115 protein-coding genes (2 of these 115 cut by a window edge) are annotated in these 115,343 nt (G+C 28.6%); 68 read left to right on the top strand and 47 right to left on the bottom strand.

The genetic code is table 11. The annotated features are described in order from the left end of the window. Window positions 1-351: the 5' end (the start) of an HD domain-containing protein gene (locus ACJJVY_RS01465; RefSeq protein WP_405604405.1), read on the bottom strand. It extends 873 nt beyond the left edge of the window; 351 of the gene's 1,224 nt are visible here — the first part of the coding sequence; the start codon lies at window positions 349-351; its stop codon lies off the left edge, out of view. Window positions 352-482: 131 nt separating this feature from the next. On the opposite strand from ACJJVY_RS01465, the gene ACJJVY_RS01460 reads away from it, so the two are divergent. From ACJJVY_RS01460 to ACJJVY_RS01440, 5 genes are all read left to right on the top strand, one after another. Beyond that, window positions 483-2,030 carry a response regulator gene (locus ACJJVY_RS01460; protein WP_405604403.1) on the top strand — a complete coding sequence of 516 codons (1,548 nt, stop codon included), beginning with the start codon at window positions 483-485 and terminating at the stop codon, window positions 2,028-2,030. A 217-nt stretch (window positions 2,031-2,247) separates the two neighbouring features. Next, on the top strand, window positions 2,248-2,655 hold the full coding sequence (gene tsaE / locus ACJJVY_RS01455) for a tRNA (adenosine(37)-N6)-threonylcarbamoyltransferase complex ATPase subunit type 1 TsaE (protein WP_405604401.1): 408 nt from the start codon (window positions 2,248-2,250) through the stop codon (window positions 2,653-2,655). A gap of 7 nt (window positions 2,656-2,662) precedes the next feature. Next, on the top strand, window positions 2,663-3,859 hold the full coding sequence (locus tag ACJJVY_RS01450; protein WP_405604399.1) for an alanine dehydrogenase: 1,197 nt from the start codon (window positions 2,663-2,665) through the stop codon (window positions 3,857-3,859). Between the two features lie 168 nt (window positions 3,860-4,027). After that, complete coding sequence (locus ACJJVY_RS01445) at window positions 4,028-7,768, top strand: choice-of-anchor L domain-containing protein (RefSeq protein ID WP_405604397.1); 3,741 nt, start codon at window positions 4,028-4,030, stop codon at window positions 7,766-7,768. A 46-nt stretch (window positions 7,769-7,814) separates the two neighbouring features. Further along, window positions 7,815-8,183 carry a DUF4258 domain-containing protein gene (locus ACJJVY_RS01440; RefSeq protein WP_405604395.1) on the top strand — a complete coding sequence of 123 codons (369 nt, stop codon included), beginning with the start codon at window positions 7,815-7,817 and terminating at the stop codon, window positions 8,181-8,183. 19 nt (window positions 8,184-8,202) lie between these two features. Here the strand turns inward: ACJJVY_RS01440 and ACJJVY_RS01435 are convergent, their stop codons facing one another. The 3 genes from ACJJVY_RS01435 to ACJJVY_RS01425 are packed head-to-tail and all read right to left on the bottom strand — an operon-like array spanning window position 8,203 to window position 9,440. Beyond that, the gene (locus tag ACJJVY_RS01435; protein ID WP_405604393.1) at window positions 8,203-8,562 is read right to left on the bottom strand and encodes a YdeI family protein; all 360 of its coding nucleotides are present in this window, start codon (window positions 8,560-8,562) and stop codon (window positions 8,203-8,205) included. Between the two features lie 15 nt (window positions 8,563-8,577). Beyond that, entirely contained in the window at window positions 8,578-8,763 is a 186-nt protein-coding gene (locus ACJJVY_RS01430; protein WP_405604391.1) for a DUF1801 domain-containing protein, read from the bottom strand. Between the two features lie 2 nt (window positions 8,764-8,765). Then, complete coding sequence (locus ACJJVY_RS01425) at window positions 8,766-9,440, bottom strand: TrmH family RNA methyltransferase (protein ID WP_405604389.1); 675 nt, start codon at window positions 9,438-9,440, stop codon at window positions 8,766-8,768. A gap of 75 nt (window positions 9,441-9,515) precedes the next feature. On the opposite strand from ACJJVY_RS01425, the gene ACJJVY_RS01420 reads away from it, so the two are divergent. Then, window positions 9,516-10,193 carry an SIR2 family NAD-dependent protein deacylase gene (locus tag ACJJVY_RS01420; protein WP_405604387.1) on the top strand — a complete coding sequence of 226 codons (678 nt, stop codon included), beginning with the start codon at window positions 9,516-9,518 and terminating at the stop codon, window positions 10,191-10,193. 9 nt (window positions 10,194-10,202) lie between these two features. Here ACJJVY_RS01420 and ACJJVY_RS01415 read toward each other — a convergent pair whose 3' ends face one another. Further along, window positions 10,203-11,357, bottom strand: coding sequence for a response regulator (locus ACJJVY_RS01415; RefSeq protein WP_405604385.1), 1,155 nt, complete (start codon window positions 11,355-11,357; stop codon window positions 10,203-10,205). 171 nt (window positions 11,358-11,528) lie between these two features. Between ACJJVY_RS01415 and ACJJVY_RS01410 the strand changes: the two genes are divergently transcribed. Genes ACJJVY_RS01410 through ACJJVY_RS01400 form a run of 3 tightly spaced genes read left to right on the top strand, consistent with a single transcriptional unit; the run spans window position 11,529 to window position 17,346 of the window. Then, on the top strand, window positions 11,529-14,618 hold the full coding sequence (locus ACJJVY_RS01410) for a hypothetical protein (RefSeq protein WP_405604383.1): 3,090 nt from the start codon (window positions 11,529-11,531) through the stop codon (window positions 14,616-14,618). Continuing rightward, entirely contained in the window at window positions 14,618-15,838 is a 1,221-nt protein-coding gene (locus tag ACJJVY_RS01405; RefSeq protein WP_405604381.1) for a hypothetical protein, read from the top strand. Before ACJJVY_RS01410 ends, ACJJVY_RS01405 begins: the two co-directional genes overlap by 1 nt. Continuing rightward, window positions 15,832-17,346 (top strand): glycoside hydrolase family 2 TIM barrel-domain containing protein, encoded by a 1,515-nt coding sequence (locus tag ACJJVY_RS01400; protein WP_405604379.1) that lies wholly within the window; start codon window positions 15,832-15,834, stop codon window positions 17,344-17,346. Before ACJJVY_RS01405 ends, ACJJVY_RS01400 begins: the two co-directional genes overlap by 7 nt. Before the next feature lie 3 nt (window positions 17,347-17,349). On the opposite strand, the gene ACJJVY_RS01395 is transcribed toward ACJJVY_RS01400, so the two are convergent. Continuing rightward, a complete protein-coding gene (locus ACJJVY_RS01395; RefSeq protein WP_405604377.1) occupies window positions 17,350-18,531 on the bottom strand; it encodes a glycosyltransferase in 1,182 nt (393 codons plus the stop codon). Between the two features lie 57 nt (window positions 18,532-18,588). Beyond that, window positions 18,589-19,848 carry an oligosaccharide flippase family protein gene (locus tag ACJJVY_RS01390; protein ID WP_405604375.1) on the bottom strand — a complete coding sequence of 420 codons (1,260 nt, stop codon included), beginning with the start codon at window positions 19,846-19,848 and terminating at the stop codon, window positions 18,589-18,591. Between the two features lie 230 nt (window positions 19,849-20,078). On the opposite strand from ACJJVY_RS01390, the gene ACJJVY_RS01385 reads away from it, so the two are divergent. Then, the gene (locus ACJJVY_RS01385; RefSeq protein WP_405604373.1) at window positions 20,079-22,148 is read left to right on the top strand and encodes a tetratricopeptide repeat protein; all 2,070 of its coding nucleotides are present in this window, start codon (window positions 20,079-20,081) and stop codon (window positions 22,146-22,148) included. Between the two features lie 74 nt (window positions 22,149-22,222). Here the strand turns inward: ACJJVY_RS01385 and ACJJVY_RS01380 are convergent, their stop codons facing one another. The 27 genes from ACJJVY_RS01380 to nadC form a co-directional block, all read right to left on the bottom strand. Beyond that, window positions 22,223-22,501, bottom strand: a complete 279-nt coding sequence (locus ACJJVY_RS01380; protein WP_405604371.1) for a hypothetical protein — start codon at window positions 22,499-22,501, stop codon at window positions 22,223-22,225. A 351-nt stretch (window positions 22,502-22,852) separates the two neighbouring features. Next, entirely contained in the window at window positions 22,853-23,131 is a 279-nt protein-coding gene (locus ACJJVY_RS01375) for a hypothetical protein (protein WP_405604369.1), read from the bottom strand. A 297-nt stretch (window positions 23,132-23,428) separates the two neighbouring features. After that, complete coding sequence (locus ACJJVY_RS01370; RefSeq protein WP_405604367.1) at window positions 23,429-23,698, bottom strand: hypothetical protein; 270 nt, start codon at window positions 23,696-23,698, stop codon at window positions 23,429-23,431. A 210-nt stretch (window positions 23,699-23,908) separates the two neighbouring features. Next, window positions 23,909-24,175 (bottom strand): hypothetical protein, encoded by a 267-nt coding sequence (locus ACJJVY_RS01365; RefSeq protein WP_405604365.1) that lies wholly within the window; start codon window positions 24,173-24,175, stop codon window positions 23,909-23,911. A 115-nt stretch (window positions 24,176-24,290) separates the two neighbouring features. Then, on the bottom strand, window positions 24,291-25,001 hold the full coding sequence (locus tag ACJJVY_RS01360; protein WP_405604363.1) for a LytR/AlgR family response regulator transcription factor: 711 nt from the start codon (window positions 24,999-25,001) through the stop codon (window positions 24,291-24,293). A 5-nt stretch (window positions 25,002-25,006) separates the two neighbouring features. After that, window positions 25,007-25,324, bottom strand: coding sequence for an Hpt domain-containing protein (locus ACJJVY_RS01355; protein WP_405604361.1), 318 nt, complete (start codon window positions 25,322-25,324; stop codon window positions 25,007-25,009). Then, on the bottom strand, window positions 25,306-26,373 hold the full coding sequence (locus ACJJVY_RS01350; protein ID WP_405604359.1) for an ATP-binding protein: 1,068 nt from the start codon (window positions 26,371-26,373) through the stop codon (window positions 25,306-25,308). Before ACJJVY_RS01350 ends, ACJJVY_RS01355 begins: the two co-directional genes overlap by 19 nt. Next, on the bottom strand, window positions 26,373-27,506 hold the full coding sequence (locus tag ACJJVY_RS01345; protein ID WP_405604357.1) for an FIST signal transduction protein: 1,134 nt from the start codon (window positions 27,504-27,506) through the stop codon (window positions 26,373-26,375). The genes ACJJVY_RS01350 and ACJJVY_RS01345 overlap by 1 nt, the downstream gene beginning before the upstream one ends. Window positions 27,507-27,513: 7 nt before the next feature. Beyond that, window positions 27,514-29,859, bottom strand: coding sequence for a PAS domain S-box protein (locus ACJJVY_RS01340; RefSeq protein WP_405604355.1), 2,346 nt, complete (start codon window positions 29,857-29,859; stop codon window positions 27,514-27,516). After that, entirely contained in the window at window positions 29,859-30,398 is a 540-nt protein-coding gene (locus ACJJVY_RS01335) for a heme NO-binding domain-containing protein (protein ID WP_405604353.1), read from the bottom strand. The genes ACJJVY_RS01340 and ACJJVY_RS01335 overlap by 1 nt, the downstream gene beginning before the upstream one ends. Window positions 30,399-30,418: 20 nt before the next feature. After that, window positions 30,419-30,832 (bottom strand): response regulator, encoded by a 414-nt coding sequence (locus ACJJVY_RS01330; RefSeq protein WP_405604351.1) that lies wholly within the window; start codon window positions 30,830-30,832, stop codon window positions 30,419-30,421. 148 nt (window positions 30,833-30,980) lie between these two features. Beyond that, window positions 30,981-31,451 carry a DUF6495 family protein gene (locus ACJJVY_RS01325; RefSeq protein ID WP_405604349.1) on the bottom strand — a complete coding sequence of 157 codons (471 nt, stop codon included), beginning with the start codon at window positions 31,449-31,451 and terminating at the stop codon, window positions 30,981-30,983. A 66-nt stretch (window positions 31,452-31,517) separates the two neighbouring features. Further along, window positions 31,518-34,670 carry a carboxypeptidase regulatory-like domain-containing protein gene (locus ACJJVY_RS01320; protein ID WP_405604347.1) on the bottom strand — a complete coding sequence of 1,051 codons (3,153 nt, stop codon included), beginning with the start codon at window positions 34,668-34,670 and terminating at the stop codon, window positions 31,518-31,520. Window positions 34,671-34,769: 99 nt separating this feature from the next. Further along, window positions 34,770-35,216, bottom strand: a complete 447-nt coding sequence (rplI, locus tag ACJJVY_RS01315) for a 50S ribosomal protein L9 (protein WP_405604345.1) — start codon at window positions 35,214-35,216, stop codon at window positions 34,770-34,772. 15 nt (window positions 35,217-35,231) lie between these two features. Further along, window positions 35,232-35,528, bottom strand: coding sequence for a 30S ribosomal protein S18 (gene rpsR, locus ACJJVY_RS01310; RefSeq protein ID WP_237589689.1), 297 nt, complete (start codon window positions 35,526-35,528; stop codon window positions 35,232-35,234). A gap of 3 nt (window positions 35,529-35,531) precedes the next feature. Further along, window positions 35,532-35,873, bottom strand: coding sequence for a 30S ribosomal protein S6 (rpsF, locus tag ACJJVY_RS01305; RefSeq protein WP_405604343.1), 342 nt, complete (start codon window positions 35,871-35,873; stop codon window positions 35,532-35,534). A 212-nt stretch (window positions 35,874-36,085) separates the two neighbouring features. After that, window positions 36,086-37,168: an alanine dehydrogenase gene (ald, locus tag ACJJVY_RS01300; protein WP_405604341.1), complete on the bottom strand. Its 1,083-nt coding sequence runs from the start codon at window positions 37,166-37,168 to the stop codon at window positions 36,086-36,088. A 215-nt stretch (window positions 37,169-37,383) separates the two neighbouring features. Further along, entirely contained in the window at window positions 37,384-38,499 is a 1,116-nt protein-coding gene (locus ACJJVY_RS01295) for a hypothetical protein (RefSeq protein ID WP_405604339.1), read from the bottom strand. Window positions 38,500-38,553: 54 nt separating this feature from the next. After that, on the bottom strand, window positions 38,554-39,357 hold the full coding sequence (locus tag ACJJVY_RS01290) for a hypothetical protein (protein WP_405604337.1): 804 nt from the start codon (window positions 39,355-39,357) through the stop codon (window positions 38,554-38,556). Continuing rightward, complete coding sequence (locus ACJJVY_RS01285; protein ID WP_405604335.1) at window positions 39,344-39,904, bottom strand: RNA polymerase sigma factor; 561 nt, start codon at window positions 39,902-39,904, stop codon at window positions 39,344-39,346. Before ACJJVY_RS01285 ends, ACJJVY_RS01290 begins: the two co-directional genes overlap by 14 nt. Window positions 39,905-40,169: 265 nt before the next feature. Further along, window positions 40,170-40,859, bottom strand: coding sequence for a GTP cyclohydrolase I FolE (gene folE, locus ACJJVY_RS01280; RefSeq protein WP_405604333.1), 690 nt, complete (start codon window positions 40,857-40,859; stop codon window positions 40,170-40,172). A gap of 87 nt (window positions 40,860-40,946) precedes the next feature. Next, window positions 40,947-42,314: a histidine--tRNA ligase gene (hisS, locus tag ACJJVY_RS01275; protein ID WP_405604331.1), complete on the bottom strand. Its 1,368-nt coding sequence runs from the start codon at window positions 42,312-42,314 to the stop codon at window positions 40,947-40,949. Between the two features lie 105 nt (window positions 42,315-42,419). Beyond that, entirely contained in the window at window positions 42,420-43,364 is a 945-nt protein-coding gene (locus ACJJVY_RS01270; protein ID WP_405604329.1) for a YihY/virulence factor BrkB family protein, read from the bottom strand. A gap of 187 nt (window positions 43,365-43,551) precedes the next feature. Next, window positions 43,552-43,638, bottom strand: a complete 87-nt coding sequence (locus ACJJVY_RS01265; RefSeq protein ID WP_405611537.1) for a hypothetical protein — start codon at window positions 43,636-43,638, stop codon at window positions 43,552-43,554. 125 nt (window positions 43,639-43,763) lie between these two features. Then, window positions 43,764-44,336: a pentapeptide repeat-containing protein gene (locus tag ACJJVY_RS01260; protein ID WP_405604327.1), complete on the bottom strand. Its 573-nt coding sequence runs from the start codon at window positions 44,334-44,336 to the stop codon at window positions 43,764-43,766. Between the two features lie 8 nt (window positions 44,337-44,344). Beyond that, a complete protein-coding gene (locus ACJJVY_RS01255; RefSeq protein ID WP_405604325.1) occupies window positions 44,345-44,728 on the bottom strand; it encodes a copper resistance protein NlpE in 384 nt (127 codons plus the stop codon). A 6-nt stretch (window positions 44,729-44,734) separates the two neighbouring features. Further along, window positions 44,735-45,595, bottom strand: a complete 861-nt coding sequence (gene nadC / locus ACJJVY_RS01250; RefSeq protein WP_405604323.1) for a carboxylating nicotinate-nucleotide diphosphorylase — start codon at window positions 45,593-45,595, stop codon at window positions 44,735-44,737. 62 nt (window positions 45,596-45,657) lie between these two features. On the opposite strand from nadC, the gene rlmH reads away from it, so the two are divergent. Further along, the gene (gene rlmH / locus ACJJVY_RS01245) at window positions 45,658-46,131 is read left to right on the top strand and encodes a 23S rRNA (pseudouridine(1915)-N(3))-methyltransferase RlmH (protein WP_405604321.1); all 474 of its coding nucleotides are present in this window, start codon (window positions 45,658-45,660) and stop codon (window positions 46,129-46,131) included. Here rlmH and ACJJVY_RS01240 read toward each other — a convergent pair whose 3' ends face one another. Then, the gene (locus ACJJVY_RS01240; protein WP_405604319.1) at window positions 46,132-47,007 is read right to left on the bottom strand and encodes a hypothetical protein; all 876 of its coding nucleotides are present in this window, start codon (window positions 47,005-47,007) and stop codon (window positions 46,132-46,134) included. It abuts the gene before it with no gap. Between the two features lie 136 nt (window positions 47,008-47,143). Between ACJJVY_RS01240 and ACJJVY_RS01235 the strand changes: the two genes are divergently transcribed. The 7 genes from ACJJVY_RS01235 (at window position 47,144) to ACJJVY_RS01205 (ending at window position 53,203) form a co-directional block, all read left to right on the top strand. Beyond that, the gene (locus ACJJVY_RS01235) at window positions 47,144-47,725 is read left to right on the top strand and encodes a non-canonical purine NTP diphosphatase (protein WP_405604317.1); all 582 of its coding nucleotides are present in this window, start codon (window positions 47,144-47,146) and stop codon (window positions 47,723-47,725) included. Window positions 47,726-47,794: 69 nt separating this feature from the next. Further along, window positions 47,795-48,823: a FecCD family ABC transporter permease gene (locus ACJJVY_RS01230; RefSeq protein ID WP_405604315.1), complete on the top strand. Its 1,029-nt coding sequence runs from the start codon at window positions 47,795-47,797 to the stop codon at window positions 48,821-48,823. A 4-nt stretch (window positions 48,824-48,827) separates the two neighbouring features. Next, entirely contained in the window at window positions 48,828-49,625 is a 798-nt protein-coding gene (locus tag ACJJVY_RS01225) for an ABC transporter ATP-binding protein (protein WP_405604313.1), read from the top strand. Between the two features lie 70 nt (window positions 49,626-49,695). Further along, complete coding sequence (locus ACJJVY_RS01220) at window positions 49,696-50,745, top strand: M28 family metallopeptidase (RefSeq protein ID WP_405604311.1); 1,050 nt, start codon at window positions 49,696-49,698, stop codon at window positions 50,743-50,745. 145 nt (window positions 50,746-50,890) lie between these two features. Next, window positions 50,891-51,709, top strand: a complete 819-nt coding sequence (locus ACJJVY_RS01215) for an ion transporter (protein WP_405604309.1) — start codon at window positions 50,891-50,893, stop codon at window positions 51,707-51,709. 1 nt (window position 51,710) lies between these two features. Beyond that, a complete protein-coding gene (miaA, locus tag ACJJVY_RS01210; RefSeq protein ID WP_405604307.1) occupies window positions 51,711-52,634 on the top strand; it encodes a tRNA (adenosine(37)-N6)-dimethylallyltransferase MiaA in 924 nt (307 codons plus the stop codon). A gap of 56 nt (window positions 52,635-52,690) precedes the next feature. After that, window positions 52,691-53,203: an OmpH family outer membrane protein gene (locus ACJJVY_RS01205; protein ID WP_405604305.1), complete on the top strand. Its 513-nt coding sequence runs from the start codon at window positions 52,691-52,693 to the stop codon at window positions 53,201-53,203. A gap of 95 nt (window positions 53,204-53,298) precedes the next feature. On the opposite strand, the gene guaB is transcribed toward ACJJVY_RS01205, so the two are convergent. Together guaB and ACJJVY_RS01195 are read right to left on the bottom strand one after the other, a co-directional pair. Beyond that, window positions 53,299-54,774, bottom strand: a complete 1,476-nt coding sequence (guaB, locus tag ACJJVY_RS01200; RefSeq protein ID WP_405604303.1) for an IMP dehydrogenase — start codon at window positions 54,772-54,774, stop codon at window positions 53,299-53,301. A 175-nt stretch (window positions 54,775-54,949) separates the two neighbouring features. After that, window positions 54,950-55,807 carry a hydroxymethylglutaryl-CoA lyase gene (locus ACJJVY_RS01195; RefSeq protein ID WP_405604301.1) on the bottom strand — a complete coding sequence of 286 codons (858 nt, stop codon included), beginning with the start codon at window positions 55,805-55,807 and terminating at the stop codon, window positions 54,950-54,952. 85 nt (window positions 55,808-55,892) lie between these two features. On the opposite strand from ACJJVY_RS01195, the gene ACJJVY_RS01190 reads away from it, so the two are divergent. After that, complete coding sequence (locus ACJJVY_RS01190) at window positions 55,893-57,068, top strand: nitrate/nitrite transporter (RefSeq protein ID WP_405604299.1); 1,176 nt, start codon at window positions 55,893-55,895, stop codon at window positions 57,066-57,068. 72 nt (window positions 57,069-57,140) lie between these two features. On the opposite strand, the gene ACJJVY_RS01185 is transcribed toward ACJJVY_RS01190, so the two are convergent. The 3 genes from ACJJVY_RS01185 to ACJJVY_RS01175 all read right to left on the bottom strand — a co-directional run bounded on the left by ACJJVY_RS01185 (window position 57,141) and on the right by ACJJVY_RS01175 (window position 59,519). Then, a complete protein-coding gene (locus tag ACJJVY_RS01185) occupies window positions 57,141-57,365 on the bottom strand; it encodes a hypothetical protein (RefSeq protein WP_405604297.1) in 225 nt (74 codons plus the stop codon). Window positions 57,366-57,422: 57 nt separating this feature from the next. Then, a complete protein-coding gene (locus ACJJVY_RS01180) occupies window positions 57,423-58,808 on the bottom strand; it encodes an MATE family efflux transporter (RefSeq protein ID WP_405604295.1) in 1,386 nt (461 codons plus the stop codon). A 147-nt stretch (window positions 58,809-58,955) separates the two neighbouring features. Next, window positions 58,956-59,519: a fasciclin domain-containing protein gene (locus ACJJVY_RS01175; RefSeq protein ID WP_405604293.1), complete on the bottom strand. Its 564-nt coding sequence runs from the start codon at window positions 59,517-59,519 to the stop codon at window positions 58,956-58,958. Window positions 59,520-59,667: 148 nt separating this feature from the next. Here ACJJVY_RS01175 and tpx point away from each other — a divergent pair, with 148 nt between their 5' ends. The 7 genes from tpx (at window position 59,668) to ACJJVY_RS01140 (ending at window position 67,265) form a co-directional block, all read left to right on the top strand. Next, window positions 59,668-60,165: a thiol peroxidase gene (tpx, locus tag ACJJVY_RS01170; protein WP_405604291.1), complete on the top strand. Its 498-nt coding sequence runs from the start codon at window positions 59,668-59,670 to the stop codon at window positions 60,163-60,165. Window positions 60,166-60,176: 11 nt separating this feature from the next. Beyond that, window positions 60,177-60,563, top strand: a complete 387-nt coding sequence (locus ACJJVY_RS01165) for a diacylglycerol kinase family protein (protein ID WP_405604289.1) — start codon at window positions 60,177-60,179, stop codon at window positions 60,561-60,563. A 69-nt stretch (window positions 60,564-60,632) separates the two neighbouring features. Further along, window positions 60,633-63,044 (top strand): DNA translocase FtsK 4TM domain-containing protein, encoded by a 2,412-nt coding sequence (locus ACJJVY_RS01160; protein ID WP_405604287.1) that lies wholly within the window; start codon window positions 60,633-60,635, stop codon window positions 63,042-63,044. A gap of 38 nt (window positions 63,045-63,082) precedes the next feature. Continuing rightward, window positions 63,083-63,739, top strand: a complete 657-nt coding sequence (locus ACJJVY_RS01155) for a LolA family protein (RefSeq protein WP_405604285.1) — start codon at window positions 63,083-63,085, stop codon at window positions 63,737-63,739. A gap of 61 nt (window positions 63,740-63,800) precedes the next feature. Continuing rightward, the gene (locus ACJJVY_RS01150) at window positions 63,801-65,246 is read left to right on the top strand and encodes an LptF/LptG family permease (protein WP_405604283.1); all 1,446 of its coding nucleotides are present in this window, start codon (window positions 63,801-63,803) and stop codon (window positions 65,244-65,246) included. Between the two features lie 10 nt (window positions 65,247-65,256). Continuing rightward, complete coding sequence (ribB, locus tag ACJJVY_RS01145; protein ID WP_405604281.1) at window positions 65,257-66,402, top strand: 3,4-dihydroxy-2-butanone-4-phosphate synthase; 1,146 nt, start codon at window positions 65,257-65,259, stop codon at window positions 66,400-66,402. Window positions 66,403-66,530: 128 nt separating this feature from the next. Next, on the top strand, window positions 66,531-67,265 hold the full coding sequence (locus ACJJVY_RS01140; RefSeq protein ID WP_405604279.1) for an SDR family oxidoreductase: 735 nt from the start codon (window positions 66,531-66,533) through the stop codon (window positions 67,263-67,265). Here ACJJVY_RS01140 and pepE read toward each other — a convergent pair whose 3' ends face one another. Continuing rightward, on the bottom strand, window positions 67,266-67,967 hold the full coding sequence (gene pepE, locus ACJJVY_RS01135; protein ID WP_405604277.1) for a dipeptidase PepE: 702 nt from the start codon (window positions 67,965-67,967) through the stop codon (window positions 67,266-67,268). A gap of 81 nt (window positions 67,968-68,048) precedes the next feature. On the opposite strand from pepE, the gene ACJJVY_RS01130 reads away from it, so the two are divergent. The 7 genes from ACJJVY_RS01130 (at window position 68,049) to ACJJVY_RS01100 (ending at window position 76,368) form a co-directional block, all read left to right on the top strand. Then, the gene (locus ACJJVY_RS01130; RefSeq protein WP_405604275.1) at window positions 68,049-68,834 is read left to right on the top strand and encodes a hypothetical protein; all 786 of its coding nucleotides are present in this window, start codon (window positions 68,049-68,051) and stop codon (window positions 68,832-68,834) included. A 9-nt stretch (window positions 68,835-68,843) separates the two neighbouring features. Then, on the top strand, window positions 68,844-69,656 hold the full coding sequence (locus ACJJVY_RS01125; RefSeq protein ID WP_405604273.1) for a hypothetical protein: 813 nt from the start codon (window positions 68,844-68,846) through the stop codon (window positions 69,654-69,656). A gap of 11 nt (window positions 69,657-69,667) precedes the next feature. Beyond that, on the top strand, window positions 69,668-70,462 hold the full coding sequence (locus ACJJVY_RS01120) for a hypothetical protein (RefSeq protein ID WP_405604271.1): 795 nt from the start codon (window positions 69,668-69,670) through the stop codon (window positions 70,460-70,462). An 11-nt stretch (window positions 70,463-70,473) separates the two neighbouring features. Beyond that, the gene (locus ACJJVY_RS01115) at window positions 70,474-71,277 is read left to right on the top strand and encodes a carboxypeptidase-like regulatory domain-containing protein (RefSeq protein ID WP_405604269.1); all 804 of its coding nucleotides are present in this window, start codon (window positions 70,474-70,476) and stop codon (window positions 71,275-71,277) included. Window positions 71,278-71,306: 29 nt separating this feature from the next. Beyond that, the gene (locus ACJJVY_RS01110; protein WP_405604267.1) at window positions 71,307-71,804 is read left to right on the top strand and encodes a DUF6702 family protein; all 498 of its coding nucleotides are present in this window, start codon (window positions 71,307-71,309) and stop codon (window positions 71,802-71,804) included. Between the two features lie 61 nt (window positions 71,805-71,865). Further along, on the top strand, window positions 71,866-73,986 hold the full coding sequence (locus ACJJVY_RS01105; RefSeq protein ID WP_405604265.1) for a M1 family metallopeptidase: 2,121 nt from the start codon (window positions 71,866-71,868) through the stop codon (window positions 73,984-73,986). Window positions 73,987-74,145: 159 nt separating this feature from the next. Then, window positions 74,146-76,368 carry a M1 family metallopeptidase gene (locus ACJJVY_RS01100; protein WP_405604263.1) on the top strand — a complete coding sequence of 741 codons (2,223 nt, stop codon included), beginning with the start codon at window positions 74,146-74,148 and terminating at the stop codon, window positions 76,366-76,368. Between the two features lie 153 nt (window positions 76,369-76,521). On the opposite strand, the gene leuB is transcribed toward ACJJVY_RS01100, so the two are convergent. The 4 genes from leuB to leuC form a co-directional block, all read right to left on the bottom strand. After that, window positions 76,522-77,577 carry a 3-isopropylmalate dehydrogenase gene (leuB, locus tag ACJJVY_RS01095; protein ID WP_405604261.1) on the bottom strand — a complete coding sequence of 352 codons (1,056 nt, stop codon included), beginning with the start codon at window positions 77,575-77,577 and terminating at the stop codon, window positions 76,522-76,524. 115 nt (window positions 77,578-77,692) lie between these two features. Beyond that, on the bottom strand, window positions 77,693-79,213 hold the full coding sequence (locus tag ACJJVY_RS01090) for an alpha-isopropylmalate synthase regulatory domain-containing protein (protein WP_405604259.1): 1,521 nt from the start codon (window positions 79,211-79,213) through the stop codon (window positions 77,693-77,695). A gap of 168 nt (window positions 79,214-79,381) precedes the next feature. Continuing rightward, window positions 79,382-79,981, bottom strand: a complete 600-nt coding sequence (gene leuD / locus ACJJVY_RS01085) for a 3-isopropylmalate dehydratase small subunit (protein ID WP_405604257.1) — start codon at window positions 79,979-79,981, stop codon at window positions 79,382-79,384. Between the two features lie 11 nt (window positions 79,982-79,992). Continuing rightward, window positions 79,993-81,405 (bottom strand): 3-isopropylmalate dehydratase large subunit, encoded by a 1,413-nt coding sequence (leuC, locus tag ACJJVY_RS01080; RefSeq protein WP_405604255.1) that lies wholly within the window; start codon window positions 81,403-81,405, stop codon window positions 79,993-79,995. Window positions 81,406-82,208: 803 nt separating this feature from the next. Between leuC and ACJJVY_RS01075 the strand changes: the two genes are divergently transcribed. Beyond that, window positions 82,209-82,859, top strand: coding sequence for a peroxiredoxin-like family protein (locus ACJJVY_RS01075; RefSeq protein ID WP_405604253.1), 651 nt, complete (start codon window positions 82,209-82,211; stop codon window positions 82,857-82,859). Window positions 82,860-82,958: 99 nt separating this feature from the next. On the opposite strand, the gene ACJJVY_RS01070 is transcribed toward ACJJVY_RS01075, so the two are convergent. After that, complete coding sequence (locus tag ACJJVY_RS01070; RefSeq protein ID WP_405604251.1) at window positions 82,959-83,879, bottom strand: 1-phosphofructokinase family hexose kinase; 921 nt, start codon at window positions 83,877-83,879, stop codon at window positions 82,959-82,961. A gap of 102 nt (window positions 83,880-83,981) precedes the next feature. On the opposite strand from ACJJVY_RS01070, the gene ACJJVY_RS01065 reads away from it, so the two are divergent. The 3 genes from ACJJVY_RS01065 to ACJJVY_RS01055 all read left to right on the top strand — a co-directional run bounded on the left by ACJJVY_RS01065 (window position 83,982) and on the right by ACJJVY_RS01055 (window position 86,592). Next, on the top strand, window positions 83,982-85,139 hold the full coding sequence (locus ACJJVY_RS01065) for a tyrosine-type recombinase/integrase (protein ID WP_405604249.1): 1,158 nt from the start codon (window positions 83,982-83,984) through the stop codon (window positions 85,137-85,139). A gap of 246 nt (window positions 85,140-85,385) precedes the next feature. After that, the gene (locus ACJJVY_RS01060) at window positions 85,386-85,883 is read left to right on the top strand and encodes a hypothetical protein (RefSeq protein ID WP_405604247.1); all 498 of its coding nucleotides are present in this window, start codon (window positions 85,386-85,388) and stop codon (window positions 85,881-85,883) included. Window positions 85,884-86,034: 151 nt separating this feature from the next. After that, window positions 86,035-86,592, top strand: coding sequence for a DUF1643 domain-containing protein (locus ACJJVY_RS01055; protein ID WP_405604245.1), 558 nt, complete (start codon window positions 86,035-86,037; stop codon window positions 86,590-86,592). Between the two features lie 196 nt (window positions 86,593-86,788). Here ACJJVY_RS01055 and ACJJVY_RS01050 read toward each other — a convergent pair whose 3' ends face one another. Further along, window positions 86,789-87,544: a class I SAM-dependent methyltransferase gene (locus ACJJVY_RS01050; RefSeq protein WP_405604243.1), complete on the bottom strand. Its 756-nt coding sequence runs from the start codon at window positions 87,542-87,544 to the stop codon at window positions 86,789-86,791. Between the two features lie 68 nt (window positions 87,545-87,612). Here ACJJVY_RS01050 and ACJJVY_RS01045 point away from each other — a divergent pair, with 68 nt between their 5' ends. From ACJJVY_RS01045 to ACJJVY_RS00895, 31 genes are all read left to right on the top strand, one after another. After that, entirely contained in the window at window positions 87,613-88,401 is a 789-nt protein-coding gene (locus ACJJVY_RS01045; RefSeq protein ID WP_405604241.1) for an AraC family transcriptional regulator, read from the top strand. Window positions 88,402-88,737: 336 nt separating this feature from the next. Further along, window positions 88,738-89,565 carry a hypothetical protein gene (locus ACJJVY_RS01040; protein WP_405604239.1) on the top strand — a complete coding sequence of 276 codons (828 nt, stop codon included), beginning with the start codon at window positions 88,738-88,740 and terminating at the stop codon, window positions 89,563-89,565. A gap of 143 nt (window positions 89,566-89,708) precedes the next feature. Beyond that, window positions 89,709-90,233, top strand: coding sequence for a hypothetical protein (locus ACJJVY_RS01035; RefSeq protein ID WP_405604237.1), 525 nt, complete (start codon window positions 89,709-89,711; stop codon window positions 90,231-90,233). Beyond that, complete coding sequence (locus ACJJVY_RS01030; protein ID WP_405604235.1) at window positions 90,230-90,715, top strand: hypothetical protein; 486 nt, start codon at window positions 90,230-90,232, stop codon at window positions 90,713-90,715. The genes ACJJVY_RS01035 and ACJJVY_RS01030 overlap by 4 nt, the downstream gene beginning before the upstream one ends. A gap of 155 nt (window positions 90,716-90,870) precedes the next feature. Continuing rightward, window positions 90,871-92,211, top strand: a complete 1,341-nt coding sequence (locus tag ACJJVY_RS01025) for an AAA family ATPase (protein ID WP_405604233.1) — start codon at window positions 90,871-90,873, stop codon at window positions 92,209-92,211. Further along, window positions 92,204-92,866: an HNH endonuclease gene (locus ACJJVY_RS01020; protein ID WP_405604231.1), complete on the top strand. Its 663-nt coding sequence runs from the start codon at window positions 92,204-92,206 to the stop codon at window positions 92,864-92,866. Before ACJJVY_RS01025 ends, ACJJVY_RS01020 begins: the two co-directional genes overlap by 8 nt. A gap of 159 nt (window positions 92,867-93,025) precedes the next feature. Beyond that, window positions 93,026-93,529, top strand: coding sequence for a hypothetical protein (locus tag ACJJVY_RS01015; protein WP_405604229.1), 504 nt, complete (start codon window positions 93,026-93,028; stop codon window positions 93,527-93,529). 104 nt (window positions 93,530-93,633) lie between these two features. After that, window positions 93,634-94,845: a hypothetical protein gene (locus tag ACJJVY_RS01010; RefSeq protein ID WP_405604227.1), complete on the top strand. Its 1,212-nt coding sequence runs from the start codon at window positions 93,634-93,636 to the stop codon at window positions 94,843-94,845. Window positions 94,846-95,008: 163 nt separating this feature from the next. Beyond that, complete coding sequence (locus ACJJVY_RS01005; protein WP_405604225.1) at window positions 95,009-95,947, top strand: DUF2185 domain-containing protein; 939 nt, start codon at window positions 95,009-95,011, stop codon at window positions 95,945-95,947. Window positions 95,948-96,217: 270 nt separating this feature from the next. Next, a complete protein-coding gene (locus ACJJVY_RS01000; protein ID WP_405604223.1) occupies window positions 96,218-97,366 on the top strand; it encodes a PIN domain-containing protein in 1,149 nt (382 codons plus the stop codon). 347 nt (window positions 97,367-97,713) lie between these two features. Beyond that, window positions 97,714-98,031: a DUF6660 family protein gene (locus ACJJVY_RS00995; protein ID WP_405604221.1), complete on the top strand. Its 318-nt coding sequence runs from the start codon at window positions 97,714-97,716 to the stop codon at window positions 98,029-98,031. Window positions 98,032-98,107: 76 nt separating this feature from the next. Continuing rightward, on the top strand, window positions 98,108-100,267 hold the full coding sequence (locus ACJJVY_RS00990) for a TonB-dependent receptor (RefSeq protein ID WP_405604219.1): 2,160 nt from the start codon (window positions 98,108-98,110) through the stop codon (window positions 100,265-100,267). Between the two features lie 6 nt (window positions 100,268-100,273). After that, entirely contained in the window at window positions 100,274-100,690 is a 417-nt protein-coding gene (locus ACJJVY_RS00985; RefSeq protein WP_108805524.1) for a Fur family transcriptional regulator, read from the top strand. Window positions 100,691-100,743: 53 nt separating this feature from the next. After that, complete coding sequence (locus ACJJVY_RS00980; protein ID WP_405604217.1) at window positions 100,744-101,328, top strand: methyltransferase family protein; 585 nt, start codon at window positions 100,744-100,746, stop codon at window positions 101,326-101,328. 311 nt (window positions 101,329-101,639) lie between these two features. Continuing rightward, window positions 101,640-102,869: a Shedu immune nuclease family protein gene (locus ACJJVY_RS00975; protein ID WP_405604215.1), complete on the top strand. Its 1,230-nt coding sequence runs from the start codon at window positions 101,640-101,642 to the stop codon at window positions 102,867-102,869. Then, complete coding sequence (locus ACJJVY_RS00970; protein ID WP_405604213.1) at window positions 102,870-103,199, top strand: hypothetical protein; 330 nt, start codon at window positions 102,870-102,872, stop codon at window positions 103,197-103,199. Window positions 103,200-103,352: 153 nt separating this feature from the next. Further along, a complete protein-coding gene (locus tag ACJJVY_RS00965; RefSeq protein WP_104514760.1) occupies window positions 103,353-104,030 on the top strand; it encodes a DUF4145 domain-containing protein in 678 nt (225 codons plus the stop codon). 153 nt (window positions 104,031-104,183) lie between these two features. Then, a complete protein-coding gene (locus ACJJVY_RS00960; RefSeq protein WP_405604211.1) occupies window positions 104,184-104,627 on the top strand; it encodes a hypothetical protein in 444 nt (147 codons plus the stop codon). 119 nt (window positions 104,628-104,746) lie between these two features. Then, the gene (locus ACJJVY_RS00955) at window positions 104,747-105,448 is read left to right on the top strand and encodes a tetratricopeptide repeat protein (protein ID WP_405604209.1); all 702 of its coding nucleotides are present in this window, start codon (window positions 104,747-104,749) and stop codon (window positions 105,446-105,448) included. Window positions 105,449-105,612: 164 nt separating this feature from the next. After that, entirely contained in the window at window positions 105,613-106,968 is a 1,356-nt protein-coding gene (locus ACJJVY_RS00950) for a TlpA family protein disulfide reductase (protein WP_405604207.1), read from the top strand. A gap of 405 nt (window positions 106,969-107,373) precedes the next feature. Next, on the top strand, window positions 107,374-107,550 hold the full coding sequence (locus tag ACJJVY_RS00945; protein WP_405604205.1) for an integrase core domain-containing protein: 177 nt from the start codon (window positions 107,374-107,376) through the stop codon (window positions 107,548-107,550). Window positions 107,551-107,605: 55 nt separating this feature from the next. Further along, window positions 107,606-107,866 (top strand): hypothetical protein, encoded by a 261-nt coding sequence (locus tag ACJJVY_RS00940; RefSeq protein WP_405604203.1) that lies wholly within the window; start codon window positions 107,606-107,608, stop codon window positions 107,864-107,866. Continuing rightward, entirely contained in the window at window positions 107,863-108,243 is a 381-nt protein-coding gene (locus tag ACJJVY_RS00935) for a hypothetical protein (protein WP_405604202.1), read from the top strand. The genes ACJJVY_RS00940 and ACJJVY_RS00935 overlap by 4 nt, the downstream gene beginning before the upstream one ends. A gap of 162 nt (window positions 108,244-108,405) precedes the next feature. Then, on the top strand, window positions 108,406-109,149 hold the full coding sequence (locus ACJJVY_RS00930; protein WP_405604200.1) for a hypothetical protein: 744 nt from the start codon (window positions 108,406-108,408) through the stop codon (window positions 109,147-109,149). Between the two features lie 544 nt (window positions 109,150-109,693). Then, window positions 109,694-110,509: a hypothetical protein gene (locus tag ACJJVY_RS00925; RefSeq protein ID WP_405604198.1), complete on the top strand. Its 816-nt coding sequence runs from the start codon at window positions 109,694-109,696 to the stop codon at window positions 110,507-110,509. Window positions 110,510-110,666: 157 nt separating this feature from the next. Next, window positions 110,667-111,563, top strand: coding sequence for a DUF4145 domain-containing protein (locus tag ACJJVY_RS00920; protein WP_405604196.1), 897 nt, complete (start codon window positions 110,667-110,669; stop codon window positions 111,561-111,563). Window positions 111,564-111,727: 164 nt separating this feature from the next. Next, on the top strand, window positions 111,728-112,099 hold the full coding sequence (locus ACJJVY_RS00915; RefSeq protein WP_405604194.1) for a hypothetical protein: 372 nt from the start codon (window positions 111,728-111,730) through the stop codon (window positions 112,097-112,099). A 203-nt stretch (window positions 112,100-112,302) separates the two neighbouring features. Continuing rightward, entirely contained in the window at window positions 112,303-112,506 is a 204-nt protein-coding gene (locus ACJJVY_RS00910) for a hypothetical protein (RefSeq protein WP_405604192.1), read from the top strand. Window positions 112,507-112,823: 317 nt separating this feature from the next. Next, entirely contained in the window at window positions 112,824-113,798 is a 975-nt protein-coding gene (locus ACJJVY_RS00905) for an amidohydrolase family protein (RefSeq protein WP_405604190.1), read from the top strand. A 186-nt stretch (window positions 113,799-113,984) separates the two neighbouring features. Next, a complete protein-coding gene (locus ACJJVY_RS00900; RefSeq protein WP_405604188.1) occupies window positions 113,985-114,905 on the top strand; it encodes a helix-turn-helix domain-containing protein in 921 nt (306 codons plus the stop codon). A 184-nt stretch (window positions 114,906-115,089) separates the two neighbouring features. Beyond that, window positions 115,090-115,343, top strand: the beginning of a protein-coding gene (locus tag ACJJVY_RS00895; protein WP_405604186.1) for a P-loop NTPase fold protein. It continues 1,159 nt past the right edge of the window; the window shows 254 of its 1,413 coding nt (coding positions 1-254); the start codon lies at window positions 115,090-115,092; its stop codon lies off the right edge, out of view.

The raw sequence follows: 115,343 nt of genomic DNA, 5'->3' as shown, positions 1-115,343 counted from the left end.
TCCACTAACAATACTATGTTCTAAAGCATGTGAATATGCACCATGACCAATATCGTGCAATAAAATAGCTATGTAAAGCGCATTTTCTTCTTCAGCAGAAATTTCTATTTGTTTAAACCTTAAAACTCTAACAGCTTTTTGCATTAAATGCATACAACCAAGTGCATGATGAAAACGAGTATGATTTGCACCAGGATACACTAAATTAGAAAAACCCATTTGAGTAATTCTTCTTAAACGCTGAAAATAAGGATGTTCTATAATATCAAAAATTAAAGTATTTGGTATTTGTATAAATCCGTAGATAGGATCATTTAAAATCTTTAATTTATTTGGTTTTTTTTTCTTCAAAAGAGATGTTTTTGCAATAAAACGCAAAGTACAAACATTATTTTTTTTGGCAATATTTTATCATTTTTAAAAATGATTTAAGTATAACAATTAATTACTTTTATGGTTAAATGTTAAAATTATAAACGAATATGAGTAATATACAGATATTATGGGTAGATGATGAAATTGAATTATTAAAACCTCACATTCTTTTTTTAGAACGTAAAAATTATAAAGTTACCACTTGTACAAATGGTGCAGATGCTATTGACTTGGTTGGAGAACAAAATTTTGATATTGTTTTTTTAGATGAAAATATGCCAGGTTTAACAGGTTTAGATACTCTTGCAGAAATCAAACAAAAAAAGGCGAATTTACCTGTTGTTATGATTACTAAAAGCGAAGAAGAATATATTATGGAAGAAGCAATTGGATCTAAAATTGCTGATTACTTAATTAAACCCGTAAACCCAAGTCAGATTTTATTGAGTTTAAAGAAAAACTTAGATCATTCTCGTTTAATATCAGAAAAAACAACATCTAATTATCAACAAGAATTTAGAAAAATATCTATGGATTTAGCCATGGTAAATTCTTACGAAGATTGGATTGAACTTTACAAAAAACTAATTCATTGGGAACTAGAATTAGAAAATATTAGCGACCCAGGAATGTTAGGTATTTTAGAAAGTCAAAAACAAGAAGCAAACAGTCAATTTTTTAAATTTATCAAAAAGAATTACGAAGATTTCTTAACAGCACATGATAAACCTACTTTTTCTCACACACTTTTTAAAGATTATGTGGTACCTAATTTAAGTAAAGACCAAGGTGTTTTATGGGTGGTTATTGATAATTTACGTTTCGATCAATATAAAATATTAGAACCTTTTATTAATAATCATTACAAAAAAGACCAAGAACACTCTTATTTTTCAATATTACCAACTGCTACGCAATATGCAAGAAATGCAATTTTTTCTGGCTTAATGCCTTCAGAAATGGAAAAACGTCATCCAAATTTTTGGAAAAATGATACTGAAGAAGGTGGAATGAATTTATATGAAAATGAGTTTTTATCAGCACAAATTAAACGTTTAGGTTTAGACATAAAACATGAATATTATAAAATTACCAACCTTAAAAATGGTAAAGATTTAGCAGACAACTACAACGGAACAAAGCAAAACGATTTAACTGCTGTGGTTTATAATTTTGTAGATATGTTATCGCACTCTAAAACAGAAATGGAAGTGATTAAAGAACTTGCCGGTGACGATAAGGCTTACAGAAGTTTAACTTTAAGTTGGTTTAAAAACTCACCTTTGTTCGAAATTATACAGAAAGCACAAAAATTAGGACAAAAATTAATTATTACTACAGACCACGGAACCATTAACTGTAAACATCCAACAAAAGTAATTGGCGACAAAAATATTAGTGCAAATTTACGTTACAAAACAGGCAGAAGCCTTAGTTACGAAGACAAAGATGTGTATGCAGTAAGAAACCCTAAAGACATTTTCTTACCTACAATAGCCATGAATAGTCCGTTTATTTTTGCAAAAGAAGATTTGTTTTTTGCGTATCCTAACAACTTTAATCACTTTGTAAAATACTATAAAAACACTTATCAACACGGAGGAATCTCTTTAGAAGAAGTAATTATACCTTGTGCAATTTATAGTCCAAAATAAAATAATTAGAAGCTATTTCCTGCTTTCACTACTCGCTTTTTTTTCATTTTTCAAAAAAGAGCTCAAACAGATCGTTCAATCAGGGCTAAGCCTTTTTGCCAACAACAATAAATAAAAACAAAATCTGATAGTTTAATTAGCTATCAGATTTTGTTATCACAATAAAACTATTTATTTACCGTTTTCTTGTGATAAAAATTTCACTATTTTTGTAGTTATGGACAAAAACTATTCTTTAGAAGATTTAACTTCCATTGCAACTGAACTTATTTCATCCGTAGATAATAAAACCTTATTATTTTTCGGACAGATGGGCGTAGGCAAAACAACTCTTATTAAAGAAATTTGTAAACAATTAGGGGTTTTAGATAACATCTCTTCTCCTACTTTTTCTTTGGTAAATGAATACCAAACATCAAATAATCAAAAAGTTTTTCACTTCGATTTTTATAGAATTACAGATGAAGAAGAAGCCTTAGATATGGGTATTGAAGATTATTTATACAACAATGATTGGTGTTTAATAGAATGGCCAGAAAACATAGAAAATTTATTACCTTTAGATGCCGTTAAAATTCATTTAACTATTTTAGATAATGAGCAACGTAACATTCAAATAAAATAACCAAACTATGAGTTCATTTTCTCCTTTTAGTAAAGAAGAGTTACTGCCACAAACAGAAATGCTAGAAATAAAAAAGCAAAAAGGAGAACTATTTATAGGCTTGCCCAAAGAAACATATTTAGGCGAAAAACGAGTTTGCTTAACACCAGATGCTGTTTCTGCTTTATGTTTTCACGGACATAGAATTGTAGTAGAAACTGGTGCAGGAGAAAATGCTAACTATTCTGATAAAGAATACTCTGAAGCTGGTGCAAAAATTTCTTACAATACCGAAGAAGCTTTTAAATGTAAAATAGTTTTAAAAGTAGCTCCGCCAACAGAAAAGGAAATAGAATACATGAATCCGCAAACGATTTTAATTTCTTCTCTTCAGTTAAAAACTCAAAATAAAACATATTTCGAAAACTTAGCTAAAAAAAGAATTACAGCCGTTGCTTTCGATTATATAAAAGATGAACATAACACGTACCCAATTGTAAAATCTTTAAGTGAAATTGCAGGTACTGCTTCTGTTTTAATTGCTGCAGAATTAATGAGTGGCATTAATAAAGGTAATGGATTATTATTAGGTAATATCGGTGGCGTACCGCCATCTAGCATTGTTATTTTTGGAGCAGGCACAGTTGGTGAACATGCGGCTAGAACTGCTTTAGGGTTAGGGTCTAGAGTTAAAGTTTTTGATAATTCAATTACCAAACTAAGAAAATTACAACAATCACTAAATTCACCAATTTACACCTCTACGTTACAACCAAAATCTGTAGCAAAAGCTTTAATGCGTTGCGATGTTGCCATTGGTGCTATTAGAGGTAAAAATAGATCGCCAATTTGTGCTACAGAAGAAATGGTAGAAACCATGAAAGAAGGGTCTGTAATAATTGACGTTAGTATAGATAGAGGTGGTTGTTTTGAAACTTCTAATGTTACTACGCATAAAACACCTACTTTTGTAAAACATGGGGTTGTACATTATTGCGTACCTAATATACCAGCTCGCTATGCTAGAACAGCATCACTTTCTATTAGTAATATTTTTACTCCCTATTTATTAAATATTGCAGAAGAAGGTGGTTTTGAAAACGCTGCTCGTTTTGATAAAAGTTTACGAAACGGAATGTATTTTTACCATGGTATTTTAACCAATAGAACAGTTGCTAATTGGTTTGACATGCCTTTTAGAGACATCAATTTATTAATTATTTAATTTAAAACAATTAACCACAACTCCCTCGTTTAATTTACTTTATTACTTTTGTATAAAAATTTAATTATTGCTATGACACATTTAACAACAAAAATAAATTATGTAAAGCCATTTATTTTTGTCTTTTTTCTTGTGATTTCCACTTCCCTATTTTCACAAACAGTAAGTGTGGATAACACTTATACAGAAGAAAATCTTTTAGAACAACTTATAGGTAATTCTTGTATTCCTAACTCTAATCCTAATTTTTCTTCTAATGAATCTGTTGGGTATTTTAATAACAATGGAGGAAATTTCCCAATATTTGAAGGTATTATCATTAGAAGTGGAGATGTAAAAAAAACCGAAGGACAATATACCGGTGAAAACCTCAGCACAACGAACTCGAGCAACGGAAATAATGATTTACAAGAAATAAGCAATAACGAAGGTAGAAATTCAAGTATTACAGATGCTGCTTTTTTTGAATTTGAATTTACACCAATAGGAGAAAACTTAAACTTCAATTACGTATTTGCATCCAATGAATACGGAGAGTTTCAATGTGATGGAGGAGATCTTTTTGCTGTTTTTCTAACTAACTTAAATACAGGAGAAGCAACCAATATTGCAACTGTACCAAATGACAAAAGTATTTCTGTTCAAAATATAAGGTCTGGTCTAAATAACTTAAGTTGTCTAGATGAAAATGAAGATTTATTTAGTACATATAATGTAGAAAATGAAAACTCTACCATAAACATGAGAGGTTTTACTGAAATCTTAAATGCATCTGCAACGGTTATCCCAAATAACGATTATAAAATAACATTTGTTATTGCTGATTACGGAAATTCTGATTTTGACTCTGCTGTTTTTATTGAAGCCGGTAGCTTTGATGGTTTTTTAAATTTAGGAGAAGACCAAGAAATGTGTGGTGGAGAAGAAATTATATTAGACTCAAATTTCTCTGGTATAGATGGTTTTAGCTTCCAATGGAAGAAAGATAATGTTAATTTTAGTAATGATCCAACACTTTCTGTTAATGAACCAGGGACGTACTCTCTTACAGTTACTAACGGAACTTGTATATTATCTGATGATATAACCATAACTGGTTTTAGTGCAACTAAACCAGATGATCTAGTAATTTGTACAGATGATACTATTTTTAATATATCTGAACATGTTGAAGACCAAATATTAAGCGGATTAAATTCCTCTGAGTTCACAATTAATTATTATACTTCCGAAAATGATGCTAATAATAACATCAATGAAATTACAATCCCTACAGATTACTCAATCCCAAGTAACTCTTTTACACTTTGGTCTAGAATAATAAATAATGACACAAACTGTTTTGACATCGTTAATTTTAATGTCAACATTTATCCTTTACCGCCTGTTGATAGTTTAGAGGATGTTTATGAATGTTCAGAATATATACTGCCAACTATAACTAATGGTAATTATTACACAGAAACAGGTGGTAGTGGCTCTCAACTAAACGAAGGAGATACAATTTCATCAACAAGTATAATATATATTTATAATGATAATGGTAATTGTTCTAACGAAACAAGTTTTACAGTTAACCTTGGTAGCGATTTTGAAATAGAAGAAGAACAATGTGGCGAATTTATTATCCCTAACACTTCTTTAGGTAAATTTTATACTCAAGATAATTATGTAGATGAAATTCCTTCAGGAACAGTTTTTACAAGCAATACAACAGTTTATTTTTATTCAGAAGACTGCTCAATAAGTAAAACATTCGATATCAATATTAATGAACTTCCTCCTTTAGATATTTTTGATACTATAATTACCTGTTATTCCTATACATTCCCTAAAATTACAAATGGTAATTATTACAGTGCTAAAAATGGTGAGGGAAGATTATTTTTAGAAGGTGAAGTATTTACACAATCTAGAGGTTTTTACGGATATAGCATAGACCCAGTTAGTGGTTGTACAAATAGTAGCTTTTTTCAAATAATAATTATAAACCCTGATGCTTTTGAAAAAGATATTCAGTCATGTGGTACTTACATAGTTCCAGATTTTAGTTATGGTAATTTTTATACCGATAATTCATACCAAACTATAATTCCTCCAGATACTGAAATTACATCTTCACAAACAGTATATTTTTATGTCCCCGAAATTAATCTAGGAACAAACTGTACAAGGTTTGAGGTAAACATTACCATTAATGATATACCTGTTGCAGATAGTTTAAATGATAGTGACTTTATAAATTGTGAAAATGATTTACCTACATTACCTGAATTAACAAATGGAAAATATTATACAGAATCAGGAGGACCAGAAGGAACAGGTATAGAATTATTAGCTGGAGAAACTATAGAAGAAACTCAAACAATTTATATTTATAACTCTATCGGATCTTGTGATGCTGAAACAAGTTTTACAGTAACAATTAAACCATTACCAATTATTCCTGCCGTTTTTGATTTAACAGTAAATAGTTGTGAAACTTATACTTTACCTGAACTTGAATATGGTGGTCAATTTTACACAGAACCTGGTGGGCCAGACGGAACAGGTATAGAATTATTTCCGGGTGATCCTTTAATTGAAACCCAAACAGTTTATATATATCATCAAGATGATGATATAGAAACTTGCTATAATGAAAAATCTTTTTTAGTAAATATTTTAGAAACACAAGTAGACATTCTTTCTGATGTAAAAACCTGTGATAGCACATATACACTACCCGTTTTAGATATTGGTGAATACTATACAGAATCTAAAGGAGGTGGTATCCATCTTTCTGCAGGAGAAATCATTAGCACAACACAAACTATTTATATTTATAAAGAAGACCCTAGTTTATTTGACTGTCAAAATGAAAGTTCTTTTACAGTAACCATGTATACAACACCTAATTTAGATACTTTACCAATAAACTTTAGTAGCAAAGAATCATGTGGTTCTGTTACATTATCATCTTATTCAATTCCAGATGTTGTTGTAGAATACTATAGAGATGAATATTTTACTGATTTGGTAACTCCTAATGAATTTAATGAATATACAATTACAGAATCAGGAACAAGAGATATTTATGTAAAAGTTTACCCTGAAGGAAATTCAGATTGTTATGTAAGCGATACGATCTCAATAACTGTTTATCCTCTTCTAGATTTTGATATTGAGAACGGAGCTATTTGTATTAATCCAGATAATAATACAATCACCAATCCTTATATAATGGACACAAAAGCTGATTCCACTTATTATAATATAAAATGGTATTTAGAAGGTCAGTTATTAAACTCTACCTCTACGCCTAGTTGGGAGGCTACAACCCCAGGAACCTATACAATAGAAGCAACTGTAATAAATCCTAGTAGTAATTCTGATTGTAATTACAATACCATTGACGTTATTGTAGAGGGATCTAGTCCTAAATTTGAACTAAATATTTTATCCAATAATTTTTCTGACACCTATTCTATAGAAATAAATACCGTAAGTGAAGGTGCAGGAGAATATGTTTATGCAATAGACAATGGAGATTTTCAAACCTCTAATGAATTTGATAATATACTACCTGGTACATATAATGTTACAATAAGAGATCTATCAGGAACTTGTTCTGATGTTATCTTAGAACTTATAGCATTAGACTATCAAAGATTTTTCACTCCAAATGGAGATGGAGTTAATGATACCTGGAATATCAATGATTTAAAAAATGATTTAACTGCTACAATTGAAATTTATGATAGATACGGAAAACTAATTGATTCTATTAAAACTAGTGGATCTGGATGGGATGGTTTAAATAATAATGGAAGTAAAATGCAAAATACAGATTATTGGTTTTTATTAAAATACACCAAAGATGGACAACAAGCTGTATTTAGGTCTCATTTTTCTCTTATAAGAAAATAGTTTAGAATTAAATAAAAAAGCTAAATTTGCAATTCAAATTTTTCTCATGTTAATTAAAAGAATTGGTTATTATTTAATAGGATTATCATTAGGTTCTATAGGTGTTTATTTTTTTTGGCAAAAAAAACAAGCAACTTTTGATTATGGTCCAGATGCAAGAACATTAAAAACCATTAGAATTAGAGAACGTTTATTTTCTGATGATGCAAAAAACACAATGGAAAATTTTGATATTGATACTTTAAAAATATCAACTATTTTATATAATGGAGATGTTGATTTTAGTAAAGGAAATCCAAGACAAAAACCTTGTGCAGATTACTATATTACTGGTAAAAAAGAATTAGAAAAAATTAGTCTTTTAGTAAAACGTTGCGATTCTACAGCTACAATAGAAAAAATTATTATGAATTAACTAGCAGTTTTTGTATTTATCATACAAGCCTATTTGGAATAATTTTTTGAAGCCTTTTTTGTTTTGTAATTTCTCTTTTTGCTTCAGAAATATAATCTGCATATTCTCTTTGTTTACCATTTGTTAAAGAGTTATATTTATCTTTTAATTCTTCATTAGAAGACATTTCATCCAAAAATTCTTCAGGAATAATTAATTCTTTTTTTGTTTTGTTAGGTTTTATTTCTTTACCTAATTTTATGTTTTCAATTGTTTCAATTACATATTCTTTTATTAATGAAACATTAATTTCTTCTAAAGCATAAAAACGCCATTGCAACATTGCTTTCGTTTTACCTTCTTGAGCATTTAAAAATACTTTATGTTTATCTTTTAGCAATGTTCCCTGAAAAAATCACAAACCACAATATTTTTTAAAAGCTGCCAAACCTACAATTTTTTTTTCTTGAAAAACATAAGTTGGTGCACCCCATTTAATTGTTTCTATAACAGGTAAATCAGAAAAAACAGAACGTAACAACTCTAGCTCTTTACGCAATTTTTCATTTTTTAAAATATAGTGTGCAATTTTATCACCCATAATTATACTTTTAAATTATCAAAATAATGTGCTTCAATTTTATCTACATTTTTTATCGTTTTCTTAACCCAATCAAAATATAAAATTTCTTTTTCTTGCTTTGTTAATTGCCAATTAACATTAGAGTTTCTTAATCTTGTAGTAACATCTTGTAAAATAATTGCAGCTGCTACAGAAATATTTAAACTCTCTGTAAAACCTACCATTGGTATTTTTAAAAAACCATCTGCTTGTTCTTTTACATAATCTGAAACTCCTTCTGCTTCTACCCCAAATACAAATGCAGATTTTTTTGTAATATCAAAATCTTGTAATAAACAAGAATCATTATGAGGTGTTGTTGCTATAATTTGATATCCTTTTTTCTTTAAATTATCTAAGCATATTTTTGTGTTATTTCCATCAGTTTTATAACGTTTAGAAGTTATCCATTTTTGCGATCCTTTTGCAACATGTCTAGAAACCTTATTTATATATTTATTTTCTATTGCATGTACATCTTGTACACCAAAAATATCTGTTGTTCTAACAACTGCACTTGCATTATGAGGTTGAAAAATATCTTCTAATACAACAGCAAAATGTCTAGTTCTATCTTCTAAAACCTTTTTAAAAAGGTTTTTTCTATTATCAGTTAAGTAACCTTCAAAATATTTTAATAATTTATGATCAATCATACTTACAAAATTAGCATTTTATTATTATTTTTAACTCAAACGAAGCTTTTATATAATACTCAAATAATTTAAAAAATGAAAAAATTAGTTGTTTTAACAGGAGCAGGAATTTCTGCAGAAAGCGGAATCAGTACCTTTAGAGATGCAAATGGATTATGGGAAGGACATGATGTTATGGAAGTAGCCACACCAGAAGGTTTTGCTACTAACCCAGAATTAGTTTTAGAGTTTTACAATCAACGTAGAAAACAACTATTAGAAGTAGAACCAAACAAAGCTCATTTTAATTTAGTCGATTTAGAAAATTCTTATGACGTAGAAATTATCACTCAAAATGTTGATGATTTACATGAAAGAGCTGGAAGTAAAAATGTTACTCATTTACATGGAGAACTTTTAAAAGCAAGAAGTTCTATTGATGAAAATATTGTTTTAAATTGGAATAAAGATTTAATTATAGGTGATTTCTGTGAAAAAAAGTCACAATTAAGACCTCATATTGTTTGGTTCGGAGAAATGGTACCGATGTTAGATAAAGCAATAGAAATAACTAGAAAAGCAGATATATTAGTAATAATAGGTACATCTATGCAAGTGTATCCAGCTGCTAGTTTAATTGACTATATAAAACCCGATACTCCTATTTATTTTATAGACCCTAAACCATCTGTTTCTGAAAATAATTTTAAAAAACTAAAAATTATTAAAGACCTAGCTAGTCATGGTACAGATAAGCTAATTTCTATTTTATAAATTAAATTTTTATTTTTTATTACCTCCTTTATAATGCCATGCAATTTGCCCTAATTGTCCAACAATTTTTACTGAATCTTTCATAGATAACTTAGATCCATCTGCATGAATCCACCTTTTTAAAGGTTGTTCGCATAAGATTTCTTTTGCTTTTTCTAAACCATAATAACGAGTTACTCTTCTAAAAATTTCAACATCAAAAATCCACTGAGTTACAAATTTGTCTCCAAAAGAAATATCAATAACATCTTTATGAAAAATTTTTGCACCACATTGTGTATCTTTAAAATCCATTTTTAAAATACTTCTAATAATATAATTAATAGTCATACTAATTACTTTTCTAGCAGATTCTTTAGTGATATTAGCTCCCATTCTACTAATCCTAGATCCACTAACTATCATGTAGTTAGAATTATTTTCTATAGTTTTAACTAAATCATCAAAATCTTCTAAATCTGTAGATAAATCAGCATCTAAAAAACCTATATAATCTAAATCTTCTTGTTTAGACATATATAACATACCTTGTCTTACAGCTTCTGCCTTACCTCCATTTTTTTCACAATCATATACTGTAATAAAATCTTCTCTTCCTTTTCTTAAATTATTTAATACTTTTAATGTATTATCTTTACTACCATCATTAACAAAACATAAATGATACCCTGTATGTTGATCTATATAATCTGTAAACTCTTTACTTAATAACCTTTCTTCTTCATTATAACAAGGTATTACAACCCCTACACATCTTTCTTGAATAATTGTGTTTGAGTATTTTTTTGTAACATCCATATTCTCTGGTGCTCCAATTAACCTTTTTGTTCTTAAACCTACTTCTGTTAAACTTAAAGGTTTTTTCATGTAATCATTTACACCTAACTCAAAACCTTGAGTAATCATTTCGTCATCAGTATTACCAGACAAAATCATAATTGGTGTATCAGATTTTTTTACATCTCTAATATATTTAACGATCTCTAACCCAGATATCGTTGGCATATTAATATCAACGATTACTAGATCTGGTTGAAAAGAATCATATAATTCTATACCTTTATTAGCATTAGTTTCTGTTATTACTTCATATCCCATTTCTTTTAATCTAATTTCTAATGGGATTAACACTAATTTTTGATCATCAATTGCTAATATTTTCATATGAGAGGGGCTTATTTGTAAAATTATAAATCAAAAATAATATAGATTTCTTTTTATTTTTTCTACTTTGCTTTAAAGGTAAGAAAACTTAGATAAAAAGCAGTTTACTTAAGTTAAAAAAAACTATACTAAAATATTTATATTTACATATTATAAGCGTAACCATTATTAATGAAAGAAAAATCTAATAAATACCTGATTTCTGCAATATTATTAGCTATAATATTTCATGGTTCTTCAATTTTCTTTACCCTCGAAACAACGTATGACGCTTTAATTCATTTATTTTTTGCAGAGCATTATGCTAGTAGCTGGTTTGAACCTTGGAATTATAAATGGTACACTGGTTTTACTGTACAAAGTTACCCACCATTAGTACACCAAACTATTGGAGCTTTATCTCTAATTGGTGGATTAAAATTTGGGCTTTTTACAGTTGCTTTAGTAGCAATCTTACTCTTTGTCACAGGGTCTTATAGGTATTCCTTATTAATAACATCTAATAGAACTGTTGCTGGTTACTCATCACTTTTAGCTGTTTTTTCTTCTTCTTTTGTAGAAACTTTACATGTTTTTGGACAATTACCCAGTATTATAGGTGTTTCTGTTTTAATGCATTCTTTACCAGAAATTTATTTATGGCTTAAAACAGGTAAGTACAAGTTTTTTTTTACTTCAATATCTCTTATTTCTGTAACAGTTACCTCTCATCATGTTACACCTATTTTTGGAATGGTCTTTTTTATTCTTCCATTAGTTGGTACCGTAATTATGGATATTTGCAGTGAGAAAGCTGGTTCTTACAAAGACATTAAAATTTCTTTATTTTTAAAGGTTTTTGTATCTCAACTAAAAAAGAACTTAATTTTTTGTATTTCTGCGATATTAATTATTGTATTCTGTATTTTTCCTTATTGGTTAAATTCTAAAAAAAATCCAATTACTCAGGTTCCCATACCTCATGGATCTCGAGATAATTTTTTAGATGTAACCTCTTCTGGATTGGTTTTCTTTACAATTCCTTGGGGACTTTTATTGTTTATTTTACCCTATATTTTTTACAGATATTACAGTAAAAGATATTTGTTTTTTGGTATTTGTTTTACAGTATTAGTTGTTTTAGGTACTGGTGGTACAACACCTATTCCTATAAAAGTTTTAGGAGAAACTGCTTTTAATATTTTAACTTTAGATAGATTTACACTTTGGGCTTCAATAATGTCTATTCCTATTTTTGGTGAATTTATCTATAGGTTTGTAGAAGGAGATTTAAAAACATTAATTCAAAATAAATTTGGAGCAGTTTACCATAGACTCTTAGGAGGTATTCTGGCAACATTATATGTTTCTATGGTAATTTTTACCATGAGTTTGGGGTATTTTAGACCATCTCAACCTCAGAAAATAAAAATGTTGCCTATTGTCAATTTTTTGAGTCAAGATTCTCATGATCATTGGAGGTTTTTAACCTTAGGTTTTGGCGATCAAATGGCTTGGTTATCTGCACAAACAAATGCCATGAGCGTAGATGGTAACTACCATTCTGCCAGACGACTACCTGAGTTAACTACAAGACCAATTGAGCGTTTAGAGAATTCTAAATTTAAAGGAGTGGCAGGCATTGGTTCTTTACAACAGTTTTTAACAACTCCAGAAAAATATAATTTGAAATATATTTTTTCTAATGATAAATTTTATGATCCTGTTTTATTTTTCTGCGGATGGCAACGCTTATCACAATTAGAAAATGGTATTATGGTTTGGGAAAAACTAAATGTACCTCCTGTTTCTTCTATTTTACCAAAAGAAGATGTACCAGCTTGGGTAAAAATAATTTGGGGAATTATTCCTTTTTTAACCGTACTTTTTGCTTTTATTTTAAACGTTCAATCTTTGTTTGTTAGAGGCTTAAAAACAAAAGTAAAAGCAGTACCTGTTTACTTTAAATTTAAGGTTGATTATAATAAGTTTCCTAGATTTATTCTAAAAGCTTTCCATATTTGGGCGGTATTATTAATAATTGCTATTTCTTATGGCTGCTATATGTTTTATATTAAAAATGATACACAAAGATCTCCAGAAAATGTTGTAAAAGCATATTATGATGCAGTAGATTTTAAAGAGTTAAATAAAAGTTTTAGTTATATAGATCCAAAAGACGAACTTACACTTGCCCAATACTTATTAGAAATATCAGTTACAGATGGTCTATTAAGCTCTTATGCAAAGTTAGACGCAATTACTTCTGAAGTTATAAAGCAAACGGATAGTTTAACTACTTTAAAAGTAGAAACTAAATGGATTACTCCTTTAGAGAAATTAACAAAAACAGAATTTAAAACTACTGTTAAAAGAAAAGGAAAATGGTACTTAAAACCGACAAGAAAATCTATAGATCTACCTCCAGATCAATTATATTCTAAAAATACTACAGGTTATTTTAACCAAGGAAGAAGAAGAATTACAACTGAACAAACCCATCATGAAGATGTTTTAAAGCAACCTGTTTTAGAAATTGTTTCTGCAAAATTGATTAAATTTAATAAAAGGTATTCAATTGTTGGTGAAGTACAAAATATAGATAATGTACCTTCTGATGTTGTTTTAAAGGGAACACTTTATAATGATGACGACAAAGAATTAGCAACCTATAATGCAAAACATATTTTAAAACATAAACTAATGCCAAAAGAAATTAGTGCTTTTAGAATCAATTTTGAAGGAATTGCTTGGTCTAGAACTCAAGATTCTATTCCAGATACTTTTAACCCAGATGAATTTACACCTATTGAGTTAAGTGAACAACCAACAAAGTTTAATTTGCAAGCTGCAGGTAATACTTCTAATTCAGATTTATATAAAGATATTGTTTTGAGTGAAGTAAATATCACCCCCAATAATATAAGTGGTACTTTGTTTAATAGCGGTATACAGGAAATAACCGTACCACAAGTTATTATTACTTTTTATAATGATAATAAAGAAATGATTTGGGTAGATAATTTATTTTTAAAAGAAGGTATTAGACAAGAAAGAAAGTTACGTTTTAACTACCCAATACCATTAGAACCAAAAATAAAAACGATTAGTGATGATATGAGTTTTTGTTTTGTAAATGGTTTACCAAATAAAGATATTGCTTTTAAAATAATACCAAATAGAATAAAAAATCATACTATAGATAAATTACAAAAAGTAGATCATCCTCTTTTTAGTTATGTTAGAATAGAGTTAAATTTTTATATCGGTAATCCAAAATAATGAAATTAAAACAAGCCTTTTTTCTGCTTTTTATTCAACTTGTAACTGTTTCTTTTCTATCTCAAGAAACAATTACCAAAGAAACTCCTATCTCTTTATTATCAACAAAGACTGAATATACGGTAAGTGATAAAATTACCTTAGAATTTAAAGTAACAAAAGACACAATTTTTCAATTATACTGTTCTAATAGTTATGGCTCTACAATTATTGATCCTGTTGTATCAAATCAAAAAATCAAATTTAAAATACCCAGTTTTATATCACAAAAAAGAGGCTTATTGTCATGGAGTTTAATTAATAGTAGTAAAAATATACTTTCTGGTAATATTTCTATTACTCCTAAACAGCAACCAACAAAAATAGAAACTTATTTGGGGCCACCTAGTATAGATGCTGGTGGTTTAGATTATACTATGTTAGTGGTTATACCAACAGATAGTTTAGATAACCCAATAATAGATAATAGTAAGGTTACTGTAAAGCATCAATTTCTAAAATCAGAAAGAAGAGAACCTATTTTAACCAATAAATTAATTGGTTATAAAAATATTTATTCTCCTAAAAAAAGTGGACGAATGATTATTTCTTCTGAATCTTATGGTTTAAACTCTAAAGAGTTTGATGTAAATATTATGCCTGCAATTGCTACAAATTTTAAAATTTTTGTACATAGAAATCATGAATATGCAGACGGAAATCAAATAACCACATTTTATACCTCAATTATTAAAGATAAAAATAATAACATTATTAGTGATGGAAGTTATATAGAGTTTTATATTACAAATAAAGAAGGTGGTATTTTAAAAACAGCTGCCACTACTATAAATGGAGTTGCTCATGCAAAAATTATACATCCAGATTTTGAAGATATTTGGAAAATAAAAGCTTACTTTATTGGCATAGCAGAAAGTAATACAATAACTGTTAAGTATAAAAGAGTTATTGATGATTATATTGTTACGTTTAAAGAAAATAATAGAGTAATTAACATAGGTCCATTAGAAAGTTTTATGGGACAAATTATACCAGATGGATTGTCCGTTAAGTTATCTATTTATAAAAAAAATGTGTTAATTGACGAGCTTTTTAAAGAGTCTAGCAACGGTTTTGCCAATTTTTATTTAGACCCTAATATTTATGAAAAAGACATATATCAAATAACAATTGAAGCTGCAGGAATTAAAAAAGAATTTAAAAGTTTTAAACTATGGTAAAAATAAACAGACGAATTCTTAGAGGTGTTTTAATGTTAACTTATTTAATGATAACTGGTGTACTATTATTTTTAGTAAGTTCTGTTTTTAGTTTTTTAAATACAGGTGCAGATAGAAGTAAAATGCTACATACAGAGGTAAAAAAAATAGAACAATATTTACCTAAAATTTCTTGGAAAGAAGATGGTAATGAAGGTAGAGAAATAAGTCAGCAAAAATTGAATGCTGTACAAAATGACTATATAGACGCATGGTATGTAAAACATATTGCATACAAAACCAATACAAGAGTTGGTATAGAAGACTATTTTACAGAAAGTGCAAGAAAAAATATTTATGATATTTTAGATTATAACAAATTAAACAGAACATCTGTACAATCTACTACTTTACAACACAATTTAGATATTGAATTTTTTAGTGAAGATGGTCAATTAATTGTCTTAAAAGATACAAATGCAATAGAATATAAAAAGGTTTTTAAAGATGATAAACTTATACTAGAGTCTACCGAAGTTACAGATTATAAATATGTTTTATTATTAGAAGATGGTTTTTGGAGAATAAGACATATGGTTAAAGAATCTTCAAAAAAATTTGAAGACCATTCTCAAAAAACACCTATAACTTACACCGATATTAAAGGTATTAATTATTATCCGCAAGCAACTCCATGGAATATGTATGGAGATGAATTTGATATTGATATTATTGAAAAAGATTTTAATATTATTAAAAATGCTAATTTAAACTCAATCAGAATATTTGTACCCTATGAAGATTTTGGTAAAGCAAATGTAAAATGGGAAAAATTAGAAAAACTAAAAAAAGTTTTAGATGCTGCTTTAAAATTTGATTTAAAAGTAGTGGTTACTTTATTTGATTTTTATGGAAATTATGATGTTTTAGACTGGACTTTAAACCAAAGACATGCAGAAAAAATAGTTAATACATTTAAAGATCATGAGGCTATTTTGACTTGGGATGTTAAAAATGAACCTAACTTAGATTTTGAATCTCGAGGAAAAGAAAATGTGACTGCTTGGTTAGACCTTATGATTATTTTAATTAAAGATATTGATAAAAAACATCCTGTTACAATTGGTTGGTCTAATACAAAAAGTGCTACAATTTTAAAAGATAAAGTAGATGTAGTATCTTTCCATTATTATGAAGATATAACTAATTTTGAAAAAGAATATTTAGATTTAAAAACTAAAATTAAAGACAAACCTATTATTTTACAAGAGTTTGGTTTATCTTCTTACAGTGGTTTTTGGAAACCTTTTTCTAGTTCAGAAAAAGAGCAAGCAAATTATTATAAAGAAATACAAAAAGTCCTTACAAAAAATGATGTTCCTTTTTTCTCTTGGACTTTATATGATTTTGATGTTGTACCAAAAGAAGTTTTAGGTAGACTTCCTTGGCGAACAAATCCTCAGAAAAAATTTGGTTTTATAAATAGTAAAGGAGAGAAAAAGTTATCTTATAAATATATCTCTAACTAATATTTATTTCTTTTTTGCTATAATTTTATCAAATTCTTCTAAATAAATATTAGTAATTCTCTCCATCGGATACGCCGTTGCTGCTTTATAATTGGTTTCACCTAATTCTATTCTATAAGCATCATTTGTAACAATAGCTTTAATTGCATCTGCTAAACTTTGCACACTATCTGGTTCAAAAAACTCACCTCTATAACCTTCATCTTCAATTAAAGTAGTTAAATCTCCTAAATTTGGCATTACAACAGCTTTACCATAACTACCTGCCTGGTGTAATACTCCAGAACTACCAGTTGTAGAAGTATAAGGAAAAACAACTACTGCACTTTCTACAAACAATGGTTCTACTTGATTTTCTTCTACATAACCCGTAAATGTTAATTGAGGTACATGTTTATAAGTTTCCTGTGCATTATCTAAATAACCTGGTACATTTGGGTTATCTGTACCTGCAATTACAATTTCTAAATCTAAACCTGTTTCTTTTCTTACAATTTCTACAGCTTCAATCATAGATTCTACTTTTTTATAAGTACCAAACTTACCAAAAGCCATTATTTTCTTTGGTCCTTCTGGTAATAATTGAGTAGGACTATCTGGTATTTCAAAAGTACCGTGTGGAATCATTTTTACGTTATCAACCTTGTACTTTTCTTCTAAAGTTACAACATACTTATCCATAGTAACAGCTACCAAATCTGCTTTTAAAATTAATTTAGTTAATGTTGTACCAATAAGATTGTATATTTTTTGAGCTAATTTATTTGTAGTAAAACCTGCACTACCTAAATCTACTTGTTCTAAAATATTATGTAATAAAACAATAGTAGGTATTCCTTTTATTTTAGAAATTAAAGGCAAAGTTAAACCTAATGCGGCTACTACTTTTTTATCTCCAAACTTCATAAATTGTAGGTTATACAAAATAGCATCTGGTTTTGTTTCATTTAAAGCCTTAATTACTTTAGTTGTATTACCATAACTATTAAACTTCCAACATTCTTTAATAGTTATTTTACATCCATTCTCAGTAAAATTAACATCTTTTTCTCCTTTTGTTTCATCAGTTAATAAAATTAACTCAGTTACTTTTTCACTTTGTCTAAAACTTTTTACTAAGTGATAAGCGTATTCGTTTAATGTTACTTTACTAGGAGGATATGCAGTTACAATAGCTAATTTCATATTATTAATTTTATTTTACAACCTAAATTTAGATTGTTAATTTTAAGTTTTACTTTATTAAGCTTTATTTTTTATTGTTGATTTTGAATTTTTAAAAAAGAAAAAACTCAATTGTACAATTAATAACATAACCATTGCTATAATTTGTACATGAACAACTTGTTCTAATGAGTTATGAAAAACCACAACTAATACTATTTGCAACATTCCAAAAATACCAGAAAGAACAACCGGAATGTATTTATCTAAAGATAAATAATAATAAGCAAAGATATTTGAGATAGCAAAAATACCTGTTGCGGTAGCATACTTCCATAATAAAGAGGATACTGATAAATAATCGCTACCAAATAGTATTTTTATAATTGCATCCGGAAAAAGAAAACAACTAACTACAATTGTTGCTGCAATAAGACCAATATATGCTACATATTTTAAAAGAATAGGTAATGTATCTTTACCATCTTTTTTTAATTGAACTACTTTAGGTAATAATAGCATTACAAACATCCAAGCAATAAAATAAACAACTCTACCTATTAATGCTAATGAAGCATACAATCCTGCTTCATAAGACTCAAAATAATGTTTAACTAATAATATATCACTATTATTTATAATAATTTGTGTCAATTCATAAAACGCAGTGATTATAAAAAAGTTCTTTACTAGTTTCTTATTATCTTCTTCTAATTTAAAGGGATTAAATAGAGATAAATTGTCTCTTTTAAAAGGTATTAATCCAAAAATAAAAGAACAAAAAATACCAATTGCAATAATTAAAGAAGAGTCTATATCTAAAAGATATAATAATAAAAATGTTAATAACAAACGACTAATCATTTCTGATTGATATGTTATTGACAATGATTTTAGTTCCTGTTTTCCTTGAAAAACACCTCTATTTACACTCATTAAAAAATAAAACGGCACTCCTAAACCAAAAATAAGAAACATTGTGGAAGATGTTGTTTTAAAGAAATGCTGTAATTGATAAGAAAAAACAATAATTAAAACACCTAAAAAAACACCTGTAAATAAAGCATTTTTATATATTTTAGAAACAAAACCACTAAAAATAGAATCTTCAAATAAAACTGAAAATTTAGCTGTTACTAGCTGAAACGTCATAGCAACAAAAGAAAGCACTAACAAAAACGTAATTAATATTGCAGCATCAGCAAATTTTTCTGGTCCTAAAACTCTTCCTAAAATCAGGTTGTATAGATAATTACCTCCGTTGACTAAAAGAACACTTAACATAAATAATTGTTCTGGTTTAATACTATTTTTTACAAATCGAATAATTGAGGGCATCTTATTTCTTAATTTTGTTTAGGCTATTTACACGTGTTTAATTTAGTTATAAATTTTTAAAAATTGAGGCTCTAAATTATTAAATGTTAAAATTTACAAAAACTTTTAATAACTAGAAACAAATATCAGACAGTGTTGTTAAAAATAACTTTAATTATCGTTGAAAAACAGCATTATATAGTTAAGTGATAAAATACTAATGCTTAACTTGCAATTAAAAGCAATTCCCTATGAAAGTACTATATTCTACTCTTTTTTTCTTTCTTTTTTTCAGTTTCCAAATTTCTGGACAAAATATGAAAGAAGGTTTTACATATTTAGAAACAGGTAAATATGCAAAAGCAGAAGTTTTTTTTAATAAAATATTAAAAGAATACCCTACCAATAAAACTGCCAGACTTTGTTACGGTAGAGCTGTTGGTTTAAATGGAAGTTCAGAAAAAGCTGTTGCAATTTTCACAAACTTATTAAAAGATTTTCCAAATGATTTTGAAGTAAAGCTAAATTATGCAGAATCTTTACTATGGAGTGAAAATTATCCGGCAGCAAAAAAATATTACCAGAAGTTACTAAAAGAAAATAATAAAAGTTTTGCTGCTTTGTTAGGCTATGCAAATACTTTATCTAACTTAAAGGAATACGATGATGCTTTAATTAATGTTGATAAAGCTTTAGCTGTACTTCCTGGAAATCCAAATGCCCTAGTTTCAAAAAAGTATATGAGGTTAGGTTTAACTAATGCTAGAGTACAGACTAGAGAATACGATGTAGCAGAAGAACTATTAAAAGAAAATTTAAAGACTTTTAATAATGATAAAGAAACATTATTAAACCTTGCCAATCTTTATTTAATATCTAATCAAGTAGAAAAAGCTAAAAATACCTACAAAACTATTGGAGAAAACCCTGATAACAAACTAATTTCTTTAAATGGAATCTCTTTAGCGTATCATTTAGATAGTAATGATAAAACTGCTTTAGCTTTCAGTGAAAAAGCTTTGAAAAACATTGATCAAAATACTACTGAAACTTTAAAAAATCAAACAATAGAACGTAATATTCAAGCTTTAATCTGGAATAAAAAATATACAGAAGCAGAGACTAAAATTAATGAATTATTAAATGATAGTGAAGATCCAGAAAATTGGATGTTATCTTTAAGAGCAACACTTAATATCTATAAAAGTGATTTCAAAAAAAGTTTGAGTGACTATAATTTAATATTAAAAAAAGATAGTGCTTCTTTTGATGGTAATTTAGGGAAAGCTAATGCATTAAAAGCTTCTGGTTATTATAATGATGCTTATAAAAGTGCAGAAAATACATTAAACTTTTATGACAATCAGAAAGATGCTTCTAATTTTATAAAGCAATTAGATTTAAGTTTTACTCCAAATATAGAAACAAATGCATCTTACTCTTATGATAATGGAGATAATGAAGCATACTCTTATACAGCAAACTCAGAAATTCCGTTTTCTACAAAATTTAAAGTATTAGCTAATTATAATCACCGAACTACATCCAATAGTATTACAGATTTAAAAGCTACTACAAACAATCTATTATTAGGTGTTTCTTATCAATTATTAAACAACTTAACTTTAAAAAGTACTTTTGGTGTTACTTCTTCTAATTCTGATGAGAACAAATACAATCAATTTATAACAGATATTTCATTAAATATTAAACCTTTTAAGCTTCAAAATTTAGAAGTGGGTTATAAGAGAGATATTCAAAGCTTTAATGCAGCCTTATTAAATGAAGAAATTGTACAAAATAATCTTATTTTAAATTATAGTCTAAATACTAATTTTAATCTAGGTTGGTTTACACAATACTATTATACTTTTCAAAGTGATGATAACGCTAGAAACCTTTTATTTACCTCGTTATATTATAATATCTTAAGTAAACCTTCTTTAAAAGGTGGTTTAAATTATCAAAATATTTCGTTTAAACTTCAAGTTCCAGAAACATACTTTAGCCCTAGTAAATTTAATGCAGCAGAAATATTTATAGATCTTATAAAGGATGAAAATGCAGCTAAAAATAAGGAATGGTTCTATGGTTTAACAGCAGCAACTGGTTTTCAATATATAGAAGATGAAGAGAAACAAAGTACTTATAGAATACAAGGAAAAATTGGATATAGATTCTCTGAAAGAAGTATCATAAATATATATGGCCTACAGAGTAATATAGCATCTGCAGTTGCCTCTGGTTTTACTTACACAGAATTTGGTTTACGTTTTAAATGGATCTTTTTAGACAAACCTTTATATAAAAATATAAGGTAAAAGATTTCTCTTTTACCTTATATATAAACGCTATTAAAAACTAATTATTGGATAATTACTAACCAAACTTATTATTAACAATACATTATTTTAGAGCGTCTAGAAAGGAGCTTTTTGTAAACATTATAAGCTACTGTCGAAAAAAATTCAATTTTATTTTCTTCCATTTGAAATGATTCATTTTCTACAGATTGAATCTCTAAATTTAACAATGGATAATTTTCTGTTGAAGAATCTAATTTAACTTCAGAATTTACTACTTCAATTTTGTTATCTTCTACTGTACTATTAACCGTTTGTGCATTAATAGTTGTTGAAATTGTGATTATTAAAAGAAGTAATATTTTTTTCATGATATTAGATTTATACTTCAAAGATAGTTTTGAAATCTAAAAAAATATCCCCTTTTTCGTTCTGTACACTTTAACTGTAGATGAAGTGTTTCTAATCTTTAGATAAAGCATTTAAAGAAAAACATTAATCGTTATAAAAAAACTTTGATTAAAGAGATATATCGTTGAACAGCTATTTTAAAGACCTTACTGTTTAAATAATATCTTTCTATTATACCTAATGATTAAGCTTTAAATAGTTTAATTAGACAAACCTTTATATAAAAAAATAAGGTAAAAGATTTCTCCTTTACCTTATATATAAACGCTATTAAAAACTAGTTATTAAGTAATTCCTAACAAAACTTATTATTAACAATACATTATTTTAGAACGTCTAGAAAGGAGCTTTTTGTAAACATTATAAGCTACTGTCGAAAAAATTTCAATTTTATTTTCTTCCATTTTAAATGATTCATTTTCTGAAGATTGAATATCTAAATTTAATAATGGATAATTTTCTATTGAAGAATCTAATTTAACTTCAGAATTTACTACTTCAATTTTGTTATCTTCTACTATACTATTAACCGTTTGTGCATTAATAGTTGTTGAAATTGTGATTATTAAAAGAAGTAATATTTTTTTCATGATATTAGATTTATACTTCAAAGATAGTTTTGAAATCGAAAAAAATATACCCTTTTTCGTTCTGTACACTTTAACTGTAGATGAAGTGTTTCTAATCTTTAGATAAAGCTTTTAAAGAAAAACATTAATTGTTATAAAAAAACTTTGATTAAAAAAATATTGCCAAATAAAATTAATAATACTGTTAACCAAATTCTGGTTTTAATATTTAGAAGTTTATAAAAAAAAACATAAGGTAAAAGATTTCTCTTTTACCTTATGTTTTAAATTTTATTTAAAGACTAATATATCGTATAATTAACAATACATAATTTTTCTTCGTTTAGAAAGTATTTTTTTATATACACTATAAGCTATTATTTCTGTTTTGTTTTCTTCTAAATATAAAATGTTATCCTCATCAAATAACAAATCTAATGTAGGAAAATTTTCTATAAAAGATTCTGAACTTACATCTGAATCTGAATTTAATACCTCTATTTTACTTTCTTTTTCTGAATTAATGCTAGTTTGTGCATTTATTGTTGTAGAAATTATAATTGTAAAAAGAAATAATAGTTTTTTCATGTAGTTGAGTTTGCATGGCAAAAATAGACATCAAATAGAGAAAATATTATAAATATTAGATGAAAAACAAATAAGTATCGACGAATTGCATAAAAACTTAGATAAAGCTCTTAAACTAAAAATAATTCAGATAAGAATACAACGTAAAGTACAATTAAAATTTATAAAATATTACTTTTTTATATTTGTTAACATTTTAAATACTTAATATTAACAATACATAATCTTACGACGTTTAGAAAGTAACTTCTTATAGATATTATAAACTAATGCTTCAGAAAATTCTATTTTATTAACTTCTACTAGTAGTTCTTTATTTATTTCAGTTTTATCTTCAGTAATTATTAAAGTAGAAGACTTTAAAGAAAATTCTAAATTTACTTCTTCAATTTTTTTATCTTCTAAAGAAGTAGAAAATGTTTGTGCATTTATAGTTGTAGAAATTATAATAGTTAGAAGAAGTATTACTTTTTTCATATTGTTAGATTTATACTTCAAAAGTACACATCAGATAGAAAAAAGTATATCGTTTTTCGTTTTAGAGACATTTACTGTAGATGAAATGCCTATATTTTACAGATAAAGTCTCTTGTTAAAGTAAATCTAAACGTTTCATTAACATAGGTCTTTTAGATCTACTAACAGGAATTACATCTTTCTTTATTAGAACGCTATTATCTTCAATATCGATAATCTTTTTAATATTAATAATATAAGAACGATGTATTTTTAAAAATAAAGAATCTGGTAATTTTTCTTCAACTTTTTTAAGTGTAGAATGAACTATATAGTCTTTATCTTCAGTTTTTATTTTGATATAATCTCCTTTAGCTTCCACTAAGTAAATACTAGGAACATCAATTTTTATTAACCTACGATCTATATTTACATAAAAATCGTTTTCAATATCTTTGTTTGTAGATTTCTTCTCTGGTAGGGTTTCTTTAGAAACTTCTTTCTTCTCTGCTCTTTCAATAGCCACTTTAAAACGTGATAACTCTATTGGTTTTAATAAATAATCTACAATAAAATCATATTCGAAAGCTTCTAGAGCAAATTTAGGGTCTGATGTAGTAAAAATTATTTTAGGTGGTGATTTTAATGCTTTAATAAAGTCTACACCTGTAAAACCAGGCATATGAATATCTAAAAATATTAAATCTACTTTAACATCTATTAAATATTTTATAGCATCAATGGCATTAGAAAACTCCTCTAATATATTTAAGGATTCTATTTGATTACAAAGGGTTTTAATAATAACCCTAGCCATTTTTTCATCGTCAATAATAATACAATTCATAAAACTTATATAGTTTCTATATAGTCTGAAATTGCTTTTAAAATTTTTTCAAAATCTTCTAGCCCTTCTAAACTTAGTTCTCGAAGATTATGTTCAAACTCATTAGCTATTCCATAGCTCTTTTCGAGGCCTAAAATACTAATTTTATGTTTAATTTTATGGACATTTTCTTCAATTTTTTTAAATTCTCTATTTTTTAAAAAATTATAGTAGTCTTCCTTCTCTCCAGGGAATTCAGTTTTTATAACATTTACTAATTCATTTTTAATAGATTCATCACCACCTGCTAATTGGTTTATGTAATCTAGGTTAGGTTTTTCCATTTTATTTTTTTTATGCTAAAATAAAAAGTTGTTTCCACATTTGGTATAGATTCTAAATAAATTTCTCCTTTATATAGGGTAACTATTTTTTTTACAATGGATAAACCAATTCCTGATGATAAATAATCATCTTCTAACTTCTGAAAAGCTACAAAAATTTTATCAAAATATCTCTCTTTTATTCCCTTACCGTTATCTTTTATATAAAACTTCCAAAAATCAGCTTCTTCTTTAAATCCAATTTCAATAGTAATTTCTTTTTTATCATTAAATTTAATTGCATTATCAATTAAATGTGAAAATAATTTTTTAAACCTAAATTTATCTCCTCTTACTATTGGTAATTTTTCATCAATTTTAAAAGAAACATTATCTATTTTATCTAAATTAGTTATAATTTCATCTTTTACTATTGCATCTATATCTACATCACATAAATCACCAAAATTACTTCCTATTTTAGAGTACTCTAATATACCTTTAACAAGTATATCCATTCTTTCTACATTTTCTCTAATGAGCTCTAATTTTTCATTACCGCTTTCATCTATAAGGTCTAAATAATCTTCTTGTAACCAAGTAGTTAAAGCTTCCACACTTTGTAAAGGAGATCTTAAATCATGAGAGAACATGTGTGTGTAATCTTTTAATTCTTCATTCTGACGCTCTAAATTCTTTAAAAGTCTATCTTTCTGTTGATTTATACGTATAATTTCTTTTGTCTGATTATCAATAAAATCTACTAATTTTAAAGAATCTGAACTTTCTATTGGACGATCTTCTTTTAAATCATAAATCTGTAACCTATCAATAACACTCTCTAATTTTAAAATTACTTTTTTCTGAGATTCTGTTTCTTTTTTTAATTGTTCATTTGCTTTATAAAGCTCATCAGAACTAATTGCTGTTGCTCTTTGTAGCATTATAAATTGCTCTTCTGATGTTGTATAAGAGCTATCTATTGCCTCAAAAAAATCGTCTAAACGACCATCAGATTGTAAATCTTCTGGTATAAACTTTCTTATTTGTCTTTGTAAAAGAGAATTCATTATTCGCTAATTAATGTAATTGTCATAGTTTGATTATGCAATTGACAGTTATTTTCCCCTATAAAAGGAGCTATTTCCCCATAAGAATATAAACCAGTAATTGTTGTTGAGTTTCCTATAACTTCCATTACTTCTTCTACTTCTTCTTCTACCCTTTGGTCTAAAACCAATTTTCTACCAATACAACTAACCAAAATGGCTAATTCTGGTTCTTTTTTTCTAAACTCAGAAGCATTGATAGCTGCCTTTTCTGCTGCATTTACAATGTTATCTACATTAGTCATCATCAATTGAACACTAGAATCTTCAAAAATATCACCAGCCAATATCATAGAATTCTCCTCTTCATCAATATTTATTATGGTTCTAACAATAGAGTTATTATCTTCTTTAGATTTAACATTTAATGGATATAATAAAGCTGCTCCTGGTAATTCTTTAGATTTCTCTCCTAAATATTTCTTATATAGATCTAATGCTGGTAAATTGTCTAATTCATATAATATATTTCCTTTAGATTTAGTTACAATTCTTTCTGGTCCAAAAGGTGTCCAACCTCCATTAATAGAAAAAGTAACTTCTAGAGATTCTCCGTATAAACCGATTGCAATTATTTCTCCCGATTTAGGGTTTTCATTATAAGAAGCTATTGTTTTTTCAAATCTTGCAGCATCAGCACATAAAGCTCCTGTTATAAGTAAATTATCTTGTGTTGCTGCATTCATACCTTTAGTCAGTTGGCTACCGTTTATAAAACTTCCTTCAGAAATTATAAATACATGCTTCAACCCTTCTTGAGGTAATTGACTAATTATTTTTTTGCCTACAGCAAAACTATCTACATCTGCATCTAAAACATTTGTCGTTTTTATTATAAAATTACTTTTTTCTAATTCGATTGCGGTTATAGTAATACTTTCATCATCTACTGACTGAGAAGTTATATCCCCTGATGTTGAACCGAATACAATATGTCCATCATTAAAAATAGATTTAACTTCTTTAAAAATGTTTTTATCTTCTAATAAAAATCTATTACCAAAAACAAGAACTAAAGGTTCTTTTAGCTTAATATCTTCTGATAGATATTGCCAATCAGAATTTTTATTTCTTTTTAATTGTACTGTTCTCATTTCTATTTTAATTCTTTTTTAAGGTAAAGTAAAATGTAGTGCCTACATTTGGTTCACTCTCTAACCAAATTTTACCACCATATAAATCAATAATTTTTTTGATTATAGATAATCCAATTCCTGTAGAATCTTCTCTCTTATTTAACGAATGGAATACCTTAAAAATTTTATCAAAATACTTTTTTTCGATTCCTATACCATTATCTTTAATATAAAATTGATGATGTTCTTCTGTTTCTGTAGAGCCAACTTCTATAACACCCACTTCTTTGTCACAAAATTTAATAGCATTACTCATAAAATTTTGAAACACTTGTTGCAGTTTTGTTTTATCACCAAGAACAACAGGTAAAGTATTTTTAATATTTATAGAAATATTACTCGGTATATATAAGAAATTTTTTAATTCTTCTACTAATCCATTTAAATCTACATCAACAAATTCTGTTTCACCTGCACCTATACTAGAATACTCTAAAACGTTAGAAATTAATGTTTCCATAGTTTCTAATGTAGATCCTATTAGCTCGAAGTTTTGATTAGTCATATCATCAAATTTTTCTTGGTTATCTGTTTTAATCCAAGATATTAAAGCTTCGATGCTTCTTAAAGGAGATTTTAAATCATGAGAAACTATGTGTGCATATTCGTATAATTCTTCATTTTTTTCCTTTAATTCTTTTAAAATTATTTCTTTTTGCTCTTGTAATTTTTTGATTTCTGTAATATCATAAATAATTACAATTGTACCTATAATATCACCTACCAAATTAAAATTAGAAGCCGCACTAAGCATCCAATATTTAGTATTTCCTTTTTTATCTTTAACTTTTATTTCAAAAGAACCAGGATTACCATTAAGTCTTTTTTCTCTTTCCTTTAATAGTTTCTCTTTTTCTGAACCTTCTGTAAAAAAATCTGCACCAACTTTACCGGTTAGTTCACTTTCTTCATAACCAGATATTCTACTAAAACTTTGATTAATCATCAAAATTTCTCCATCATTATTCAATTCAATTAGCCCAATATTCATATTGGCAATTATGCTACCATATTTTGTTTTTTGTGCTTCTAAACTGATTTTATAATTTTTTTCTAATGTAATGTCATTAAACTTCCATAAATAACCTTTAACATTATTATCTACCATTACAGGTGTGTAGCTTCTGCTTAAAGTCTTACCGTCTATCATTTCTAATTCTTCATTAAAAACGGCTTCTTTATTTGCAACTATTTCATCCATCCTTTGTACAAAAGTAGATGCACTTTTAAACAGCAGTTTATTTTGTTCTGCTGCCAACCTACAATCCATACCAATTAAATCATTCGGATTGGCATCTACATTTAACAATTCACAAAACTTTGTATTAGATAAAACTATTTTTCTATTTTCATCCTCTAAAACAATACCACTATTTAAGTTTAGCACAAGTGCAGATAATCTGTTCTCAGACTCTATAAGTTTTTCTTTATCTAAAATTTCTTTGTGGATATCTTCTATAGTAGCTAAATGGTATTTGATAACATTATTTTTATCTTTTACAGCAGTTACAGTAGTTTTTGCCCACAATATTTCTCCATTTTTTTTCAGATATCTTTTCTCTAAATTAAAAGTATTTATTTCTCCTGTATTAAGTTTTTCTGATAAATGTATTGATTTTTCTACATCATCTGGATGCGTTAAACTATTAACTTTGATATGTGCAAAATCTTCTGCATTATACCCCAACATAGACATTAAAGAGTTATTAACTAATAAAACTCCATTTTCACTAACTTTTGATAAAGTAATACCAATTGGAGAATTATTAATAATAATACTTAATTGGTTTTTTTGTTCTTCTAACAGCTCTTTCATTGTTACCCATTCTGTAATATCTCTTATAATACCTTGTGCAGCAATGGGCTTATTTTCTTTATCGTAAATAATTGAAGAGTTAACCTCTATCCATTTTAAATTATTATTGTTATCTACAATTCTAGCAGTATAATCCTTAAAAAAACCTTTTTCATAAAGATCTTTAAAAGCATTTGCTGTATATTCTATATCTTCTTTATAAACGAGTTCAGAAACATTAAACTCTCCATCTTTAATATCAAAACCAAATAACTCAATAGCAACATCATTCATTTTTAAAACATTACCAAATAGATCCATAACTAAATATGCATCATTAATGTTTTTAAAAACACTGTTTAAAGTATTTGTTTTTTCTTCTAAATGTTCTTTTAACTGTTTAGATATAGAATACAATTCTCTTGATTTATTCTCTAGAATTCTTTCTGCAGCTTTTCTTGCAGCTCTTTCACGTTTTAGAGCTCGTTGTAGTATTTCTATCTGTTCTTGGCTCATTAGTTTTTATTCACAATAAACTTAACTTCTGTACCATCTTCTTTAATTTTTTCTAAAACAATAGAAGCCGAACTATTAAAATGTTCAAAAGTTTTGTTCATTAAACCTAAACCAAAATGATGCATTGCTCTACTAGACTTATAAATCATTACTAAAGAAGTTTCTGTTTTTTCTTCAATAATAAAAGTAGGTAACTCTGCGTCTGGATAAATTTTTTGTACCTCTATATGAATATGATCTTCTATAGATGATAACATTTCTATTGGGTCTTTATAAGTAGCTAAAAGACCTGGATAACTAGTTTCTATAACAGAAAAGAAGTGCTCTGCATAAACCAAAAGTAAATCGTCTGTAGAAATACCTGTGTTATCACTTAAATTTGTTACTAATTGCAACATTTCTGAAAAACTATAGGTACCAATTGAAGTATAAATGCCTTCTGATTCTAATTGTGATTGAGAAATAATTTTATCAACCATTTCTAATCCAAATTTATCTTCTACTAAATCTAAAAATTCTGTAAAAACAATACCTTTCATTTTTCTTTTTTTTATTTCATTTATAACTGCTTTAATTCATTTGTAGACCAATAAGTTAAGACAGCTTCAATTTTTTTAACGTAATCATCGTATTTTAATGGCTTTAAAATATAACCAGAAATACCAATTTTATAACATTCAAATAAATCTTTTTGATTATCTGATGTTGTTAAAATAACAGTAGGTATATGCTTAAAATCATCTGTACTTTTTAGAATATTTAAGAACTCTATACCACTCATTTTTGGCATATTTAAATCCAATAAAATTAAATCAGGAAAATTGCTTTTATCCTCTAATACTTCTAAAGCTTCTTCTCCGTTTTTAGCCTCTTGTATTGAATGTTCTAATTTTAATAATGAAATAGTTCTTTTCATTTTCATTATCTCAATTAAATTATCTTCAATTAACAAAATTTTCAATTTTCTATCCATCTTATCAGATTTTATCTTGGGAGCAAATGTAATTTTTTTTTAAAAAGTTGTTTTAGTGTTATTGACCACCTTGTTTAAAGTATAGTTAAAATACAATAAAGCATAGACGGTTTGTAAAAAAAGGTTATTTTAATAAAGATAGCTCTTTTTAAGCTCCTATTAATTTACTAAAATATTCGAATATCTCTCCCTTAGATATTGTGCTTCCTTTTTCTATTAAATCAAAAATTTCTGTATTTCTTTCTAAATTATATTCCTTAGATCCTTTAAAAATTTCTACAGAATTGTCCATTGGGTTTTTCATTAGCCACTCAAAACCTTTTTGTTCTAATAAATTGATGTCCCAATTTACCTTGATTGCAATTCTAAAAATTGCACTTTCCTCAAATTTAAACAAATTAACTGAAGATTTCGAAAAATGTTCTACATATTTTGTTTTAGTTAAAACATCATCCCAAACAACATCAGAAAAAACATTCATCTCATCCTCTGCAACTTGTGGTTTATCTTTTTTAATTTGATTCCACTCTTTTACATCAATACTTTGTGTGGCTAAAAATTGTGCAAACTCTTCATGTAAGTTTTCAAATTGTTCTTTGGTTAGTTGTCTGTATTTCATAAAATATAGGTATAAAAAAACCGCTCAAAAAATTGAGCGGTTCAAATATCTAATTTTTAAAATGATTTAGAAAATATAACGTAAACCAATTTGTGCTTGCCAACGAGACCTTAAATCTGAAACTGGTGTAAATGTTTCTTCTAAGTCTGTATCAAAAGTATACGTTGGTGTATTAGTTTCATCAACGGTTACAGATAATGGTTGTAAATCTCTAGGCTCTTGTACAACTCCCCAATCTGAATTTAATAAGTTACCAATGTTTAAAACATCTAAACTAATTTGAACTGTATGTTCTTTATTTTCTGAAACTTTAAAGTTAATATCTTGTAACACTTTAAAATCCCAACGAGATCTCCATGGAGATAAAGCTCCATAACGCTCTACATATTCTCCTCTTCTATCATTTAAATAATCATCTTGATTAATATATGCTTCAAAAGCTTCTGCTTGCCCTGTTCCTGTAAATTGCATTTGATTTAATTCTGATGCTGTTGGCACATATAATAAATCATTATTTTGAAAAGAAGAATCTCCATTTATATTACCAGCATAAGTATAGTTAAATCTTCCTCCTCTTGCATATTCAAAGAAAGTAGAAAAAGTTGTTGGAGAGTTCTCTCCGAAAAAATTAAACTTTTTAGAGGCTACCCCAATAAATCTATGTGTATCTCCATATTTAGAATATGATAACACATCTTGGTTTGCATCTCCTAAATTTGGATTAAAATCAAATGCATCTCCTGTAATTTCTGCTTCAATTGAATTTACGTCTTTAGCGTTTAAATAATTGTATGCAACACTTGCATAAAGTCCATCATCAAAAGATTTCTGTAGTTTTAAAGAAGCATTCCATACTCTACCTTTATCAGAATTTGTAAATACATAAGCATTATTACCTTTATCTGAATCTAAATAAGTTGATCTATCATCTCCTGGCGCATTTAAAGTTCCTGAAGGGTTTCTTAATCCCCAATTTTGAACATGAGCTCCATTAATATCTTTTGTATAAGAAATATCTGTAGTTGCAATTATTCCATTATCAAATCGATGATCTACACCAATGTTAGTTCTCCAAACTTGTGGCCATTTAAAATCAGGATCAACAGCTTGATAAAAGAAAAAATCTAAACCTTGTACTTGATTACCCAACCATACAAAAGGAAAACGTCCGGTAAAAATACCACTTCCTCCTCTAACCTGTGTTGTTCCGTCTCCATTAGCATCCCAATTAAAACCAAATCTTGGTGAGAATAAGAAACTATTATCTGGTAACTGTCTAGAATCTATTGTAGTTGTTTCATTAGTATTTGGATTATAATACTCTATACTTGGATCAAAAGTAAATGGCTTTCTAGCAATATTTTCATCAATTTTATCTTGAGTATCAAAATACAAAGGCTTATCAAAACGAATTCCGTAAGTCAATTTAAAATTATCATTTACATTCCACTCATCTTGTACATAGAGTGCAAACTGACCAACATTTGTTTCTGCTAATGCCCAACCATCTCCTGTAGGTAAAGCATTATTTGTATTAAAAAGAGATTCTGCATTTGCTATTGCATCTGCAAGAAAACCATTATTTACAGCAGTCTCAAAATCTGCAATACTAGCATAAGATCCAAAAGCACCGATGTATCCTCTATCATCTCCATAACCATAAGCACCTAAGTTAAATGAGTTATCAAACTGAAACTTTTCAAAAGATACACCTGCAGTTATCGTGTGGTTTTCTAATAAAAAGTTGGTATTATTTGTTATTTGAAATACTTTTTGATCTAATTTGTTATTGATAGAAAATGGTTCATGACCTGTTATTATATAATTACTTCCGCTTCCGTCTTGAATTGTAATTGCAGGAATTGGAGTTGATAAAGGTGTTCTATAATCATCAAAATGAGTATAACCTGCCTGAAATTTATTTGTGATTTTCTCTGAAAAAGTAGAATTTAATTCTAATTGAAAAGAGTTTATGTTATTATTAATTTCATAACCTGAATTTTCGAACTGTAAAGTCTGAAAGTTTGGACCTCTAGTTCCTAATGCTGTTGGGTGAGCAGGGTTTTCTTTAGAAGCATTTAAAAAGTTATAAATTAAAGACAATCTATGATCTTGATTTATATTTAAATCTAATTTAAAAATACCTTTAGAAGATTTAGAACCATAATTAAAACCTTGGTATCTACCAGTATCATAACCTAAACTAGAAAGTGCGTTTTGTACGGTTATTAAATCTGACTCTAAAACACTAGACTCATTAATAGAAAGTGTTCCATCATTATTATTAGGTATCCAACCTCCTGTACCTAAATCAGTTCTATCATCTTTCTCGTAATTAGCAAAGAAAAATAATTTATTTTTGATAATAGGCCCACCAATACTAAAACCAAATTGCTTTTGACTTAAATCCGGTTTTATAACATCTTCTCCCTTAATTTTACCACCTGTTAAATCTTCGTTTCTAAAGAATCCATAAACCGTTCCTTTAAATTCGTTTGTTCCACTTTTTGTAACTGCATTTACAGAAGCACCTGTAAAACCCGATTGAGTAACATCATAAGGTGCAATAGAAACAGAAATTTGTTCAATTGCATCTAAAGATATTGGTTGAGCTCCTGTTTGACCACCAGGTGTTGGAGAATCTAAACCAAAAGGATTGTTAAAGATTGCACCGTCTAAAGAGAAGTTATTAAACTGATCATTTCTACCTCCAAAAGAATTTCCACTAGCAGAAGGTTCTAATCTAGTAAAATCTGATGCTGCCCTAGAGATTGTTGGCAAGGTTTTTAATTGTACTGCAGAAACACTTGTTTGTGCACCTGTTCTATCGCTATTGAAAGTTGAGTTTTTAGATGATGAAATTACTATTTCTTCTAAAGATTCTCCTTCTTCAGATAACGTACCGTTAACATTAAACGTTTTACCTAGAGATAAATAAACATCATTTATTTCTTGAGATTTAAAACCCAAGTAACTAAATGTAATTTTATAAGGACCACCAACTCTTAAATTTAAAACAGTAAACCTACCGTTTTCTTGAGCTGTTGTACCTGTTAAAGTACCTGTAGGAGTGTGTAAAACAGAAATAGTTGCACCAAACAAAGGTTCTCCTGCAACATCTGTTACAATTCCTTTAATTTTTGAAGTTGTAACCTGTGCATTTACAGAGGTTAAAACCAAAAACAAGAATGATAATAATAAAAGTAATTTTCTTTTCATTTTTTTCGATTTTGAATTAACAAAATCAAAAATAGAGTAAAAAAAAACATCTACTATAAAAGTAGATGTTCTTTTTTTAACAATTAGTTAACAAATATATTACTCAGCAATAACCTCAAAAGTAATATCTGCTACTACAGCTCTGTGTAATCTTACAGATGCTTCGTATTTTCCTAATCTTTTTACAGAACCACCAACAACTTTAATAAATTTCTTGTCTAATTCTGTACCTGCTTTTGCAAGTGCTGCAGCTAAATCTATATTGTTAACAGAACCAAATAATTTGTCTCCTGAACCAGTTTTAGATGCAATCTTAATTTCATATCCTTTAATTGTTTCTGCAATTGCATTTGCATCTTCAATTAATTTAGCTTCTTTGTAAGCTCTTTGTTTTAAATTCTCTGCTAATACTTTCTTTGCAGAAGAAGTAGCTAAAATCGCTTGTCCTGTAGGGATTAAGAAGTTTCTACCATATCCGTTTTTAACGTCTACGATATCATCAGCAAATCCTAAATTTTCTACGTCTTGTCTTAATATCAGTTCCATGTCTCTACTTCTTTATTATTTTAACATATCTCCAACGTAAGGCATTAACGCTAAATGACGCGCTCTTTTAATTGCTTGCGCAACTTTACGTTGATATTTTAATGAAGTTCCTGTTAAACGTCTTGGTAAAATTTTACCTTGCTCATTTACTAAATACATTAAGAAGTCTGCATCTTTATAATCGATATATTTAATACCCTTCTTCTTAAATCTACAGTATTTTGCTTCTTTTTTAGTGTCTATATCTAATGGCGTTAAATATCTAACGTCAGCAGATTTACCGCCTTTTGCTTGTTGTTCTATTGATGCCATTTCTTATTTTTTTGTAGATTTAACACGTTCAGTTCTAACTTTTGCCCAAGCAGCAGCATGTTTGTCTAATCTTACAGAAAGGTAACGCATAACGCTATCATCTCTTCTAAACTCTAACTCAAATGCAGAAATTTCTTCTCCAGCTACTTTGTACTCTAACAAGTGGTAAAATCCACTTTTTTTCTTTTGAATTGGATAAGCTAATTTTTTTAAGCCCCAATCTTCTTTAGAAATCATTTCGGCACCTTTAGAAACCAAATAGTCCTCAAACTTTTGTACTGTTTCCTTTATCTGAGTATCAGATAAAACGGGATTCAAAATGAAAACAGTTTCGTAATGATTCATAATAAAATATTTATTGTTTATTTTTAAGGGTGCAAATATACATACTTTTTTGTATAAAATAGCATCTTTTTTACTTTATCCTTTTTAATGAAAAAAATATCTATTTTACTAATATACAATTCAATAACATTTAAGTTTTGTGAAGTCAAAAAAAATGAGTGAAATCAAAAAAATCAATTTCACTCAAATTAACATCAAAAATATTTTTAACCTTACTCGAAAAGACCTTCTAATTCTTTGTAAACAATTTCTCCTTTTACAATATTTAATCCTTTTGCTAAGCTTTCATCCATTTCGCAAGCTTTTTCATACCCAAAATTCGCTAATTTTAAAATGTAACTAAGTGTAACATTTGTAAGCGCAATAGTTGATGTATAAGGCACTGCACCTGGCATATTAGCAACACAATAATGTACAACATCATCTATAATATATGTAGGATCTTGATGAGTTGTAGCTTTTGTAGTTTCAAAACATCCACCTTGGTCTACAGCAACGTCAACAATAACAGTACCTGGTCTCATGTCTTTTAACATGTCTTTGGTAATCAATTTTGGTGCTTTACCTCCTTTTACTAAAACTCCACCAACAATTAAATCGTGTGTTTTAATTAATTGCCTAATACTATATTCGCTAGAAAAAGCAGTAGTAACATGGTTTGGTAACACATCGTTTACATAACGTAAACGTTTCATATTAATGTCCATAATAGTAACATGAGCACCCAAACCTGCTGCCATTTTAGCTGCTTGTACACCAACAACTCCAGCTCCTAAAATTAGTACTTTACCTGGTTTAACCCCCGGAACACCTCCTAATAAAATTCCACGTCCTTTAATTGGTTTTTCTAAATACTTGGCTCCTTGTTGAATTGCCATTCTACCCGCAACTTCAGACATTGGTGTTAATAACGGTAAAGTTCCTTCAGAATCTTCTACAGTTTCATAAGCAATACAAATTGATTTACTTTTAATCATTGCTTTTGTAAGTGGCTCACTAGAAGCAAAATGAAAATAGGTGAAAACGATTTGATTTTCTTTTATCAAAGGATATTCTTCTTCGATTGGCTCTTTTACTTTTACAATCATTTCACTCTGATTGTATACATCTTCGATTGTTGGTAAAATAGTTGCACCTACTTTAATGTAATCTGCATCAAAAAAACCACTACCCTCACCTGCAGTAGATTGAATAAAAACTGTGTGCTTGTTTTTTGTTAGAGCAAAAACGCCAGCAGGTGTCATACCTACTCTACTTTCGTTGTTTTTGATTTCTTTAGGAATTCCGATTTTCATTGTACTTAATTGAGTTATTAAGCACGTAAATTTAAAAGCTTTTTTTTAGGATTAAAGATTTTAATTTAACGATTTTAATTTTTGTGAATAACTTAAAAATCATTTTAAAAAAAGACATAATTCTTAAGTTTACTTAGTCTTTTTAATTAATAAACAATATATAATCATAAAAAATTGACGGTTAATACTCTAACATAATTTTAATTTGATAATTTTTAGTCTAAATCTAAGCGAATTCCTAAAGAAATGTTTCTAGTTTCTGTATTCTTAAATAACGAGTTTAAATCATACTTAACATAAAAACTCGTAGATCTGTATCCTAAATAGGTACTAATACCATAATTAACTGTATTCATATTAAAATTATCAAATTGTACCTCTTCTACATTTACACCATCTACATCTTTATATTCTAAATATTGTCTTGTACCTAATTTGAAACCTACAAAACCACCAACTCCTAAACGTAAAGATCTATTGGTTCTGTCTGAAACATAACCGTCTGAATATACTCTGTTCTTAGATAAATCCCACTCTAAATGTACCGGAAAATTCATTTGAACATGACGCAATCTACTTTCTGATAATGGATTTGAAAATGTTTCTATTTCTGTAATATTTCCGCTTTTAACATGGATTCTATTATCTTCTAAACGTAAATTATTCCAAAGAAAAGACAATCCATATTTTAGGTAAAATTGAGATGGTTTGTCACTTACACGTGTTTTCCAAGTCCAACCAAGTTCATAAAAATGAGATTTCCAAAACTTATATTCAGAATTATTTAAAGAGTTTAATTTGTTATTATTTAAAACATTATTTACTCCTATTGCAAATACAAACTGAGAAGTTGTTTTTCTATTTCTTCGTACTTTTCGGTCTCTTTCTGTTCTTCTATTGTCATTTCCATCCTCAACATCTTCACCATCTTTTCCGTCAAAATCAAAACGAAATGTTGTATTACCAATTGTAAACACGTTATGATCATCATCAAACTCTCCTTCTTCTGAACTTGCAATCTTTCCATTTGTTTTATCCTGTACTAGTAATTGTAATAAACGCTCTTGTTCACTAACCAACGTTTCTATTCTTCTTGCATGATAAGCTGCAACTTCCTTTTTTAAAACTGTAGATGTTTCTGTAGTAATTTCTCCTTTTTCAAGTTTTCTATCAATATCTATTACTTTTTCTTTTAAAGAATCTTTCTGTTGTTTTGTAATAATTTCTATTCTTTTAGAAATTTTAATCACTTCTTTTTCAAACGTTTTTTTTTCTTGAGATAAGGTAATAGTTGTACTAAACAACACTAAAATTAGTAGTATTCTTTTCATTTTTAACATTTTAAAATTTTATTATTCTTGTTTTTTAGAAACGATTTTTAATATTTAATCATTTCTACTTGCGATGGCAGTAGCAATATCAGACACTTTTATTTTTAATGTTTTTATAAAGTTATTCTGAAAATCTTCATCATTTATTGTGCGTTCTACTTCTGCTAAAATAGTATTCGGATTTATTTTAAAATTCGATTTTTTGAGCTCACTTTTAATCGTTCTTAAAACATCTTCTCTATTTACATTATATTTAGCATAATAGGCTTTTACTTCTGTTGGGGTATGTGTTACAGCATACAATAAATCATCACTATTTATTTTTATACTGCTGTTTGGGTTTTGCTGTAAGGCTTCTTTATTTAATTTTGTTTGATTATCTAATGATGATTCTATATTTAATTCTTTTTCATCAACTTTTGCAATAATAATTTCTTCCTCTTTTTTTACAATATTTATTTTTTCTTTCGGATTGATATTTATTTCTTTTAATGATATAATACTCGGTTTTATAATTTTGCCAGTTTCTATTTCATCATTTTTAACAAACGCTTTTTCAACCGGAACCTCATTAATAAATTGATCTAATTTTTTATTAATTGTAACTGTATCAATTACTTTTTCTACAATAATTTCTGATGGTTTAACTTCTACATCATTATTAAAAACCATAAAGCTTACATTAATTAAAAGTAAAATACTTGCTGCTACTGCTATATAAAAAAACCAACCTTTTTTCTTTTGTTTAGGTTGCTCGTCTAATTTTACAGACAAACGCTCCCAAGCAGAAGCTGAAGGCTGAAAAGTTCTTTTTTCTAACTTTTCTTTTATATTTTTATCTATATTATTTGTCTTCATTAATAACCTTATTCATTTTAATATAATTCTGTTGCAATAATTTACGTGCTTTAAATAATTGCGATTTTGATGTACTTTCTGAAATACCTAATTGCATTGCTATTTCTGAATGTTTATAGCCTTCTATAGCAAATAAATTAAACACCACTTTGTAACCTTCGGGTAAATGATCGATCAATGTTTGAATATCTTCTACACTAGTATTTTCTAAACTTTCTGTAGCAGCATCGTTAAAAACAAAATCTTCATCAGATAAATCTACTAAGTTCTTTTTTCGTAAATAAGATATGCACGTATTTACCATAATTCTACGAATCCAACCTTCAAAACTACCTTCGTGTTTAAACTTATGTAAGTTGGTAAAAACTTTTAAAAAACCTTGTAATAATAAATCTTCTGCATGATGTAAATCTTTTACATATTGCCTACAAACCCCTAACATTTTAGGAGAAAACTGCTCAAACAATTGTTGTTGTGCTTCTCTATTGTTATCAATCGCTTTTTTTATGAGCGATTTTTCTTTGTTATGCAATTTTATAATTTTCAAGCCTCTTGGTTCTGTTTTTACTGCCTTACAAATATATAGACTACAGAAGTTTTAAAAAGGTTGCTTTGGATAAAAAAAAATAAAATTTAATTTAATTTTAAAAAGAAACACAACATTAAACTACTACTTATCAAGCATATAAAATAATTATAAATTTAAAAATTTATTCATAAAAAAACTCATCAGAATCTATTAATAGATTCTGATGAGTTTTTTTACTATTCTTTTAAAAGAATTTTGTTTTATCTAAACCACAATAAGTGTTTTATTCGAAACTTGTTTTCATTTTTAAGTAATCTAAAAACTCTCTTTTTGTTTCTTTTTCTTTGAATTTACCACCAAACTCAGCAGTTACAGTTGAGCTTTCTATGTCTTTTACTCCTCTAGAGTTTACACATAAATGCTTTGCATCTATAACACAAGCAACATCTTCTACACCTAAAGCTTCTTGCATTGCTTGTACAATTTGCATTGTTAAACGCTCTTGTACTTGCGGTCTTTTAGAAAAATACTCTACAATTCTATTCATTTTGGAAAGTCCGATTACCTTTCCGCCAGAAATATAAGCAACATGTGCTCTACCAACAATTGGTAATAAATGATGCTCGCAAGTAGAGTAAACCACAATGTTTCTTTCTACCAACATTTCACCATAATTGTAATTATTATCAAACGTAGAAGCTTTTGGCATATTTTTAGGATCTAATCCCATAAATAATTCATTTACAAAAGATTTTGCTACTCTTTTAGGAGTTCCTTGTAAACTATCATCGGTTAAATCCATTCCTAAAGTTTCTAAAATATCTTTTACACTTTCTTGGATTCTGTAAATTTTTTCTTCATCAGAAATATCAAAAGCATCGTCTCTTAATGGTGTTGTTGCTGATGTACCAATATGGTTTTCTCCTATTTCGTCAATTCTTTCGTCATTCATTTTGCTGCTTAATTCAAACATTTCAATCTTATTTAAGGGTGCAAATTTACGTGTTTGCAACGTATTATTTTAATTTACTAATCAATAAAAACTATAAATATATAGTTTTTATACTTTTAACTTGTTTACTAAGTCTAATAATACACAATCTATTTGCTCACCAGAAGTCATATTTTTTAATGTAAAAACATCATTTTCTACTTTAGAAACTACAAATTCTATGGCTCTATTAGTTACATATTTCCATTGTCGTTTCTGCGCCTTATTACTTTCAGCTAAATCTGGATAAAATTCTGATTTGATATTATTTTCTCTTAAAGTTTTAACAGCTTTCATTTTAAGAACATCTGTATTTACATCAAAATTTAAGAAAATAACTTTTGGTTTTGGTAGTTCTACTGTTTTAAACAAGCCTAATTCTTCTAAAACCAAATAAATTCTGTCCAATCCAAAAGAAATTCCAACTCCAGAAACATCTTTTAAACCAAAAATCCCTGTTAAATCATCATATCTACCACCACCTCCAATAGAACCCATTTTTACGGTTTTTGGTGCTGCAACTTCAAAAATTGCGCCTGTATAATAATTTAATCCTCTTGCTAAAGTAACATCTACCTCTAAAGTAGCCGATTCTAAACCTAATTCTTCTACCGCATTTATTACAAAGCGTAGCTCTTCTACTCCGTTTGTTCCTTCTTTAGAAGTAGATAACATTTGTTCTAAAGAGACTAATTTATCTAAATTAGAACCTGTAAAATCAAACAAAGGTTGTACTTTTTCTATAGCTTCTTCTGTAATCCCTTTAGATAGCATTTCTTTTACAACACCTTCTTTACCAATTTTATCTAACTTATCTAAAGCTACAGTAAAATCGATTAATTTATCTGATGCCCCAATAACTTCTGCAATACCCGATAATATTTTTCTGTTATTAATTTTAACCGTTGTATCTGCTAAACCTAATTTATTAAAAACAGTATCGTATAATTGAATAAATTCTACTTCTTGCCAAAGTGATTTACTACCAACAACATCTGCATCACATTGAAAAAACTCTCTAAAACGTCCTTTCTGTGGTCTATCTGCTCTCCAAACTGGCTGAACTTGATATCTTTTAAAAGGGAAAGTAATATCATTTTGGTGTTGTACAACGTAACGTGCAAAAGGCACTGTAAGGTCATATCTTAATGCTTTTTCTGAAATTTGAGAAGTTACTTTTGTACTCTCTTTTTCTGATAATAATTTTTGATCTGCCTTCTTTAAAAAATCACCAGAATTTAAAATCTTAAAAATCAAACGATCCCCTTCTTCACCATATTTACCCATTAATGTAGATGAGTTTTCAAAACTTGGTGTTTCAATTGGTGCAAAACCAAATGTTTCAAAAGCAGACTTAATAGTATTTATTATATACGTTCTGTTTGCTACTTCTGTTGGCGAAAAATCTCTTGTTCCTTTTGGGATGCTTGGTTTCATATAAATCAATTATCAATGTTCAGTTATCATTTATCAAAAATCTGAATACCGATAATTGTTAAAATGATAATTACTTTTTTGCGAGTGCAAATATCGTGAAAAAAGTTATATTTTTTTAGGTGTTATAAAAGTTTTATTTCTTCTTCTTAAAGAGTAAATAGAAGCATTTAATTCAAATCCTAACAATAAAATAATTGCGTTTAACCAAATAAATAACATTAAGATTAAAAGTGTACCAATAGAGCCATAAAGTTCGTTGTATTGGGCAAATTCATTTACATAATAACCAAATAGATAGAATGTTAAAATAGATAAAATTGTGGTAAAAACTGCACCTGGCGAAAAGAAACGAGAGTGTTTACCTTCTTTAACTCCGTAATGATATAACATAGACACTGTTAAAAATATCATGGTTAAAAATATGAGTCCTCTACCTAATTGTAACCAAATTAAATTACCTTCTAACCATCCCATAGAAACTAAGTTTTTTAAAAAAAGTTCAAAAAAGATAATTAAAACAACTGTTACTAAAAGAAAAGATACTATTACAATAGAAACTAGCATAGCTATAAAATAGCCTCTAAAAACGTTTCTAACTACTTTTACATGATAAGAATGTTCAAAACCTCCAAAAATGGCATTTACTCCATTTGTCATTAAAAAAATAGAACCTACAAAACCAAAAGAAAGTAAACCACCGTATTGATTTTTAATAATATCTACCAAAACAGAGTCTACAGCCTCAAATGTTTTTGGCGGTAAAACATCTGCAATAATAGATAATAAACCTTCTTGAGCTCCATCAATTGGTAAAAAAGGAATTAATGTTAATACAAATAATAAAAAAGGAAAAATAGACATAAAAAAACTATAGGCAATACCACCTGCTCTTGTAGTTAAAGCTCCTTTAATAATACCAATAAAATACATTTCTAAAATATCATATAAAGACATACCTTCCAAGCCTGGAATCTTAATGTTTTTTCCAAGCTTTACCAAAAGGTTTACAATTGGTATTTTATCTAGTTTGTCTTCTATTTCTTTTGTCATTAATTAAAGTTACAGAGTTAGAATTAATTTTAAAATCACAAAGTTAAATCACTTTACACTTAAAACTCAATTATGTTTTAATTTTATACTTTTTATGAAACTTATTAGCATTCTTTCTATTTCTCTTGAAAATTTATATAATTTATTAAATTCTTCTTTTTAATATACTCTAAATTAAAAGCAATTTCTAATTGTATTTGTAATTCAAAAAGTGATCACATAGATAATCTTTAACTCCTTCTCTTCCGTAACCTTCATAAATATTACTTGATATAGAAACGGCATATCTTCTTAATTGAGAAGTTAACCCAAATATTTCTTCTTAATTATGTAAAAATAGGCTGCAAAGTTTTCCTTTGCTACTTTGTTATTAAAATACATTAAACCTCTAAACTTTAATCACTCAACTACAATTTTATAAACTGATAGTAAACCCTCTACATTTTCTTTACTAAACTTTGCTCTTTTTAAACTATTTTCTTCTGGGTTAATATTAAAATTAAAAGCAGTTCTAAAATCAGAATTTTCTAAATTAGTTCTATCAAAAACCGTTAATTTTAAATCACAATTATTAAAAACAGCATTTGTTAAATTTGTTTCTGTAAAATCTGCTTCTTGTAAATTACAATTTTTAAATACTGTTTTTTGTATCTTAAGTTGATAAAATGATGAGAAATTTAATTGACAATCTTTAAAACTAAACTGTAATAAAAAAGGATCGCATTCATTAAATTTTACTCCAATCATTTTACAATTGATAAAATTTACATCTTTAAAAGCAGTATTATCTACAATAGCATTACTAAAATTACAATCTACAAATTCGCATTCTATAAACTGAATATTTGAAGCATGAATATTCTCTAAATTACAGTTAGAAAAAATGCAATTATCATATTCTCCTTTTTTGATTTTCGTCTTTGTAAAATCAATTCTAGTGAATGTTTCATTATCAAAATAATCGTCTATCATTTAAAAAACTATTCTTGTTTAATTAATTTATAGTTTAACTCACTTTCAATTTTATTTCCATCAATATCTAATAATTCTATATAATCATCACCTATTTGATATTTAAAAGGCGATTTTTTTACGTTTAAAATTAGTTGTTCATTTTCTACAGAATATTTACCCGTTTTTCTAAATATCTTTCCATTACCTTTTCCTCTATAGATTGTTTCTAACACAAAAGTTTTATCTACTTTTAAAGTCATTTTATTATCTATTCCTATACAATCACCACAAGGAAGCTCCCCCTCATAAACCCCAACAACATCTTTGTAAGCATCAGATTTACAAGCAAAAAAAATGAATAAAACAATTACAGGTATTGTAACTTTTAATTTTTTTTTTATTTTTTTCATCCTTAATTAATCAATTGCTTTTAAACTTAAATCCATATTATAAACCGAATGTGTTAATGCACCAGAAGATATATAATCAACACCACATTCTGCATATTTTCTAATGGTATCTTCGTTAATTCCACCAGAAGATTCTGTTAAACAAACATCACCAATTAATGCCACCGCTTTTCTGGTGTCTTTATAATTAAAATTATCAATTAAAATTCTGTAAACTCCGCCAACAGATAAAATTTCTTCAATTTCTTCTAAGCTTCTTGCTTCTACAATAATTTTAATATCAATATTTTTATCAGCTAAATACTTTTTTGTTTTTGTAATTGCTGCTGTAATTCCGCCAGCAAAATCTATGTGATTATCTTTAATCATAACCATATCATACAATGCGAACCTGTGATTTTCTCCACCTCCTATTTTTACAGCCCATTTTTCTAAAGCTCTAATACCTGGTGTTGTTTTTCTGGTGTCTAAAACTTTTGTTTTTGTACCTTCTAATAAATCGGCAAAAAAAGCTGTTTTTGTTGCAATTGCACTCATTCTTTGCATTGCATTTAAAACCAAACGCTCTGCCATTAAAATAGATTGAGATTTACCTGAAACATGAAAAACAATATCACCAAACTTTACTTTTTCTCCATCTTTAATAAACGTTTCTACCTTTAAATCTGCATCTACATAACTAAAAACTTGTTTTGCAAATTCTACTCCAGCAATAATTCCGGTATCTTTTACCAATAATTTTGCTTTACCTTTTGCCTCTGCAGGAATACAAGAAAGTGAGGTATGATCTCCATCTCCAATATCTTCTCTTATGGCATTTTTTATAATTAAGTCTAACTCGTTTTTAAATTGTGCTTCCGATATCATGCTCTTGTTTTTATTGTGATGTAAAAATAGCAATCGTAATTCAGAATTCGTAATTTTGTGGCATGAAAATTAAATTACTTGCAATTGGTAAAACGGATAACAAACAACTTATCCAATTGATTGATGAATATCAAAATAGATTAAAACATTACATAAAGTTTGAATTAGAAATTATACCTGATATTAAAAACGTAAAGAATTTAAGTGAAATTCAACAAAAAGAAAAAGAAGGCAATTTAATTCTCTCTAAACTGCAAAATACAGATCAATTAATTTTGTTAGATGATAAAGGAAAGCATTTTACTTCTATAGAATTTAGCCAATATCTTCAGAAAAAAATGAATTCCGGAATTAAACAATTGGTTTTGGTAATTGGTGGTCCATATGGGTTTTCTGATGCTGTTTATAAAAAATCTGTTGGAAAAATATCTCTTTCTAAAATGACTTTCTCTCATCAAATGATTCGTCTTTTTATTGTAGAACAATTATATAGAGGCTTTACAATACTTAAGAATGAACCTTATCATCATGAATAATTATTTTACAGAGTTTAACCAAATTTCTATAAAATTTTCATCTATTAAAGAACTAGCTTTAGATTTTTCTCCTGAATAATCAATATATTTTGTGTATTCAAAACTTGTATTATCACCTAAAAAATAATCATCTTCTTTTAATTCTATAAGTTTAGAGTTTTGAAGCCTTTCTTTTAAAATTGAAGTAAAAAATGCTCTAGTTAAATTATCTGAATTAGCTACTTCATGATAAGCTCTGGGTTCTTCTACAAAACAAGCAATTGCATTTTCTTTTCTTTGACTTAAAAAAGCATCAAAAATAATTTCATTTCTATAGGCAGAATCTTTACCTCCTGTAATAAATAAACCTGGTGGTAATCTTTTGTCTGTGCCTATAGTAGTACCTCTAATATTAGAAAAAGCAATTGTTCTAACATTAAATAAACTTGCAAAATTATAACCAAACCTGCCTCCATGAGAAAATCCTCTCATTAAAAAAGGCAAATCAGAAATATAATTCACATTTCTTGCAGAGGCAATCTTGTTTAATGCATAAATTAAATTATATGAAGCAACAGTAAAATCTGAATTAACATGAACACCTAAAAGTGCTAATTTTTCTTTTTGTGCATAATCTTGCCACTCTTTAAACCTTACCAAACCTGTACCATTTGTAGCGCCACCTGGTGCTAAAACAAGTACAGCTCCTACTGTTGTATTTTCTGGCACCCACAGTTTAAATGAATTTGCACTTGGAGATTGCATATAAAACTCAAAAGTCCAATCATCTGTAAACCTTCCTCTTTCTTCTTCTACCTCATCATCACTTGTTGATGATTCTTCTGTTGAACAAGAAATTAAAAACAATAAGAAAAAAAGAGAATAATAGAGTTTCATTAATCAATATAATTTAAAATAAAAATTAGCTTTATAAAAAAGCTTTTTGCAATTTACTGTATATTTTTTTAAGTAAAACCAAGAATAAAATCTCTTTTTTAAATTGATTACATTTGCTTAAAATCAATATATTTTAATGAAACTAGTATTTGCTACAAACAATCTTAATAAACTTGCCGAAGTTCAAAAAATGTTACCGAATTCAATTGAATTATTGAGTTTAAAAGACATTAATTGTTTTGATGAAATAGAGGAAACTGAAACAACTTTAGAAGGTAATGCAAAATTAAAAGCAGACTATATTACCAATAAATTTGGTTATAATTGTTTTGCTGATGATACTGGTTTAGAAGTTGAAAGTTTAGATGGAAAACCTGGAGTTTATTCTGCACGTTTTGCTGGAGAACCTGCCAATTCTGAAAATAATATGCAAAAATTATTATCAGAATTAAAAGATAAAGAAAATAAAAAAGCACAATTCAGAACTGCTGTTGCTTTAAATTTAAATGATGAGAAATTTCTTTTTGAAGGGATTTGTAAAGGTAATATTTTAACCGAAAAACAAGGTGAAAAAGGTTTTGGTTATGATCCTATTTTTAAACCCGAGGGATTTACACATTCTTTTGCAGAAATGAGTTCTGAAGAAAAAAACAAAATTTCTCATAGAGGAATTGCTATTCAAAAATTAGTCGCTTTTTTAAAAGAATACAAATTATAAATTTGTCACCTCACGCTCAATCGAGAGGTTATTATTAAAACTCATATTGTCTTAAACAGGCATTTACCAATGAAAAACAAATCTTACACAAAACACTTTATTTTATTATCAATTTTACTGATTATTTTGTTTTTTATGAATGTAAGTTTGGGTTCGGTATCTATACCTTTACAGGATATTTTTAAAATTACTACAGGAAACATTTCTACTAAAGAAAGTTGGGAAACTATTATTTTAAATTTTAGACTACCAAAAGCAATAACCGCAATTTTAGTAGGTTCTGGTTTATCTATTTGTGGTTTATTAATGCAAACTCTATTTAGAAATCCTTTAGCTGGTCCTTTTGTATTAGGAATTTCATCAGGTGCAAGTTTAGGAGTTGCTATTTTAATTTTAGGCTCATCTGTTTTTGGTAGCTTTTTATTAACAACTTCCGTTTCTAGTTGGTCTTTACCAATTGCAGCTAGCTTAGGGGCCTTTCTTGTTTTATCTGCTGTAATTATTGCTGCGAATAAAGTAAGAAACACAATGTCTATTTTAATTATAGGATTAATGTTTGGTTCTTTAACTTCTGCCATAATTAGTATTTTGGCTTACTTTTCTGAAGCAGACCAAATTCAGCAATATTTATTCTGGAGTTTTGGTAGCTTGGGGAATCTTTCTTGGACAGAATTAACTGTTTTTACAATCATTTACACAATAGGAATTACAGCAACCATATCCGTAATAAAACCTTTAAATAGTTTTTTATTAGGAGAAAATTACGCCAAAAGTTTGGGTATCAACATTAAAAAAAGTAGAAATATTATTTTACTAGTTACAAGTTTATTAACAGGTGTAATTACTGCTTTTTCTGGTCCGATTGCTTTTGTGGGTTTAGCGGTACCACACATTTCAAGAATGTTATTTACTACCTCTAATCATAAAGTATTAATTCCGTCTACAGCAATTATTGGTGCAATTGTTTTGTTAATTTGCGATAGTATTGCACAACTACCAACAAGCGAATTTACGTTACCAATTAATGCAATTACATCATTATTTGGTGCACCAATTGTTATTTGGTTACTGATAAGGAAAAAGAAAATATTTGTATAAATCAATGCCAAACCTTAAAGAAAATATTGTCTTAAAAACAGAAAACCTATCAATTGGTTATCAATCTAAAAAAGCACAAAACATTGTAGCTTCTAAAATTAATATTTCTATTGAAAAAGGACAACTTGTTACTGTTTTAGGTAGAAATGGTATCGGAAAATCAACTCTTTTAAGAACTATTTCTAAGGTTCAAAAACCTTTAAATGGCTCAATACTTATCAACAATAAAAATTTAGATAATTATACTAATAAAGAATTAGCAACTTCTTTAAGTATGGTTTTAACTGAAAGGCTACCAGAGAGCCAGTTAACTGTTTTTGAAATAATTGCACTTGGAAGACAACCCTACACAAATTGGATTGATCAATTATCTAAAACCGATTTAGACAAAATAAATTGGGCAATTGAAGCTACTGAAATCAATCACCTAAAAGAAAAGCACTTTTACGAATTAAGTGATGGACAATTACAAAGAGTTTTAATTGCAAGAGCTTTAACCCAAGACACAGAAGTAATTATTTTAGATGAACCAACTGCTCACTTAGATTTACATCATACTATTAAAATATTTGCCTTACTTAAAAAATTAGTTGAAACAACTTCGAAAACAATAATTATGTCTTCTCACGAAGTAAATTTATCTATAAAATTTGCTGATAAAATTATCTTATTTACCGATGAAGAAATTTTTACAGGCACTTCATTAGAATTGATAGACAACAATGCTTTTGACAATTTATTCCCTAAAGAAATCGTTAATTTTAATAAAAGTTTACAACAGTTTATCATAAACAAAAAGTAATTTTGAGGATACTGTAACATTCATTACATTGCCTACTTAATTCAAACTAATTTAAATATTTTTCTAATCCATGAAAAAAATACTTTATGTTGCTAGTACACTTGCTTTTATTGCTTGTGGTTCTAGCAAAAATTCTTCTAATGAAGATACAAACGTAGATCAAGCTGCTAAGTATGCAGCTACAATTACCGCTGCTGATTTAAGCACACATTTATACACTTATGCTTCAGATGAGTTTGAAGGTAGAAATACTGGTGAGCCTGGACAAAAAAAAGCTGTAGAATACTTAAAGAACTTTTATGTTTCTAAAGAAATTCCATCTGCTTTAGGTGGCGACGATTACTTCCAAGAAGTACCTGCAGAATTTTTAAACAAACGTAAAAGAAGAACTACTTTAAAAGCTTCTGAAAACGTAGTAGCATTTATTGAAGGTTCTGAAAAACCAGATGAAATTGTTGTTATTTCTGCTCATTTAGATCATGAAGGAATAAAAAATGGTGAAATTTATAATGGTGCAGATGATGATGGGTCTGGAACTGTTGCGCTTTTAGAAATTGCTGAAGCTTTTAAAATGGCAGAAAAAGCAGGTAAAGGTCCAAAAAGATCTATTTTATTTTTACACGTTACAGGAGAAGAAAAAGGTTTATTAGGTTCTAGATACTATACAGAAAATCCAATTTTTCCTATTGCAAACACAGTTTGTGATTTAAATATTGATATGGTTGGTAGAATTGATGACAGACATACAGAAGACCCAAATTATGTATATTTAATTGGTTCTGATAAGCTAAGTACAGAGTTACATAACATTTCTGAAGTTGTAAATACAAAGTACATGAACATCAATTTAGATTATAAATATAATGACGAAAATGATCCTAATCGTTTTTACTACAGATCAGATCATTACAACTTTGCAAAACATAATGTGCCAATTATTTTCTATTTTAATGGTACACACGAAGATTACCACAAACCAACTGATACTCCAGACAAAATTAGTTACGATTTATTAGAAAATAGAACTCGTTTGGTTTTTCATACAGCTTGGGTTGTTGCAAATCAAGAAACAAGAATTATTGCTGATAAAGCAGTTGTTAAAGAAGAAAAATCAAAATAACTTTTCTCTTTAAATATTCTAGAAAACCTCACTATTTGTGAGGTTTTTTTATTTAAAATACCATCTTTAATAAAGAGAAAACCTATCTAAAAAATAGAAAAGTGATTAAATAATTGTAGTATTGTAGTAGATTAATATTGAAAGCTTGAATCAACAAAACAAAAAAACATCTTGGAAAGATAAACTTCATGAAATAATTTATGAAGCAGACACTCAACAAGGTAAACTTTTTGATGTTATATTACTTTTTGCAATTATAACTAGTGTTGTTCTAGTAATACTAGAAAGCGTAAAAAGTTTTGATCAAAAATACCACACTCTTTTAAATATTGCAGAATGGTTTATTACCATCCTATTTTCTGCGGAATATATTTTAAGAGTTTTTACCATAAAAAAGCCATTTAAATATATTTTTAGTTTTTATGGTATTATAGATTTACTTTCTACAATTCCTAAATATTTATCGTTTGTATTTGTAGGTTCGCATCATTTAATTGCCTTAAGAGCTTTACGTTTATTGAGAGTATTTAGAGTTTTAAAATTAGCCAGATATATTGGTGCTTCCAACAAATTAATGGTAGCATTAAAAGCAAGTAGAGTAAAAATATCCGTTTTTCTATATTTTGTAGTAATCATCTGTCTAATATTAGGTACACTTATGTACATGATAGAAGGTGAAGAAAATGGTTTTACAAGCATACCTAGAAGTGTATATTGGGCAATTGTAACACTAACAACTGTTGGTTACGGAGATATTGCACCTCAAACTGCTTTTGGTCAATTAGTAGCTAGTGCAATTATGGTTTTAGGTTATGGTATAATTGCCATACCAACTGGCATTGTAACTGCAGAAATGACTAAAACTAATTTAGATATCAATACACAAACTTGCCCTAATTGTGCTGCCGAAAAGCATAAAGACAATGCCGAATTCTGTTATAATTGTGGTCATAAATTAAACTAAAATGATTCCGAAAAATATTTTAATAACCATTGTTGGTCCTACAGCTATTGGTAAAACAGCTTTGAGTATACAATTAGCAAATCATTTTAAAAGCGATATTATTTCTTGCGATTCTCGTCAGTTTTACAAAGAAATGAAAATAGGAACTGCTGTACCTGAAGATGATGAATTAGCAGCTGCAAAACATCACTTTATTCAGAACAGAAGTATTTTTGATGATTATAATGTAGGTTCTTTTGAAAGAGATGCACTAAAAAAATTAGATTCACTTTTTGATAAAAACCCGATACAAATTATGGTTGGCGGAAGTGGTTTGTATATAGATGCTGTTTTAAAAGGTTTAGATTATTTTCCGGAAGTTCCTCTAGAAATTAGAAATAAATTAATATTAGATTTAGAAACAGAAGGTTTAGAAGTTTTACAAAATCGATTAAAAGAACTAGACCTAGAAACCTATAATGTTATTGCTTTAGACAATCCTCATAGAGTTTTAAGAGCTTTAGAAGTATGTGTTGCTTCAGGAACCCCTTTTTCTACATTTAAAAACAAACCTAAAACACCTAGAAATTTTTATTCAATTAAAGTTGGATTAAAAGCAGATAGAGAAATTATTTACGATAGAATAAACAGACGTGTAGATATTATGCTCGAAAATGGTTTGCTAGAAGAAGCTAAAAACTTATATCCAAGTAAAAAATTAAACGCACTCCAAACGGTAGGTTATAGAGAATTATTTTCTTTTTTTGATGGAGATTTCACTAAAGAATTTGCCATTTCTGAAATTAAGAAAAATACCAGAAGATTTGCAAAACGACAATTAACATGGTTTAGAAAAGACGAAGAAACACTTTGGTTTGATTATCAAACAGAAATAAAAACAATTATCTCTAAAGTTTCTGATAAAATTAACTTTTTAAACAGTTAACCTACTTTTCTAATTCATCCACTTTTATATATTTGTAAAATATCAAAAACACAAACATGAAATCAAAAATTATATTCATTTTTATTGCTTTTTTAAGTACAATTTCAATCGCACAATCTAAAGTTGGTACTATTGATACAGACTATATTATAGGGTTTATGCCAGAAACTAAAATTGTTTTAGAAAGAACTCAAGATTACGGAGTTAAACTAGACTCTTCTTTTAATATTAAATTAACTACTTATCAAACAAAAGTTGAAGATTATAAAAAAAATGAAAAAACTCTAGGGGTATTAGCTAAAAAAACAACCATTCAAGAACTTACTGAAATGGAAGCTGACATCAAAAGATATCAACAAAACGGTCAAAAATTACTTCAATTAAAACAAGAAGAGTTAATGAGACCTTTGTATAAAAAATTAAATGATGTAATACAAGAAATTGCAAAGGCAGAAAAGTTTACACAAATACTAACGATTTCTGGAAATCAATTTGCTTACATAGATAACAAACTTGATCTTACAGAAAAAGTAATGACTAAATTAGGCATTACAATACCAAAAGATTAATAATTTTTATTCATTTAAATAAAAAAATCCTCACATATAAAATGTGAGGATTTTTTTTTATTTAAAACTAATTTTAGAAAGTTTTATTTTTTAAATTATCTTCTACTGTAATTAGGAGATTCTTTAGTAATTGCTACATCATGCGGATGACTTTCATTAATACCACTTGCGGTAATTCTTACAAACCTACCAGTTTCTTTTAAAGTTTCTACATCTTTTGCGCCACAATACCCCATTCCTGCTCGTAGACCTCCAATAAATTGATGAATACTTTCTGCCAAGTCTCCTTTATAAGGTACACGACCTACAATACCTTCTGGTACTAATTTTTTAATATCGTCTTCTACATCCTGAAAATATCTGTCTTTAGAACCATGTTTCATTGCTTCTACAGATCCCATACCTCTATAAGACTTAAATTTTCTTCCTTCGTAAATAATTGTTTCTCCTGGAGATTCTTTTGTCCCTGCTAATAAGGAACCTAACATTACAGTATCTGCACCTGCAGCAATCGCTTTTGGAATATCACCTGTATAACGAATTCCTCCATCTGCAATAACAGGAACTCCACTTCCTTTAATTGCTGCAGAAACCTCTAATACTGCAGAAAACTGAGGAAAACCAACACCTGCAACAACTCTTGTTGTACAAATAGACCCCGGACCAATACCAACTTTTACAGCATCTGCACCAGCTTCTACTAAATATTTAGCAGCTTCACCAGTTGCAATGTTACCTACAACTACATCTAATTTTGGAAACCTATTTTTAACTTCTTTTAAAACAGACACCACACCTTTTGTATGACCATGTGCTGTATCTATAATTACAGCATCTACACCTGCATTTACCAAAGCTTCTGCTCTATCCACAGCATCACCAGTAACACCTAGTGCTGCTGCTACTCTTAATCTACCAAAAGAATCTTTATTTGCAATTGGTTTTTGTGTAACCTTAGTAATATCTCTAAAAGTAATTAACCCTTTTAATTTATAATTATCATCAACAATTAAAAGTTTTTCGATTTTATAATTCTGAAGGATTTTTTCTGCATCATTTAAAGAAGTACCAACATCTGCAGTAACTAAGTTTTCACTTGTCATTACCTCTATAATTGGCCTTTGGTTATTATGCTCAAAACGTAAATCTCTGTTTGTTACAATACCTTTTAAAGTTCCGTCATTATCTACAATCGGTATTCCTCCTATGCTATGCTCTTTCATATAAGCTTTAGCATCTAAAACAATTGCTGTTAAAGGTAAAGTTACTGGATCTAAAATCATACCGCTTTCTGCACGTTTTACCTTTCTAACTTCTTGCGCTTGTTGCTCAATTGTCATATTTTTATGTAAAACACCAATACCACCTTCTCTAGCAATGGCAATTGCCAATGCAGATTCTGTTACTGTATCCATTGCCGCAGAGACAATAGGTACGTTAATAGTAATATTTTTAGTAAATTTTGTTTGAATGCTTACTTCTCTTGGAAGTACTTCTGAAAAGGCAGGAACTAAAAGAACATCGTCATAAGTTAACCCTTCTCCTAAAATTTTGTTGTTGTGTGCTGTCATGTTGCAATTAAGATATAATTGCGTGCAAATTTACAATTTTTAATTGAATTTAATGCTAAAAAATCCACTTACATCTATAACCTTAACTTTTACTTTATATTAAAATATACTTAATTAATATTTTCTTTCAATGAAAATCAACAAAACCGGTTAGTTATATAATGCTAAACTTTATTTACAAAAAAGTTTCTAAAGCTTTATTGTAAGCGCTTTCAAAACTCATTGGTCTAATATTTGTGTCTGCTTTTTGCGAAGTAAAATAACTTAATAATTTTTCTGTTGGCATATTACCCGTCAACTCATCTTTTGCCATAGGGCAACCTCCATAACCTTTAATTGCACCATCAAAACGATTACACCCCGCTTTAAAAGCAGCATCAACTTTTTCGTGCCATTTATTTGGTGTTGTATGTAAATGTGCACCAAATTCAATCTTAGGATAAATCGGGATTAAATTTGAAAACAAATAATCTATAATTTCTGGAGTAGAACTACCAATTGTATCAGAGAGAGATAAAATTTCTACACCCATTTTAGCAAGTTTTTCTGTCCATTTACCAACAATATCAACATCCCAAGGGTCTCCATAAGGGTTTCCAAATCCCATAGATAAATAAGCAACAACTTTTTTATTAGACTTGTAAGCTATATTTAAAATTTCGTCTAAAGTTTCTATAGATTCAGAAATAGTTTTGTGTGTATTACGCATTTGAAAATTTTCTGAAATAGAAAAAGGGTAACCTAAATAATCTATTTCTTCAAATTTAGAAGCGTCATTTGCACCTCTTACATTTGCTGTAATTGCTAGTAATTTACTGGTAGTTTTAGTTAAATCTAATTTTTCTAAAACAGCAGCAGTATCTCGCATTTGCGGAATTGCTTTTGGAGAAACAAAGCTTCCGAAATCTATAGTATCAAAACCAACTTTTAATAAAGAATTTATGTATAATGCTTTTTGCTCTGTAGATATAAAATGCGATTTTATCCCTTGCATTGCATCACGAGGACATTCTATTATTTTAACTCTTTTCATGAATATCAAAGATAAATAATCTAATGATGTTGTAAAACATTTTAAATTGAATATTAGATCTTTTGTATTACTTTAACTAAATTTTATGAGCATATCAAAAAGCATACTTCCTATTATAATTATCTCTCAGTTTTGTTGTACATCTATGTGGTTTGCAAGCAATGGAGTAATGACCGATTTGGTAACCAGTTTTAATTTAGAAGATATTGCTTTAGGTTATTTAACTTCTGCTGTTCAATTTGGTTTTATAATTGGTACGTTAGTTTTTGCTTTATTTACCATTGCAGATCGTTTTTCTCCGTCTAAAGTATTTTTCTTTTGTGCAATTCTTGGTGCTTTCTTTAATTTAGGACTTATTTTTGAGAATCAAACTTTTTTTACACTAATTAGTTTGCGTTTTTCAACAGGATTTTTCTTGGCAGGTATTTATCCTGTTGGAATGAAAATTGCAACCGATTATTATCAAAAAGGATTAGGTAAATCTTTAGGCTATTTAGTTGGTGCATTGGTTTTAGGTACTGCTTTACCTCATTTATTAAAAGATATAATGCAAGGTTATCCTTGGAAAAATATATTGATATTAATCTCTATTTTAGCATCTTTTGGAGGAATAATTATGCTAATTTTTGTACCTAATGGACCTTATAGAACAGCTGGAACTAAATTAGATATTACCATTTGTTTTTCCATATTTAAAAATTTAAATTTTAGAAAAGCTGCTTTTGGGTATTTTGGGCATATGTGGGAATTGTATACCTTTTGGGCATTTGTACCCATTCTTTTAAAAACGTATAATGATATACATACAGAAGTACAATTCAACATTCCGCTTTTATCCTTTTTTATCATTGCAATCGGTGGAATATCTTGTGTTATTGGTGGTTATTTAGCAGAAAGATTTGGCACAAGAAATATTGCTTTTATGGCACTTTTATTGTCTTGTATTTGTTGTTTAATTTCACCTTTAATGTTTCAATTAAATAACAAAAATCTTTTTATTCTTTTCCTACTTTTCTGGGGAGTTTTTGTAATCGCAGATTCTCCTTTATTTTCTACTTTAGTTGCTCAAAACGCCCCCTCTAAAAGTAAAGGGACTGCATTAACTATTGTAAATTGTGTAGGATATACAATAACAATAATTAGTATTCAATTAATTAGTAGCTTGACTAATATTACAAATTCTAATCTAATTTATTTAGTATTAGCAATCGGACCAATTTTAGGTTTAATTGCTATAAGAAAAAAACAAATTATTAATTGAATTTGATATAAAACTTAAGAAGCTAGTATAATTACTTATCTTGATACTAGCTTCTTAAATTAAAAGCATGATTTACTCATATTGTTTCATTTCTTCATCATAAAATTCCCCAGCTTTATCCATTAAATCTGCTAATTCTGTAGCAATATCTTCTTCATTTTCGCCTGTTAAATCTTCAAACCACTCAATTTCATCGTCTTTTAAATTAATCATAAAACGAGGAAATTCTGTATGTAATACAAAAATATCTTCAGGGAAATTGCTGTTATCTGCTAATAAAAATTTTGGTAAATTCATGTTGTACATTGTTTGGTAAATTTCTTAACGTTCTTAGAAACTATTAAGAAATATAATTTAAATTAATATATGTTTTTCTTTTATCAATTTTAAAGTTAACCAATTAAATCTGATAAATAATAAAATGGAAGCTGTTGTTAATCCGGCTAATAAACCTAACCAAATACCAAAACTACCATACATTTCTTCTGTTCCTAAAAAATAAGAAGTAGGAAAACCAATAACCCAATAAGAAATAAAGGTAAGTATCGTCGGTATTTTTACATCTTGTAATCCACGTAAAGCACCTAAAACAACTACTTGTATGCTGTCTGAAATTTGAAAAAAAGCTGCTGCTAATAATAAATTAGAAGCAATAGAAAGTACCTCCATATTATCAATATAATTTGCTTCATCACTTAAATCTACATATATATTGGGTAAACTTTTATGAAAAACAAAGAATAATAGAGCAAAGAAAGTAGCAAATAAAATACCAAGTAAAAAGATAGAAAATGCTATTCTTCTTAACTCATTATAATTTTTTAATCCTTTTTGATTACCTACTCTAATCATAGATGCTACACTTAAACCCATAGCAACCATAAACGTCATAGAAGATAAATTTAACGCTATCTGATTTGCTGCTTGCGGATTCTTACCCAACAAACCACTTAACCAAATTGCAGCTGTAAAAATGGCAACTTCAAAAAACATTTGCATAGAACTTAAAGATCCTAAACTAATAATTTTCTTTATCGTTAAAATATCTAAAACAAAGAACTTTATATTTTTTACAATTCTTGCAGAACGCTCTTTATAACGTAACAATAACCATAAATAAACCACCATAATTATACGAGAAACCAACGTACCATAAGCAGCACCTACAATCCCCATTTCTGGAAAACCAAATTTTCCAAAAATTAATACATAATTTAAAAGAGTATTTACAATATTAGCTATTAACGTGGCATACATTGGGTATTTTGTCATAGACATTCCATCACTAAACTGCTTAATTGCCTGAAAAATAACTAACGGAATTAATGAAAAAGCTACCAAATCTAAATAAGGAATTGCTATTTCTACAACCTCTTTGGGCTGTTTCATTAAATACATTAATGGTTTAGAAAAATAGACTCCTAAAAATAAAATAAATCCTAAAGTTGTACATAAAAACAAACCACTTTTGTAAGTAGACCTGGCTTTTTCTAAATTATTGGATGAATCTGCTTCTGCAATTAAAGGAGTTATTGCCGTAGAAAAACCAATACCTATAGACATAGCAATAAACATAAAGCTATTACCTAAAGAAACTGCTGCTAATTCTGCAGTACCTAATTGGCCAACCATAATATTATCTATAAAACTTACAAATGTATGCCCTAACATACCCAACATTACTGGTGCTGCAAGTCTCCAATTATATTTAAATTCTGATGTGTACTGTGTAATATTCACTAATAACTATTGTTTTTTCTCGAGGTGCAAAAGTACAACTTGTTATTATAAAATCTACGCTCTTATATAAAATAGCAAAAAGAAAAAAGCCACTTCCTTAAGAAGTGACTTATCAAATTCAAATAATCAAATATAATCTACAAAGTTTTAAGACTTAGGTAACAAAACAGCATCTATTACATGTATTACTCCATTAGATTGGTTTACATCTGCAATTGTAACTTTTGCTTTACCTCCATTTTCATCAGAAATATAAACACTCCCATCTTTTTCCCAAGCAGTAATTGTACCACCACTAACAGTTTTAAGAGCAGCTTTTCCTTTACCCTTTTTAATTAATTTTAAAACGTCTTTTGAATTCCATTTACCAGCTACCACATGGTATTTTAATATTGTTTGCAATTTTGTTTTATTCTCTGGCTTTAATAAAGTTTCTACAGTACCTTTTGGCAACATATTAAATGCCTCGTTTGTTGGTGCAAAAACAGTAAAAGGACCTTTACTTGTTAAAACATCTACTAATTCTGCTGCTTTTACTGCTGCTACTAATGTTGTATGGTCTTTAGAATTTACAGCATTTTCTACAATGTTTTTTGATGGATACATTTCTGCTCCACCAACCATTTTAGTTTTTTCTTGTGCTAAAAAAGCTTGACTAGCAAATAAAGTAAATGTTACAACTATTACTTTTAAAAAATTTAATGTTCTCATAATTTTATTTTAGTTAATATTAATTTCTATTCACAAATACTTACGGAAATTTTTATCTTTTGGTTTTAAAAAAAATTAAACCAAAGCAAAAAACAGAAAACATCTATAAATTATTCTTACTTTTGATGTTCTAAAAAAACATACAAAAATGGCAAACATCACATTAAAAGGAAACGCAATAAATACAATTGGTAACTTACCAGAAACAGGAACTAAAGCTGCTAACTTTACATTAACAGCCGTAGATTTATCTAAAAAAAGCTTATCTGATTTTGCTGGAAAAAAAATTATATTAAATATTTTTCCTAGTGTAGATACAGGTACATGTGCTACATCTGTTAGAGAGTTTAATAAAAAAGCAGCCGATTTAGACAACACTGTAGTATTATGTGTTTCTAAAGATTTACCTTTTGCTCAAGCTCGTTTTTGTGGTGCAGAAGGAATAGAAAATGTAGTTATGTTGTCTGATTTTGCTGATGGTAACTTTGGTAAGTCTTACGAATTAGAAATTGCAGACGGACCTTTAGCTAACTTACACTCTAGATCAATTGTAATTATTGATGAAGAAGAAAATGTAATTTATACAGAACAAGTTGCAGAAACAACAGAAGAACCAAATTATACAGCTGCAATAAGCGCAATATAATTAACGTTTTTATGAAAAACCATAATGATAGCTTTATAAGAGGTAGACTTCGCAGTTTTAAATTTGCATTTAAAGGTATTTGGCTTTTAATTACTACAGAAGATAGCATTAAAGTGCAGTCTTTTATTGCTATTATTGCTATTATTATGGGTTTTTTTTTTAATCTTTCTAATATTGAATGGATGTTTCAGTTTTTAATAATTGGCTTTGTACTTGTTGCAGAAGCTTTAAATACAGCCGTAGAAAAATTGGCTGATTTTATACATCCAGATTATCATAAAAAAATTGGCTTTATAAAAGATATCGCTGCAGGTGCACCTACTTTTGCAGCAATTACCTCTTTAATTATTGCAGGTTTTATATACTTACCTAAAATAGTATTGCTCTTAGAGAAATAATTATAATTTACAGCTACAAAGAATATTTTATTAATGGCAATAAGAAAAAAAAGCACAAAAAAAACAATAATGCCCCCAGATAAAAAACTGGGCATTTTTGCCTTCTTAAAAACAACGCAAACAAAGACAATATTAGGAACCTTTTTAGTTTTATTCTCTATTTTTCTTTGTATTGCTTTTATCTCTTTTTTCTTTAATTGGCAAGAAGACCAAAGTATTCTTACAGAATTAGATGATAAAACTGTAAAAAGTAAAAACCTATTAGGAAAAATAGGCAATAGTTTATCTCATTTTTTTATTTATAAAGGTTTCGGAATAAGTGCTTTTATCATTTGTTTTCATATTTTTAAAACAGGAACATCAATTCTTATTAAAAGAAAAATTTCTTCAATAATTGTTTCTTGGAACTGGGGTTTAATAGCTACATTATGGCTTTCTATCTCTTTAGGTTTTTTAAACTCTAAACATGCATTGTTATCTGGTATTATTGGTTTTGAAATTAATGAATATTTACAAGCTTTTATTGGTAAAGTTGGTTTAGTTATTCTGCTTTTATTTTATTTATGTGTTTACCTAATTATACGTTATAAAGTAACTTTCGAAAAATATATAGAAGACTATAAGATTAAAAGAGAAGAAAGAAAATCTCAAGAATTGATTAACATTGATAAAGAAGAAGTTGTTAGTAACACAATTAAAAAAGAACCTACAATACAAAAAAAAGAAACAGTAGAAAAAACAGGAAAAAAATCTAGTGTAGAACTTTCTTTAGAAAACTTACAACCAACTATTTCTAAACATTCTGATGTAACAAGTAAAAAAGAAGAAATTTCTTTAAATATAAAAACAACTTCTATTTCAAATACTGAAGAAAAAGCAGAAGACCTTAATGATGTAGGGATAGATATTGCTATTAATAGAGAAGAAGAACAATCTGTAGAAAATTTATCTGATAAAGTTTTAAAAGATTTTGGAGAATTTGATCCTACATTAGAGTTATCAAACTTTAAATTTCCAACTTTTAATCTATTAAAACAATATAACGAAAGTATTTCCATAGATCCAGAAGAGCTTGAAGCGAATAAAGATAGAATTGTAGAAACCTTAAAAAACTACAAAATTGGTATTGCAGAAATTAAAGCAACTGTAGGGCCAACAATTACACTTTACGAGATTGTACCAGAAGCCGGAATCCGAATTTCTAAAATTAAAAATTTAGAAGATGATATTGCATTGTCTTTATCTGCTTTAGGGATAAGAATTATTGCACCAATACCTGGTAAAGGAACGATTGGTATTGAGGTTCCTAATCAAAAATCGACCATAGTTTCTATGCATTCGGTTATTTCTTCTAAGAAATTTCAAGAATCTCCTATGGAACTTCCTATTGCGTTAGGTAAAACTATTTCTAATGAAACTTTTGTAGTCGATTTAGCAAAAATGCCTCACTTGTTAATGGCAGGTGCAACAGGACAAGGTAAATCTGTAGGTTTAAATGCCGTTTTAACATCTTTGTTATACAAAAAACATCCTGCAGAAGTTAAGTTTATTTTAGTAGATCCTAAAAAAGTAGAACTTACTTTATTTAATAAAATTGAGCGTCATTATTTAGCAAAATTGCCAGATGTAGAAGAAGCAATTATTACGGATACAACTAAAGTTGTACATACATTAAATTCTTTATGTATAGAAATGGATAACAGATACGACCTGTTAAAAGCAGCAATGGTACGTAACATTAAAGAATATAATGCTAAATTTAAAAAGCGTAAATTAAACCCCAATGAAGGTCATCAATTTTTACCTTACATTGTGTTAGTTATTGATGAATTTGCAGATTTAATAATGACAGCTGGTAAAGAGGTAGAAACACCAATTGCACGTTTAGCTCAGTTAGCTAGAGCAATCGGTATCCATTTAATAGTTGCTACACAAAGACCTTCCGTTAATGTAATTACGGGTATTATTAAGGCCAATTTCCCTGCTAGAATTGCTTTTAGAGTAACTTCTAAAATAGATTCTAGAACAATTTTAGATGCTGGTGGAGCAGATCAATTAATTGGTCGTGGAGATTTATTATACACTGCCGGTAACGATATAAATAGAATACAGTGTGCTTTTGTAGATACACCAGAAGTAGAAAAAATTACAGATTTTATTGGTTCTCAAAAAGCTTATGCAGAAGCTTATCAATTACCAGAATATATAGATGATGAAAGTGGCACAAGTATTGATATTGATATACAAGACAGAGATAAATTATTTAAAGATGCAGCAGAAATTATTGTAACAGCACAACAGGGGTCTGCCTCTTTATTACAAAGAAAATTAAAATTAGGTTACAATAGAGCTGGTAGATTAATAGATCAATTAGAAGCAGCAGGTATTGTTGGCGGTTTTGAAGGTAGTAAAGCAAGACAAGTTTTAGTACCAGATTTTATTGCCTTAGAACAATTATTAGAAAACGAAAAAAACAATTAAAATAGCATCTAATTATTAAGATGATAAGCATTAAAATTATGAAGAAAATAGCAATCTTATTTTTCAGTTTATTTATTACAACAATTACTTTTTCTCAAAATTCTGAAGAAGCAAAATCTCTATTAGATGAAGTTTCTACTAAAATGGGCGCATATAAAAATATGAATATCGGTTTTGCACAGACATTAAGTAATGAAGATGCAGGTATTAAGGAAGGAGATGAACCACCAATAAGAGGAGAAATTACTTTACAAGGAGAAAAATATAATTTAAACTATTTAGGTAATACATTTATTTTTGATGGTAAAAAATTATATGTAATTAACAATGATGAAAAAGAAATCTCTATTACTGACGGAGATATGGGAGAAGATGATGGTTTTATTTATCCTTCTAAATTATTAACTTTTTATAAAGAAGGTTATAATTTTGAAATGGGAAAATTATTGAACTTACAAGGTAGAAAAATACAATTTGTTACTTTAAATCCTATTGATAGTGATTCTGATATTGTAAAAGTAGAATTAGGTATTGATGCTAAAACAAAACATATTTATAAATTGATACAAACAGGTTCTAATACTTCTAAAACAACGTTTACTATTACTAAATTAAAAAGTAATCAGACTTTACCTAACCAGTTTTTTTCTTTAGATCTAGTAAAGTATAAAAAGTTAAAATATACAATAGATTAATTTCTTTCAATTAACAGTAAATTAGTAGCTTCTTTCATCTTAAGAAACTACTTTTGCAGCAATGAAAATTTTAGATAAATACATCTTAAAAACATTTCTAGTTCCATTTGTAGCTACATTTCTTATTGTGCTTTTTGTTCTAGTAATGCAAGTATTATGGCAAACTTTTGAAAACTTTGCCGGTAAAGGAATTAGCTTACCTTTTATTTTAAAATTTATTTATTACACTACGTTAATTATTACACCACAAGCATTACCAATAGGCGTTCTTTTATCTTCTATTATGGCACTTGGTAATTTAGGTGAAAACTACGAGTTTGCCGCTGCAAAATCCGCAGGAATATCTTTACAACGTCTAATAAGACCTTTAATTGGTTTAACAATAGTTTTTAGTATTATCAATTTTTTATTTTTAAATAATGTATACCCTTATGCTGTTTTAAAACAAAAGAATTTATATCTAAATATAAAAAAGAAAAAGCCCGCAATGGCTCTAGTTCCGGGTAGTTTTAATAGTGATTTACCTGGATATCAAATTAAATTTACAGAGAAATACGGAGAAGAAGAAAACCTTCTAAAAAATGTACTGATATACGATTTAACTGCATTTAAAGGAAATCTTAAAGTAATTACAGCAAAAAGAGGTAAAATTATTTCTGAAGAAGGTAGTAGATATATTACCTTTATTTTATATGACGGTAATTATTATGAAGAACATATAAAGAAAGGAACACCTACAACAAAAGTTAAAAAAATGCCTGCTTCTAGTGCTACCTTTGATGAATATGAATTTAATATTGATATCTCTTCAATATCTGATGAAGAAGATTTAAATAAAACAGATCATACTAAAAACCATATGATGCTAAGTTTAAACCAATTAGGAGATACAATTCCAGATTTAAAATCAAGTTACGACGAAGTGTTAAGGTTAAAAGCAAAAAACTTATTCATGACCATAAGTGCCAAGGATTTATATGAATATCAAGATTCTTTAAAGCCAAAAAAACTTAATCCAGAAATTATAGAAAATTTTGAGTTAAAAGATAAAATTAACATATTAAACTCTGCGGTAACAAAATCAGCTAGAGCTGTTACTTCTGTTAATAATAATAAAACTAAAATAAAACATCAAAGAAAAACATTAAACTACTTTGATACCGAATATTACAACAGAATAGCTTTTTCTCTATCTTGTTTAATTCTCTTTTTTATCGGAGCTCCTTTGGGTTCTATTATAAGAAAAGGAGGTTTTGGTTTACCTATGATACTAGCTATTGCTATTTACGTAACCTATTTTTTTAGCAACACTTTTGGTAAAAATCTAGCAGAAGAAAGTTCTATCACCTCTTTTTTAGGTTCTTGGATAGCAGCAATAATTATGGTTCCTCTAGCTGTATTATTAACTAGAAGAGCTACAAAAGACAAAGGAATATTTAATTTGGATGCAATAACGCAACCAATAATTAAATTCTTCAAAAAAATATTTTCTAAAAAAGAAGCATAACTTATTTATTATGACAGCTCAAAATATAAAAATCAATTCTAAATTAAACTTAATTTCTGAAGCTATACAAGACATTAGAAATGGTAAAATTATTATTGTCGTAGATGATGAAAATAGAGAAAATGAAGGAGATTTTTTAGCAGCAGCAGAAAAGGTAACTCCAGAAATGATTAATTTTATGGCTACACATGGTAGAGGTTTAATTTGTGCTCCTTTAACAGAAACACGCTGTAAAGAGTTAGATTTACATGTTATGGTAAATAATAACACAGACCCTATGGAAACTGCTTTTACCGTTTCTGTAGATTTACGTGGTAAAGGTGTTACAACAGGTATTTCTGCAGGAGATAGAGCTTTAACTATTAAAGCATTGGTTGATAATGAAACTAAGCCTTATGATTTAGCTAGACCAGGCCATATATTTCCTCTTATCGCTAAAGAAGGAGGTGTTTTACGTAGAACAGGCCATACAGAAGCTGCCATAGATTTTGCTCGTTTAGCAGGTTTACAACCCGCAGGTGTTATTGTAGAAATAATGAACGAAGATGGTACAATGGCACGTTTGCCACAACTTTTAGAAGTTGCCAAAAAATTTGATATTAAAATTGTTTCTATAGAAGATTTAGTTGCTTATAGAATGGAACATGACTCTTTAATAGAGAAAAAAGAAGATTTTGATATTAAAACAAGATTTGGTGATTTTAGATTAAGAGCATACCAACAAACAACCAATAGTCAAGTACACATTGCTTTAACTAAAGGCTCATGGAACAAAGAAGAATCTATTTTAACTAGAGTAAACTCTACTTTAGTTAATAATGATATTTTAGGAACATTAACTAACGATGCTGATAAAAAGCTAGAAAGAATGTTTCAAGCTATTAATAATGAAGGTAAAGGAGCAATCATTTTTGTAAACCAACAAAATCAATCTCAGAATTTATTAAGTAGATTATCTACTCTTAAAGAAAACCAACAAACTGGAAATATGGAAGCTCCAGAAATAAAAATGGATAATAAAGATTTTGGTATTGGAGCACAGATTTTACACGATTTAAATATCCGAAAACTAAAATCAATTACCAATACACATCAATCTAAACGTGTTGGTATGATAGGTTATGGTTTAGAAATAGTAGACTATATAGGTTATTAAAAAATAACTTAAACCTCTAATAAATAAGTCTTTTTAAAATTAAATTTATTAAAATGTTAAACTAAGTTAACAAAACATACTAGTTGGTATTTTTTATTAACTTTGATAAATAATCAAAAAAAAATAAAATGACATTAAAAGACAAAGTAGTTATTGTAACTGGTTCTTCTAAAGGGATTGGTAAAGAAATTGCCTTACTTTTAGCTGAAAATAATGCTAAAGTAATTGTTAATTATAATCATAGTGAATCTAAAGCTAATGATGTTGTATCGACCATAATACATAATGGTGGAGAAGCAATTGCTATTAAAGCAGATGTTAGTATAAGAAAAGAAGTTACTTACTTATTCGATAAAACAATAGAAGTCTTTGGTAAAATTGATGTTTTAATAAACAATGCAGGTACAATGACATCTAAAAAATTAAAAGACAATACAGAACAAGATTTTGATAGTCATTTTAATATTAATGTAAAAGGTCTTTTTAATACTTTACAAGAAGCAGAAAGCAAACTTGCTGATAACGGAAATATTATAAATATATCTTCTAGTACCGTAAAATTAATGCTACCAACTTACGCTATTTACTCTGCCACAAAAGCAGCTGTAGAACAAATGACACGTGTATTTTCTAAAGAAGTTGGTAGAGGGATTTCTGTAAACGCATTAGCCCCAGGACCAACAGAAACAGAATTATTTTTAAAAGGTAAAACACCAGAATTTATAGAAAAATTAAGCGCTATGAATGCTTTTAACAGATTAGCTAAACCAATTGATATTGCTAGAGTTGCTTTATTTTTAGCTAGTGATGAATCTAAATGGGTTTCTGGGCAAGTTATAGGTGCAAATGGTGCAATGGTTTAATTAAAATTTAATCACTACTCTACTCTCTAATTCAATTGGCTGCTTGTTTTTTTCAAATAAACGAGCAGTCAATTTTCCTTTTAAAATAACCTCATTATCATTTACCTCTAACCAACTACCTTCTCTTAAACCCAAAACAGGAATATCATTAAAAACATGAAACTCTTTAATACGAGTCTCTCTAGTTTCTCCCATATGTGTAGAACCTTCAATGGGGTCTAAATAATGTGCATTTATATTAAAGTTAATACAGCCTAGAGTTGTAAAATCTGGTGGATAAACAATGGGCATATCATTCGTGTTCATCATATTTACTCCACAAATATTACTACCAGCACTTGTACCTAAATAAGGCGTTCCTTTTTCTAAAACTTGTCTTAAAGTATTTAAAATATCTGTTTTATATAATTGATTTACCAATTCAAAAGTATTTCCTCCTCCTGTAAAAATAGCTTCGGCATTTTTAATTGCTTTTTCACCATTTTTATACTCATGAATCCCTTTTACATCAATCCCTAAAACAGAAAATACTTTTTTTACAATTGATGTATAATCATCATAAGAAATACCTCCAGGTCTTGCAAAAGGAATAAATAACAACTCTTTTACATTTTTAAAATGAACTTTTAGTGTTGGTAATAAGTAAGTTAAATATCCGCTACCATGTAATGTAGATGTACTCGCAATAATCATGTTTTTCATACATCAAAATTAATCTATTTAACACAAAATTACAATTCTATTAGTAGAGTTTTAAGACGTGCTTCTTGTTACTTTGTGTTGATGAAGAATTTACTTGTCCTGTTTTTTATATTCTCTTTTTTTGTATCCTTAAATGCACAAGAAAAAAGAACTTTTATAAAAGGGAAAACACTTTTAGATAGTATTACTAATTTTGATATACATGTTATCAATAAAAACACCAATATTGGTACAATTACTGATAGTAACGGTTCTTTTAAAATTCCTGTTAAGGTTGGTGATAGTTTATACTTTTCTCATTTAAACCTTCAAAAAAAAATAGTTTTAATTACTGATAAAATCCTTACTGATGAAACTATTACAGTTCCTTTAGATGAAAAAACAGAAACTTTAAATGAAATTGTTTTAGAAGAACCTAAAAGTATTTTTTATGTAGACCCAGAAATAACATCTTATCGCGGACCTGTTGTAAATGCAAAAACATTAAACTTACCTAATGTTAGTACTAAAGCAAAAAAGAATACTAAAATTGCAAAAATATCATTTACAAGTGCTTCTGTAAATCTAGACAATTTAATAAATGCTTTAAACGGAAAAACCAAACAAACTAAATTATTAAAAAAACTAGAAAAAGAAGACATTAACATATTAAAAATTAGAAAATTTTATACAGACGATTTTTTTGTAACAGATTTAAATATTAAACAAGAATACATTAATCAATTTCTAAATGATTGTGTAGATAAAAATATTATTAGTATTTTTAAGAGTGACGAAAAAATTAAATTAACCACAATCTTAATTGAAGAAAGCAAGCTTTTTCCTCATAAAAAAGTAAATGAAGACTTGTTTTTAACCAACCAATAAAGTTAAAGAATGATTAAAAAATTACTATTATTATTTGTTTTACTGTTAAGCCTTTCTACCTTATCACAAGATAAAAAAGTATTAATTTTTGGTCAAGTTATAGATTCTGTTGGTACTGTTAAAAATGCCAATATTGTTAACTTAAAAACAAATCAAGGTACTTTTTCTTCAGACAGCGGTGGTTTTCATATTTCTGTATCAGAAGGAGATTCTTTGCAAATATCCTCTGTACAGCATGTTACTTTAAAGATAATAGTAAAAAAGAAAACTATAGAAGACAGAACAATTACGGTAAATTTAGTATCTAATGTATATGTTTTAGATGAATTCGATTTAAGAAGACACAATTTATCTGGTAATTTAGCCGTTGATGTTAATGATATATCTAAGGAAAAAAAAGATTCTATATTAAAAAATAATATGGATTTTTCTAATGTAGATTTTAGTATCGTTGACCAAAGAATTGATGATAATATAAGAGCAATGCCTAAAGTAGTAAATACGGTAGCAAACTCTTATGAAGGTTTAAATGCAGGCAAAATTATAGGTAAATTAAATCCTTTTAAAAAATCGAAGATATCACCTAATATCAATGAAGCTTTTAATGAAAAAAAAGTGATTCCGCTTAAAATTTTATCTGAACTTGGTGAAAACTTTTTCTTTACTAAACTAAAAATTCCTAAAGAAAAATATTATCATTTTTTACAATATTGCAATACTAATCGAATAGAACAATTATATAAAGAAAATAAAGTATTAGACATCATCGAAATATTTCAGCAAGAAAGTGCTGGTTATTTAAAACTCTTAGAAAAAAAATAATTTTTTAACACATGATAAAACAACTACTATTACCATTTATTTTAATTTTAGGTTTTACCACTTTTGCTCAAGATCAAAAAACATTGATTTTAGGTAGGTTAACAGACTCTATTGGCCCCGTTAGAAATGTAAATATTATTAACTTACAAACTAATCAAGGTACTTTTTCTTTAGATGATGGTACTTTTACAATGTATGCAATAGAAGGAGACACTTTACAAGTTTCATCTATACAGCATGTTACCAGAAAAATAATTATTACTCCTAAAATTATATCAACTAGAATTTTAAGAATAAAACTAACTACAAGTACCTATGTTTTAGAAGAATTTGAACTGAGAAAAAATAATTTAGCAGGTAGATTAGGGGTAGATATAAATGATGTTCCTAAAAATGTAAGAGACTCTTTACTTAGAGAAGTAATGGATTTTTCTAATGTAAACTTTAAACAAAAAGACCTTACAATTGATGCTATTTCAAGGGCAAAACCTCCTATTGTAAATACAGTAGCAAACTCACTTAGTGGTGCTGGTGCTAGTGCAACAATTCCTTTTAAAGATAAAGAAAGTTTGTTACGTAAAGAATTAGCGCAAAAAAAAGCAGTACCTAATAAAATATTATCAGAACTTGGTGAAAGTTTTTTCTTCGAAGCGCTAGAAATACCTAGAGATAATTATTATCACTTTTTAGAATATTGCAATCATTTAGGTATTGAAAATTTACATAAGGAAAATAAAACTTTAGAACTGATAAAAATATTTCAGAAAGAAAGTATTCCTTATTTAAAAATCATAAAAAAAGAGTAAATTCTTGTTTTATGTTAAAAAATATACTTATTATTTTATTACTTCATATAACAATAATAACGTTTTCTCAAGAAAGACAAACATTCCTTTCAGGTAAAGTAATAGACTCTTTAGGTGCTGTTAAAAACGTAAATATTATCAACCTAAAAACAAATCAAGGTACTTTTTCTTCGGATAATGGGCTTTTTAAAATTTATGCTTCAGAAGGAGATTCTTTACAGATTTCGTCAGTACAATACATTACTAGAAAAATTAATGTGAATAAAGCAATCATCAACAATAAATTTATTCTAATTAATTTGAAGCCTAACACCTATGCATTAGATGAATTTGAATTAAAGAAGTATCATTTAACTGGAAGATTAGGCATTGATTTAAAGCAAGTACCAACAAATATAAGAGACTCTTTACTAAGAAAAACTATGGATTTTTCTAAAATAAACATGAATTTAGGTATGGAAGACGATCATATAAGCAGAAAAGTTAAACCACATAAAGTAGAAACAGATCCAACTCTATTGATTAGTGGCATAAGTATAGGTACAAAAATACCAATTCCAATTAAAGACCATGAGTCTATTTTACGAAAAAAATTATCACAAAAAAAAGCAGTTCCAAATAAAATATTATCAGAACTTGGAGAAAGTTTTTTCTTTGAAGTTTTAAAAATACCCAAAGACAATTATTATCATTTTTTAGAATATTGTAATCATTTAGGTATAGAAGATTTACATAAAGAAAATAAAATTCTTGAACTGATAAAAATATTTCAGAAAGAAAGTGTTCCTTATTTAAAAATCATAAAAAAAGAGTAATTTGGCGCAATAATTGTTCTAATATCGATATGAAATTTAAAAAAACGTATTTAATCCTTTTAATAATTCCATTATTATCTTTCTCTTTACATAAATATTATTTAAGTCTTACTCAAATAGAATATAGAAGCGAGTTAAAGTCTATACAAATTACTGTAAATGTTTTTATGGACGATATAGAAGAAGCTTTAAACAAAGACAATAATATTGATTTACAATTAACAACTAAAAAAGAGCTAAAAAACAATGATATTTATTTCAAAAATTATTTAGAAGAAAAATTACATTTTAAAGTAAATAATATTAGTAAAAGCTTTAATTATATTGGCAAAGAATATGATGCCGATATGGTGTTTTTCTATTTAGAAATAGAATATATAGAAAGCTTAAAAACCATAGAAGTAGAAAACAATATTTTAACTTCTCACTTTCCAAAACAACAAAATTTAATAAAGAGTAAAGTTGGCAAAAAGCACAAAAGTATTTTACTTACCGCAAAGAATGATAAAGGTTTGTTAAAATTTTAACTCATTTTAACTTTTTAACTAACTTATTCTTAATTTGTACGCTTAATCAATTCAAGTACAAATGAAAAAATTTACACTCTTATTATTAAGTGTGTGTTTTGTTGGAACAGCTGCATTTAGCCAAGAAAAAACAACACAACAAGGTCACACAAACCAAAATAAGTTTAAACAACTTAAAGATCTTTTAGCAACCCCTAATGAACAAAGAACTGCATCTGGTGCACCAGGTAAAAGTTACACGCAACAAAAGGTGGATTATGTAATGGACATTGTTTTAGATGATGAAAAAAGTAGAATTACCGGTAAAGAAACAATTACTTACCATAACAATTCTGCTGACGAATTAACATATTTATGGGTACAATTAGACCAAAACATGAGAGCTGCTGACTCTAAAACTCCAGACATTCAATCTAGTAAAGTACCTAGTAAACTTAGCAAAGAAAGATTTGAAAGAGCTTACCCAGAAGAAGCTTTTGATGGTGGTTTTAAAATTACGAGTGTAACTACAGATAATGGTGATAAATTATCGCACACCATTAATCAAACAATGATGCGTATTAATTTAGTAGAACCATTAGCTTCAGGTGATACTTATAAGTTTAAAATAGAATGGTGGTACAACATTAACAACCACAGAACTCAAGGTGGTAGATCTGGTTACGAGTACTTTAAAGAAGATGATAACAAAAACTACGTAATTGCTCAATTCTTTCCAAGATTATGTGTTTATGACAATGTAGAAGGATGGCAAAACGACCAATTTTGGGGAAGAAGTGAATTTGCTTTAGAATTTGGAGATTATACAGTAAACATTACTACTCCAGATGACCATATGTTAGGTGCAACTGGAGTTTTAAAGAATGCAAATGATGTTTTAACTAAAACAGAATTAAAAAGATTAGAAAAAGCAAGAACAACTTTTGATGATCCTGTTGTAATTCGTACTCAAAAAGAAGCTACAAAAATTGAAAAAACAAAATCTAAGAAAACTAAAACTTGGAAATTTTATGCAGAAAATGTAAGAGATTATGCATTTGCAACTTCTAGAAAATTTATTTGGGATGCAATGGCTGTAGACATTAATGGTAAAACTGTAATGGCTTATTCTTTATACTCTAAAGAAGCAAATCCTTTATACGGAGATCATTCGACAAGAGCAGTTGCACAAACTTTAAAAACATATTCTAAATATACTTTTGATTATCCTTACCATAAAGCAATTTCTGTAGATGGACAAATGGGTATGGAATATCCTCAAATTTGTTTTAACCCAGGAAGACCAGATTTAGAAGATGGTGGTTATTCAGACAGACAAAAATATAGAACTATTGGGGTTACAATTCACGAAGTTGGGCATAACTTTTTTCCGATGATTGTTAATTCTGATGAAAGACAATGGACTTGGATGGATGAAGGTTTAAATTCTTATGTACAAATGTTAGCCATGATGGATTATGAAGAAGGTTATCCATTAGGTAGAGGTTTACCTAAAAATATTGTAAAATATATGGGAGGAGATCAATCTAGAATTTCTCCTATTATGTCTAAAGGAGATAATGTATATAGTTTTGGTAACAACGCATATGCAAAACCAGCAACTGCTTTATGGATTTTACGTGAAACAATTATGGGTAAAGAATTATTTGACCATGCATTTAGAACTTATTCTCAAAGATGGATGTTTAAACACCCAACTCCTGCAGATTTCTTTAGAACAATGGAAGATGCTTCTGGTGTAGATTTAGATTGGTTTTGGAGAGGATGGTTTTACACTACTGATGTAACTGATATAGGTATTAAAGGTGTTAAGAAATTTTACACAAAAGCAGACAATGAAACTGTAGAATTTACAGAAGATATTACAGAAGGCTTAGGTTTTTCTGGTAAACACAGCAAATATCATTACGAAATTACTTACAACAAACCAGGTGGTTTAGTAATGCCAATTCTTGTGGAATTTACTTACAAAGATGGTACAAAAGAAAAGAAAACATATCCTGCTCAAATTTGGAGATATAATGATGCAGAAGTTACAAAAGTATTTTCTTCATCTAAACAAATAGAAAGTATTGTAATAGATCCAGATTTAGAAACTGCAGATGTAGATACTTCTAACAACAGTTTCCCTATGCAAACAGAAAATAAATTCGAAAAATTTAAAAAGAAAGTAAAAAGTTAATATCTTTATAACTCTAATAATAAAACGGCATCATTAGGTGTCGTTTTTTGGTTTTAATTGTTTTGTTTTTATGATAAATTTTTGTTAAAAAAATAACATAATAATCTCAATTAATATTCTTATTACTAATTTTAACTTTAATTAATTCAAATAGATCAAATGAAAAAAATTTCTTTATTAGTCTTTTCTTTATTCTTTATAGTAGCTGCAAACTTTGCGCAAGAAAGAAGAGGAGGACAAACTAAAAAAACAGAGACTCAAGAAGGGCACACAGACCAAAACAAATTCAGACAGATGAAAGATGTTTTGGCTACTCCAAACGATCAACACACAGCTTCTGGTGCTCCAGGTAGCCAATATAGTCAACAAAAAGTTGATTATGTTATGGACATCCGTTTAGAAGAGAGTACCAACAAAATTTATGGTGATGAAACAATCACTTACCATAACAATTCTAAAGACGTATTAGAATATTTATGGGTTCAGTTAGACCAAAACATGAGAGCAGATGATTCTCAAACTCCATTAGCTAAGTCTGATAGAGCTTCAGAATTTATTACGCCTTCTAACTTTCAAAGTACTTACATGAAAGAAAGTAAAGGTTTTGGTTTTAATATAGAAGAAGTAAAAAGCAACGGTAAGCCTTTATCACACTTTATCAATAAAACGATGATGCGTATTAACTTACCTCAACCTTTAGCTTCTGGAGAAACTTTTGAATTCAGTATTAAATGGAATTATAAAATTAACGACATCAATAAAGATGGTGGTCGCTCTGGTTTAGAAACTTTTCCTGATGGAAACAACAACTATACAATTGCTCAATTCTTTCCAAGATTAGCAGTTTATAACAACGTAGAAGGATGGCAAAATATGCAATTTTGGGGTAGATCTGAATTTGCTTTAGAATTTGGAGATTACGAGGTTAACCTAACAGTACCAGAAGATCATATTGTAGATGCAACTGGTGTTTTACAAAACGAAAAAGATGTGTTAACTAAAACACAACGTAATCGTTGGGAAGCTGCAAGAAAATCTTTTGATAAACCTGTAATTATTGTAACACAAGAAGAAGCAGAAAAAGCTGAAAAAGGACGTGCTACAAAAACTAAAACTTGGACATTTAAAGCTAATAAAGTAAGAGATTTTGCCTTTGCAACATCAAGAAAATACATTTGGGATGCTATGGCAACTAATGTAAACGGTAAAACTGTAATGGCTGTTTCTTTATATCCTAAAGAAGGAAATCCTTTATGGGAAGAGCACTCTACAAGAGCTGTTGCACATACATTAATAGAATATTCTAAATTAACATTTGATTACCCTTATCCAAAAGCAATTTCTGTACATTCAGAAAGACAAGGTATGGAGTATCCAATGATTTGTTTCAACTTTGGACGTCCAAATCCTGATGGAACATACTCTGATAGAACTAAAAAAGGAATGTTAGGTGTTATTATACATGAAGTAGGACATAACTTTTTCCCGATGATTGTAAATTCTGATGAAAGACAATGGACTTGGATGGATGAAGGTTTAAACTCTTTTGTAGAAATTTTAGCAGAGTTAACATACGACCCAGAATTATTTGCAACAAACCCTGCAAAAAGTATTACAAGATATATGGGCGGAGACCAAAGTAACATCTCTCCTATCATGTCTCAAGGAGATTATGTTAAGCAATTCGGACCAAATGCATATTCTAAACCAGCTGCTGGTTTATACATCTTACGTAAAACAATTATGGGACCAGAATTATTTGATCATGCATTTAGAACTTATTCTAAAAGATGGATGTTTAAACACCCAACTCCTGCAGATTTCTTTAGATCTATGGAAGATGCATCTGGTATGGATTTAGATTGGTTTTGGAGAGGTTGGTTTTACACAACTGATGTAACAGATATAAATATTAAAGAAGTTAAACCTTTATATTTAACTGATAAACCAAGTGAAAGAATTGCAGAAATTATTAAAAGTAACCCAAGAGCAAAAACTTATTTTGATGGTTTAGGTGATTTAGTTTACATTACTGATAAAAAAGAAGACGCTAATGCTAAAGCAATGGACAAATATGCAGATGGTAAAGAAGTACCTGCATTTATTTATTCTGTAGAATTTGAAAAACCAGGAGGTTTAGTAATGCCATTAATCGTAGAATTAACTTACGCTGATGGTACTACAGAAAAACAAACTTTTCCTGCTCAAGTTTGGATGAAAGATGATACTTCTGTAAAAAAGATATTTGCAGCTAAGCAAGAAATTACAAAAATTACTGTAGATCCAGATTTTGAAACTGCTGATGTAGATACATCTAATAACAGTTGGCCAGAAAAAGAATCAAGTGATTTTGATAAATTTAAAAAAGAAACAACTAATTAAACTTAGTTCTTCTTTAAATAATAAAAAGCTAGTGAATAATATTCATTAGCTTTTTTACTTTTATAAAACAATTAAAATTTGATGTTATACAAAAAAGACAGTAACCTAAGATTACTGTCTTTTATAATTATAGAATAACGCTTAAAAACGAAACTAGATATTTTCTGCTAACCAATCTCCTACTTCAGAAGTCCCATAGGCTTTACCTCCATCAGCTAAATCTTCCGTTACAATACCTTTATCTAAAGCATTATTTACAGCATCTCTAATAGCTTTACCTTCTTCTTGTAAACCAAAGTTTTCAAACATCATTGCTGCAGATAAAACAGTAGCCATTGGGTTTGCTATATTTAAACCTGTTGCTTGTGGATAAGAACCATGAATTGGCTCAAACAAACCAATATCAGAACCTAAAGATGCACTAGGCATTAATCCCATAGAACCAGAGATTACAGAAGCTTCATCTGTTAAAATATCTCCGAATAAATTTTCTGTGATCAATACATCATAACTATTTGGCCATTGAACTAAACGCATTGCAACTGCATCTACAAACTCATAAGAAACCTCAACTTCTGGATAATCTTTTTCCATAGCTTGTACAGTTTCTCTCCATAATCTAGATGTTTCTAAAACATTTGCTTTATCTACACAACATAATTTCTTACCACGTGTCATAGCAAGCTCAAAACCTTTAACAGCTAATCTTTTAACCTCATCTCTTGTATATACACAGTTATCAAAGGCAGTTTCTCCTTCATCTCTTCTCCCCTTTTCACCAAAGTAAATTCCTCCAGTTAATTCACGTAAAAAAACCAAATCTGTACCTTCTATTCTTTCTCTTTTCAGAGGAGATTTATCTAATAAAGAAGGAAAAGTAAATGTTGGTCTTACATTAGCAAATAAACCTAATTTTTTACGCATTTTTAACAATCCTTGTTCTGGACGAACTTTTGCAGAAGGATCATTATCAAAACGAGGATGCCCAATAGCTCCAAATAAAACAGCATCAGAAGATACACAAATATCATGTGTTTCATCTGGGTAAGGTTCACCAACAGCATCAATTGCCGCTGCACCTGTTAAAGCTGGTTTCCAATTAATTTCGTGATTAAATTTCTTTGCAATTGCGTCAGAAACTTTTACTGCTTGATCAATTACTTCAGGTCCAATTCCGTCTCCTGCTAATAATGCGATATTTAATTTCATAATTTTACTTTTTGTCATCTCGACTTTATGGAGAGATCTTTTTTACTATTTAGCTTTTTCGACTACACTATGTTTCGCTTAAAATGACAATAATTTTAAGCCTATTAATTTAGTCTTATATAATATTTAACATTTTCTCGGTAGCTTTAATTGCAGATACAGTTTGATCTGAATCTAAACCACGAGTTATAAATTCTTTTTTATTTCTTTGCCAAGTGATTATTGTTTCACACAAAGCATCAGAATGACTTCCTGGAGGAATCCTTACTGCGTAATCAATTAATTTTGGTAATTCTATTTTACCATGCGTTTTATATAGCTTTTTTAGAGCAGTCATAAAAGCATCAAATTGCCCATCTCCTTGTGCATGCGCTTCGTATTGTACACCTTCTACAATTAATTGTAAAGTTGCAGAGGGTTTCATCCCTTTTGCATGCCCAAGAACATAATTCTCTACAATTACACTTTTTTCGATTGTGTCACTGTCTAAAACATCAGAAATAATGTATGGTAAATCTTCTTGAGATACTACTTCCTTTTTATCTCCGAGTTCAATAATTCTTTGGGTAACTTTCTTTAAATCTTCATCATTTAAACTTAAACCTAAATCTTGTAAGTTCTTTTGAATATTTGCTTTACCGGAAGTTTTACCTAATGCATATTTACGTTTTCTACCAAAACGCTCGGGCATTAAATCGTTAAAATAAAGATTATTCTTGTTATCTCCGTCTGCATGAATTCCGGCAGTTTGAGTAAAAACATTTGCACCCACAACGGGTTTATTAACAGGTATTCTAAAGCCTGAAAATGTTTCTACTAACTTACTAACTTTATTTAGTGCTTTTTCATTTACAGAAATAGTAACCTCTTTTAAAAAGTCGTTAATAACAGCAATAACACTTGCCATTGGCGCATTACCTGCGCGTTCTCCCATTCCATTTATGGTTAAATGCAAACCATTTACACCTGCTTTTACAGACTCCATAACATTGGCAACTCCTAAATCATAATCGTTATGACCATGAAAATCGAAATGAGTTGTTGGATATTTCTGATGAACTTTCGAAATAAATTTAAAAGTTTCTTCTGGGGTTAAAACACCTAAAGTATCGGGTAATAAAACACGTTCTATGTTCTGAGTCGTTAAAAAATCTAAATACTCAAAAACATATTCTTTAGAATCTCGCATTCCGTTAGACCAATCCTCTAAATAAACATTGGTTTTAATGTTGTGCTTTGCAGCCAACTCAATATTTGCTTTAATATCTGCAAAATGTTGTATTGGTGTTTTTTTAAGCTGATGTGTTAAGTGATTTAGTGAACCTTTGGTTAATAAATTCTGAACTTTTGCTCCGGCATCAATCATCCAATCGATAGATTTACCTCCATCAACAAAAGTTAACACTTCTATTTTATCTAATAAATTACTATTAGATGCCCAAGAAGTTATTTTTTTTACCGCTTCTAATTCTCCTTCAGAAACTCTTGCAGACGCTATTTCTAAACGATCTACTTTTAACTCTTCTAACAATAACTTTGCAATTGTTAGTTTTTCGGAAACTGAAAACGACACTCCTGATGTTTGTTCTCCATCACGTAGTGTCGTATCCATTATTTCTATCTTTCTCTTCGTCATTTAATCAACTTTGAAAAATATACTTTTATTGTTTGATAATTATTTCAATTTGTTATTTCTTCAAAAATGAAAAAATCCAAAAGTTTAAAATATTTTCAAGATTCCTCTACTTTGTTTTCGCTTCAATCGGAATGACAAAATAATATCATTTCGACCTTGTGGAGAAATCTAAAACGGTCTTGTTTCGGCAAATGCAGAAATTTCGTTTTCGATGTTTTTTAAATAATCAATATCATCAAAACCGTTAAGCATATTTTCTTTTTTGTAGGTATTTATAACAAAAGATTCAGACTCACCAGTTGCAACTAAAGTTACTGTTTGATTTGGTAAATCTACTTTAATTTCTGTTTTTGGATCTGCCATAATTGCTGCAAATAAGGTGTCTGCAAATTCCGCAGAAACTTGTACAGGTAAAACACCAACGTTTAAACAGTTGTTTTTAAAGATATCTGCAAAAGCAGATGAAATTACACAACGTAATCCAAAGTCATACACAGACCAAGCTGCGTGCTCTCTAGAAGAACCAGAACCAAAGTTTCTACCTCCTACTAAAATTTTAGAACCTGCATAAATTTCTTTGTTTAAAGGAAAATCTGCTTTTGGTGTTCCGTCTTGTTCAAATCTCCAATCACGGAAAAAGTTGATATCAAAATCTTTACGCTCTGTTGCTTTTAAGAAACGAGCAGGAATTATTTGATCTGTATCTACATTTTCTGTAGGTAAAGGATATGCTGTACTCGTTAGTACGTCAAATTTATCGTATGCCATTGTATTCTTTTTTAAGCGTTAGCATTTGCTGTTAAAATTGTTCTCGGATCTGTAACTTTACCTTCTACTGCAGAAGCTGCGGCAACTAATGGCGAAGCTAATAATGTTCTAGATCCAGGCCCTTGTCTTCCTTCAAAATTTCTGTTTGATGTTGATACTGATAATTTTCCTGAAGGAATTTTATCATCATTCATAGCCAAACAAGCAGAACAACCTGGTTCTCTTAATACAAAACCAGCATTGTCTATAATTTTATCTAAACCTTCTTCTTTAATTTGATCTACAACTTTATGAGAACCAGGAACTAACCAAGCAGTTACGTTATCTGCTTTTTTACGTCCTACTACTATAGAACAAAAAGCTCTAAAATCTTCGATTCTTCCATTTGTACAAGAACCTAAAAATACAAAGTCTATTTCTTTACCAATCATAGAATCTCCTTCGCTAAAAGACATATATCCTAAAGACTTTTTGTAAGTTTCTACTCCACCTTCTACATTTTCTGCAAGTGGAATAGATTTTGTAACTCCAATTCCCATTCCTGGGTTTGTACCATAAGTAATCATTGGCTCAATATCAGAAGCTTCGTAGTTAAATTCTACATCAAACTCTGCTCCTTCTTCTGTATATAAAGTTTCCCAATATTTCATGGCTTTGTCCCAATCTGCCCCTTTAGGAGTTTGAGAACGTCCTTTAATATATTCGTAAGTTTTAGCATCTGGAGCAATCATACCTCCACGTGCTCCCATCTCTATAGATAAGTTACATACGGTCATACGACCTTCCATTGTCATGTCTTCAAAAACATCACCTGCATATTCTACAAAAAACCCTGTTGCACCAGAAGTGGTTTGTTTAGAAATAATGTATAAAGCTACATCTTTTGGTGTTACACCTAAACCTAATTTACCATTTACATTAATACGCATTTTTTTAGGTTTTGGCTGCATAATGCATTGTGTAGACAATACCATTTCTACTTCAGAAGTACCAATACCAAAAGCAATAGCACCAAAAGCTCCATGAGTAGATGTATGAGAATCTCCACAAACAATTGTTGCTCCTGGTAATGTAATTCCGTTTTCTGGACCAACAACATGTACAATTCCATTATTAATATCACCTAAACCCCAGTGAGAAATACCGTGTTTTGCAGCATTGTTTTCTAAAGCATCTAACTGATTTGCAGATAATGGATCTGCAACTGGTAAATGTTGATTTATAGTTGGTGTATTATGATCTGCAGTAGCAAATGTACGCTCTGGATATACAACACTGTTTCCTCTACTCTCTAATCCTAAAAATGCTACAGGACTTGTAACTTCATGGATAAAATGACGGTCTATAAAAAACACATCTGGTCCGTCTTTAACTTGACGTACAACATGTGAATCCCAAACTTTGTCAAATAATGTTTTTGCCATTTTTGTAACTTTTATGATTTATTTATAATCAGCTTCCAAAAATATGAATTTTATTAAGTTTTATAATATTTAAAATGGTTAACCACATTATTTTCAACTGTTAATGTAACACATAAACACCTTAAAAAAAGAGTATTAGCATAATTAAAAATACGATGTCTATCAATTTTGTTGTTTCTGATTTTTTTTAAAACTAGCTCCATTTTAGGCAAAAACTGTATATCAAAATTTATAAAACATAAACTTATTTAACTTTTTAACAAAGTTATCAATCTAATCATTTAAGATTTTTATATTAGTTAATTAACATCTAAACAGAAATCATATAAATAAAGGATAAAAACCTAACACTTTAATTAACTTAAAAGATCTATTTGGTAGCAATGACAAAGTATCATTTGTTAAAATGGATTTAGTTTATTTAAACTCTGTTCGTGATATAGCAAAACAAGTTTTAAATACATCTATTATATTTAAATTAGGTTTAAAACATAAAAACAACATCATCTATTATTAAAACTAACTACAGAAAGGATAAAAGCTGAATTTTTCTCTTCTAAACTTTTATCCTTTTTTGGAGCTTTATTTATTATAGCTTGTAGATGCCTACTCATTTATAAAGACTCTTAAACAGAAACTCTATCATATTATATATTCCGTTTGTTTATATTTGTTAGATCAGTTGTTTAAACACAATTAAGTATTTGGTGTAAAAAATTTATCAAAACTTGTGCTTTATAGCTACTTTTAAACAACATCAACTTAAATATTTAAAACATAACAATATATAATTAAACAAAATAATGACAAAGTTAAGAGAACAAACTGATGCTAAAATTGCTGCAGGTAGAAAAGGTAATCCGGAGTTTATGAAAGGTGTTGACGATATTATTGCTAAAGCAAAAGCTTTTGAAGAAGGTTCTAATGCCTTAAAAGTAGGAGAAAAAGCTCCTGATTTTAATTTACCAAACGCAAAAGGAATACCTATATCTCTTGAAGTTTTATTAGAAAATGGTCCGTTAGTTATTACATTTTATCGTGGTAGCTGGTGTCCTTATTGTAATCTACAATTTAGAGCTTTACAAGCTAAGTTAAATAAAGTTAAAGAACTTGGTGCTACATTAATTGGTATTAGCCCAGAAGTACCAGATGATTCCTTATCAGAAAATGAAATTAGTAAAATGGATTTTGATGTATTGTCTGATCAAGATGCTAAAATAGCTTTACAATATGGTGTTGCTTGGGAAGTACCAGAATTTTTGATGGAACATATGAGAGTAGATCGTAATCTAGACTTAAAAAAGATTAATAATGGTAATGATAGTGTATTACCAATACCGGCTACGTTTATATTAGGAACTGATGGAATTATTAAATGGAGTTATGTAAATGTAGATTACAGAACACGTTCTGAACCAGATGAAATTGTTGAAGCTTTAAAAAAACTATCTTAGATATTTTATTGATACATCAAAATAGAAATCATTATAAATCAACAAGTCCAAAACATTGTTCTAAAAGTTAAATTAAGAACATGTTTTGGGTTGTTTTTATTATACAAGTTTTAATACTTTGTCTATATTTTCTTTATGAGCTAAATCAGATCCTTCACTTAATGTTGCAGAAACCCCACAAGCAACTCCCCATCGTAACATTTCTTTTGGATTTTTATTTTTTACTGTTCCGTAAATTAAACCCGCTACCATACTATCACCTGCTCCAATAGTACTTTTTACAGAAATTATTGGTGCTGCCACATAGTCTACTCCGTTTTTATGAGCAATAAATGCTCCGTCTTTACCTAGAGAAACTACTACATATTCAGCTATTTTATCAGTAACCATTTTTAAAGCAAAAGCTTCTTGTTCCTCTTTAGTTTGAGTTTCTTTACCTGCCAAACGAGCTAACTCTTTTTGGTTAGGTTTAATTAAATACAATTCATTTTTTAACACCTCATTAAAAACAGGTCCAGAAGTATCTACAATTACCTTAACTCCTTTTACTGATAAATTTTGAATAATTTTTGAATAATAACCGGTTGGTAAACCTTTGGGTAAACTACCACTAATTACTAAAATATCATTTTTAGATATTTGATCATTAATTAATTTTTCTACTTCTTTCATTTCTTCTTCAATAAAAGCTTCAGTAGGCATTCCGAATCTAAACTGTAAACCTGTTTTTATATCAAAAACAGCAAAATTTTCTCTTGTCCAAATAGAAATCGGTGTTGCAAAAACTTCTATGTGTTGTGCTTCTAATAAATCTACTAAATGTTCTCCTGTTTTACCTCCGTATGGAAATAAGCAATTACTTTCTACACCTAACCTATGTAAAACTCTAGAAATATTGATTCCACCACCACCCGGATGATACGTAATATCATTACATTCTAGTTTATCAAAAGGAGTCATTTCTGTAACTTTTGCACTTTTGTCTAAAGCCGGATTTATGGTAAGTGTTACTACTTTCATGGAGTTTTATTTTAATGAATAATGTAAAAGTAATTTTATTATAATTGAAGAATGCAAAATATTAATTTTTTTTCATTAAATTTAGATGCTATATTTAAAAGAATGAAGAAATTACCTACTATATTTTTAGAACAAAAAAACTATAAAAATAATCCTCAATTATTAGTTAAGTTTGATTATAATAATAATTTAATAAACCTATTAAGAAAGACACAAAAAGCTAGTTGGAGTAGAAGATTACAATCTTGGTATCTTAAAGACACAGAAGAAAACTTAGCTTTGATTATAGAAATTTTTAAAGGAGTAACCACTGTTGATATTAGCAAAATACAAAAAAAACCTCTTTTTAGAAGAAATTTAACAGAGGATGAAAAGTTACTGCTTAATAATTTTTACTCCTTTTTAAGAGGTAAAAGATATAGCAAAAGTACAATGCAAACGTATACTTTTTTTATTGCTGATTTTGTAAACTTCCATACTGATAAAAACTTAGAAGAATTAACCAATAGAGACGTAGAACTTTTTATAGAAAAAGTATTTATTGAAAGAAGTTACTCTATCAGTTCTCAACGACAATTTATAAGTGCATTAAAACTTTTTATTTTGTTTTATCCGAATACAAAAATTAACGATTTAGCTTTAGAAAGGCCTAAAAAATCTAGAAAATTACCTAGTGTTTTGTCTCAAGAAGAAGTTTTAAATATCATTAGCGCTACTCAAAATCTAAAACACAGAGCTATTATTGCATTAATTTATTCTTGCGGTTTACGAATTAGTGAATTAGTTAACTTAGAGCTAAGAGATTTCTATATTGAGAGAAAACAATTAATTGTAAAAAACGGAAAAGGTAGAAAAGACAGATATGTTAGTTTGGCAGATAGTTTTTTACCGATTTTATCTAATTACTATTATTCTTACAAACCCACTACTTATTTTGTTGAAGGTAAAAATGGTGGAAAATATTCTACTGAAAGTGTAAGGCAATTTTTAAGAAGAAGTTGTGAAAGAGCTAAAATTAAAAAAATTGTAACTCCACATACATTAAGACATAGTTATGCTACTCATCTTTTAGAAAATGGTGTTGATATTAGATATATTCAGTCTTTATTAGGACATTCTAGACCCGAAACAACTATGATTTATACTCATGTAAAACGTAAAGATTTAATGAACATTCAAAACCCTTTAGATATTGCTCTACAGAAATTAAATAAAGTGAATAAACAAAACGAAAATGTTTTATTATCCCGAAATATTTAAGTAATAATAAATATATTTGTTTTAATATAACTAGTTAGCAACAAGCAAAAAAAACCAACTATGAACAAAGATTTAACCGCATTTGCAGAAGATATAAGTTGGTTTTTTCAAGAAAATGATAAAGTTGAAATTGAAGAAAGAACTCTTGAATTATCGAATGACTTTATAAATATATTCCCAAAACTGACAAAACTGATTGAATGTTCACGAAAAACCTTTCTGCGAATTAATAATGTTCCACACATTTTGTTCGCTTGGACTGATATTGATGACGAAATATTTGGATGGTTAAATAAAATTGAGGATTTAGAAAATGTATCAGATGAGTTAAGTGCTGAACACAAAATTTTATTACAAAATATTGGTGGAATACAGGAATCGTTTAATCAGCCAGAGGATTCTCTAACCAATAATCAGAATTTTATGTTTATCGGAACTGAATGCAGTTTCGGAATTGGAAGTTGGAATGAATATTATAAAGAAACTTGCGAAGAAGAAAATATCAAACCGATAGACCACTCAAACCTAATTTGTTTTGTAGAAGAGGCAAACGGGAATATGACTTTCTATGATTCTAAAACCAATAAAATAATATTATTCGCTTCTGACCATTGTTTTGATGACATTACGCCAATTAATGGACAACCAGAATACACATTTTACAGTTATGACAAAATAAATACATTTACAGATTATGTTGAACAAGTAGCTAAAGAATGGACAGAAGAAAATGCCAGTTGCTAACACCGTATATAATTTATTGCTAGTTCTAGCCTACTTACGAAAATCCTCTCGGATTTTCTATTCGGTTTTTATTTGCTAAATTAGGTGCTTAAACCACGCAACAAACCATATACAAACACGTTGTGTGTAATGCGAGAAAAATCGTGCTGAAATGAAAAAACCGACATATAAATATCCTGATTTTGTATCAAAAGTGGAATTGAAAAGCGGAAACGGAAAACGCTATTGGCTGAATTTAGAAATTGATAAAAATAAGTCGGACGGAATTACTGTAATACTTAAAAATCCAAGTCGAGCGGATAAACTGATTTCAGACAAAACTGTTTTTAATGTTTCAAATTACATTTATAGAAACCGAGAAAAATATTCGGAATTTAAAAATATCGGAAACATTACAATTCTAAACCTAATGCCGAATTATTTGACTGATTCAAGCGGACTAAAGGAATTTAAAGAAACTATAATTGACCAAGAAAATATTCGGACTTTAAGAGAATTTTGCGGAAAGAATAAAAACGTAATTGTTGCGTGGGGAAATCACCCAAGCGGACTTTATCACGAATACGAACAATTAAAAACGGAAACGAAAAAAATATTGACTGAAAATAAAAACCAAGTCTTTTTCGTGGACAGACTGACTAACGCTGGAAATCCTAAACACGGACAGGTTTGGGGTTATGAAAATGAATTAAAAAGACTAGATGAATAGTGTAAAAAGCACTACACACAACAATGTATAACCGCAATTACGGCGGATTCGACTACGTCCGAATCCACTCGGAATTGCTAAAGTCTGTGCTAAAACGAAAATAATCGCTAATTTAACCCGTAACTGACGGTTATACGAAACCGTTGTGTTTCATACGAAAAAAGAGCCCGTTTGCATAAAAAGGACTCTTAATTCATTATTTTTTTGCAGAAAATATTTGAATCGGATAATGTAAAAAATACTCACTATTAATTTCTGTGACATTTATTCCTAAATCATCTACTCCAACATCTGCAATAATCATATTTTTTAAAGCAATTGAATCACTTGGAAAAGATGCTTTAAGTTGTTCCTTAAGTTCTATTTTCATTGAATAAAAATCAGTATTTACATCTTTAAAACCCACTTTTTCAAAAAGATCAGAAAATTCAGTTAATGAAAGTGCAGCAATATGAGAATAATCCCTATTCTTCTCCATTTCATTATATTTTTTAACTTTACTATCTGGTAAAGAAACATCTACAACCATAACAACTCCATTAGGTTTACAAACTCTTTTCATTTCAGACAAAACCTTAAGTGGGTTTAAAAAATGATGAAAACCAAACCTTGAAACTACTATTGAGAAACTGTTATCTGCATAAGGTAAATTTTCAACATCTCCTATCAGCCACGTAAGGTTTTTAAGATGAAGTTTTGTTTGCATTTTTTTTGCTTCAACAAGCATTTCTTGAGTCATATCAATGCCAGTTACATTATTTGTATGTTTAGCAAATTCGCAAGAGACAATACCAGAACCGCAAGCAATATCTAAAACTTCATCTTTTTTAGAAGCTGATGTTATTGAAATTAATTTATCCAAAGAATCGCTATGTGAAGTAATAGATGTGTATCCCCTTGCTTGTTTTGAAAATTGCTCTACAATGTTTTTATTGTGTTTTTTAGTATCCATAAATTTAATATTTTAATTTTCTACAAAGTTCAGAACTTATCCCGAGTCTTAATTACTATATTTGGACAATGAATATTGTTTATAAGACAAATATTAAAGTAGATTATGGTTTTGAGATAAATGAATTACGTCCTGTTACTACATATTCAGAACATATTCAAAAATCAAAATGTGCAAATTCGCACGCACATCCAAGAGCTCAAATTATATCATGTAATACTGGTATTATGAAAGTTGTTACAAAAAACAACATTTGGATAGTTAATTCTTTACAAAGTGTTTGGATTTCGAGTAATGAAGAACATCAAGTTTATTTTCCTAATAATGTAAAAGTAGACACAGCATTTATAGATAAATCTAAATTAAGTAATTTACCAAAAGACAGTTTTGCTTTTGAAACCTCATATTTTTTAAAAAGTCTCTTAGAAAAAGTAATCTCCTTTTCTAATCCAAATATATTTACTCAACAACAAAATAGAGTTATTGAAGTATTCATAGATGAACTATCTAATTTGAAACCAAGTAGAACTTTTTTGCCAACTAGCCAAGACAAAAGAATAAAGGCAGTATTAGATGCTTTAATGAATGATTTGTCGAGTAAGCATACAATTGATTATTATGCAGATAAAACATTTGTGAGCCCAAGAACACTTTCTAGATTATTTAATAAAGAATTAGGTATGAGTTTTGGAGATTGGAAAATACGTTTAAAATTAATGGAAGCGGTTAAACAGTTAGGAGAAAAGAAAAGTGTAAAAGAAATTGCTTTTAATTTAGGTTATGAAAATGTTAGTTCATTTATAGTTACTTTTAAAAAACATTTTGGAAAAACACCGACAAATTATCTAATGAAATAAGTACGAAAACACAACACCGTGTATAAAACATAGCTAATTTAGGCTTTCCGAGAGGTTTTTGCTTATTTGCTAAGTCCGCCAAATTTTTAATTTGGATTTTACGTTTGACAAGTTAAAAACAAAATTAAAAATTTAGCTCTGTTTTATCCTTAAAATATATTACCTTTTTACACGCTACGTTCCATACACATCAACGTTCTACGCAATTTGACCAAACCAATGAACATATATTTTGACTTGAACATTTTCGACCGAATTAAGAAGAAAGAAAATCTCGAAGAAAATGAGCGGAATTTATATACGAAATGGGAGAATTTAGTCTTATCAGGTCAAATAGTGGTTCCCTATTCAAATGCGCATCTGAATGACTTATTTCGTGGATTTCAGAAAAACCCAAATTATATAGATGGACATTTGGACAATATTGAACGACTAACAAAAAATCTTTGTATTTGTCAATATTGGGGAAACAAAAATACTGTTTGGCATTTCCGAGAAATAAGAGAATTTTTCAATGAAAAGAATACCGAATGGGAATTTGAACCCAATTCATTTGGCGAACTTTTCGATTCGGATTTAGGAATTCCAAATCCACTAATGCTTTATAAAATGATTCCGTTACCGAAAGAATGGAAATTAGGATATAGACAAGACCCAATGTTCGGAATAATGTACCCGAAATCGAAAACCGAAAATAATATGTATGCGTTAATGGAAGACATTTTCAACTTCCAAAGTCGACTGAAATCGGACTTTAGCCTTTACAAGTCATTTAAAGCAAATTTAATGAGAAGTATGAATAAGCTAAAGAATAACAAAGAAATGCTTAAAGCTGTAAAGCAAAACTTCAAGGATTTACCCAAACATTTAGACATTTTTGAGATTTCGGATTTATATGGACCAAAATCTAAAACAAGCGAAAACGACAATTATTCAAAACTGATAGAAACGTTTTACAAATATGACCTTAAAGGCTATAAATCTGATGGGAATTTTAATAATATGTTCGATGATTCTTTACATACATTTTATGGAGCGCATTGTGACTATTTTGTAACTAATGACGACAGATGTAAATACAAAGCGGAAAAGACATACGAACGACTAAAAATAAATACGATTGTAATTAAAGCAAATGAAATTGACCGAATAAAAACTGCGTAGAACACCGTGTATAATTAATGGCTAGTTCTCGCCTACTTACGAAAATCCTTGCGGATTTTCTATTCGGTTATTATTTGCTAAATTAGGTGCTTAAACACGCCACTAATCATACACAAAACCGTTAGCGGTAATTAAAAATCACAATGAAATTCAACTTTTTCAAATCAAAAAAGAAAAATAATACTTCAAAAGAAGAAGAAGAAGAAGTTAATTCTATGGGATTTACTAAAACGGAAATAGAAGAATACGATAAGCACGTAAAGTTCTATTACACGAATATTATAAATTCTTTAATACTATACACATACAATGAAAAACAGTTAGACAAAATGGAAACAATCTTAATTGACCCACTAACCGAATTGTATGAAGAATTGGATTATGCATTTACACCTATACTTTTTGAAACAGTTTTAAAAAACAGATTGATTGATACAAAATTCAAAAATGAGCTATTAGAATTCAAGATTAAAGTAGATGAAATTCCAACTGAAATTTGGAACTGGAATTATTTAGACACTAATGAAACTTGGAAAAATATTAGAAATGACGCTGATGAATTGTTAAACAAACTTGGAATAAACACAAGAAAATATAATGATGAATTCACTACTATTATCTCAAATACAGGAGAGATACTAAAAAAAGGGAATAGTAATTTGAAATGAGGAAAACTGACAAATCGTTACATAATATTTCTATTGCTTCTATTAAGCGAAGTACAGTTAAACCATATGAATTTAAGTGGACTAAATTTTATGATTCAAATTCGGAATTTCCTTATTCTGGGCTTGAACTAGAATTACAAGAAAAGGAATTATTAATTTGCTCAACAATTATCAACGCTGATAATTATAGCATTTTGACTACTCAAAAGTTAATTACGAAAGAAAACGGAACTGAATCTGTTGGAAAATTAACTGGAGCGAAAGACAATCTATACGGAGATTTTAAAGGATATAAAGACAAATCTTTAACTTTTGGAAAAATACAACTTGAAAATGGAGTTGAATTTAAATACTTTATTGAAACAGGAAAAGCTTCTATGATTATGATAAATGGAATAAGAACATTAATCAAAACTCAGCAAATGACAAATAAAAATATTGAAAACGTAACAAGAAGTTGGAATACGAAAAATGAAAAATAACTACCGCTAACACCGTGTATAATTAATTGCTTTGTTGAGCTTACTTGCGAATATTCCTGCGGAATATTCACGGGTTCGTAAATGTTTGCTAACTTAGTCGCTAAACCACGCAACTAACCATACACAAACACGTTGTAAGTCATTAGAAAAACGAAATGATAAAAGAATATAGACATAGAAAAACCACTTATCGATTAGTTGATTCAAACTCGTCTTCTGAAAATAATATTTTCTCAATTTTGGTAGGGAAAAACGGTTCAGGAAAAAGTACACTATTAGGTGCATTAACTAGTGATTTAATAAAAGAAATAAAGAGTCGCAAGGAATATTATTCGAATAATGAAAATACTTTTTTTGAAAATGTAAATGACGACTTTTTCCCAAAAGAAATAATTGCAGTTTCAACAAGTCCTTTTGACAAATTCCCAGTTAATAGAATGGGTAGGAATATTGATGGTTATACATATTTAGGATTAAGAGATTTATATAGTACTAATTTCGGTTTAGCATACTTATCAAAAATAATAGCCTCACTTGTAGAAAGTGTAATTAGAGAACCTAGACAGTCTTATGAAATTGGTCGTGTTCTTAAATATTTAGGATATAAATCTGAAATTTGGATTAAATTTCAAATATTTAATTCTCGAAAATTTTTAGATGAAATAATATCAATGGATGATCCAATGATGATTTTTGAAACTAGAAGAACTGGAACTATTAGAAAATTTAACAAGTCATTTTTTTTAAACGAAGATGATTCAATAAATGAAGAAAAAGTTTATAAACTTAGAGATGTTGCTCTTAAAATTATGGAGGGTAATTTATATCGTTCTAATTTTGAATTTTCATTAAATGAAAATGGATTGAATATCGATATGCAAGAATCTGATGATATTCTCTTCTTAATACAATCTGGAATAATTAGACTAAAAGATGTAATTCTTCAACCTCTTATTGATTATAGCCATTTTTCTATTAAAGATGCAAGTTCAGGAGAACAAAGTATCATTTTAAGTATTCTAGGAATTGCCAGTAAAATAAAAGATAATTGCCTTATATGCATCGATGAACCAGAAATTTGCCTTCATCCACAATGGCAAGAAAAATATATTGAAATCCTAATTTCAACATTTGAAAACTATCGAAATTGTCATTTTATAATAGCAACACATTCACCTCAAATAATATCAAGACTTAATAATAACAGTTTTATTATTGATATGGAATCTGGAGAATCGAGAAATGCTCTAGAATTTATTAATCATTCAGCCGATTTTCAATTAGCAAATATATTTGATTCACCTGGCTTTAAAAATGAATATTTAAGTCGTATTGCTTTAAACATATTCACTAAAGTCAGTAAAAGGAAAATGTTTGATTTGGATGATTTAGAGAAATTGAGATTATTAGATAAACAAAGTAAGAATCTAAATCATAATGACCCTGTTTATAACTTATTTGAGGCCATAAAAGAACTGCAAAAAATTTATGGCTGATATACAATCAAGTATTGTTTTCAGTAAAGAAACTGATGCAATAATAAATAAGAAATGGACAGACCCAAATTTCAGTCATTTGAATTGGAGTGAAGATGAATTATTACCACTTAGAAAAGAAACACGTAATTATTATAGAAATCTTCAAAAGGGGTTTTGTAGCTATTGTAAACAAAATGTTTCTTTAATTTCAGCTTCAAATGGTCATATTGAACATATTGTACCAAAATCAATACATATTGAATTTATATTTACACCAAAAAACTTATGTGTAATATGTGCCGATTGCAACCAAATAAAAAGAGAACAAGAAACTCTAGGAATTATTCCTGACACTTTAAAAAAAGTATCTACTGCTAAGAATAAACTATATCCAAGAAGTAGCGGAGCATTTAAAATAGTCCATCCACATTTTGACAATTATGATGAACATATATTAATAGTTAAAGGATTATATGTAGACAAAAGTACTAAAGGTCATTTCACAATTGGGGTTTGTAAGCTTAACAGAAAATTACACGTATTTGGTCGCAGTGAAGAAGAAATTTACGATGATAGACTAAGTGAATTAATGAGTGGATTTTTAGATGATGATAATCATTTTAGTAGGAACGAAAAGTTAATTACAATAAAGAAATTATTGGAAAAAAAATAACGCCTTACAACACCGTATATAATTTATTGCTGGCTTCTTGCCTACTTGCGAAAGTCCTTGCGGACTTTCTTGGTCGGTAATTATTTACTAAATTAGTTACCTGAAACACGCAACAAACCATATACAACAACGTTGTAAGCAACCTAAGAACAGAAACGCATGAAATACTTTTTCGATACAGAAGATGATGGACTAGCAAAGGAAACATCCCATCCGAATTTTGTAAAATCAATGAAATCGCAATTCTATTATGACTGTACAGATGAATTTTCACCATTTGGAAATGATGATGGAGCGGATTTGTTTTACAACCTTGAAGATTGGTATCGGGAGAAAAAGCTAACTCGTAATATTGTTAAATGGATGTTTAAACAAATTGACGAAATGGGGTTCGAATACAAAAGCAAAGGTTGTTCCGAAATACTAGACTTGGAAAAATTAAATAAAATTCAAGAAGAAGATGAATACTTGATTTCATCAATGGATAACTCAATAATTGCGACTGGATTTGGACAAATAAAAATCACAGGAAAAATTGACTCAAAACTTAAAGATTTGACAATTAAAGCACTTGACAGACAAATGTTATTGGATGAAGATGATGATAAAGAGTTTTTTAATCGACTTGAAAAAATGAAAAGTGATTTAACGAATTACAAATAAAAAAGGCAGCTTACAACACCGTGTATAATTAATTGCTGTATTAATCTCTACTTGCGAATATTCCTGCGGAATATTCACGGGTTAGTAAAAGTTTACTAACTTAGTTGCTCAACCACGCAACTAATCATACACAAACACGTTGTAAAACATTTAAAACCAACATTATCAATAAATCAGAAAACTTAGTTTCAGAAATTAATTCAAACGTCTTTTTTAAAGAATTTACGTTTGCGAAAAATGATTTTACAGATTTAGACTCTAAACAGAAACTTGAATTTTCAGATAATGTAATTTGGTTAGACGATATATTTTTCATTTTCGAAATAAAGGAAAGAGATTCAAAGGAAAACTCGAATGATTCTAGTTGGTTTAATAATAAAATTTTAAAAAAAGCAGTTAAGCAAATTAAGAATACTCACGAGTATTTAGCAAAATATCCGAACATACCAATAATCAACGAAAAAGGACATAAAAAGAATATTTCCGAGGCAAACTTTCAAAATATTAAATCAGTAATAATTTATTCGCCAAGTGATAATCTTGAGGAAAATCAAAGACATTTAAAGTTTTACAGAAGTGCAAAAGTTGGACTAATTCACTTATTTCATTCAGAAGATTATTATTGGATATGCAAATATTTAATCACACCAGCAGAAGTTGAGGAATATTTAATGTTTAGAGAAGAGCTATTTGAAAACCATCCGAAACATTTAAATGCTCTTCCTGAGCAATATGTTTTAGCACATTTCTTCTCAACTCTTGACACTTATGAAATTAAACCTGAATACATAAATAATTTCAAAAAAGTTACAACAGATTCAAGCGAATTTAATATTTCATATTTAATCGAAAACTTTAACAAAAATATTAGGTTTTTAAAGGAGCAAACAGAATATTATCCAATCATTTCAGAAATAGCAAAACTTAATCGAGCAGAATTAACTGAATTTAGAAAACGGTTTGTTCGAACAATCGAAAAGTGTAAAGAGGAAGATATTGTAATACCATATAGAATATATGTTCCTAGAACTGATTGTGGTTTTGTATTTATTCCACTAAATAAACGAGCTAATAAACATTGGAAAACAGCTTTAAGTAATTTCACATTTGCTCAAAAATATGACCAAAAGTCAAATCGCTGTGTAGGATTAATAATGTTTGAAAAAGAAATTAACGGAGAAAATTTTTTAGATATGTATTGGGCATTTATTGAACAGAAATGGGAATATGATGCAGAAATGGAAAAACTGCTTTCCGAAAATTTCCCTTTCCGAGAAGTAAAAATGAAAAGGCTTAATAACAGATATTTGAAATAAAAAACGTTTTACAACACCGTATATAATTTATTGCTAGTTCTAGCCTACTTACGAAAGTCCTCGCGGACTTTCTTTGTCCGTAATTATTTACTAAATTAGTTGCTTGAAACACGCAACAAACCATATACAACAACGTTAGCCTTAATTAGAGAAAAACCCAGAAATGATATTCAATAACAGAAAAAGAAAACAAGCAGTAATAGACTTTTTTGAATATGTAGAATCTGAATTATTAACTAATGAAGAAGATTCAGAAGTCATTAATGGGATTAAAAAACAACTAAAAAGTGGATTTGAACTAATAGAAAATAATGAATGGGGAATTGCGTTTGAAAATCTCTCATCAGAATTAGTTGAGCATTACATTATAGTTGATAGAAAAGGAAATGATTTAGTAAAAAAAGTAATTAAACTCTGTAAATTAAATAAAAAATGGGAATTTGATTTAAGGAGAATAAATTCACTTGGTTATAAAATGGGGAGTTGGAAATTAACTGATTCTGAAAAGTTAGCTAAAGAAAACAAATACACTTTTTACAAACCAAGCATAGAAATATTAAAAAATCTAAAAGTTGGTAATATTGTAAAACTCACATTTGAATTTGAATCTTCTAATTCAGAACATCCAGGAGCAGAAAGAATGTGGCTTGAAATCACCGAAATTAATGAGGATAAATTTAAAGGAACATTGGACAATCATCCATTTTACCTTCACGAATTATATGCAGGAGACAAAATAGAATTTGAATATAAACACATAATTGACCATGATTTAGAATTATCTGAACCCAATCTTGTAGACAAATATTATGATAGATGTTTTGCTACAAATAAAGTATTGTATGAAAATGCACCAATAAACTATATTTATAGAGAAGAACCAATGGAAAAAGATGAAGAAAGAGATTATATAGATACTGGTTGGAGAATTTTATCAGGAGACGAATCTGATGAATATATGGAAGATTCAGAAAATATTAGTTTAGTTTCAATTGGTTCTATTTTATCCAGAGATGATTCGTTTATCGACTTACTCGAATCTGAAATTGGAACAAGTTTTGAGCGTAATGAAAATGGAATATTTGAGGAAATTACCGAATAATAACTAAGGCTAACAAGGTATAAAAAACATAGGGCGGTTTAGGCTTACCGAGAGGTCTGTGTTTATTTACAAAGTCGCCAAATATAAAATTTGGCATTTTCAACATAAAAGATAAAAGCAAAATATTATATTTGGCTAAGTAATAAACCGAAACGAAAGTGCAAATCAACTGCCCTACGTTTCTTATACTAGACGTTGGCAGTAATTAGAGTCTGACACTAAAACAAAAACATTTTTATTGTCAAAATACATTAATAAAATTATAATAAAATGGCAGAAAATAAAGATATTTTCTATTTAGACAAAGTATATCCTGAACCCGATAAAATATTTTCTGAAACTTTTAGTGGAGCAAATAAACTTTTGAAAGATTCTATTATTATTTTAGACACGAATGTATTATTAATTCCATTCGATACTAATGATAAAAATCTTCAAGAAATAAAAAATATTTTTCTAAAATATAAATCTAAAAATAGGCTTTTTATTCCAGCAAGAGTTGCAAGAGAATTTGCAAACAATAGAGCTACCAAAATCGGAGATGTTTTTCTTCAAGTGAGACAAACAAAAGAGAAGTTAAATTCAGGAAATTTTAAAATAAATCAATATCCTATTCTTGAAAAAAACAAAGATTATATCGAATTGAAAAAACAATTTGAAGATATTCAGAAATTAATTAAATTATCTAGGAAAAATCTTGAAAATATAGAAAGTCATATCAGGGAATGGACTTGGAATGACAATGTGAGTATAGCTTACAAAGAAATATTTACACCCGAAATAATTATAGAGGTAAAAAAAGATGTAACTGAAATAGAAAAAGATTTAGCTTTTAGAATAGCATATAAAATTGCTCCTGGTTTTAAAGATAGTAAAAAACCAGACGATGGTGTTGGAGATTTAATAATTTGGCAAACTATTCTAGAAATAGCAAAAGAGCATAATAAAAATGTTGTTTTTGTTACTAACGACCAAAAAAATGATTGGTTTTATAAACAGGATAAAATTGGTCTTTATCCAAAATATGAATTATTCGATGAATTCAGGAGATATACATCAGGAAAATCAATTTCTATAATAAATTTTATCAAATTTTTAGAATTATCTGATGCTGATGCAGAAACAATAAATGAAGTAAAAACATCTATAAAAGAAAAAATAAAAGAATATTCTAAAATAGATGTTAGCAGTATAGTAGAAGGTTTAGAGGTTGAACACAATAGGTTTGGTAAAGGACAAGTTAAAAAAGTATGGAAAGATGGAAGTTTTAAGAAAGCTAAAATTTCATTTGAACATTATGGTAATAAAACTTTATTATTACAATTTGCTAAAATTAAAATATTAGATAATGAATGGAATTATCTAATTCAAAATCCTGACTTTAATGAAGATGATAAAAATCTATTTAATGATGAATAATAATTAACTACTGCCAACACCGTATAAAATTAATTGCTGGTTTTAGCCAATTTACGAAAGTCCTCGCGGACTATCTATCTGTGATTTATTTACTAACTTTAGTGCTTAAAACACGCAACTAATCTTATACAACAACGTTGTGCATAATGCGGAAATCGTGCTAAACATCAACATTTGAACTAAAAAACCAACGCGCAAACAGCACATTTATTTTTTTGCCAACGCGAAAAGCCAACGCTTAAAAAAACAAAAGAGCTGTTTCTTTGCCAACGCTAAATTCATTCTTGACAATCGGAATAAAAAACTTTGCAACACCATTGCATTGAAATTTATTTATCTTTGTGCCAATGAAATTTATAACTATCATACTATCATTATTAATTCTTGGTTTGTCAATTAAACCTTGTTCTGACGGAAATAATGCCAAAGACCAACACCAAGAAGAAATATCTGCTGAACACAATCATCAAAATGATAGTGATGATACTTGTCCAATAACTTGTATTTGTAATTGTTGCGGAATCTCAATTACATATGAACCTATTCAAACTTTTGAATTAGTTGTTAATAATCAAATCTCTACAGAAATATTATCTGTCTATCAATCAATCTACAGATTTAACTTTCATTCCAATATCTGGCAACCGCCACAATTAATTAGCTAAAAATATCGACTAAAAGTCAAAATTTTAAAGTTAATTAATATTTACATTTTCAATGAATAAATACATATTGAGCGCAATGCTCACAATTATAACGTGCTTTTCTATAAAAGCGCAAACATCTGATATACAAATAAAGGTAACTTCAGAATCCGAAAACGAACCGTTATTTGGAGCAACAGTATATTTTGAGGAATTAGAAAAAGGAGCAGTAACCGATTTTGACGGAATTGCAACTTTTAACGAAATTCCGAATGGCGAACATATTATCATAGTTTCTTTTTTAGGCTTTGAAACTCTAAAAACAACTATTCAAATCCCAAGTAATTCAGACTTGATTTTCAAATTAAAAAGTGGAGGAAACGAATTGGATGAAGTTGTATTACAATCTTCAAGAAGTACAAGAACTGTAAAAAAAATTCCAACAAGAATCGAGTTTATTGGAGTTGAGGAATTGGGAGAAAAAGCAATTATGAATCCAACAAATATTTCGATGGTGCTTCGTGAAAGTACAGGAATACAAATGCAACAAACATCTTTAAGTAGTGGAAGTACAAACATTAGAATTCAAGGTCTTGATGGTCGTTACACACAACTTTTAAGAGATGGATTTCCGCTTTATGGAGGCTTTTCAAGTGGTTTGAGTATTTTACAAATTCCACCTTTAGATTTGCAACAATTTGAAATTATTAAAGGAAGTTCATCTACACTTTATGGTGGTGGAGCAATTGCAGGTTTAATAAATATGGTGTCAAAAACACCTGACGAAGAACCTGCTTTAGATATTATGCTTACGCAAACACAAGCTTTGGGAAGTACTGCAAACATATTTTACAGTAAACGGAATGGAAAATTTGGTGTTTCACTTTACGGTTCAGGTCACTATCAAAAAGCTTACGACCCAGAAGATGATGGTTTTAGTAATTTACCAAAAACTAAATCTATTTCATTTAATCCAAAATTCTTTTATTATCCTTCTGACAAAACTACGTTTTGGTTTGGTCTAAACGGAACTTATGACGATAGAATTGGTGGAGACATTACTAAAATAGAAAGTGGCGAAAATGGAATTCATCAATATACAGAGGAAAACATTTCAAAAAGATTGAGTAGTCAAGCAGTTTACAAAACTCAAATAGATTCTATTAGTTCTTTAAACATTAAAAATAGTGTATCCTTTTTCGATAGAAATTTAACGATTCCAGATTTCAATTTTGATGGTAAACAAACCAACACATTTACGGAAATCACTTATCAAAGAGAGACTTCAAAAGCAGATTGGATTTTTGGAGCAAATTTATATACTTCAAACTTTGACGAAAATGATAATGCAACTTTGCAACGTGACCAAAAAGACATCACTTACGGAATGTTTGCTAACAATATTTATGACCTTTCCGAAAATTGGATTTTAGAAACTGGATTGCGAGCAGATTACAATACTGATTTTGGCTTTTTTCCACTTCCAAAAATTTCTGTGCTTTATAAAAATGATAGCGGATTTTCGAGTAGAATTGGTGGTGGTTTAGGTTATAAAATTCCAGATATTTTTACAGAAGAGGCTGAATTTATAAACTTTGAAAATGTTCTTGGAATTGATAAATCTTCATTAAAGGCAGAGCGTTCTTATGGTGTAAATCTTGATTTCAACTATCAAACACGTTTATTTGAAAATATTGGCTTTTCAATTAATCAACTTTTCTATGTCACAGCAATTAACAACGGTTTGCTGTTAAATAGTACAGACAGCGGAATGTTTGCATTTGAAAATGCAACTGATGAAATTTTAAGCAAAGGAGCAGAAACAAATATAAAGTTTACTTATAAAGATTTTAGATGGTTTTTAAATTATGCACTTATAGACACTAAATTGAACTATTTGGCAGGAAATCCACAAAAACCATTAACTGCAAAACATAATGCAGGAAGTGTTTTGATGTACGAATCTGAAAAATGGCGTATAGGTTATGAAACTTTTTACACAGGAAAACAATTTTTATCAAACGGAACAGAAACTACAGATTTTGTAACAATGGGTTTACTGTTAATGAGAAACTTTAAATTTGGTAGTGCATTTGTGAACTTTGAAAATTTCACAGACAGAAGACAAAGTAGGTTTTCACCTTTGGTTTTACCACCACACGAAAATCCAGAATTTCCCGAAATCTATGCACCAACAGACGGTTTTATTTTTAGTGTAGGCATAATAATTAAACCATTTGGAAACGAAGAACATTAAGAAAATATGCAAAAAATAGAAGAATTTTTAGAATCAAAAGATATTCGAGCAACTGCAATGCGTTTATTAATATATAAGTTCCTTGCCGAAAAACAAGTTGCAGTTACATTAAGTGATATAGAAAATGCTTTTGAGAAAGCAGATAGGACAACATTATACAGAACTATTAAAACATTTGAAGAAAAAGAAATTGTGCATCAAATAGACGATGGCACAGGAATTACGAAATATGCTTTGTGTGAAAAAGGTTGTAATTGTGAGATTGAAACCGATTTGCATTTACATTTTCATTGTAATAACTGCAACGAAACCATTTGTTTAACAGAACATAAAATCCCTCAAATAAAAGTGCCTGATGGATTTGTTTCAGAAAACGTAAACTTAGTTGTAAAAGGCATTTGCGATAAATGTAGCGGACAATAAATGCACTTCCATTGCATTGGTTATTATAGCATTTTTACATAAAATTAGAAACTATGTTATTATTCGCTTATCTCATATTGTATTTTTTATTGGTCTTTGTTTTAAGGTCTGTATTACTTTGGAAAAAAACTGGAATAAATCCATTCACATTTGAAAAAACAGATAATGCACACGACTATAATGGTAAGGTTTTTAAATTTATCACAGTTCTTGAGCTAATTGTTGTAGGAATCTATGCTTTCAAAGAAGAATGGTATGAATATTTACTTCCTTTTTGGTATTTGGAAAATCAAACTTTACAGAAAATTGGATGGGTACTTTTGTTAGTATCGCTGATTTTTGTTTGGTTTTCTCAAAGCCAAATGGCAAATTCTTGGAGAATCGGAATTGATGAAAACAACAAAACCAAATTGGTAACAAAAGGAGTATTTTCAATTTCAAGAAATCCTATATTTTTAGGAATAATGATTACGAATATTGGGTTATTCCTTGTAATTCCTAATGCATTTACATTACTAATAATTTCATTATCTACTTTAAGCATAAATACACAAATACGAATGGAAGAAGAATTTTTAAAACGTGAATTCGGCAATGAATATAAAGAATACGCAAAAAAAGTAAGACGATGGATTTAATAATTAGCAGAAAAATGCCAACGCTTAAAGCCATACACATTTACAGTCGCTTCATCCAAGCTTCGCCAAAACTGTAAAAGAGTATGTCTTGCCAACGCTAATATTTGAACTAAATAACAAACATCGGAAAACCAAGCTGAACGTGAAAAGCACTATGCACAACACCGTATATAATTTATTGCTGGCTTCTCGCCTACTTACGAAAGTCCTCGCGGACTTTCTTGGTCGGTAATTATTTACTAAATTAGTTGCTTAAACCACGCAACAAACCATATACAAACACGTTGTAAGCCATTTGAGAAAACCAACATATGAAAGAACAATTCCAAGAAACTAAAAAGTTAATTCTCTTCGAAGAAAAAGTTGGAGATAAAAAAGTCGTATATCGTCAACACAAAGAAGATGAGGAAAAGGAATTCGTCAAAATCTATGAACAAAAAGGGAAAGATTATTTTTTCGACTACGATGGACAAACTATAAAACAAATTGAACTAAGAGATTTTGAAGAAATTCCATATATGTTTAGTTCTTTTGGTTATGGATTTAGTGACAATACGGTAAACAGTTTTTTTAGGTATCAATTCGATGATAAGCGAATAAATAAAATTATAATATCAGAAGATATTGAATCTAAAAAAGTTAGAAAAAATCTTTTTTTAAATCTAAATGACCTTTCAGCATTAATTTCAAGTACAAATCAAGAACAAAGAGCTTGTAATGACACTAAAAAAATTCTAATTAAAAATTTTTTAGTAGATATATTTCCAGAAATAGCTTTTGACTATAAAGAGACAAATAATAATAAAAAGCTGATTTTAAGAAATCTCAATCAAAAACTAATTGACCAACTAACAGCTGATGATATTGAAAAAATTGGAGATTTTTATGTTGATGCTTCAAAAAAATATAAAAGAGCAGATTTAGTCAAAAGAATGACATTTGGGCTTCAAAAAAATGCTCAAATCCTAACACTTCAAGAGATTATTACTAAATATGAATCCTTGTTAAAGGAAAATCCACCTGAAAGTTCTTGGCAGAAATTTTTTGATGAATACATTACACTTTTTGACACACGCTACGCACATAAAATCAACTATAAAAATATTGCTACTGGCATAACAAAATATCCTGATTTGGTTTTGGTTGATATTTATGGATACATAGACTTTTATGAACTCAAAAAAAGTAGTACACCTTTAATTCAATACGACTCAAGCCATAAAACTTGGTATTGGACAAAAGATGTTTCTATGGTAATTGCACAGGCAACTGATTATTTACAAAAATCAAAGGAAAATGCTATTAGCTACACAAAGGCAATTAAAGAAGAAACCGAAACTGAAAGCGAAGAAGGAATTGATGTTAATATTATAAATCCAAGAGTGATAATTGTAGCAGGCTCTACAAAGGAATTGAATACAAAGAAGAAACTAAATCATTTTAAAAATCTTCGTGAGAGTTTGAAAGACATCGAATTTGTGCTTTATGATGAACTTCTCGAGCGACTTAAAAATCTATTAGACAAAATAAAAATCAAATAAATGACAACTGAAGAAAAAATTGAAAAAATTTCCGAATTCCTTCATCAACCGAATAATAAATTGATTTGGAGTAAAAAAGAAACAATGCAAGCTGGAACTTATTTCGACATTGAATTGTCAACTAATCCAATGAATATAGATTTTTCTGTTGAAACAATTGTTGACGGAATTGAAGAGACAGTTACAATTTTAAAAAGTCTTGCAATAAATAAAGATTTAAAGTCCATAAGAAATGAAGTTGAAAACAAACTAAAAAAATATAATATTAACCCTAACGATAGTTTTCATCTTGCTATAAAAGGTAATCGAGATGAAAGAATGGAAGAATAAAAACGGCTTACAACACCGTATATAATTTATTGCTAGTTCGTGCCTACTTACGAAAATCCTCGCGGATTTTCTATCTGTGATTTATTTGCTAACTTTAGTGCTTAAAACACGCAACAAACCATATACAAACACGTTGCCAATAATACCAAAAAAATGAACACACAAGAAAGATTGAATATAAGAATAAACCAATTGATTGAATTGGCTGATAATGTTTTAAGAACTGAAAGAAGAGGAACTGGTTCATTTTCGACATCTTATGTTGACAACGAACAATTCAATGCTTTCAAGAATGCATCTTTATCTTTTATTCTAAATTTATTCGATAAAGACCATCCATATTACGAAAATTTCACAAATAGTTGCAATAGGGCAACACCATACGATGCTAAAGCAGGAAGAGGAATATTAACATCAATAAAAACAGAAATTGAACAAGGTTGGCTGAATACTATTCGAGGTTTAGTAACAGCCGAAATCTTTACTGATTTTATTGAAATGGCTGAACATTTACTGAACGAAAATTATAAAGATGCTTCTGCGGTTATGATTGGAAGCGTTTTAGAAGAGCATTTAAGACAGTTATGCACGAAAAATGGAATTGATATTACGTCTGAAAAAGGTGGAAAACAAATCCCAAAGAAAGCGGACTTGTTAAACGCTGAATTAACAAAAGCAACTATATATAATAAACTTGACCAAAAGAATGTAACTGCGTGGTTAGATTTAAGGAATAAGGCTGCTCACGGAAAATATGGCGAATACACAAAAGAACAAGTTGAATTAATGTTACAAAGTGTTATTGACTTTATGACAAGAAATAGCATATAAGTACTATTGGCAACACCGTATATAATTTATTGCTAGTTCTAGCCTACTTACGAAAATCCTCGCGGATTTTCTATTCGGTTTTTATTTGCTAAATTAGGTGCTTAAACCACGCAACAAACCATATACAAACACGTTGTACACCATTAAAAAAAAATGCGAAATTTAATTTATATTTTAACAATAATTACATTTTTTTCTTGCAATAGAAAATCTGGAGAATTGGAATTATGCGGTTTGGGAATTCTTAAACCCTATTATCTAACAGGATTAGATTATGAAGGTGGAATTTTTGCAATAAAGGAAAAATATAAGAAAGAATACATTACCGTAAAAAAAGGTCAAAACTCTGGAATAGTAAAAATTCGATTTGATGTTAATTGTAAAGGAGAAACTGGAAATTTTGAATTTGAGACTTATAATCTAAAATATGAATCAATAACTATGAATGATTCTATCACTAACCAAACAGTTTCAATAGCTAAAAAATTAAATAATTGGACTCCAGGAACCAATGATGATAATGAAAATATTAATTCATTTAAATTTTTAGCAATAAAAGTAATTAATGGCGAAATTAAAGAAATATTACCGAAATGATAAAATGGATTAAACGCATCATACTTGGACTTTTAAGTACAGTTCTAATACTGATTTTACTTTTTGTTATAATTAAACCAAAACCATATTATGTAATTAATTATTTAATTGGTTCACAAATGCAATGGTTTGGTTATGATAAAGACGGAAATGAAATGATTGAAAAATCAATAAAAAAACTAAAGAACTTTAGTGCTTCACAATATCATTCAGCTTCTGTTCAAAACTCAAAAAATGGTAATTATAACAAAGCTATAGAATATTTAGACAAAGCATCGGAATTGGAACCAGAAGAAGTTGATGGCTATTATGGTTGGTTATTACTTTACTATTACAGAGATTATGAAAAAGCATTATTTCACTTGAATAGATATGATGCCTTTACTCCAGATTTTGTTGATTATCCCCAAGGAGATAATATACTTTTCACAAAAGCTTTATGTTATAAAGAATTAGGACAATATTCTAAAGCATTAAAATTATTTGATAACGCAATTAAATCTGAACTAAAAGAGCACGATGAAAATTGGATTTCACATCAAATTTACTTCCAAAAAGCGAGAACATTACATTTATTAGGTCAACAGAAAAAAGCTATTGAATATTATGACAATACAATAAAGTTATGGGGGAAAAGTAGTGAATCTTTTTATTATAAAGGTCTTGCCCAAATAGAGCTTAATGACTCATTGTCTGGTCGTGAAAGTTTAAATAAAGCACTAGATTTAATAAAAAAAGGTTACAAAACATCTGACAGTTACGTTGCTTTATTTGACGAAGTTTATCAAATGGAAATTGAAAAAACAATTAATGAACTTTAGAAAAAAACGGTGTACAACACCGTATAAAATTAATTGCTAGTTTTAGCCAATTTACGAAAGTCCTCTCGGACTTTCTATCTGTGATTTATTTGCTAACTTTAGTGCTTAAAACACGCAACTAATCTTATACAATCACGTTGTAGCACATTACAAAAACCTACTAAATGAAATCAAAATACATATTACTATTTGCAACTTTATGCTTGTTCTATGGCTGTAAAGAAAAAATTACTGGATTCGACATTAGCCTCAATTCAAAAATTAAATTAGATACAATCTACATTTCGGAATTGATTACTAAAAAACCGATTGCAAAAGTTTACGAGAGTAAAGAAACAAAAACTGTTAAATTAGATTTTCCAACTGTAGCTAGCATTCATTTTAAAAACAATAACCGAGGATATCTGACCATATTGGCTCAAAATAAAAATTTGAACATATCCATATTACCCGATTCTAGCCTAACAACTAATTCCAAAAGTGATTCTCTAATTAACTACCTTTGGAGAAGTACTATACCATTTATATCTGAAAATAGTAAATTTATATTTAATACTAAAAACATAGATTCTATTCCTATTTTATTTGAAAAACTCAGAATTAAAAGAGAAAATGAAATAAGAAAATCTGAAGGACAATTCAGTCCTGAAATAGCAGAGATACTATATTTTCAAAATATTGCACGTATTTATAATTATTTGTTTTTTTTTGGTAGAACTACCAAAAATTTAAATCCAAATGATAGTTACTTTAATTTTATCGAGAAGATTCCAAAAGCTTCTAAAACATTAAAATCCAATCCCTTTATTTATCTGTATAAGTACGAAGTTGAGTATTTAAGAAAAAATCAATCTATAGAAAGTATCACCGATTTTTTGAGATTTATTGAAGAAAAGATAAATAACAAAGAGTTAGCTGATTTTTTAAAAGCAAATTATATTAAAGCATTGATTGAGGATCCTCTATTATGGGAAAAACACAAAAAATTATTTGATACAGAGGTTTTAACCCAAATTTTAAATTCTGAGAAAACGAATCTTTATTACAATATATTAGAACAACCATCTTCTTCTTTTTACGCTTCACAAAATGGAGAAAAAGCATATTTATTTCAGGCAGAAGATAAATTTGGAAATCAATTTAATTTAGAAAGCTTAATAGGAAAGGTTATTTTTATTGATACTTGGGCTACTTGGTGCGCACCTTGTTTAAACCATAGACCAAAGGTTCTTGAATTTGCTGAAAAATATAAAACCAACGATGATGTAGCAATTTTATTTGTTTCTGTAGATTCGTCAAAAGACAAATGGCTCTCGTTTTTAGGGAAAGAGAAAAAAAAATTAGGAACAAATCTATTTATTGAAAACGGAATGCGAACCGAATTTGGAAATAGCTACAATATTAAATCAATTCCGAGATATATTCTTATAGGAAAAAATGGGAAAATAATTAACTCGAATATTATCGAGCCTTCACTATCAGTTGAAAATGAGATTGAAAAAGCATTGAGAGAAAAATAACGTGCTACAACACCGTATAAAATTAATTGCTAGTTCTAGCCTACTTACGAAAGTCCTCGCGGACTTTCTATCTGTGATTTATTTGCTAACTTTAGTGCTTAAAAAACGCAACTAATCTTATACAAACACGTTGTACATAATGCGGACGAGTTTGTAACAAAAATTCAACTTTGACGTCTAAATAGATATTAAAACTTAAACAAATGAAAAACACGCTTTACATTTTACTATTTATTTTCGGAGCCTCTGCTCAAGTATTTAGTCAAGAATCTTTATTAAGTCCGTCAAATAATACAGCTAATAAAACACTTATAAACTCTGAAACATCAGAAATGTCTTGGTTTATGCTTCAAGATACTCTTAAAACACAAATAGGAAATATACAAACTCAAATTCANAAATGCTATGGCAGAACGCATAAATGGAATTCTAAAAGATGAGTTTTATCTCGACCAAACCTTTGATAACAAAGCTCACGCAAAGAGAGCTGCAAAAAATGCAATTAATTTATACAACGAAATAAGATTACACTTATCTTTAGGTTATAAAACACCGAATATGGTATATAAATTATCAGCTTAAAAATAAATTTTAACCTGTAGCCATATTTCAGGACGAGACATTTTAAGAGAAACATTTGAACCAAGAATTAGAGAATAAAGAAAAACGAAAAACCATACCATTAACAAGAGAAGAATGGTTGAGCTTTTTCATATTTCCAGTTAATTCAAATTGGCGTTTAAATCCAAAAAGCGCAAATCAAATTGAATACGAACGTTACAAAAAATTTGGTTTTGAAAAGAAAATTAAACAAGTCAAAAATGCTCGAACTGCTGGAATTCTATTTTATATTTTATTATTCATAATTGCAATTATAATCTTTGAATTTATTTTATGAGTTGGGCAATAGTATTATTTAATTCAAATGAGAAAATCCCATCTGACTTGGATTTTGACGAAAACATTCTTAAGCCGATTATGTTCAGTACTATTCTAGAAAAGTCATTCGTGGAAATTATATCTGACGAAAATCATAGAGAAATAAAAGGTTCTGATTATTCAATTGACTTTTTTATTGACAAAGAACCTACAGGTACAAAAATGCTGAATTTGTATGGAGAAAATGGGCTTTTTGAACTTATTGAATTAGCCAAAAAACACAAATGGAAAGTCTATGATACAAGTTTGGATTCATTTATTGATTTAGATAATCCAAAAAATAATGGATTTGAAAATCATAAAAAATACGTTGAACAAATAATTAATCGGAAATAAAAACTGTGTACAACACCGTATAAACTTTATTGCTGGTTTTAGCTCACTTGGGAAATTCCTCCGGAATTTCTCCGTTCGATTTTTATTTAGTAAATTCATTGCTTAAAACACGCAACAAAGCTTATACAAAACCGTTGCCACACATAAAAAACTGAACCGAAAATGTTCTGGAATAGAAAAAAGAAATTGCCAATTACGGAAGAAGATAGAATTTGGATTAACGAAGATTTGAATTGGTTAAGAACTGAATTTGGAAAAGAACATTTTCAAGAAATTAGAACAATTACACCAACAAAAGAATTCTACGAAAGAACTTTTGACGGAACTGAAAAAGATGCTGAATTTATTCTCAAACGAACAATGGAACTAATGAGAATTGAAAATTGTGAGATTAAACTTGATTTTTTTACAGATGGTATTGTAGAGTCTGAAAATGGAGGAATACTAACAACACCTGCTGACATAAATGGAAAATGGGAAAGTGCTTCTGGAACTTATGAAATGAAAGAAAATGAAATAATAATTTCAATTGAAACACAACAATTGAAAGATCCTATTTCTTTAATTGCAACAATTTCTCACGAATTATCGCATCAAATATTATTAGGAGAAAATCGAATTGAGGAGAATGACGAATTTTTAACAGATTTAACCGCTATTACTTATGGTTTTGGAATTTTTATTGGAAATTCAAGGTTTAAGTTTTCTCAATTTTCGACAAATGGAGGTTTTGGATGGCAATCGAGCAATCAAGGTTATTTGCCTGAACAAATAATTGCTTATTCAATGGCTTGGTTATCTAAAGAAAGGAATGAAAAAACAGATTATTCAAAATTTATGAAACAATCTGTAAAAAAATATTTTGAACAAAGTTTTGAATATTTGGAAAAAGAAGAAACTGAATAATTACGTGTGGCAACACCATATATAATTTATTGCTGGCTTTTTGCTTACTTACGAAAGTCCTCTCGGACTTTCTTGGTTGGTAATTATTTACTAAATTAGGTGCTTAAACCACGCAACAAACCATATATAAACACGTTGTTAGCCACAATGACCCGTCCTGAATAAAGGCTACATAATTTTAAACATTATGTACAAAAATGACAAAGTAATTAGACGGTATTCAGAACCTTTTAAACTAAAAATTCTTGATGAACTCAGTAAAGGTAAACACACANCACTCTGTTTGTAAAAACCTCGGAATCTGAATTCACGAATGAATTTATAAAAAAACTGATGACTGAATAAATAGCAAATATACTAACTGAAATAAAAAAAACTATTGCCAACACCGTATAAAAAAAATTGCTAGTTTTACCTAAACCAATGTTAGTTGCTCGTTTGCTAGCTTCTGATTTTCCTTCGGAAAATCCTCGCACACAAACACGCAACTTTCCTTATACATAAACGTTGTGCGTCATTAACCAGCAACCTCGAAAAAAGAAAAATGAGTCGAAAAAAATGGACATCTGAAAAAATATTCACTCGACTGCTGAAAAATAAAACGCAAAAAACTTTTTGGGATAATGTTGGAGAATTAAGAAAAAGACCGAATAAAGAAGTTTATAATCGAGCTTTCAAACTTGCCAATTCCGAAAGTGAAAAAGACAAAATTATTGGAATTTATGTGTTAGCGCAATTAGGTTTTGACCCAAGGTTTCAACAAAACAAAACAGTAGATTTATATTTCAAATTATTAGAAAATGAAAAATCACCAAAAGTGATATCAGCAATTTTATCTTCAATAAGTCATAATAATGAGAACTTAAATGAGAATCAGATTTCAAAACTAATAGAATACAAAACTCATAACTTTGCGGATGTCAGGTTTGAACTAACTCTTGCTATTTCTTGTTTAGAAAATGAGAATGCGATTAAAACTCTAATCGAGTTATCTAGTGACAAAGATTCTGATATTAGAAATTGGGCAACTTTTGGAATTGGAAGACAACTCGAAAATGACACAGAAGATATTAGAAATGCTTTATGGAATAGGATAAATGATTCTAACTTTGAAACAAAATCAGAAGCAATTGTTGGTTTAGCTAATAGACTGGATAGAAGAATAAAAGAAGTAATTATTTCCGAACTCAAAAATGGAGATTATGGAACTTTATTATTTGAATCAATTTTAAAACTGAATGACAAGGAATTTTTGCCATATTTAAGCGAAAATCTGAAAATTGCAGAAAAAGATAATGATGATATTAAAAATGGATGGGTTTTAGCATTGGAAGAAACAATAAACGAATTAAAAAAATAACGAACGCACAACACCGTGTATAATTAATTGCTTCATTGAGCTTACTTGCGAATATTCCTGCGGAATATTCACGGGTTCGTAAATGTTTGCTAACTTAGTTGCTTAACCACGCAACTAACCATACACAACAACGTTAGGCACAATTTAAAATCACGAAATGGAAGAAAAAATTTTCTGCAATAATTGTAAAGGTTTGAGAAATCAGTCCGAAGTTCATAAGATTGAAAAAAGAGGAGGCGATGAAGATGGAGATTTTCAATGGTACAGAAGTTATTCCCTTGTCAAATGTGATGGTTGTGATAATATTTCATTTTATGAAGTATATGGAGATACAGAAATGATGGAACCTACTGGACCACATGGGGAACCCGACTACTATTTTGATAAAACTGTTTTCCCACCGTATCTTGAAAGTGGAGAATCTATCAAACAATTATTTTATTTACCTGAAAAGATTAGAGTTATTTATTCAGAGACCATTGCTTCATTTAAATCTAATTCATCAATTTTAACTGCAGGAGGTTTAAGAGCAATAATTGAAGCAATTTGTAATCACTTAAAGATTACCGGAAGAAATTTGGCCGAACGAATTGACGGATTAAGCAAAAACGGTCATTTAACTATTGCTGAATCCAAAAGACTTCATTCAATCAGATTTTTGGGCAATGATGCTCTTCACGAAATAGAAATACCTAAAAAAGCGCATCTATATCTTTTATTGGAAATCGTAAATCATTTATTATCAAATCTATTTGTTAATGACAAGAAAATGAAAGGGAGAGTTGAAACAATGATTGACAATTACGAAGATTTTATTCGACTAGTTCAGAACAAAATAGATGAAGATATAGTTGGAAAAAAATTGACAATATCAACAATACTTGGGAAATCGAAAAGGTTATTAACCAAAGAAAACTTAACTGATTTTGAAAAGACTTTTATAAAAGATATTGGTTCAAAGAAAATCACTTTCGTAAAAGTTGACAAAAAGAAACCTGAAAATATTTATGAAATAATCGAAAGACCTTTACTTTTTCAATTTGGAATTAAATAAAAAACTGTGCCTAACATCGTGTATAAAAAAATGCTAAATTAGTGCTTAAATAAAGTTAGTTGCACTTTTGTTACGTCTGATTTTCCTACGGAAAATCCTCGCTCACAAAAACGCAACTTTTCATACACAAACACGTTGGCAACTATTTCCAATCAAACTCAAAAATGACTGAATTACAAAAAGAAGATATTTCCGTTTTAGATTTTATAATTAATGAATTATGTAAAGTTGGCGTTTATTCAATTGATGTTGAGTATTTAAAAAATAAGCAAGTTTTTAATTTTGGAAAGAAAGATTTTAAAAGTGTTGATGAATTAGTTTTCGGAGAAGAAAATGAATTTAAGAGATTAATATCAATCATAGATGATTTTGGTTGTGCTGAAGTAAATTTCAATAAATACTTCAATGGAGAACATTCAGTCAGAGAAAATCAAAAAACAGCGAATTTTTTAAAACTAGGTGGCTTTGAAAACGAATTTAATAAACAACAACAAAATTCTTTAAGAGAAAAAAACAAGATAAATTACTTGATTTAGATATAACTTTAAGAGTTTTTGAAAAGAAAATAGGTAAGAAAATTATTATAGCTGGATTTATAATTGCTTTTTTGAGTTTTTTAATAACAGTTTTAACTCTTAATTTTTGGCAGAATAATGAAAAGGAAAAACCAAAAACTGACAAAACAGAAATTAAAAAAGATTCTTTAAACACATAATTAAATTTAAAAAATAAAAATACTATGGCTTATTCTTCAAAATGTCCAAATCCTGAATGTTCAAGTTCTTCTTTTGAGTGTGAAATTGAAACACCAAGAAACTCAAATTTTAAACTACAATTTATAAGATGTTCAAGTTGTGGAACTGTTGTAGGAACTCAAGATTATTATAATATTGGATTTATAGTTCAGAAGATTGCAAGAAAACTTGGAGTAAATCTTGGTTAATTGATTCTCTGGAAAAAATAATATGATAAATTGAAAAATAACAGTTGCCAACACCGTATAAAAAAAATTGCTGGTAAAAGCCAATTTACGAAAGTCCTCGCGGACTTTCTATCTGTGATTTATTTATTAAATTTACTGCTTAAACCACGCAACTTTTCTTATACAACAACGTTGGCAGCAAGGTAAACCAAGTCCTCCCATCACCTCGAAAAGACAGTTATTCGAAAAGACCTTTCATTCTGAATACAAGAAAAGCCGATTCGGCTACTTCTGTTTTTTTGTTTTGCTGCAATTTTACAAAAAAAAATAGAAGTACAATGAAGTTAATTGCGATAGAAGAACATTTTTTGACCAATGCAGTCAAGCAAGAATGGATAAAAAATTTAGATAAAGACGACCCAACGTTAAAATTGCATTTTGGTAAGATTGAAAGTCGTTTGGAAGAAATAGGAGGTGAACGTCTTCAACTTATGGACGAAACCGGAATTGACGTACAAGTCCTTTCGCTAACGAGTCCAAGTTTGCACAACTTAGGTAAAGAAAGTGTTCCGTTGGCGAAAAAAACAAACGATTTTATAGCGGAGGTTATAACAAAATATCCCAACAGATTCCAAGGTTTTGCTACTTTACCAATGTTCGACCCAAAAGAATCTGCAAAAGAATTAGAGCGTTCGGTAAAAAATCTTGGGTTAAAAGGTGCGATGCTCTGCGGTCGAACGCGAGAAAAAAACCTCGACCATAAAGATTTTTGGGAACTGTTTGAATGTGCCGAATCACTTGGTGTTCCATTGTTCATTCATCCTCAAATTCCGCAAAAAGCAGTTAGAGATATTTATTATTCCGGCTTTGACGAATTGACCGACATTGCCTTTTCTACTTTTGGGCTTGGCTGGCATTACGAAGCAGGTATACAATTTGTCCGTTTAATTTTGGGAAAAGTTTTTGACCGCTTTCCGAATCTTCAAATCATTCTTGGGCATTGGGGAGAAGTTATTTTGTTCTATACCGAAAGATTGGCTTCATTAAACAAGGTTACAAAACTCAACAAACCGTTTATAGACTACATCCGTCAAAATTTGTATGTAACTGCAAGCGGTATGTTCAGTCAGTCATACCTACAACACGCTATTGAAATCATCGGAATAGACCGCATACTTTTTTCTGCAGATTATCCTTTTCAATATCGCTCTGGTAGAGATGCCCGCAATTTTTTGGAAGCAGCAGAATTAAGCAAAGAGGATAAAGAAAAATTTGCCTTTGCTAATTGGGAAAATTTAATCGGCACAAATTAATCTAAAAACAATGCTTATAAAGATTTTTTTTGGAAAACTCACAAGAAAACAAAAAAAACAGTGTTGTGAAAAATACAAGACCAAAGGTAGTTTTTGCAGAAACTGCCCAAACAATTCTAAGTTTTTATTATATCAAAATATTTCAAAAAAAGTTTAACTTGTAGTCGCAATTACAATCTCTATAATATGGCCATTTCAAAAATAGAACATATAAAAACCATCAGCGAGTTTCATCGCTTAAGAGGTTTGCCACAGCCCGAACATCCACTTATCAGTGTGGTTGATTATTCTATGATAAAACGACCTGCCAATATTGGTGATTTGAATTTAATACTTGATTTCTACCAAATTTCAATCAAAAGAGGCATTAATGCCAAGATGAAATACGGACAACAAGAGTATGATTTTGATGAAGGCGTTATGTTTTTTGGTGCCCCAAACCAGGTTTTTAAAATAAAGCCAAATAGAAATTCAACGGAAAAACGCTCGGGTTGGATATTATTCATCCACCCCAATTTCTTTTGGAACACATCGTTGGCAAAGGCTATTAAACAATACGATTTTTTTGCTTATTCCGTTAATGAAGCATTGTGGTTATCAAAAAACGAAGAAACTACAATCAACAGTATTGTTCAAAATATTTATACAGAATACCATTCCAATCTTGACAGGTTCAGTAAGCAAATCATTATATCGCAAATTGAAACTTTACTCAATTATTCGGAGAGGTTCTATAATCGGCAGTTCATTACAAGAGAAAAAGCCAATCACCAAATTCTGGAGCGTTTGGAAAAATTGTTAAACAACTATTTTAATGATGATAATTTGATAAACAGAGGATTGCCTACAGTTCAGTTTGTTGCTAAACAGCTAAACGTTTCACCAAGTTATTTAGGTAGTTTTCTTAGAGTATTGACAGGGCAAAACACGCAACAACATATCCATAATAAACTGATAGAAAAAGCGAAAGAAAAACTATCAATATCCGACCTTTCAATAAGCGAAATTGCCTACGAATTAGGTTTTGAATATTCGCAATCGTTTAGTAAACTTTTTAAAGAGAAAACTCGACTTTCGCCCTCAGAATTCAGAAAATCTTTCAACTGACAACAAACGACTAAGAAAAACCCTGCTGCCAACAACGTGTATAATTCATTGCTAGTTATAGCTTACTTACGAAAATCCTCGCAGACTTTCTATCTGTGATTTATTTGCTAACTTTAGTGCTGAAACACGCAACGAAATCATACACAAACACGTTGGCAACAAGCTAAAACCAAGAACATTTCATATGAACATTAAACATTTAGAAATTGAAATACCTAATGAAAACCCATTTGAAAATTGTAAACTTGAGAGAAAAAAATACGCAGATGTTTTAACAAATATTATTAATTCATATACGAATGGATTTGTCCTTGCTATTAACAATAAATGGGGAACAGGAAAAACCACATTTGTAAATATGTGGCAACAAGACTTGAAAAACAAAGGACACAAAACAGTTTATTTCAATGCTTGGGAAAATGATTTTGAAGACAATCC

The organism is Polaribacter sp. Asnod1-A03, from assembly GCF_045063585.1.
Lineage (GTDB): Bacteria > Bacteroidota > Bacteroidia > Flavobacteriales > Flavobacteriaceae > Polaribacter.
The sequence above is the reverse complement of the archived record's forward strand: the minus strand, read 5'-3'. Positions and strand labels throughout refer to the sequence as shown.

Excerpts from the sequence above, each read along its gene's own strand:
- ACJJVY_RS01460 (WP_405604403.1), top strand. The coding sequence starts at position 483 with ATGAGTAATATACAGATATTATGGGTAGATGATGAAATTGAATTATTA.
- tsaE (WP_405604401.1), top strand. The coding sequence starts at position 2,248 with ATGGACAAAAACTATTCTTTAGAAGATTTAACTTCCATTGCAACTGAA.
- ACJJVY_RS01450 (WP_405604399.1), top strand. The coding sequence starts at position 2,663 with ATGAGTTCATTTTCTCCTTTTAGTAAAGAAGAGTTACTGCCACAAACA.
- ACJJVY_RS01440 (WP_405604395.1), top strand. The coding sequence starts at position 7,815 with ATGTTAATTAAAAGAATTGGTTATTATTTAATAGGATTATCATTAGGT.
- ACJJVY_RS01430 (WP_405604391.1), bottom strand. The coding sequence starts at position 8,763 with ATGGGTGATAAAATTGCACACTATATTTTAAAAAATGAAAAATTGCGT.
- ACJJVY_RS01425 (WP_405604389.1), bottom strand. The coding sequence starts at position 9,440 with ATGATTGATCATAAATTATTAAAATATTTTGAAGGTTACTTAACTGAT.
- ACJJVY_RS01420 (WP_405604387.1), top strand. The coding sequence starts at position 9,516 with ATGAAAAAATTAGTTGTTTTAACAGGAGCAGGAATTTCTGCAGAAAGC.
- ACJJVY_RS01415 (WP_405604385.1), bottom strand. The coding sequence starts at position 11,357 with ATGAAAATATTAGCAATTGATGATCAAAAATTAGTGTTAATCCCATTA.
- ACJJVY_RS01410 (WP_405604383.1), top strand. The coding sequence starts at position 11,529 with ATGAAAGAAAAATCTAATAAATACCTGATTTCTGCAATATTATTAGCT.
- ACJJVY_RS01405 (WP_405604381.1), top strand. The coding sequence starts at position 14,618 with ATGAAATTAAAACAAGCCTTTTTTCTGCTTTTTATTCAACTTGTAACT.
- ACJJVY_RS01400 (WP_405604379.1), top strand. The coding sequence starts at position 15,832 with ATGGTAAAAATAAACAGACGAATTCTTAGAGGTGTTTTAATGTTAACT.
- ACJJVY_RS01395 (WP_405604377.1), bottom strand. The coding sequence starts at position 18,531 with ATGAAATTAGCTATTGTAACTGCATATCCTCCTAGTAAAGTAACATTA.
- ACJJVY_RS01390 (WP_405604375.1), bottom strand. The coding sequence starts at position 19,848 with ATGCCCTCAATTATTCGATTTGTAAAAAATAGTATTAAACCAGAACAA.
- ACJJVY_RS01385 (WP_405604373.1), top strand. The coding sequence starts at position 20,079 with ATGAAAGTACTATATTCTACTCTTTTTTTCTTTCTTTTTTTCAGTTTC.
- ACJJVY_RS01380 (WP_405604371.1), bottom strand. The coding sequence starts at position 22,501 with ATGAAAAAAATATTACTTCTTTTAATAATCACAATTTCAACAACTATT.
- ACJJVY_RS01375 (WP_405604369.1), bottom strand. The coding sequence starts at position 23,131 with ATGAAAAAAATATTACTTCTTTTAATAATCACAATTTCAACAACTATT.
- ACJJVY_RS01370 (WP_405604367.1), bottom strand. The coding sequence starts at position 23,698 with ATGAAAAAACTATTATTTCTTTTTACAATTATAATTTCTACAACAATA.
- ACJJVY_RS01365 (WP_405604365.1), bottom strand. The coding sequence starts at position 24,175 with ATGAAAAAAGTAATACTTCTTCTAACTATTATAATTTCTACAACTATA.
- ACJJVY_RS01360 (WP_405604363.1), bottom strand. The coding sequence starts at position 25,001 with ATGAATTGTATTATTATTGACGATGAAAAAATGGCTAGGGTTATTATT.
- ACJJVY_RS01355 (WP_405604361.1), bottom strand. The coding sequence starts at position 25,324 with ATGGAAAAACCTAACCTAGATTACATAAACCAATTAGCAGGTGGTGAT.
- ACJJVY_RS01350 (WP_405604359.1), bottom strand. The coding sequence starts at position 26,373 with ATGAATTCTCTTTTACAAAGACAAATAAGAAAGTTTATACCAGAAGAT.
- ACJJVY_RS01345 (WP_405604357.1), bottom strand. The coding sequence starts at position 27,506 with ATGAGAACAGTACAATTAAAAAGAAATAAAAATTCTGATTGGCAATAT.
- ACJJVY_RS01340 (WP_405604355.1), bottom strand. The coding sequence starts at position 29,859 with ATGAGCCAAGAACAGATAGAAATACTACAACGAGCTCTAAAACGTGAA.
- ACJJVY_RS01335 (WP_405604353.1), bottom strand. The coding sequence starts at position 30,398 with ATGAAAGGTATTGTTTTTACAGAATTTTTAGATTTAGTAGAAGATAAA.
- ACJJVY_RS01330 (WP_405604351.1), bottom strand. The coding sequence starts at position 30,832 with ATGGATAGAAAATTGAAAATTTTGTTAATTGAAGATAATTTAATTGAG.
- ACJJVY_RS01325 (WP_405604349.1), bottom strand. The coding sequence starts at position 31,451 with ATGAAATACAGACAACTAACCAAAGAACAATTTGAAAACTTACATGAA.
- ACJJVY_RS01320 (WP_405604347.1), bottom strand. The coding sequence starts at position 34,670 with ATGAAAAGAAAATTACTTTTATTATTATCATTCTTGTTTTTGGTTTTA.
- rplI (WP_405604345.1), bottom strand. The coding sequence starts at position 35,216 with ATGGAACTGATATTAAGACAAGACGTAGAAAATTTAGGATTTGCTGAT.
- rpsR (WP_237589689.1), bottom strand. The coding sequence starts at position 35,528 with ATGGCATCAATAGAACAACAAGCAAAAGGCGGTAAATCTGCTGACGTT.
- rpsF (WP_405604343.1), bottom strand. The coding sequence starts at position 35,873 with ATGAATCATTACGAAACTGTTTTCATTTTGAATCCCGTTTTATCTGAT.
- ald (WP_405604341.1), bottom strand. The coding sequence starts at position 37,168 with ATGAAAATCGGAATTCCTAAAGAAATCAAAAACAACGAAAGTAGAGTA.
- ACJJVY_RS01295 (WP_405604339.1), bottom strand. The coding sequence starts at position 38,499 with ATGAAAAGAATACTACTAATTTTAGTGTTGTTTAGTACAACTATTACC.
- ACJJVY_RS01290 (WP_405604337.1), bottom strand. The coding sequence starts at position 39,357 with ATGAAGACAAATAATATAGATAAAAATATAAAAGAAAAGTTAGAAAAA.
- folE (WP_405604333.1), bottom strand. The coding sequence starts at position 40,859 with ATGTTTGAATTAAGCAGCAAAATGAATGACGAAAGAATTGACGAAATA.
- hisS (WP_405604331.1), bottom strand. The coding sequence starts at position 42,314 with ATGAAACCAAGCATCCCAAAAGGAACAAGAGATTTTTCGCCAACAGAA.
- ACJJVY_RS01270 (WP_405604329.1), bottom strand. The coding sequence starts at position 43,364 with ATGACAAAAGAAATAGAAGACAAACTAGATAAAATACCAATTGTAAAC.
- ACJJVY_RS01260 (WP_405604327.1), bottom strand. The coding sequence starts at position 44,336 with ATGATAGACGATTATTTTGATAATGAAACATTCACTAGAATTGATTTT.
- ACJJVY_RS01255 (WP_405604325.1), bottom strand. The coding sequence starts at position 44,728 with ATGAAAAAAATAAAAAAAAAATTAAAAGTTACAATACCTGTAATTGTT.
- nadC (WP_405604323.1), bottom strand. The coding sequence starts at position 45,595 with ATGATATCGGAAGCACAATTTAAAAACGAGTTAGACTTAATTATAAAA.
- rlmH (WP_405604321.1), top strand. The coding sequence starts at position 45,658 with ATGAAAATTAAATTACTTGCAATTGGTAAAACGGATAACAAACAACTT.
- ACJJVY_RS01240 (WP_405604319.1), bottom strand. The coding sequence starts at position 47,007 with ATGAAACTCTATTATTCTCTTTTTTTCTTATTGTTTTTAATTTCTTGT.
- ACJJVY_RS01235 (WP_405604317.1), top strand. The coding sequence starts at position 47,144 with ATGAAACTAGTATTTGCTACAAACAATCTTAATAAACTTGCCGAAGTT.
- ACJJVY_RS01230 (WP_405604315.1), top strand. The coding sequence starts at position 47,795 with ATGAAAAACAAATCTTACACAAAACACTTTATTTTATTATCAATTTTA.
- ACJJVY_RS01225 (WP_405604313.1), top strand. The coding sequence starts at position 48,828 with ATGCCAAACCTTAAAGAAAATATTGTCTTAAAAACAGAAAACCTATCA.
- ACJJVY_RS01220 (WP_405604311.1), top strand. The coding sequence starts at position 49,696 with ATGAAAAAAATACTTTATGTTGCTAGTACACTTGCTTTTATTGCTTGT.
- miaA (WP_405604307.1), top strand. The coding sequence starts at position 51,711 with ATGATTCCGAAAAATATTTTAATAACCATTGTTGGTCCTACAGCTATT.
- ACJJVY_RS01205 (WP_405604305.1), top strand. The coding sequence starts at position 52,691 with ATGAAATCAAAAATTATATTCATTTTTATTGCTTTTTTAAGTACAATT.
- guaB (WP_405604303.1), bottom strand. The coding sequence starts at position 54,774 with ATGACAGCACACAACAACAAAATTTTAGGAGAAGGGTTAACTTATGAC.
- ACJJVY_RS01195 (WP_405604301.1), bottom strand. The coding sequence starts at position 55,807 with ATGAAAAGAGTTAAAATAATAGAATGTCCTCGTGATGCAATGCAAGGG.
- ACJJVY_RS01190 (WP_405604299.1), top strand. The coding sequence starts at position 55,893 with ATGAGCATATCAAAAAGCATACTTCCTATTATAATTATCTCTCAGTTT.
- ACJJVY_RS01185 (WP_405604297.1), bottom strand. The coding sequence starts at position 57,365 with ATGAATTTACCAAAATTTTTATTAGCAGATAACAGCAATTTCCCTGAA.
- ACJJVY_RS01175 (WP_405604293.1), bottom strand. The coding sequence starts at position 59,519 with ATGAGAACATTAAATTTTTTAAAAGTAATAGTTGTAACATTTACTTTA.
- tpx (WP_405604291.1), top strand. The coding sequence starts at position 59,668 with ATGGCAAACATCACATTAAAAGGAAACGCAATAAATACAATTGGTAAC.
- ACJJVY_RS01165 (WP_405604289.1), top strand. The coding sequence starts at position 60,177 with ATGAAAAACCATAATGATAGCTTTATAAGAGGTAGACTTCGCAGTTTT.
- ACJJVY_RS01160 (WP_405604287.1), top strand. The coding sequence starts at position 60,633 with ATGCCCCCAGATAAAAAACTGGGCATTTTTGCCTTCTTAAAAACAACG.
- ACJJVY_RS01155 (WP_405604285.1), top strand. The coding sequence starts at position 63,083 with ATGAAGAAAATAGCAATCTTATTTTTCAGTTTATTTATTACAACAATT.
- ACJJVY_RS01150 (WP_405604283.1), top strand. The coding sequence starts at position 63,801 with ATGAAAATTTTAGATAAATACATCTTAAAAACATTTCTAGTTCCATTT.
- ribB (WP_405604281.1), top strand. The coding sequence starts at position 65,257 with ATGACAGCTCAAAATATAAAAATCAATTCTAAATTAAACTTAATTTCT.
- ACJJVY_RS01140 (WP_405604279.1), top strand. The coding sequence starts at position 66,531 with ATGACATTAAAAGACAAAGTAGTTATTGTAACTGGTTCTTCTAAAGGG.
- pepE (WP_405604277.1), bottom strand. The coding sequence starts at position 67,967 with ATGAAAAACATGATTATTGCGAGTACATCTACATTACATGGTAGCGGA.
- ACJJVY_RS01130 (WP_405604275.1), top strand. The coding sequence starts at position 68,049 with ATGAAGAATTTACTTGTCCTGTTTTTTATATTCTCTTTTTTTGTATCC.
- ACJJVY_RS01125 (WP_405604273.1), top strand. The coding sequence starts at position 68,844 with ATGATTAAAAAATTACTATTATTATTTGTTTTACTGTTAAGCCTTTCT.
- ACJJVY_RS01120 (WP_405604271.1), top strand. The coding sequence starts at position 69,668 with ATGATAAAACAACTACTATTACCATTTATTTTAATTTTAGGTTTTACC.
- ACJJVY_RS01115 (WP_405604269.1), top strand. The coding sequence starts at position 70,474 with ATGTTAAAAAATATACTTATTATTTTATTACTTCATATAACAATAATA.
- ACJJVY_RS01110 (WP_405604267.1), top strand. The coding sequence starts at position 71,307 with ATGAAATTTAAAAAAACGTATTTAATCCTTTTAATAATTCCATTATTA.
- ACJJVY_RS01105 (WP_405604265.1), top strand. The coding sequence starts at position 71,866 with ATGAAAAAATTTACACTCTTATTATTAAGTGTGTGTTTTGTTGGAACA.
- ACJJVY_RS01100 (WP_405604263.1), top strand. The coding sequence starts at position 74,146 with ATGAAAAAAATTTCTTTATTAGTCTTTTCTTTATTCTTTATAGTAGCT.
- leuB (WP_405604261.1), bottom strand. The coding sequence starts at position 77,577 with ATGAAATTAAATATCGCATTATTAGCAGGAGACGGAATTGGACCTGAA.
- ACJJVY_RS01090 (WP_405604259.1), bottom strand. The coding sequence starts at position 79,213 with ATGACGAAGAGAAAGATAGAAATAATGGATACGACACTACGTGATGGA.
- leuD (WP_405604257.1), bottom strand. The coding sequence starts at position 79,981 with ATGGCATACGATAAATTTGACGTACTAACGAGTACAGCATATCCTTTA.
- leuC (WP_405604255.1), bottom strand. The coding sequence starts at position 81,405 with ATGGCAAAAACATTATTTGACAAAGTTTGGGATTCACATGTTGTACGT.
- ACJJVY_RS01075 (WP_405604253.1), top strand. The coding sequence starts at position 82,209 with ATGACAAAGTTAAGAGAACAAACTGATGCTAAAATTGCTGCAGGTAGA.
- ACJJVY_RS01070 (WP_405604251.1), bottom strand. The coding sequence starts at position 83,879 with ATGAAAGTAGTAACACTTACCATAAATCCGGCTTTAGACAAAAGTGCA.
- ACJJVY_RS01065 (WP_405604249.1), top strand. The coding sequence starts at position 83,982 with ATGAAGAAATTACCTACTATATTTTTAGAACAAAAAAACTATAAAAAT.
- ACJJVY_RS01055 (WP_405604245.1), top strand. The coding sequence starts at position 86,035 with ATGAAAAAACCGACATATAAATATCCTGATTTTGTATCAAAAGTGGAA.
- ACJJVY_RS01050 (WP_405604243.1), bottom strand. The coding sequence starts at position 87,544 with ATGGATACTAAAAAACACAATAAAAACATTGTAGAGCAATTTTCAAAA.
- ACJJVY_RS01045 (WP_405604241.1), top strand. The coding sequence starts at position 87,613 with ATGAATATTGTTTATAAGACAAATATTAAAGTAGATTATGGTTTTGAG.
- ACJJVY_RS01035 (WP_405604237.1), top strand. The coding sequence starts at position 89,709 with ATGAAATTCAACTTTTTCAAATCAAAAAAGAAAAATAATACTTCAAAA.
- ACJJVY_RS01030 (WP_405604235.1), top strand. The coding sequence starts at position 90,230 with ATGAGGAAAACTGACAAATCGTTACATAATATTTCTATTGCTTCTATT.
- ACJJVY_RS01025 (WP_405604233.1), top strand. The coding sequence starts at position 90,871 with ATGATAAAAGAATATAGACATAGAAAAACCACTTATCGATTAGTTGAT.
- ACJJVY_RS01020 (WP_405604231.1), top strand. The coding sequence starts at position 92,204 with ATGGCTGATATACAATCAAGTATTGTTTTCAGTAAAGAAACTGATGCA.
- ACJJVY_RS01015 (WP_405604229.1), top strand. The coding sequence starts at position 93,026 with ATGAAATACTTTTTCGATACAGAAGATGATGGACTAGCAAAGGAAACA.
- ACJJVY_RS01005 (WP_405604225.1), top strand. The coding sequence starts at position 95,009 with ATGATATTCAATAACAGAAAAAGAAAACAAGCAGTAATAGACTTTTTT.
- ACJJVY_RS01000 (WP_405604223.1), top strand. The coding sequence starts at position 96,218 with ATGGCAGAAAATAAAGATATTTTCTATTTAGACAAAGTATATCCTGAA.
- ACJJVY_RS00995 (WP_405604221.1), top strand. The coding sequence starts at position 97,714 with ATGAAATTTATAACTATCATACTATCATTATTAATTCTTGGTTTGTCA.
- ACJJVY_RS00990 (WP_405604219.1), top strand. The coding sequence starts at position 98,108 with ATGCTCACAATTATAACGTGCTTTTCTATAAAAGCGCAAACATCTGAT.
- ACJJVY_RS00985 (WP_108805524.1), top strand. The coding sequence starts at position 100,274 with ATGCAAAAAATAGAAGAATTTTTAGAATCAAAAGATATTCGAGCAACT.
- ACJJVY_RS00980 (WP_405604217.1), top strand. The coding sequence starts at position 100,744 with ATGTTATTATTCGCTTATCTCATATTGTATTTTTTATTGGTCTTTGTT.
- ACJJVY_RS00975 (WP_405604215.1), top strand. The coding sequence starts at position 101,640 with ATGAAAGAACAATTCCAAGAAACTAAAAAGTTAATTCTCTTCGAAGAA.
- ACJJVY_RS00970 (WP_405604213.1), top strand. The coding sequence starts at position 102,870 with ATGACAACTGAAGAAAAAATTGAAAAAATTTCCGAATTCCTTCATCAA.
- ACJJVY_RS00965 (WP_104514760.1), top strand. The coding sequence starts at position 103,353 with ATGAACACACAAGAAAGATTGAATATAAGAATAAACCAATTGATTGAA.
- ACJJVY_RS00960 (WP_405604211.1), top strand. The coding sequence starts at position 104,184 with ATGCGAAATTTAATTTATATTTTAACAATAATTACATTTTTTTCTTGC.
- ACJJVY_RS00955 (WP_405604209.1), top strand. The coding sequence starts at position 104,747 with ATGCAATGGTTTGGTTATGATAAAGACGGAAATGAAATGATTGAAAAA.
- ACJJVY_RS00950 (WP_405604207.1), top strand. The coding sequence starts at position 105,613 with ATGAAATCAAAATACATATTACTATTTGCAACTTTATGCTTGTTCTAT.
- ACJJVY_RS00945 (WP_405604205.1), top strand. The coding sequence starts at position 107,374 with ATGGCAGAACGCATAAATGGAATTCTAAAAGATGAGTTTTATCTCGAC.
- ACJJVY_RS00935 (WP_405604202.1), top strand. The coding sequence starts at position 107,863 with ATGAGTTGGGCAATAGTATTATTTAATTCAAATGAGAAAATCCCATCT.
- ACJJVY_RS00930 (WP_405604200.1), top strand. The coding sequence starts at position 108,406 with ATGTTCTGGAATAGAAAAAAGAAATTGCCAATTACGGAAGAAGATAGA.
- ACJJVY_RS00925 (WP_405604198.1), top strand. The coding sequence starts at position 109,694 with ATGAGTCGAAAAAAATGGACATCTGAAAAAATATTCACTCGACTGCTG.
- ACJJVY_RS00920 (WP_405604196.1), top strand. The coding sequence starts at position 110,667 with ATGGAAGAAAAAATTTTCTGCAATAATTGTAAAGGTTTGAGAAATCAG.
- ACJJVY_RS00915 (WP_405604194.1), top strand. The coding sequence starts at position 111,728 with ATGACTGAATTACAAAAAGAAGATATTTCCGTTTTAGATTTTATAATT.
- ACJJVY_RS00910 (WP_405604192.1), top strand. The coding sequence starts at position 112,303 with ATGGCTTATTCTTCAAAATGTCCAAATCCTGAATGTTCAAGTTCTTCT.
- ACJJVY_RS00905 (WP_405604190.1), top strand. The coding sequence starts at position 112,824 with ATGAAGTTAATTGCGATAGAAGAACATTTTTTGACCAATGCAGTCAAG.
- ACJJVY_RS00900 (WP_405604188.1), top strand. The coding sequence starts at position 113,985 with ATGGCCATTTCAAAAATAGAACATATAAAAACCATCAGCGAGTTTCAT.